The organism is Streptomyces wuyuanensis, assembly GCF_900103455.1.
Classification (GTDB): domain Bacteria; phylum Actinomycetota; class Actinomycetes; order Streptomycetales; family Streptomycetaceae; genus Streptomyces; species Streptomyces wuyuanensis.
Genome location: NZ_FNHI01000010.1, coordinates 115,344 through 230,686, shown reverse-complemented (window position 1 = coordinate 230,686; position 115,343 = coordinate 115,344). Strand labels below are relative to the sequence as shown.

102 protein-coding genes and 2 tRNA genes (2 of these 104 cut by a window edge) are annotated in these 115,343 nt (G+C 70.3%); 51 read left to right on the top strand and 53 right to left on the bottom strand.

Features of this window, described 5'->3' with window-relative positions:
• The 6 genes from yidC to BLT82_RS16965 all read left to right on the top strand — a co-directional run.
• On the top strand, positions 1–536 hold the final stretch of the coding sequence (gene yidC / locus BLT82_RS16990) for a membrane protein insertase YidC (RefSeq protein ID WP_093655615.1). It extends 706 nt beyond the left edge of the window; 536 of the gene's 1,242 nt are visible here — the last part of the coding sequence; its start codon lies off the left edge, out of view; it ends in the stop codon at positions 534–536.
• Positions 537–550: 14 nt separating this feature from the next.
• Entirely contained in the window at positions 551–1,063 is a 513-nt protein-coding gene (locus BLT82_RS16985) for a Jag family protein (RefSeq protein WP_093655613.1), read from the top strand.
• Positions 1,064–1,169: 106 nt separating this feature from the next.
• Positions 1,170–1,886: a 16S rRNA (guanine(527)-N(7))-methyltransferase RsmG gene (rsmG, locus tag BLT82_RS16980; RefSeq protein ID WP_093655611.1), complete on the top strand. Its 717-nt coding sequence runs from the start codon at positions 1,170–1,172 to the stop codon at positions 1,884–1,886.
• 261 nt (positions 1,887–2,147) lie between these two features.
• Positions 2,148–3,224 (top strand): ParA family protein, encoded by a 1,077-nt coding sequence (locus BLT82_RS16975; protein WP_093655714.1) that lies wholly within the window; start codon positions 2,148–2,150, stop codon positions 3,222–3,224.
• Positions 3,221–4,303, top strand: coding sequence for a ParB/RepB/Spo0J family partition protein (locus tag BLT82_RS16970; RefSeq protein WP_208867930.1), 1,083 nt, complete (start codon positions 3,221–3,223; stop codon positions 4,301–4,303). The genes BLT82_RS16975 and BLT82_RS16970 overlap by 4 nt, the downstream gene beginning before the upstream one ends.
• Positions 4,304–4,605: 302 nt before the next feature.
• Complete coding sequence (locus BLT82_RS16965; protein WP_093655609.1) at positions 4,606–5,223, top strand: GNAT family N-acetyltransferase; 618 nt, start codon at positions 4,606–4,608, stop codon at positions 5,221–5,223.
• 88 nt (positions 5,224–5,311) lie between these two features.
• Here the strand turns inward: BLT82_RS16965 and trxA are convergent, their stop codons facing one another.
• The 7 genes from trxA to BLT82_RS16930 all read right to left on the bottom strand — a co-directional run bounded on the left by trxA (position 5,312) and on the right by BLT82_RS16930 (position 14,894).
• Positions 5,312–5,653, bottom strand: coding sequence for a thioredoxin (gene trxA, locus BLT82_RS16960; RefSeq protein WP_093655607.1), 342 nt, complete (start codon positions 5,651–5,653; stop codon positions 5,312–5,314).
• Between the two features lie 46 nt (positions 5,654–5,699).
• On the bottom strand, positions 5,700–6,662 hold the full coding sequence (gene trxB / locus BLT82_RS16955) for a thioredoxin-disulfide reductase (protein ID WP_093655605.1): 963 nt from the start codon (positions 6,660–6,662) through the stop codon (positions 5,700–5,702).
• 125 nt (positions 6,663–6,787) lie between these two features.
• Positions 6,788–7,702: an anti-sigma factor gene (locus BLT82_RS16950; RefSeq protein ID WP_093655603.1), complete on the bottom strand. Its 915-nt coding sequence runs from the start codon at positions 7,700–7,702 to the stop codon at positions 6,788–6,790.
• A complete protein-coding gene (sigM, locus tag BLT82_RS16945) occupies positions 7,699–8,403 on the bottom strand; it encodes an RNA polymerase sigma factor SigM (protein WP_093655601.1) in 705 nt (234 codons plus the stop codon). The genes BLT82_RS16950 and sigM overlap by 4 nt, the downstream gene beginning before the upstream one ends.
• Positions 8,404–8,467: 64 nt before the next feature.
• Complete coding sequence (locus BLT82_RS16940; RefSeq protein WP_093655599.1) at positions 8,468–10,198, bottom strand: protein kinase family protein; 1,731 nt, start codon at positions 10,196–10,198, stop codon at positions 8,468–8,470.
• Between the two features lie 120 nt (positions 10,199–10,318).
• Positions 10,319–12,526 carry a murein biosynthesis integral membrane protein MurJ gene (murJ, locus tag BLT82_RS16935; protein ID WP_093655597.1) on the bottom strand — a complete coding sequence of 736 codons (2,208 nt, stop codon included), beginning with the start codon at positions 12,524–12,526 and terminating at the stop codon, positions 10,319–10,321.
• A 43-nt stretch (positions 12,527–12,569) separates the two neighbouring features.
• Positions 12,570–14,894: a DUF6049 family protein gene (locus tag BLT82_RS16930; protein WP_208867929.1), complete on the bottom strand. Its 2,325-nt coding sequence runs from the start codon at positions 14,892–14,894 to the stop codon at positions 12,570–12,572.
• 180 nt (positions 14,895–15,074) lie between these two features.
• On the opposite strand from BLT82_RS16930, the gene BLT82_RS16925 reads away from it, so the two are divergent.
• Complete coding sequence (locus BLT82_RS16925) at positions 15,075–16,541, top strand: CCA tRNA nucleotidyltransferase (RefSeq protein ID WP_093655595.1); 1,467 nt, start codon at positions 15,075–15,077, stop codon at positions 16,539–16,541.
• A gap of 60 nt (positions 16,542–16,601) precedes the next feature.
• On the opposite strand, the gene BLT82_RS16920 is transcribed toward BLT82_RS16925, so the two are convergent.
• The 3 genes from BLT82_RS16920 to BLT82_RS16910 all read right to left on the bottom strand — a co-directional run bounded on the left by BLT82_RS16920 (position 16,602) and on the right by BLT82_RS16910 (position 19,847).
• Entirely contained in the window at positions 16,602–17,897 is a 1,296-nt protein-coding gene (locus BLT82_RS16920) for an MFS transporter (protein ID WP_093655593.1), read from the bottom strand.
• 95 nt (positions 17,898–17,992) lie between these two features.
• A complete protein-coding gene (locus tag BLT82_RS16915) occupies positions 17,993–19,075 on the bottom strand; it encodes an inositol-3-phosphate synthase (protein WP_093655591.1) in 1,083 nt (360 codons plus the stop codon).
• A gap of 52 nt (positions 19,076–19,127) precedes the next feature.
• Positions 19,128–19,847 (bottom strand): PadR family transcriptional regulator, encoded by a 720-nt coding sequence (locus BLT82_RS16910; RefSeq protein WP_093655589.1) that lies wholly within the window; start codon positions 19,845–19,847, stop codon positions 19,128–19,130.
• Between the two features lie 361 nt (positions 19,848–20,208).
• On the opposite strand from BLT82_RS16910, the gene BLT82_RS16905 reads away from it, so the two are divergent.
• Positions 20,209–22,935: a transglycosylase domain-containing protein gene (locus tag BLT82_RS16905; RefSeq protein ID WP_093655587.1), complete on the top strand. Its 2,727-nt coding sequence runs from the start codon at positions 20,209–20,211 to the stop codon at positions 22,933–22,935.
• Between the two features lie 120 nt (positions 22,936–23,055).
• Positions 23,056–24,549, top strand: coding sequence for a glycosyltransferase family 87 protein (locus BLT82_RS16900; RefSeq protein ID WP_093655708.1), 1,494 nt, complete (start codon positions 23,056–23,058; stop codon positions 24,547–24,549).
• A 65-nt stretch (positions 24,550–24,614) separates the two neighbouring features.
• Here the strand turns inward: BLT82_RS16900 and BLT82_RS16895 are convergent, their stop codons facing one another.
• From BLT82_RS16895 to BLT82_RS16885, 3 genes are all read right to left on the bottom strand, one after another.
• Complete coding sequence (locus BLT82_RS16895) at positions 24,615–25,646, bottom strand: alanine racemase (RefSeq protein ID WP_093655585.1); 1,032 nt, start codon at positions 25,644–25,646, stop codon at positions 24,615–24,617.
• Positions 25,647–25,711: 65 nt separating this feature from the next.
• Entirely contained in the window at positions 25,712–26,830 is a 1,119-nt protein-coding gene (locus BLT82_RS16890; RefSeq protein WP_093655583.1) for a lipid II:glycine glycyltransferase FemX, read from the bottom strand.
• A gap of 106 nt (positions 26,831–26,936) precedes the next feature.
• A complete protein-coding gene (locus tag BLT82_RS16885; protein WP_093655581.1) occupies positions 26,937–27,251 on the bottom strand; it encodes a hypothetical protein in 315 nt (104 codons plus the stop codon).
• 297 nt (positions 27,252–27,548) lie between these two features.
• Between BLT82_RS16885 and rpsF the strand changes: the two genes are divergently transcribed.
• The 4 genes from rpsF to rplI all read left to right on the top strand — a co-directional run bounded on the left by rpsF (position 27,549) and on the right by rplI (position 29,253).
• Entirely contained in the window at positions 27,549–27,839 is a 291-nt protein-coding gene (gene rpsF / locus BLT82_RS16880; RefSeq protein ID WP_093655579.1) for a 30S ribosomal protein S6, read from the top strand.
• Positions 27,840–27,912: 73 nt separating this feature from the next.
• Positions 27,913–28,494 carry a single-stranded DNA-binding protein gene (locus tag BLT82_RS16875; protein WP_093655577.1) on the top strand — a complete coding sequence of 194 codons (582 nt, stop codon included), beginning with the start codon at positions 27,913–27,915 and terminating at the stop codon, positions 28,492–28,494.
• A 57-nt stretch (positions 28,495–28,551) separates the two neighbouring features.
• Entirely contained in the window at positions 28,552–28,788 is a 237-nt protein-coding gene (rpsR, locus tag BLT82_RS16870; RefSeq protein WP_003949403.1) for a 30S ribosomal protein S18, read from the top strand.
• 18 nt (positions 28,789–28,806) lie between these two features.
• A complete protein-coding gene (gene rplI / locus BLT82_RS16865) occupies positions 28,807–29,253 on the top strand; it encodes a 50S ribosomal protein L9 (protein WP_093655575.1) in 447 nt (148 codons plus the stop codon).
• Between the two features lie 175 nt (positions 29,254–29,428).
• Here the strand turns inward: rplI and BLT82_RS16860 are convergent, their stop codons facing one another.
• Complete coding sequence (locus BLT82_RS16860) at positions 29,429–30,766, bottom strand: MATE family efflux transporter (protein WP_093655573.1); 1,338 nt, start codon at positions 30,764–30,766, stop codon at positions 29,429–29,431.
• A gap of 424 nt (positions 30,767–31,190) precedes the next feature.
• Here BLT82_RS16860 and dnaB point away from each other — a divergent pair, with 424 nt between their 5' ends.
• Entirely contained in the window at positions 31,191–32,678 is a 1,488-nt protein-coding gene (gene dnaB / locus BLT82_RS16850; protein WP_093655571.1) for a replicative DNA helicase, read from the top strand.
• A gap of 62 nt (positions 32,679–32,740) precedes the next feature.
• Positions 32,741–34,123, top strand: a complete 1,383-nt coding sequence (locus tag BLT82_RS16845) for a serine hydrolase domain-containing protein (RefSeq protein ID WP_093655569.1) — start codon at positions 32,741–32,743, stop codon at positions 34,121–34,123.
• Positions 34,124–34,220: 97 nt separating this feature from the next.
• Here BLT82_RS16845 and BLT82_RS16840 read toward each other — a convergent pair whose 3' ends face one another.
• On the bottom strand, positions 34,221–34,673 hold the full coding sequence (locus BLT82_RS16840) for a GNAT family N-acetyltransferase (protein WP_093655706.1): 453 nt from the start codon (positions 34,671–34,673) through the stop codon (positions 34,221–34,223).
• 47 nt (positions 34,674–34,720) lie between these two features.
• A complete protein-coding gene (locus BLT82_RS16835; protein WP_093655567.1) occupies positions 34,721–35,212 on the bottom strand; it encodes a MarR family winged helix-turn-helix transcriptional regulator in 492 nt (163 codons plus the stop codon).
• Positions 35,213–35,392: 180 nt separating this feature from the next.
• Between BLT82_RS16835 and BLT82_RS16830 the strand changes: the two genes are divergently transcribed.
• Positions 35,393–36,610 carry an MFS transporter gene (locus BLT82_RS16830; protein ID WP_093655565.1) on the top strand — a complete coding sequence of 406 codons (1,218 nt, stop codon included), beginning with the start codon at positions 35,393–35,395 and terminating at the stop codon, positions 36,608–36,610.
• A gap of 104 nt (positions 36,611–36,714) precedes the next feature.
• Positions 36,715–37,149 (top strand): GlcG/HbpS family heme-binding protein, encoded by a 435-nt coding sequence (locus BLT82_RS16825; protein ID WP_093655563.1) that lies wholly within the window; start codon positions 36,715–36,717, stop codon positions 37,147–37,149.
• A gap of 43 nt (positions 37,150–37,192) precedes the next feature.
• On the opposite strand, the gene BLT82_RS16820 is transcribed toward BLT82_RS16825, so the two are convergent.
• Both BLT82_RS16820 and BLT82_RS16815 read right to left on the bottom strand, forming a co-directional pair.
• On the bottom strand, positions 37,193–38,047 hold the full coding sequence (locus BLT82_RS16820) for a GNAT family N-acetyltransferase (protein ID WP_093655560.1): 855 nt from the start codon (positions 38,045–38,047) through the stop codon (positions 37,193–37,195).
• A gap of 4 nt (positions 38,048–38,051) precedes the next feature.
• Complete coding sequence (locus BLT82_RS16815; RefSeq protein ID WP_208867934.1) at positions 38,052–38,597, bottom strand: DUF2269 domain-containing protein; 546 nt, start codon at positions 38,595–38,597, stop codon at positions 38,052–38,054.
• Between the two features lie 736 nt (positions 38,598–39,333).
• On the opposite strand from BLT82_RS16815, the gene BLT82_RS16810 reads away from it, so the two are divergent.
• Entirely contained in the window at positions 39,334–41,049 is a 1,716-nt protein-coding gene (locus tag BLT82_RS16810; protein ID WP_093655559.1) for a globin domain-containing protein, read from the top strand.
• 75 nt (positions 41,050–41,124) lie between these two features.
• Here BLT82_RS16810 and BLT82_RS16805 read toward each other — a convergent pair whose 3' ends face one another.
• The 5 genes from BLT82_RS16805 to BLT82_RS16785 form a co-directional block, all read right to left on the bottom strand.
• Positions 41,125–41,604 carry an NUDIX domain-containing protein gene (locus BLT82_RS16805; RefSeq protein WP_093655702.1) on the bottom strand — a complete coding sequence of 160 codons (480 nt, stop codon included), beginning with the start codon at positions 41,602–41,604 and terminating at the stop codon, positions 41,125–41,127.
• 62 nt (positions 41,605–41,666) lie between these two features.
• A complete protein-coding gene (locus tag BLT82_RS16800; protein ID WP_093655556.1) occupies positions 41,667–42,563 on the bottom strand; it encodes a LysR family transcriptional regulator in 897 nt (298 codons plus the stop codon).
• Between the two features lie 281 nt (positions 42,564–42,844).
• Entirely contained in the window at positions 42,845–43,969 is a 1,125-nt protein-coding gene (locus BLT82_RS16795; RefSeq protein WP_093655554.1) for a cystathionine gamma-lyase, read from the bottom strand.
• Positions 43,966–44,457: a low molecular weight protein-tyrosine-phosphatase gene (locus tag BLT82_RS16790; protein WP_093655552.1), complete on the bottom strand. Its 492-nt coding sequence runs from the start codon at positions 44,455–44,457 to the stop codon at positions 43,966–43,968. Before BLT82_RS16790 ends, BLT82_RS16795 begins: the two co-directional genes overlap by 4 nt.
• A 7-nt stretch (positions 44,458–44,464) precedes the next feature.
• Positions 44,465–44,845: a phage holin family protein gene (locus tag BLT82_RS16785; RefSeq protein WP_093655550.1), complete on the bottom strand. Its 381-nt coding sequence runs from the start codon at positions 44,843–44,845 to the stop codon at positions 44,465–44,467.
• A gap of 51 nt (positions 44,846–44,896) precedes the next feature.
• On the opposite strand from BLT82_RS16785, the gene BLT82_RS16780 reads away from it, so the two are divergent.
• From BLT82_RS16780 to BLT82_RS16765, 4 genes are all read left to right on the top strand, one after another.
• Positions 44,897–45,214, top strand: coding sequence for a cupin domain-containing protein (locus BLT82_RS16780; RefSeq protein ID WP_093655548.1), 318 nt, complete (start codon positions 44,897–44,899; stop codon positions 45,212–45,214).
• Positions 45,215–45,342: 128 nt separating this feature from the next.
• A complete protein-coding gene (locus BLT82_RS16775; protein ID WP_093655700.1) occupies positions 45,343–45,555 on the top strand; it encodes a DUF5326 family protein in 213 nt (70 codons plus the stop codon).
• A gap of 439 nt (positions 45,556–45,994) precedes the next feature.
• A complete protein-coding gene (locus BLT82_RS16770) occupies positions 45,995–46,699 on the top strand; it encodes an IclR family transcriptional regulator (protein WP_244292013.1) in 705 nt (234 codons plus the stop codon).
• A 111-nt stretch (positions 46,700–46,810) separates the two neighbouring features.
• Complete coding sequence (locus BLT82_RS16765; RefSeq protein ID WP_093655546.1) at positions 46,811–47,245, top strand: SsgA family sporulation/cell division regulator; 435 nt, start codon at positions 46,811–46,813, stop codon at positions 47,243–47,245.
• Positions 47,246–47,281: 36 nt separating this feature from the next.
• Here BLT82_RS16765 and BLT82_RS16760 read toward each other — a convergent pair whose 3' ends face one another.
• On the bottom strand, positions 47,282–48,637 hold the full coding sequence (locus tag BLT82_RS16760; protein ID WP_093655544.1) for a YibE/F family protein: 1,356 nt from the start codon (positions 48,635–48,637) through the stop codon (positions 47,282–47,284).
• A 196-nt stretch (positions 48,638–48,833) separates the two neighbouring features.
• Here BLT82_RS16760 and thiC point away from each other — a divergent pair, with 196 nt between their 5' ends.
• Positions 48,834–50,621 (top strand): phosphomethylpyrimidine synthase ThiC, encoded by a 1,788-nt coding sequence (thiC, locus tag BLT82_RS16755; protein WP_093655542.1) that lies wholly within the window; start codon positions 48,834–48,836, stop codon positions 50,619–50,621.
• 352 nt (positions 50,622–50,973) lie between these two features.
• Positions 50,974–51,330 carry a DUF805 domain-containing protein gene (locus tag BLT82_RS16750; protein WP_093655541.1) on the top strand — a complete coding sequence of 119 codons (357 nt, stop codon included), beginning with the start codon at positions 50,974–50,976 and terminating at the stop codon, positions 51,328–51,330.
• A gap of 112 nt (positions 51,331–51,442) precedes the next feature.
• Here BLT82_RS16750 and BLT82_RS16745 read toward each other — a convergent pair whose 3' ends face one another.
• The 3 genes from BLT82_RS16745 to BLT82_RS16735 form a co-directional block, all read right to left on the bottom strand.
• Positions 51,443–52,267 carry a hypothetical protein gene (locus BLT82_RS16745; RefSeq protein WP_208867928.1) on the bottom strand — a complete coding sequence of 275 codons (825 nt, stop codon included), beginning with the start codon at positions 52,265–52,267 and terminating at the stop codon, positions 51,443–51,445.
• Positions 52,268–52,415: 148 nt separating this feature from the next.
• Positions 52,416–53,687, bottom strand: a complete 1,272-nt coding sequence (locus tag BLT82_RS16740) for a metallophosphoesterase (protein ID WP_093655539.1) — start codon at positions 53,685–53,687, stop codon at positions 52,416–52,418.
• Positions 53,688–53,860: 173 nt separating this feature from the next.
• Entirely contained in the window at positions 53,861–54,973 is a 1,113-nt protein-coding gene (locus tag BLT82_RS16735) for a LacI family DNA-binding transcriptional regulator (protein WP_093655537.1), read from the bottom strand.
• Between the two features lie 387 nt (positions 54,974–55,360).
• Between BLT82_RS16735 and hisC the strand changes: the two genes are divergently transcribed.
• From hisC to BLT82_RS38560, 6 genes are all read left to right on the top strand, one after another.
• The gene (gene hisC / locus BLT82_RS16730) at positions 55,361–56,440 is read left to right on the top strand and encodes a histidinol-phosphate transaminase (RefSeq protein ID WP_093655535.1); all 1,080 of its coding nucleotides are present in this window, start codon (positions 55,361–55,363) and stop codon (positions 56,438–56,440) included.
• 375 nt (positions 56,441–56,815) lie between these two features.
• The gene (locus BLT82_RS16725) at positions 56,816–58,321 is read left to right on the top strand and encodes a cytochrome ubiquinol oxidase subunit I (protein WP_093655533.1); all 1,506 of its coding nucleotides are present in this window, start codon (positions 56,816–56,818) and stop codon (positions 58,319–58,321) included.
• 23 nt (positions 58,322–58,344) lie between these two features.
• The gene (gene cydB, locus BLT82_RS16720) at positions 58,345–59,346 is read left to right on the top strand and encodes a cytochrome d ubiquinol oxidase subunit II (protein WP_093655531.1); all 1,002 of its coding nucleotides are present in this window, start codon (positions 58,345–58,347) and stop codon (positions 59,344–59,346) included.
• Positions 59,347–59,397: 51 nt separating this feature from the next.
• A complete protein-coding gene (gene cydD / locus BLT82_RS16715; RefSeq protein ID WP_093655529.1) occupies positions 59,398–63,024 on the top strand; it encodes a thiol reductant ABC exporter subunit CydD in 3,627 nt (1,208 codons plus the stop codon).
• A gap of 10 nt (positions 63,025–63,034) precedes the next feature.
• A complete protein-coding gene (locus BLT82_RS16710; protein ID WP_093655527.1) occupies positions 63,035–64,876 on the top strand; it encodes a sensor histidine kinase in 1,842 nt (613 codons plus the stop codon).
• Positions 64,877–65,051: 175 nt separating this feature from the next.
• Positions 65,052–66,104 (top strand): M23 family metallopeptidase, encoded by a 1,053-nt coding sequence (locus BLT82_RS38560; protein ID WP_093655525.1) that lies wholly within the window; start codon positions 65,052–65,054, stop codon positions 66,102–66,104.
• Positions 66,105–66,152: 48 nt separating this feature from the next.
• Here the strand turns inward: BLT82_RS38560 and BLT82_RS16700 are convergent, their stop codons facing one another.
• The 6 genes from BLT82_RS16700 to BLT82_RS16675 all read right to left on the bottom strand — a co-directional run bounded on the left by BLT82_RS16700 (position 66,153) and on the right by BLT82_RS16675 (position 72,514).
• Positions 66,153–67,019, bottom strand: a complete 867-nt coding sequence (locus tag BLT82_RS16700) for an HAD family hydrolase (RefSeq protein ID WP_093655523.1) — start codon at positions 67,017–67,019, stop codon at positions 66,153–66,155.
• 105 nt (positions 67,020–67,124) lie between these two features.
• Entirely contained in the window at positions 67,125–68,072 is a 948-nt protein-coding gene (locus BLT82_RS16695; protein WP_093655521.1) for an LLM class flavin-dependent oxidoreductase, read from the bottom strand.
• Between the two features lie 67 nt (positions 68,073–68,139).
• Entirely contained in the window at positions 68,140–68,682 is a 543-nt protein-coding gene (locus BLT82_RS16690; RefSeq protein WP_093655519.1) for an RNA 2'-phosphotransferase, read from the bottom strand.
• Positions 68,683–68,821: 139 nt separating this feature from the next.
• Positions 68,822–69,763: a MerR family transcriptional regulator gene (locus tag BLT82_RS16685; protein WP_093655517.1), complete on the bottom strand. Its 942-nt coding sequence runs from the start codon at positions 69,761–69,763 to the stop codon at positions 68,822–68,824.
• A 121-nt stretch (positions 69,764–69,884) separates the two neighbouring features.
• The gene (locus BLT82_RS16680; protein WP_208867926.1) at positions 69,885–71,669 is read right to left on the bottom strand and encodes an SDR family oxidoreductase; all 1,785 of its coding nucleotides are present in this window, start codon (positions 71,667–71,669) and stop codon (positions 69,885–69,887) included.
• Positions 71,666–72,514, bottom strand: coding sequence for a M24 family metallopeptidase (locus BLT82_RS16675; RefSeq protein WP_093655515.1), 849 nt, complete (start codon positions 72,512–72,514; stop codon positions 71,666–71,668). The genes BLT82_RS16680 and BLT82_RS16675 overlap by 4 nt, the downstream gene beginning before the upstream one ends.
• A gap of 261 nt (positions 72,515–72,775) precedes the next feature.
• On the opposite strand from BLT82_RS16675, the gene BLT82_RS16670 reads away from it, so the two are divergent.
• From BLT82_RS16670 to BLT82_RS16645, 6 genes are all read left to right on the top strand, one after another.
• Positions 72,776–73,741, top strand: coding sequence for an ABC transporter ATP-binding protein (locus BLT82_RS16670; protein ID WP_093655513.1), 966 nt, complete (start codon positions 72,776–72,778; stop codon positions 73,739–73,741).
• Entirely contained in the window at positions 73,738–74,649 is a 912-nt protein-coding gene (locus BLT82_RS16665; protein WP_093655511.1) for a hypothetical protein, read from the top strand. The genes BLT82_RS16670 and BLT82_RS16665 overlap by 4 nt, the downstream gene beginning before the upstream one ends.
• A gap of 2 nt (positions 74,650–74,651) precedes the next feature.
• Positions 74,652–75,563: an ABC transporter ATP-binding protein gene (locus BLT82_RS16660; protein ID WP_093655509.1), complete on the top strand. Its 912-nt coding sequence runs from the start codon at positions 74,652–74,654 to the stop codon at positions 75,561–75,563.
• Between the two features lie 14 nt (positions 75,564–75,577).
• The gene (locus tag BLT82_RS16655; RefSeq protein ID WP_093655507.1) at positions 75,578–76,297 is read left to right on the top strand and encodes an ABC transporter permease; all 720 of its coding nucleotides are present in this window, start codon (positions 75,578–75,580) and stop codon (positions 76,295–76,297) included.
• 92 nt (positions 76,298–76,389) lie between these two features.
• The gene (locus BLT82_RS38960) at positions 76,390–76,947 is read left to right on the top strand and encodes an SGM_3592 family protein (RefSeq protein ID WP_455431875.1); all 558 of its coding nucleotides are present in this window, start codon (positions 76,390–76,392) and stop codon (positions 76,945–76,947) included.
• A gap of 263 nt (positions 76,948–77,210) precedes the next feature.
• Positions 77,211–77,296, top strand: a tRNA-Ser gene (locus tag BLT82_RS16645).
• Positions 77,297–77,466: 170 nt separating this feature from the next.
• Here BLT82_RS16645 and BLT82_RS16640 read toward each other — a convergent pair.
• From BLT82_RS16640 to BLT82_RS16600, 9 genes are all read right to left on the bottom strand, one after another.
• Positions 77,467–78,270 (bottom strand): HAD family hydrolase, encoded by an 804-nt coding sequence (locus BLT82_RS16640; RefSeq protein WP_093655505.1) that lies wholly within the window; start codon positions 78,268–78,270, stop codon positions 77,467–77,469.
• The gene (serS, locus tag BLT82_RS16635) at positions 78,267–79,544 is read right to left on the bottom strand and encodes a serine--tRNA ligase (protein WP_093655503.1); all 1,278 of its coding nucleotides are present in this window, start codon (positions 79,542–79,544) and stop codon (positions 78,267–78,269) included. Before serS ends, BLT82_RS16640 begins: the two co-directional genes overlap by 4 nt.
• A gap of 574 nt (positions 79,545–80,118) precedes the next feature.
• The gene (gene pheA, locus BLT82_RS16630; protein ID WP_093655501.1) at positions 80,119–81,060 is read right to left on the bottom strand and encodes a prephenate dehydratase; all 942 of its coding nucleotides are present in this window, start codon (positions 81,058–81,060) and stop codon (positions 80,119–80,121) included.
• Between the two features lie 40 nt (positions 81,061–81,100).
• Positions 81,101–82,351 carry an iron uptake transporter deferrochelatase/peroxidase subunit gene (efeB, locus tag BLT82_RS16625; RefSeq protein WP_093655499.1) on the bottom strand — a complete coding sequence of 417 codons (1,251 nt, stop codon included), beginning with the start codon at positions 82,349–82,351 and terminating at the stop codon, positions 81,101–81,103.
• A 33-nt stretch (positions 82,352–82,384) separates the two neighbouring features.
• Positions 82,385–84,430: a copper resistance CopC/CopD family protein gene (locus tag BLT82_RS16620; protein ID WP_093655497.1), complete on the bottom strand. Its 2,046-nt coding sequence runs from the start codon at positions 84,428–84,430 to the stop codon at positions 82,385–82,387.
• 46 nt (positions 84,431–84,476) lie between these two features.
• Positions 84,477–84,926, bottom strand: a complete 450-nt coding sequence (locus BLT82_RS16615; protein WP_093655495.1) for a copper chaperone PCu(A)C — start codon at positions 84,924–84,926, stop codon at positions 84,477–84,479.
• On the bottom strand, positions 84,923–85,585 hold the full coding sequence (locus BLT82_RS16610) for an SCO family protein (RefSeq protein WP_093655493.1): 663 nt from the start codon (positions 85,583–85,585) through the stop codon (positions 84,923–84,925). Before BLT82_RS16610 ends, BLT82_RS16615 begins: the two co-directional genes overlap by 4 nt.
• 36 nt (positions 85,586–85,621) lie before the next feature.
• On the bottom strand, positions 85,622–86,365 hold the full coding sequence (locus tag BLT82_RS16605; protein WP_093655491.1) for a YcnI family copper-binding membrane protein: 744 nt from the start codon (positions 86,363–86,365) through the stop codon (positions 85,622–85,624).
• 119 nt (positions 86,366–86,484) lie between these two features.
• Positions 86,485–87,330 (bottom strand): hypothetical protein, encoded by an 846-nt coding sequence (locus BLT82_RS16600; protein WP_093655489.1) that lies wholly within the window; start codon positions 87,328–87,330, stop codon positions 86,485–86,487.
• 214 nt (positions 87,331–87,544) lie between these two features.
• On the opposite strand from BLT82_RS16600, the gene BLT82_RS16595 reads away from it, so the two are divergent.
• Entirely contained in the window at positions 87,545–87,988 is a 444-nt protein-coding gene (locus BLT82_RS16595; protein ID WP_093655487.1) for an ATP-binding protein, read from the top strand.
• A 69-nt stretch (positions 87,989–88,057) separates the two neighbouring features.
• On the opposite strand, the gene BLT82_RS16590 is transcribed toward BLT82_RS16595, so the two are convergent.
• Together BLT82_RS16590 and BLT82_RS16585 are read right to left on the bottom strand one after the other, a co-directional pair.
• Positions 88,058–89,548 (bottom strand): aminopeptidase P family protein, encoded by a 1,491-nt coding sequence (locus BLT82_RS16590; protein WP_093655485.1) that lies wholly within the window; start codon positions 89,546–89,548, stop codon positions 88,058–88,060.
• A gap of 104 nt (positions 89,549–89,652) precedes the next feature.
• Positions 89,653–91,170 carry a PP2C family protein-serine/threonine phosphatase gene (locus tag BLT82_RS16585; protein ID WP_208867924.1) on the bottom strand — a complete coding sequence of 506 codons (1,518 nt, stop codon included), beginning with the start codon at positions 91,168–91,170 and terminating at the stop codon, positions 89,653–89,655.
• Positions 91,171–91,622: 452 nt separating this feature from the next.
• Here BLT82_RS16585 and BLT82_RS16580 point away from each other — a divergent pair, with 452 nt between their 5' ends.
• Positions 91,623–92,333: a bifunctional DNA primase/polymerase gene (locus BLT82_RS16580; RefSeq protein ID WP_093655481.1), complete on the top strand. Its 711-nt coding sequence runs from the start codon at positions 91,623–91,625 to the stop codon at positions 92,331–92,333.
• Between the two features lie 176 nt (positions 92,334–92,509).
• Positions 92,510–93,064 carry a hypothetical protein gene (locus BLT82_RS16575; protein ID WP_093655479.1) on the top strand — a complete coding sequence of 185 codons (555 nt, stop codon included), beginning with the start codon at positions 92,510–92,512 and terminating at the stop codon, positions 93,062–93,064.
• Positions 93,065–93,345: 281 nt separating this feature from the next.
• On the opposite strand, the gene BLT82_RS16570 is transcribed toward BLT82_RS16575, so the two are convergent.
• From BLT82_RS16570 to BLT82_RS16560, 3 genes are all read right to left on the bottom strand, one after another.
• Positions 93,346–94,317, bottom strand: coding sequence for a DUF5926 family protein (locus BLT82_RS16570; RefSeq protein WP_093655477.1), 972 nt, complete (start codon positions 94,315–94,317; stop codon positions 93,346–93,348).
• A gap of 226 nt (positions 94,318–94,543) precedes the next feature.
• Positions 94,544–95,146, bottom strand: coding sequence for an ATP-binding protein (locus tag BLT82_RS16565; protein WP_093655475.1), 603 nt, complete (start codon positions 95,144–95,146; stop codon positions 94,544–94,546).
• 73 nt (positions 95,147–95,219) lie between these two features.
• Entirely contained in the window at positions 95,220–96,011 is a 792-nt protein-coding gene (locus tag BLT82_RS16560) for a glycerophosphodiester phosphodiesterase (protein WP_093655473.1), read from the bottom strand.
• Positions 96,012–96,205: 194 nt separating this feature from the next.
• On the opposite strand from BLT82_RS16560, the gene BLT82_RS16555 reads away from it, so the two are divergent.
• Positions 96,206–97,627, top strand: a complete 1,422-nt coding sequence (locus BLT82_RS16555) for a S1C family serine protease (RefSeq protein WP_093655471.1) — start codon at positions 96,206–96,208, stop codon at positions 97,625–97,627.
• Between the two features lie 121 nt (positions 97,628–97,748).
• Here the strand turns inward: BLT82_RS16555 and BLT82_RS16550 are convergent, their stop codons facing one another.
• Positions 97,749–98,882 carry a glutathione-independent formaldehyde dehydrogenase gene (locus BLT82_RS16550; RefSeq protein WP_093655469.1) on the bottom strand — a complete coding sequence of 378 codons (1,134 nt, stop codon included), beginning with the start codon at positions 98,880–98,882 and terminating at the stop codon, positions 97,749–97,751.
• A 197-nt stretch (positions 98,883–99,079) separates the two neighbouring features.
• Between BLT82_RS16550 and BLT82_RS16545 the strand changes: the two genes are divergently transcribed.
• Entirely contained in the window at positions 99,080–99,271 is a 192-nt protein-coding gene (locus BLT82_RS16545; RefSeq protein WP_093655690.1) for a hypothetical protein, read from the top strand.
• 142 nt (positions 99,272–99,413) lie between these two features.
• A tRNA-Ser gene (locus BLT82_RS16540) sits at positions 99,414–99,498 on the top strand.
• A gap of 277 nt (positions 99,499–99,775) precedes the next feature.
• Here BLT82_RS16540 and BLT82_RS16535 read toward each other — a convergent pair.
• Positions 99,776–100,354 carry a hypothetical protein gene (locus BLT82_RS16535; protein WP_093655467.1) on the bottom strand — a complete coding sequence of 193 codons (579 nt, stop codon included), beginning with the start codon at positions 100,352–100,354 and terminating at the stop codon, positions 99,776–99,778.
• Between the two features lie 288 nt (positions 100,355–100,642).
• The gene (locus BLT82_RS16530) at positions 100,643–101,338 is read right to left on the bottom strand and encodes a L,D-transpeptidase (protein ID WP_093655465.1); all 696 of its coding nucleotides are present in this window, start codon (positions 101,336–101,338) and stop codon (positions 100,643–100,645) included.
• 325 nt (positions 101,339–101,663) lie between these two features.
• On the opposite strand from BLT82_RS16530, the gene BLT82_RS16525 reads away from it, so the two are divergent.
• Positions 101,664–102,476: a DUF427 domain-containing protein gene (locus tag BLT82_RS16525; protein ID WP_093655463.1), complete on the top strand. Its 813-nt coding sequence runs from the start codon at positions 101,664–101,666 to the stop codon at positions 102,474–102,476.
• A 67-nt stretch (positions 102,477–102,543) separates the two neighbouring features.
• On the opposite strand, the gene BLT82_RS16520 is transcribed toward BLT82_RS16525, so the two are convergent.
• The gene (locus BLT82_RS16520; protein WP_244292012.1) at positions 102,544–103,905 is read right to left on the bottom strand and encodes an LAETG motif-containing sortase-dependent surface protein; all 1,362 of its coding nucleotides are present in this window, start codon (positions 103,903–103,905) and stop codon (positions 102,544–102,546) included.
• A 332-nt stretch (positions 103,906–104,237) separates the two neighbouring features.
• The gene (locus tag BLT82_RS16515; RefSeq protein WP_093655461.1) at positions 104,238–105,107 is read right to left on the bottom strand and encodes a bifunctional DNA primase/polymerase; all 870 of its coding nucleotides are present in this window, start codon (positions 105,105–105,107) and stop codon (positions 104,238–104,240) included.
• A gap of 339 nt (positions 105,108–105,446) precedes the next feature.
• Here BLT82_RS16515 and BLT82_RS16510 point away from each other — a divergent pair, with 339 nt between their 5' ends.
• The 8 genes from BLT82_RS16510 to BLT82_RS16475 all read left to right on the top strand — a co-directional run bounded on the left by BLT82_RS16510 (position 105,447) and on the right by BLT82_RS16475 (position 113,193).
• On the top strand, positions 105,447–105,758 hold the full coding sequence (locus BLT82_RS16510) for a hypothetical protein (protein WP_093655459.1): 312 nt from the start codon (positions 105,447–105,449) through the stop codon (positions 105,756–105,758).
• A gap of 280 nt (positions 105,759–106,038) precedes the next feature.
• Positions 106,039–107,202, top strand: coding sequence for an acyl-CoA dehydrogenase family protein (locus tag BLT82_RS16505; RefSeq protein WP_093655458.1), 1,164 nt, complete (start codon positions 106,039–106,041; stop codon positions 107,200–107,202).
• Positions 107,199–108,131: a bifunctional MaoC family dehydratase N-terminal/OB-fold nucleic acid binding domain-containing protein gene (locus BLT82_RS16500; protein ID WP_093655455.1), complete on the top strand. Its 933-nt coding sequence runs from the start codon at positions 107,199–107,201 to the stop codon at positions 108,129–108,131. The genes BLT82_RS16505 and BLT82_RS16500 overlap by 4 nt, the downstream gene beginning before the upstream one ends.
• A 1-nt stretch (position 108,132) precedes the next feature.
• Positions 108,133–109,170, top strand: a complete 1,038-nt coding sequence (locus BLT82_RS16495; protein ID WP_093655453.1) for an acyl-CoA dehydrogenase family protein — start codon at positions 108,133–108,135, stop codon at positions 109,168–109,170.
• Positions 109,167–109,592 (top strand): MaoC family dehydratase, encoded by a 426-nt coding sequence (locus tag BLT82_RS16490; protein ID WP_093655451.1) that lies wholly within the window; start codon positions 109,167–109,169, stop codon positions 109,590–109,592. The genes BLT82_RS16495 and BLT82_RS16490 overlap by 4 nt, the downstream gene beginning before the upstream one ends.
• On the top strand, positions 109,589–110,755 hold the full coding sequence (locus tag BLT82_RS16485) for a lipid-transfer protein (protein ID WP_093655449.1): 1,167 nt from the start codon (positions 109,589–109,591) through the stop codon (positions 110,753–110,755). Before BLT82_RS16490 ends, BLT82_RS16485 begins: the two co-directional genes overlap by 4 nt.
• 149 nt (positions 110,756–110,904) lie before the next feature.
• The gene (locus BLT82_RS16480; RefSeq protein WP_093655447.1) at positions 110,905–111,450 is read left to right on the top strand and encodes a SigE family RNA polymerase sigma factor; all 546 of its coding nucleotides are present in this window, start codon (positions 110,905–110,907) and stop codon (positions 111,448–111,450) included.
• Between the two features lie 90 nt (positions 111,451–111,540).
• The gene (locus BLT82_RS16475; protein WP_167746029.1) at positions 111,541–113,193 is read left to right on the top strand and encodes a long-chain fatty acid--CoA ligase; all 1,653 of its coding nucleotides are present in this window, start codon (positions 111,541–111,543) and stop codon (positions 113,191–113,193) included.
• Positions 113,194–113,359: 166 nt separating this feature from the next.
• On the opposite strand, the gene BLT82_RS16470 is transcribed toward BLT82_RS16475, so the two are convergent.
• Positions 113,360–115,343, bottom strand: partial view of a PAS domain-containing protein gene (locus BLT82_RS16470; RefSeq protein ID WP_093655443.1) — the final stretch only. 2,033 nt of this gene lie beyond the right edge of the window; the window shows 1,984 of its 4,017 coding nt (coding positions 2,034–4,017); its start codon lies off the right edge, out of view — the gene reads right to left on this strand; its stop codon occupies positions 113,360–113,362.

Sequence of the window (115,343 nt, the reverse complement as noted above, 5' to 3'; positions counted from 1 at the left end):
TCCTCGTCTACTGGCTGACCACCAACGTGTGGACCATGGGCCAGCAGATGTACGTGATCAACCAGAACCCGACGCCCGGCTCGAAGGCTCAGGACAACTACCTGCAGCGTCTGCTGAAGAGCGTCAGCTCTCACGGTGAGGTCCGTGGGCGCCGCAGGCGTTCGGTCGTCCAGGCCATCGTTGCCAAGGGGTCGGACCGCAACGACAACGAGCGCAAGTTCATCGCAGGTCTGGCCAAGGCGGGCTTCGCTGCTCAGGCGGACGGCACCGTGATCAAGAGCGACACGGTCATGGCGGATGCCGATGGCGGTTCCGCTGCCCGGCGCCAGCAGCCCAAGCGCCAGAGCAAGGCCCAGCGCCAGTCGGGCGGTACCCAGCAGACCGGCGAGGCCAAGCCTTCGCTGGAGAAGCAGGACCAGCCGCAGGACGCCAAGCCGAAGCCGGCGGGCAAGACCGCCCCTGGCACCCCTCGCCAAGCCAAGTCCGGACAGCGCAAGGGCTCGCAGCGGCCCAAGCACCCGTCGTCCAAGAAGTAAGAAGGAGTCCATCCGTGACGGAAGGCACCACCTCCGAGGCCGCCGAGGGCGGCGACACCCTGACCCGCCTGGAGCAGGAGGGGGAGATCGCCGCTGACTACCTCGAGGGCCTGCTCGACATCGCCGATCTCGACGGTGACATCGACATGGACGTCGAGGCGGACCGGGCCTCGGTATCGATCATCAGTGACACGGGCGGCCGTGACCTGCAGAAGCTCGTGGGCCGCGACGGCGAGGTGCTGGAGGCGCTTCAGGAGCTGACCCGGCTCGCCGTGCACCGGGAGACCGGGGACCGCAGCCGCCTGATGCTGGACATCGCGGGCTACCGCGCCAACAAGCGTGCCGAGCTCGCGGAGCTCGGCGCCAAGGCTGCGGCCGAGGTCAAGAACACGGGCGAGCCCGTGAAGATGAAGCCGATGACCCCGTTCGAGCGGAAGGTCGTTCACGACGCGGTCGCGGCGGCCGGTCTGCGCAGCGAGTCCGAAGGCGAGGAGCCGCAGCGCTTCGTCGTCGTCCTCCCTGCCTGACCTGCAGAGCGTTCTGTCGGCCCCGTCTGTTCGCAGGCGGGGCCGAATTTTGTCAGCCTGATAATTCAGCCACCACAGCGCAGTGCGGTACGGAAGGACGGTTCCGGTGACGGAGGCAGCAGAGCTTCCCCAGGCGCCAGAAGAGGCCCGGACGGTATTCGGTGAGTTCTTCCCCGAGGCCGTCAGGTACGCGGAGCTGCTTGCGGATGCAGGAGTCAAGCGCGGCCTGATCGGCCCTCGTGAGGTGCCGCGGCTGTGGGAGCGGCACCTGCTGAACTGCGCAGTACTCTCCGAGGTCGTCCCCGAGGGGGTTACGGTGTGCGACGTGGGATCGGGCGCGGGGCTTCCGGGTATCCCGCTGGCTCTCGTCCGGCCCGATCTCAAGATCACGCTCCTGGAGCCGTTGCTGCGCCGTACGAACTTCCTTCAGGAAGTCGTGGAGCTGTTGGGCCTGGACCATGTGACGGTGGTGCGCGGCCGGGCCGAGGAAGTGCTGGGCAAGCTTCCTCCCGTGCATGTGGTCACCGCGCGGGCCGTGGCACCCCTGGACCGGCTGGCCGGCTGGGGCGTACCGCTGCTGCGGCCCTACGGGGAGATGCTGGCGCTCAAGGGCGACACAGCGCAGGAGGAGCTGGACGGGGCCCGGGCGGCCCTGAGCAAGCTGGGCGTGGTGGAGACCTCCGTGCTCCACGTCGGAGAGGGAGTCGTCGATCCCTTGTCCACGGTGGTCCGTGTGGAGGTCGGGGAGAGCCCCGGCGGCGTGCGGTTCGCTGCGAAGAGGGCCAAGGCCGCGCGCGCCGGCCGCGTCCGCCGACGGCGATAAGCTGTTCCGCCACCTGCCGTCCGATTCAGGCGCGGCGTCCCCGGTACGTGCACGTTTCGGAGTGTCGTAACGATGTGACCCCGCGGCGTGTGCATCGTGTTTCACGTGAAACGTCGCTCACTGCTGCAGGGAATCATCAGCCGTGGCCGCGCGGCCGCCGCTCCGCGCGACCGCAAGCCGCTCGCGAGGGTCACGGACTTGTCCACAGAGGTGGAATTCTCCACAGAACCACCGGCCTCGCTGGTTCGGGACCCCGAAACCATGGCAGGCTCTGTTCATTGCGAGCCTGAAGTCGAGGAGAGTGAATCCTTGCGGTCCGACGCCAACATCGCGGGACCGATGACCGATCCGGTCCCTGGTCCCCGTACCGAGTCGGCGGGGGAGGATGTTTCACGTGAAACACCGCCGCCGATGGACGACACCCCCATTGGTCGTGCTGCCCAACTGGCGGTGGAGGCTCTGGGCCGTGCCGGCGAGGGTCTTCCCCGACCTGAGCAGACGCGCGTCATGGTCGTCGCCAACCAGAAGGGCGGGGTGGGTAAGACGACGACAACCGTCAACCTTGCTGCCTCGCTGGCGCTGCACGGTGCGCGTGTCCTTGTGATCGACCTCGACCCACAGGGCAACGCTTCCACCGCTCTGGGTATCGACCATCACGCCGAAGTGCCCTCGATCTACGACGTCCTCGTGGAGAGTAAGCCGCTCTCCGATGTGGTCCAGCCGGTCCCGGACGTCGAAGGACTCTTCTGCGCCCCGGCCACCATCGATCTCGCTGGTGCGGAGATCGAGCTGGTGTCCCTCGTGGCCCGGGAGAGCAGGCTGCAGCGAGCCATTCACGCGTACGAGCAGCCGCTGGACTACATCCTGATCGACTGTCCGCCGTCGCTCGGTCTGCTGACCGTCAACGCGCTCGTGGCGGGTGCCGAGGTGCTGATCCCGATCCAGTGCGAGTACTACGCGCTGGAAGGGCTGGGTCAGCTCCTGAGGAACGTCGACCTGGTACGGGGGCACCTCAACCCCACACTCCATGTCTCGACGATTCTGCTCACCATGTACGACGGCCGCACCAGGCTCGCCTCCCAGGTCGCCGAGGAGGTGCGGAGTCACTTCGGTGATGAGGTGCTGCGGACGAGCATTCCGCGGTCCGTCCGTATCTCCGAGGCGCCCAGCTATGGGCAGACCGTCCTCACCTACGACCCGGGTTCCAGTGGCTCGCTGTCGTATCTTGAGGCTGCCCGTGAGATCGCGCTGCGCGGCGTGGGGATCCACTATGAGGCCCATCCCGCTCATGCGCTCAGCCAGAACAGCCAGCAGAGTGTGTCGGAGGGGATCCAGTGAGCGAGCGACGTAGAGGTCTGGGGCGTGGGCTCGGTGCACTGATCCCCGCAGCTCCGCAGGAGAAGCCGGGGCCTTCCGATGCGGCATCCGGCTCCCCGGTCCTGACGACCGAACGCGGCGTTGCCGCGGCCAAGGTCACCACGCTTCCGTCCGGCCCTCTTACGCCCGAACAGCGCGTGGCCGAGCCCGAGCCGGAGACTCTTTCCGAGCCGGTGGCGCCGGCCGGTGCACACTTCGCAGAAGTGCTGCTGGACTCCATCACTCCGAACCCCAGGCAGCCGCGTGAGGTGTTCGATGGGGACGCGCTCGCGGAGCTGGTCACCTCCATCAAGGAAGTGGGCCTTCTTCAGCCCGTCGTGGTGCGGCAGTTGGGGCCGGACCGGTACGAGCTCATCATGGGGGAGCGCCGCTGGCGGGCCTGCCGAGAGGCGGGCCTTGAGCGCATCCCGGCGATCGTGCGGGCCACCGACGACGAGAAGCTCCTGCTGGACGCCCTGCTCGAGAATCTGCACCGGGCTCAGCTGAACCCGCTGGAAGAGGCTGCCGCCTACGATCAGTTGCTCAAGGACTTCAACTGCACCCATGACCAGTTGGCCGACCGGATCGGACGCTCGCGTCCTCAGGTCTCCAACACTCTGCGCCTCCTGCGTCTCTCGCCTCCCGTACAGCGTCGGGTTGCGGCAGGTGTTCTGTCGGCCGGGCACGCCAGGGCTCTGCTCTCGGTGGAGGACTCGGAGGAGCAGGACAGGCTGGCTCATCGGATCGTGGCCGAGGGACTCTCGGTGCGAGCAGTGGAGGAGATCGTGACTCTCATGGGGTCGCGTCCGACGAGCGCGCCGAAGTCCAAGGGGCCCCGAGCCGGGGCACGGCTGTCCCCCGCGCTTACGGATCTTGCCTCCCGTCTCTCTGATCGCTTCGAGACCCGGGTGAAGGTCGACCTCGGCCAGAAGAAGGGCAAGATCGTCGTCGAGTTCGCTTCGATAGAGGATCTCGACCGTATCCTCGGCACGCTCGCCCCGGGTGAGGGACGCGTCATGGAGAAGGGGCTCTCCGAGGAGGCGGAGGACGAGGAGGCCTGAGGCCGCGCGTCAGTCGTTCAGGGGCGGATCGTGTCCGGTTGCCGTCGGACACGATCCGCCCTTTGCCGTCTCACAGTAGGCGTGTCCCCGCTGGGTGGATACGATGCGTTCTGGTATGGCGCATCCACCTTGACCCATCTCAGAGGAAGGCGAGCCATGCGATCGGTGAGCCGCGGCCACCTACTGACAGCCGGACTGGGCATTGGCGCGGTCGGCGGATTCATCGGCAGCCTGCTCCGGGAGCGGAGCGCGCTGTCCGCTGCTCTTGGCGCGGCAGTCGAAGGAAGTGAGGAACAGCCTTCATGGGCCGTCGGCTCGTACCGCTCACGCTGGACAACCTTTCAGACCTCCCCAAGCGCTGCCGAGCCTGTGTCTTCTGGGAGCTTGATCCAGTCAGCGGAGAAGCAGCAGTAAAAGCAGGCACACCCGAGCTCGAGAAGGAGGCCTGGATCTCGGCCGTCCTGCTCGAGTGGGGATCGTGCGGCCGTGTCGTCTATGTCGACGACGTTCCAGTCGGCTTTGTGCTTTACGCCCCGCCTGCGTATGTGCCCCGCTCGACCGCCTTCCCCACGAGTCCGGTCTCCCCCGATGCCGTGCAACTGATGACTGCCTGGATCACTCCCGGGTACCAGGGGCAGGGACTGGGGCGAGTGATGGTGCAGACCGTCGCCAAGGACTTGCTCCGTCGCGGCTTCAAGGCGATCGAGGCATTCGGGGACGCGCGCTGGACCGAGCCGGCCTGTGTGTTGCCGGCCGATCATCTCCTGGCGGTGGGCTTCAAGACGGTCCGCCCGCATCCCACCCATCCCCGGCTGAGGCTGGAGCTCCGTACGACGCTCTCCTGGAAGGAAGACGTGGAGCTGGCTCTCGACCGGCTCCTGGGCGCGGTGCAGAAGGAACCCGCGCTCCGGCCGCTGTGAGGGTTCTGAACAGCGGTGGGCCCAGAGACGCCGAAAGGGCCAACCCCTCAGGGTTGGCCCATTCGTGTTTCACGTGAAACGAAGGGCGTCAGGCCTTGGTGACCTCGTCGCCGATGAAGGCGTCGAGTTCGCGGACGAGCATGGCCTTCGGCTTGGCGCCGACGATCGTCTGGGCGACCTCGCCGTTCTGGTAGACGTTCAGCGTCGGGATGGACATGACGCCGTACTTGGCGGCCGTGGCCGGGTTCTCGTCGATGTTGAGCTTGACGACCTCAAGCTTCTCGCCGTGCTCGGCAGCGATGGCCTCCAGCGAAGGGGCGATCTGGCGGCACGGCCCGCACCACTCCGCCCAGAAGTCGACGAGCACCGGCTTGTCGCTCTTGAGGACTTCTTCTTCGAAGGTCGCATCGGTCACGGTCTTGAGGGCCACGGCGGACTCCTTAACTTGCAGGGTGGGGTGTAGGTCGAGATGAGGGTCAGACGGTCGCTGCTGCGGACTTCTCCTCGTCCGCAAGGGCAGCGAGGAAGCGTTCGGCATCCAGGGCGGCGGAGCAGCCAGTGCCCGCAGCGGTGATGGCCTGCCGGTAGGTGTGGTCCACCACGTCACCGGCACCGAAGACGCCGGTGAGGTTCGTCCGCGTCGACGGGGCGTCCACCTGCAGATAGCCCTCCTCGTCGAGTTCCAGCTGACCCTTGAAGAGCTCGGTGCGCGGGTCATGGCCCACGGCGATGAACAGCCCGGTGACGGGAAGCTCGCTGGTCTCCGAGGTCTTGGTGTTGCGCAGGGTCAGGCCCGTGAGCTTCTGGTCGCCGTGGACCGCGGCGACTTCGCTGTCCCAGGCGAACTTGATCTTCGGGTCGGCGAAGGCACGCTCCTGCATGGCCTTGGAGGCGCGGAGGCTGTCGCGACGGTGGACGATGGTGACGGACCTGGCGAAGCGGGAGAGGAAGGTGGCCTCTTCCATGGCGGTGTCGCCGCCGCCGACGACCGCGATGTCCTGGTCCTTGAAGAAGAAGCCGTCACAGGTGGCGCACCACGAGACACCGCGTCCGGAGAGGGTGTCCTCGTTCGGCAGCCCGAGCTTGCGGTGCTGGGAGCCGGTGGTGATGATGACGGCCTTGGCTCGGTGCACTGTGCCCGCGGTGTCCGTGACGGTCTTGATCTCTCCGGTCAGATCGACGGCGACGACATCGTCCGGGACCAGCTCGGCGCCGAAGCGCTCCGCCTGCGCCCGCATGTTGTCCATGAGATCCGGGCCCATGATGCCGTCGCGGAAGCCGGGGAAGTTCTCCACATCGGTGGTGTTCATCAGCGCGCCACCCGCAGTAACAGCGCCCTCGAACACCAGCGGGTTCAGCGACGCACGCGCGGTGTACAGCGCGGCCGTGTAGCCGGCCGGCCCGGAGCCGATGATGATCACGTTACGGACGTCGCTCACGGGTTTCTTCCTCGTCTCTGCAGACTGCCTACTGCCTACTGGGGGCCGGTCAACGACTCTCACCCCACCCAACGGATCCTACGGGGCGTGCATTCCCGTGGTGACCGAGCGGCACGGAGGCTGTTTCAGGGGCGAGGATAGGCCTGGGTCACGAGCAGTTCTCCCTTGCCCGTGGGTGCCGTCTCCACGCATGTCGCTGCCACCACGTAAGCCTGTACCCGGGAGGCATCCTCGGAGTGCGGCAGGACGACCAGGAACGCGGGCGTGCCTTCGAATGTGCCCTTGTCGACGGCGATCGCCGCGTCGGTGCGGCCCGTGCCCTTCTGGATGCATGGAGGTACCGGCACGGCTGGTGAGCGCAGAGGCGTGGCTTCTGCGCCGACGGACGCGTCCTTCTCCACACGCGGTCCGGTCGCCGTCCAGCTCCCGGAATCCTTTGGCGTTCCACTCGAGGACAGGAGCGAATCCACCCTGGCCGGCAGCGTGGCCGCCGTGAAGTCATGACCGCCTGACACAGCGCTCGCAGCGGTGTCCGCCTTCTTCTCGGACGTGTCGCCGCTCGTGCCTCCGAAGGTCTGGAGCAGCAGAGCGCTCAGGCCTACAGCGGCGGCGCTGAACGCGGCAGTGACTAGGGTGACGCGCCGCCGCCGGCGTGATGAAGGGCCGCGGCCCGGTCCGGTGCTCGCACGAGCGTGGCCTGAGGGGCGATCGGAGCGGGGCTCGGACGGCTGTGGCGCGGACTCTGTTTCACGTGAAACGTTGATCGGTTCATCGTCCGGGGCGGTGGCATCCAGCAGTGCTTCGGCAGCCAATGCCGCGTCGATGCGGCCGGCGATGTCCGCGGGCATGCGCTGCGGGCCGGGCAGGGTGCCCAGCAGGCCACGGATCTCCTCCAGCGAGGCGCGTACATCGGAACACAGCTCACAGCCCTCGAGATGCCTCCTCACGGCCGCCTGGCGGGTCGGTGGGAGAACCCCTTCGGTGAGGTCGGCGATCTCGGACACATCCGGGTGCTGAGCCGTGCCGGTCGTGGAGGTCACGTGCGTCCACCTCCGCCCTTCACAGCAGCAGGACCGTTCGGCCCTGCATCCCTATCTCCGGTCGCCGGTGGGACGGATGTCCCAGGCGTCCGGTTCCTTCCCCCTCCGGGGTCACCGTTATCCTTTGTGTCACCTCGTAGATGCGTCAGCAGAGGAACCAGGCGGGCACGGCCGCGTGCGCATCTGCTCTTCACTGTGCCTGTCGGGACGTCCAGTACTCGCGCCGCCTCCGCGACCGGGTATCCCTGCATATCGACCAGCACCAGCGCAGCGCGCTGGTCGACAGGCAGTGTGGCGAGGGCGGCCAGGAGCTCACGATGGAGGTCCTGGCGCTCGGCGGGGGCCTCGGCGGACTCATGGGGTTCGAGGAGCTGCTCCAGTCGATCGGTGTCGTCCACCGGCGAGGTCTTGCGGGACGCTGCCTTGCGGGCTCGGTCGAGACAGGCATTGACGGTGATGCGGTGGAGCCAGGTGGTCACCGCGGATTGCCCCCGGAACGTATGGGCGGCCCGGAAGGCGGAGACAAGGGCATCCTGCACGGCGTCGGCGGCTTCCTCCCGGTCCCCCAGCGTGCGCAGGGCCACCGCCCAGAGCCGGTCGCGGTGGCGCCGTACGAGCTCGCCGAAGGCGTCAGGATCACCAGCAACGTGCCGAGCCAGCAAATCCTGGTCGCTGACGTTGCCGAGCGTGTGGTCCTCCATCGCCGCCTTCCCTCCCCAGCCACCGCGGACACGACCGGCGACGTGCGCTGGCCCCCTGCAGGCGTCAGCCCAGGACGTTGATCTCCGAGATGCCGCCCCTGTAACTGTCCGAGCCTGCCGCGGGCAGCTCGGTCAGATGGATCAGCACGTACCGGGTGCGCATCGGGCGCTCCAGCGTCTTCTTCACCTGCTCACCGACCTTCTCGGACTGGCTGAGCCGCTGCGAGAAGTCGCCGAGGGACGTAGGGCTCGATGCGTTCTCGTCCGCAGCGAGCACCTCTATCGTCTGTCCGCCGGTGGACATGGCAATGTCGAACCCCGTGACGGTTTGCACGGATCCCAGGTCAACGACTATGCCGCTGCCGTCCTTGCGCTGAGGCAGGTTTCCGAAGTTCGGATAGCCCAGGTACTCGGGCGTGATCCAGGCGGTGTCCGTCTTGCCGTCCACTGCCAGCGGTACCTGATCCTCCTGGATCCCGGAGCCGCCGGGCTTGAACTCCGTCGCCGTGCTGATCTTCAGCGGCTTCCCCGGAGAGATGGGCCCCTTGTCGTCCTTGCCGTTGCCGCCCTCAGTCTGGGTCGGGCTCTTGGGGTCGCCCCCCGAGGGGTTCCGGTTGTCCAGGAGCTTGTCGGCGACCTGCCAGCTACCGAGGCCCAGGGCGGCGATCAGCAACGCGGCCACGGTCCACTTGAGAGCCTTTCCGGTGCGGCTCTCCAACGGGGCGGGCGGGGGCACGACGGGCTGGGGAGCCGGAGGCCCGGCCTGGTTCGGCTTACGTCCGTACGTGCCCTGCTGGTAGGTGGTGCGCTGGTAGTCGGGAGGCGGAGTGAACGTCGGCTCGGGTGGCCGAATTCGCGGCATGGCCGAGACCGCCTTGGCGAGTTCGTCCGGAGTCGTGCAGGGCGGCTCCTGGCGGGATGCGGTGGCCCCGTCATTGACCAGGGCCCGCATGGCCAGCTCGGACAGCCCGCGATGGACGCCGGCGCGCACCTGGTCGGGGGCGATCAGCCCGACGCCCTTGGGAAGCCCGGAGAGGCCGTATGCGTCGCTCTCGTAGGGCCAGCGCTGGGTCAGCGCGGCGTACAGCAGAGCGCCGATGGCCTCCGTGTCCGTGCGCTGAGGGCGCTCGGCACTGATGCCCCGCAGCGCGGCGTTCACCGCCAATCCGCGGATTCTGTACTGCCCCGTGGAAGTACGGAGTACGGCACCGGGCGTGAGCCGCAGATGAGCGAGGCCCTCCCGATGGGCCGCTGCCATGGCCTGGGAGAGCTGACTCACCAACTGGTAGGCGTCATGGGCTTCCATGGGCCCTGCGGCGAGCAGCGTGGTGAGTTCGGCGGCGTCGGGCAGCCACTCGTGGACGACGTAGACGAGGTCGTTCTCCTCGACGGCGTCCAGCACCTGCACGAAACGGGGATCTGCCAGTAGAGCCGCCGACCGGGCCGCGGCCAGCACGGATCGCGCCCGGGAATGGTCCGCGGGCAGGATGTGCACGCCGACGGCGCGCCGCAGTTTCTCGTCGACAGCACGCCAACTGCTGAATCCGTCCAGACGGGTGACGCACTCCTCGAGCCGGTACCGTTTGGCGAGCTTGTGGCCGCTGTGCAGTTCGGGCGTGTTGATGGCGGGCTGCTCACGGGTCTTCCGTTCGCCGCCCTCGTTCTGAGTGTCCTGCTCCGCCGCCTCTTCGGCGTGCGCCTCCCCGTCGGTCGCGGCCTTCTCCGCCTGGGCGGCCAGCGGGTCGTCACCGCTGTTGTCGGCCACGTCGACGGCAGCCGTGCTACGTTCCGCCACCGTCGTTCCCTGCCTCCCCATCCGTTGCGCCAAATCCAACAGCCATGCCAATTGTGCCCACAGTCCGCTGCTATGCACGACACACGGTGGCGGACGATGGTTGTGCGGGGACGGCGGTCCCTACCGGCCGAGTCGGCCGCGCACCATTCCGACCAGGGTGTTGAGCTCCTGGATCCTCATCCTTCTCGCCGCGACGAAGAAGACTCCGAGCAGGATCGCACCACCCGCGACGAGAGCGACGAGCGATCCGAGCGCACCCTCGCCGAGGGCCTTCAGTACGAAGTAGCCCACGGCGCCGCCCGCCGCGGCCGCCGGAACGGAGGCCAGGCATAGACGGGCGTAGGTGCGCACCACGTGTGTGCCGTCGAGATCGCCGCCCAGCCTGTTCCGCAGCCGCCGCCAGGCGATGCCGACGCCGACCGCGTACGCGAGGCCGTAGGAGCCGGCCATGCCGACCACGGCCCATTGGGGCGGAAGGAGGAAGTAGCAGGCAGCCGAGGCGGCAGCATTCACCGCGGCCACGATCACGGTGTTGTAGAAGGGTGTGCGGGTGTCCTCGTAGGCGTAGAAGCCTCGGAGGACGACGTACTGCACCGAGTAGGGAATGAGGCCGAGGCCGAACGCCATCAGGATGAAGCCCATGGATCGGGCTGCCTCGGTGCCCGCTGACGCGTACAGAAGGGTGCACATGGGGACGCCCAGCGCCAGGAACGAGAAGGCGACCGGAACGATCGCGACCGCCGAGTTCCGCAGTCCCTGGGAGATGTCGTCGCGGACCGCGCCCGGGTCGTCGTCGTGCGCGGCGCGGGAGATCCTCGGCAGCAGAGCGGCCATCACCGACACGGTGATGATCGCCTGGGGCATGGCCCAGATCAGCTGGGCGTTCGAGTAGGCGAGGAAACCGGCTCCATCCTTGCCGGAGGCCGCACCGGCCGCCGTGGAGAGCTGGGTGACCACGAGGACGCCGGCCTGGTTGGCGAGAACGAAGAGCACGGTCCACTTGGCGAGCCTGACGGTCTTCCCGAGGCCCTGGCCCTTCCAGTCGAAGCGGGGGCGGAAGCGGAAGCCCGTTTCGCGGAGGTACGGGATCATCGCGAGTGCCTGGACGACCAGACCGAGCAGGGTGCCGATGGCCAGCAGGCGCACGCCCTCCGGCGGGATCGTCTGCACGCTCATCTGGGACTCGGCGAAGCTGCCGTAGACCCAGATGAACAGCCCGAAGGTGAAGATGATGACGATGTTGTTGAGGACCGGCGTCCACATCATCGCGCCGAACCTGCCGCGGGCGTTCAGGATCTGCCCCATCACCACGTGCACGCCCATGAAGAAGATCGTGGGCAGGCAGTAGCGGGCGAACGTGACGGCAACGCTGTTCGCCGGGGGGTCGCCTGCGATCGTCGGCGACAAGGCCTTGATCAGCAGCGGGGCCGCGAAGACGGCGATGACGACGATCACGCCGAGCGCGACCATGACGAGGGTCAGCAGCCGGTTGGCGTATGCCTCGCCGCCGTCCTCGTCGTTTTTCATGGCACGGACGAGCTGCGGGACGAACACCGAGTTCAGCCCGCCACCCACCGTGAGGATGTAGATCATCGTCGGAAGGGTAAGGGCGATCGTGTAGGAGTCACCCAGCAGCGCGGCGCCGAGCGCGGCGGTGATCACCAGGCTGCGGACGAAGCCGGTGAGACGGGACACCATGGTTCCCGCGGCCATGACGGCGCTGGACTTCAGCAGGCTCGAGGCACGGCCGCCGCTCCCTTTGCCGGCTGCGGGAGCGGGGGCGGGCTCCGGCTCCGGTTCGGCCGGAGCCGACGGACGCCCGGTGGCCTGCTGGTCGCGGTAGAGATGGGCGAAGGCGTCGGGCTCCGGCTTGTCCTCGCCGGCCCTGGTCACCAGGTCGTCGACGCCTGTGAACTGCACGGTCCGGGCATCGTCCCCGTAGGGCAGATGACGGGACGGGCCATCCGGCTCGGGCGGCGGGGTCTGGGCCCAGATACGCGGGTCCGGAGCATGCTGCTGGGCGGGTGGCTGCTGGTACAGCGACTGCGGCTGCCGCATGCTGCCCGGCGGCGGTGGGGGATGCGCGGCCCGGTCGTAGAGCGCCTCCGACACGGGGTCCTGGGCCGAGAGGTCCCGGGACCGGTACGGGTCGTGGTCGTAAGCATCCTGGATGTACGGGTCGTCGGCCGCCTCGCCCGCCTGCGGCGGCACCTGGCCTGCCGATGGCTGCTCTGCCTGCTGAGGGGCGTGCGAGGGGTACGGAGCGCCCGGGGAGGGCGCGGTGCCGTCCGCGCCCTGCCCGCGGTCACCGTCGTACGGCGCGTTCATGGTTACCCCACCTCATCGTCCGGCCCGCCGGCCACGACATCGCTCAACGGTCCACCTTCTCACCCGCACCCGACGGGTCGGCGCTTTCCGGTCCGGTGTCCGGTGCCGGGTCACTCGGCTGCTCCTGGGCGTCGGCCACCGCACTCTCGTGCGTCTCATCAGCCGCTTCGCGCGCGGCGGCAGCCTCCCGGGCCGCTGCCCGTTTGCGCTGGGTGTACATCCTGACGCCTGCGAGGACAAGCAGGAGCACGCCGCCCGCAATGACAAGCATCACGGTGGGAGTGATCTCGGAAGCCTTGACCGTGAAGGTCATGGGTCCGCCGTACAGCTTGCCGTCCTCGGTGTACAGCTGGGCCGTGACCTGCACCGGGCCGTTGGCATTGGCGGCCGCCGCGAACTTCACCGACTGGCTGTGCCCGCCGTTGATCTTGATGGGCTGCTCGGCGACGACGCTGCCGTCATCGAGCTTGAGCCGCGTCGGATTGGAGGACTTCAGCCGGAGGACCAGGTTGTCGACCCCCTGGACCAGCTTGTTCTGCACCGTCACGGGAATGGTGGCGCTGCGGCCCGACAGCGTCAGGGCCGACTTCTGGATCAGTCGGACCTCGGTGGTGAGGTCCTCGAGATAGCTCTGCACACCGTTGCGGTACTGGGCTGCCACGCCGGCCTTGCCGCGCCACGACGTGGACATCTCCCGGTTGATCGCGTTGCCGAACGGCGTGACGACCCGGTCGGGGGAGGTGAGGATGACCTTGAAGCTGTCCAGGGTCTCCTGCGTGTTCTTGATGTCCTGGAAGGTCTGGACGGGCAGCTCGCGGGCCCTGAGGTTCTTCGGGTACTGGGACGCGGCCGGCACTCGGGTCGTGGCATCCGGGTCCGGCTTGGCCTCCGCGGCCGCGATCAGATCCAGCGGCTGGGTCCAGCGCTGGCCGGCCAGCCCCTGCAGAGCCTTGGCCATCGTCTGTGCCTGGCCCGCCGTCGGCGTTCGCTGGGGAGCGACCACGATGCTGCGCTGGGCGTCCGGCGCCTGCTGCGTGAGAGCCAGCGACTGGGCCAGGAACTGCTGGATCGCGAGGGTGGAGGTACCGGCGATGCTCAGATCCCCGTAGAAGGCCTTGGAGAGCCGTGCGTCCGCGACCACCGCGGTCGTCCCGCCGCCGATGGGGCGTGCCGCGGAAGGCGTGTATCCGACCGATCCGGTCTCCCTGAGGCTGTCGCTGCGGGCGATGATGTTGTGGGCCCCCGCCGAGGTCGCGACATCGACGATCGACGGGTCGATGGCGCCTTCCATGGGCCAGGCGAAGTCCGTCGACGGCTTCACATGAAGGATGGTCTCCACCGTCGTCTCGGCCACCGCCGTCGCCGGCTGCAGATGGCTGAGTGATCCGGAGACGTCCTTGCCGCGGTGTGCGAGGGACGCCAGATCCGGGTCCGCGAAGGGAAGAGCGACGACCTGGCGGTCCTGGACCGCCTTCTCCAGGGAGCTCAGCCACTGCTTGGCCACGGCCTGGCTGCGGCCCGGCACCGTGTCGCCCGTCTCCGTCCTGACCTCGTAGCTCCGTGTCATCGCGTCGACGGTGGCGAGCAGGTCCGGGTCGACCACCCACGTGATGGGGAGCTCACTGCCGAGCGAGACGAGCTGCTCCAGCCGGCCCCCGGGCGCGAGCTCCGCAGCCAGCGCGTCGTTCTCGAAGACGGGGGTCTGCTGCTCGTCCGAGCCGGTCTCCGCCGACAGATGGGTGGTGGAGATCAGAGGCCAGAGGAAGGTGAGCTGGGTCCTCTTGCCCGCGGACTCGGGCTGCCAGGGGAGGAAGGTGCGCTCGATGCCGAGCACCTGGTCGTACGAGTTGCCGGCGGTCCGCCCGGAGAGGGAGACGCCGAGCTGGTAGACCCCAGCCTTGTCGAGGTTCAGTTTGCCGACCGGGACGGTCAGGGTGAAGTCCTCGCTGATGCCGGTGGCGAGCCGATCGATCTTGACGTTGTACGGACCGCCGAGCGCCTTGGCATCCGCGCCCGGGGTGTAGCCGGTGGCCTTCGAGGCCTCGTCGATGTCCGGACGGCCCGACAGACGCGGTCCGACGCGCAGGTCGATCTCCGCGTCGGTGATCGCTTTCTTGCCCTTGTTGGTGACGGTGCCCGTGATGGTGAGCGTGTCGTCCTTCACAGGAGCGCTGGGAGAGAGGCCGTTCAGCGCCACATCGACGGTGTCGGCGTCGCTTGCCGCCTCCGACGCATGCGCGGCCGGCGCCGCCGGCAGATACAGCAGACCGGCGAGCAACGGAGTGCCCGCAAGGAGGGCGGCTGCGCGCCGCAACCACCGGCGGGCAGGAGACATGGCCATCTCCTTGAATTCTGCCGCCTCGGCCACGCGCTCGTCCGTCCCTCGTCGTCTCTTGCCGTTGGTGGGTGTCGCTAGGTGCGTCCCCGCATGGTAACGAGGTGCGCTGTGGCGAAGTGCTCGGGACTGCTCCACATGATCGGAAGGGCAGTGCAGGCAGGCGGAAAACAGGGAAGCTGCGGGCCGTGGGTGCACGTACCCTTTTCTGTTGTGCCGAACGCCAACGAAGACAACCTCACCGAACTGAGCCAGGTGCAGCGCCGCGCCGTGAGCGAGCTGCTGCGCGTGTCCCCGGTCGCCGATGATCTCGCCCGTCGATTCCAGGATGCCGGATTCCGTCTGGCGCTGGTCGGTGGGTCCGTACGGGACGCGTTGCTCGGCCGGCTCGGCAATGATCTCGACTTCACCACCGATGCCCGCCCCGAGGACGTTCTGAAGATCGTCCGTCCCTGGGCGGACTCCGTGTGGGAGGTGGGTATCGCGTTCGGGACGGTCGGCTGTCAGAAGGACGGTCGCGTCGGGGACGGTGTTCAGCGCTTCCAGATCGAGATCACGACGTACCGCTCCGAGGCCTACGACCGGACCTCGCGTAAGCCCGAGATCTCCTACGGCGACTCGATCGAGGAGGATCTGGTCCGCCGCGACTTCACCGTGAACGCGATGGCCGTCGCCCTTCCGGAGAAGGAGTTCATCGACCCTCACGGAGGGTTGCAGGACCTTGCCTCGCGCGTGCTCCGCACCCCCGGGACCCCTGAGGAGTCGTTCTCCGACGATCCGCTGCGCATGCTGCGTGCGGCACGATTCGCCGCACAGCTCGGCTTCGAGGTCGCCCCCGAGGTCATCTCCGCCATGAAGGAGATGTCCGACCGTATCGACATCGTTTCGGCCGAGCGGGTCCGTGATGAGTTCAACAAGCTGGTCCTCGCTCCGAACCCCCGTCAGGGTCTGGCGCTGCTCGTCGACACGGGGCTGGCGGACCGCTTTCTCCCGGAGCTGCCGGCGCTGCGGCTGGAGAGTGACGAGCACCACCGGCACAAGGATGTGTACGAGCACTCACTGATCGTGCTGGAACAGGCCATCGGGCTGGAGGAGGACGGGCCGGACCTCGTCCTGCGGCTCGCCGCGCTCCTCCACGACATCGGCAAGCCCAGGACCCGACGCTTCGAGCCGGACGGCCGCGTCTCCTTCCATCACCACGAGGCGGTGGGCGCCAAGATGACCAAGAAGCGCCTCACGGCGCTCAAGTACTCCAATGACATGGTCAAGGACATCTCTCGCCTCGTGGAGCTGCATCTGCGCTTCCACGGGTACGGCACCGGAGAGTGGACCGATTCGGCCGTGCGTCGCTACGTGCGGGACGCCGGGCCGCTGCTGGAGCGCCTGCACAAGCTGACCCGCTCCGACTGCACCACGCGCAACAAGAGGAAGGCGAGCGCGCTCTCGCGCACCTACGACGGACTGGAGGAGCGAATCGCTCAGCTCCAGGAGCAGGAGGAGCTGGACGCGATCCGGCCGGACCTGGACGGCAACCAGATCATGGAGATCCTGGGGGTCGGTCCGGGGCCCGCCGTCGGGAAGGCGTACGCATTCCTGCTCGAGCTGCGACTCGAGAACGGGCCGATGGAGCACGGCGATGCGGTGGCGGCACTCAAGGAGTGGTGGGCGACTCAGGGCTGACCGTGAACGGGGTCATGTTTCACGTGAAACATGACCCCGAGCCGTGTCGATGGCGATGTTTCACGTGAAACATCGCCCACCCCCTTTTCGGGGGCTCCCTCCAGTGCGGCGCCAGCGCAGCAGTGTCGCGGCGCCCAGACCGTAGAGCGCGGCCAGAAGTAGGACCAGCGGAACGGATCGCCCGTCAGGGGGCAGCATCCAGGCCGTTACCCCGGCGGCGCCGACGAAGGCGACGTTGAAGAGCATGTCGTAGAGGGAGAAGACCCGGCCTCGGAACTCATCGTCGATCGAGGTCTGCACGACCGTGTCCGTCGAGATCTTGGCCCCTTGGGTGACCAGCCCGAGGACGAACGCGGCGATGAGGATCGGCACCGGGGCGAAGGTCAGCGCCAGGGCCGGTTCCAGGATGGCGGCCGCGCCTGCGAGGGTCGCCATCCACCCGTACTGGCCGAGTCGGCCGACCGCCCACGGTGTGATGACGGCGGCGGCGAAGAATCCGGCGCCGGAGAGGGCCACGGCCAGGCCAAGGAGCTTCAAGCCCTCCGACTCCGTCTCGGACCAGGCGTACCGACAGAGCATGAGGACCATCACGGTCAAAGCGCCGTAGCAGAAGCGCAGCATGGTCATCGCGGCAAGAGCGCGGGCGGCGGTGCGCCGCTCCGCCAGATGGCGCACTCCGCTCACGAGGCCGCGGGCGGTCGACGCCAGGGCTGCCATGAGGTCCGGCTGTACCAAGTCCGGATCGGGCCCGAGGAGTTCGCGACCCATGCGAAGTGAGGCCAGAGCCGCGCAGAGGTAGAGCGTCGCGCCGAGGAGGACGACGACCACGTCGGAGTCGGAGGCGGTGATGCGCACGGCGAACGCGAGGCCGCCGCCGGCGGTGGCCGCGAGCGTGCCCGCCGTCGGGGAGAGGGAGTTGGCCATGACGAGCCGTTCCTCGTCGACGACCCGCGGAAGCGCCGCGGAGAGACCCGCCAGTACGAAGCGGTTGACCGCCGTGACGCAGAGAGCGGAAGCGTAGAAGAGCCACTCGGGAACCGGCGCGAGCATCAGCATGGCCGTGCAGCAGGCGAGGACGGCCCTCAGGAGATTCCCGTGGAGGAAGATCTGCCGGCGCGGCCATCGGTCCAGCAGAACACCGGCGAACGGGCCGATGAGGGAGTACGGCAGAAGCAGTACCGCCATCGCGGCAGCGATCGCTCCGGGGGAGGCCTCCTTCTCCGGAGAGAACACGACGTATGTGGCGAGCGCGACCTGGTAGACACCGTCGGCCGATTGCGACAGCAGCCGTACGGCGAGTAGACGGCGGAAGTTCGTCAGGCGCAGGAGTACGCGCAGATCACGTACGACAGGCATGTGGGCAAGCGTCACATACGAAGAGAGTCCCCGGGCAGATGCCACGGGGACTCTCGACGGGGCAGAAGGACGCGGGGTGCGCGGCCTGTGCCTGATTAGCGCTCGACCTCGCCCTTGATGAACTTCTCGACGTTCTCACGGGCCTCGTCGTCGAAGTACTGGACCGGCGGGGACTTCATGAAGTAGGAGGACGCGGAGAGGATCGGGCCGCCGATGCCGCGGTCCTTGGCGATCTTCGCGGCGCGCAGCGCGTCGATGATGACACCGGCCGAGTTCGGGGAGTCCCAGACCTCGAGCTTGTACTCCAGGTTCAGCGGGACGTCACCGAAGGCGCGGCCCTCCAGGCGGACGTAGGCCCACTTGCGGTCGTCCAGCCATGCGACGTAGTCGGAGGGGCCGATGTGGACGTTCTTCTCGCCGAGCTCACGGTCGGGGATCTGCGAGGTGACGGCCTGTGTCTTGGAGATCTTCTTGGACTCCAGGCGCTCGCGCTCGAGCATGTTCTTGAAGTCCATGTTGCCGCCGACGTTCAGCTGCATCGTGCGGTCCAGGATGACGCCCCGGTCCTCGAAGAGCTTCGCCATCACACGGTGCGTGATGGTGGCGCCCACCTGAGACTTGATGTCGTCACCGACGATCGGCACACCGGCGGCGGTGAACTTGTCCGCCCACTCCTTGGTGCCCGCGATGAACACCGGGAGGGCGTTGACGAAGCCGACCTTGGCGTCGATGGCGCACTGGGCATAGAACTTGGCGGCGTCCTCGGAGCCCACCGGCAGGTAGCAGACCAGGACGTCGACCTGCTTGTCCTTGAGGACCTGGACGATGTCGACCGGGGTCTCGGCGGACTCCTCGATGGTCTCGCGGTAGTACTTGCCGAGACCGTCGAGGGTGTGGCCGCGCTGGACGGTCACGCCGGTGGACGGCACGTCGCAGATCTTGATGGTGTTGTTCTCACTGGCACCGATGGCGTCCGCGAGGTCGAGGCCGACCTTCTTCGCGTCGACATCGAAGGCGGCGACGAACTCGACGTCACGGACGTGGTAGTCGCCGAACTGGACGTGCATCAGACCCGGCACCTTGCTGCCCGGGTCTGCGTCCTTGTAGTACTCGACGCCCTGCACCAGCGAGGCGGCGCAGTTGCCCACGCCGACGATGGCTACGCGAACCGAACCCATTCCGGCTGCTCCCTGTGTGTTCTCGTGCGAGACCCTGCTTCGGCGCGGGGTCTCAGTTGGTGGTGTCTTCGGACGGATCCGGCGGGTCAGGGCGCCGTGAGGCGGCACCCTCGGGGGACGTTCCGTCCCCGCGCCGGGGCAGGCCGCCCGACTCTCCAGATGTGTTGTCCTGCCGAGCGGCTTCCCCGGTGGTCGTGGACCGTCGCTGGTCCCGCCCCGCCCGCTCGCTCTCGATGAGTTCGTTCAGCCAGCGCACCTCGCGCTCGACGGACTCCATGCCGTGCCGTTGAAGTTCCAGCGTGTAGTCGTCGAGGCGCTCGCGAGTGCGGGAGAGGGAGGCGCGCATCTTCTCCAGACGCTCCTCCAGCCGACTGCGACGGCCTTCCAGCACCCGCATCCGCACTTCGCGCTCCGTCTGGCCGAAGAAGGCGAAGCGGGCCGCGAAGTGCTCGTCCTCCCAGGTGTCGGGGCCGGTGTGGGACAGGAGCTCTTCGAAGTGCTCCTTTCCTTCCGCCGTCAACCGGTAGACGATCTTGGCCCGGCGCCCCGCGAGCGAGGCGGCGAGGGCGTCCTCGGGAGCGCTGCCCGGCTCCTCGATCAACCAGCCGTTGGCGACCAGCGTCTTGAGGCAGGGGTAGAGGGTCCCGTAACTGAAGGCCCGGAAGATCCCCAGTGAGGTGTTGAGCCGCTTTCGCAGCTCGTACCCGTGCATGGGGGCCTCACGGAGCAGGCCGAGAACGGCGAACTCGAGGATGCCGGAACGTCGGCTCATCGATCGCCTCCTCTGCCTTCCCGGATGGTTATGCCGTGCTGATGTATCGACTCGATACATCCAGACGATAGAGCGACGGTTCTGCTGCGACAAGGGGGGCCCCTGTGACCGGCGTCACATCCCCAATTCCCCGCGAGCGAGTTGCCTGATTTGGGGTGAATTTTCGCCCCAGGAGGTTTTTGGTCGTGCGTAGTCTGTGCGCCATGCAGACCACCGGGAACCGTGTGACACCGAGAGGCGTCCTCGTCCTGGATGCATTGCGGATGAGCCCTCCGTCGGGCTGGTCCGTATTGATGTCGGGGGGACCGGATCTCAACTGCCGCTTCCAGGCGTTCGCGCCTGCTCGAGGAGTAGTCGTTCGATGAGCGAGCACCGTCGCAAACTGCCGCAGCCCGAGGGTGGCGGACGTGCCGCGGCCCGACGCGCCGCCCAACAGTCTCCGGGCCGCCGCGCGGCCCCGGGCGCGAGCACCAGCTCTCCCTCCGCGTCGCACGGAGAAGAGCAACCGTACGGAGGCCGCGCCGCCGCCCGGCGTGCCGCCCAGCGTGGAGGGGGCGGCCGCAGAAGGGCCGCGGAGGCCGGCGGCGCCGGGACCGGTGGTCACGGCGGTGGCCGGCGCGGTGGCGGCGGCCCGGGTGGACCAGGGCGCGGCCGGGGCGGTGACCCAGGGAAGAAGCGGCTGATCGACTATCCGCGCCACGGCAAGTACGGCTGGCGCCGATGGGTGCCGTCCTGGAAGCTCGTGGCCGGTCTTTGCCTCGCCTTCCTGGGAAGCCTGATGACCGCCGGCACGATCGCGTACGCGGTGGTCGGGATCCCCGAGCAGGACAAGGCCGCCGGGGCGCAGAACAACGTCTACTACTACGCGGACGGGTCACAGCTGGCCGCGACCGGTGGTGAGGTCAACCGTCAGATCATCTCGATCGACAACATCCCCTCCCACATGCAGAACGCGGTGATCTCGGCGGAGAACAAGACGTTCGAGACCGACAAGGGCATCGACCCGATGGGAATCGGCCGGGCCGTGGTCAACATGGCGAAGGGCGGCCAGACCCAGGGCGGCTCGACCATCACGCAGCAGTACGTGAAGAACGCCATGCTCGGAGACCAGTCCCAGACCTTGAGCCGCAAGGTCAAGGAACTCTTCATCTCCATGAAGGTCGGCACCGAGGTCGACAAGCCGAAGATCATGGAGGGCTACCTCAACACGTCGTACTACGGACGCGGCGCCTACGGCATCCAGGCCGCCGCCCGGACCTACTACGGCGTGAACGCCAAGGAGCTCACTGCGAGCCAGTGCGCCTTCCTCGCCTCGCTCCTCAAGGGTGCGACGTACTACGACCCGGCCGGCGCCACGGAGATCGACGCCAAGGCCACTCCGAAGGCCAACACCGAACGCGCCACCAAGCGCTGGATGTGGATCCTCGGGGAGATGCGCAAGGACGGGTATCTGACCGACGCGCAGTACACGGAGGCGGTCAAGCAGTTCCCCAAGCCCGACAAGCCGAAGAAGAACGCGCAGCTCGGCGGACAGACCGGATACCTGGTCGACCTCGCCAAGGCCTACTTCATCAACAACAACGACCAGGGCGTCACCGCCGAGGATCTGGCCAAGGGCGGCTACGAGATCCACACGACCTTCGACAAGAAGAAGATCGACAAGCTGACCAAGGCCGTCGAGAACGTCCGCAAGAAGAACATCGACGCGAAGAAGCGCCCGGAGACGGACACCCACGTCCAGTTCGGCGGCGCCTCCGTGAACCCCAAGACCGGGGCCATCGTCGCCATCTACGGCGGCGAGGACGCGACGAAGCACTTCACCAACAACGCGGACAAGACCGGTGCCCAGGTCGGCTCGACCTTCAAGCCGTTCGTGCTGGCCGCGGCCATGCGGGACGGCGTACGCGACCCCAACTCCGGCCCCGTCCAAGGCCCGGACGAGCGCACGATCGTGGACCCGGACAAGAGCCGGTACAACGGCGTCAACAAGCTCAAGATCAAGCAGTACAACGGCAGCGTCTGGCAGAACGAGAAGGGCGAGGAGTGGCTGCAGCGCAACGACGGTGACCAGTCCTACAAGGACATCAGCCTCCGCGAAGCGATGATCCACTCCGCGAACTCGCCCTTCGTCCAGCTGGGCATGGACGTCGGCATCGACAAGGTGCGCGAGGCGGCCATGGACGCCGGGCTGCGCGAGGACTCGCTGGTCGAGTCCGACGTCCCCTCCTTCTCGATCGGCATCTCCGACCCCAGCGCGATCCGTATGGCCGGGGCCTACGCCACGTTCGCCGCCAACGGCGAGCAGCGCGAGCCGTACTCGGTGAAGCAGGTGACGCACCGCGGCAAGGTGATCTTCAAGCACGAGGACAAGTCGGAGCGGAAGTTCTCCTCGGCCGTCGCCAGCAACGTCACCGACGTGCTGCGGGACGTCGTCGAGGACCCCGAGGGCACGGGCCGCAACGCCCGCCTCCCGGGCCGTGACGTCGCAGGCAAGACCGGTACCACCGACGGCAACAAGTCGGCGTGGTTCGTCGGCTACACGCCCCAGCTGGCGACCGCCATCGACATGTACCGGATGGACGACAACGCGGAGAACAAGAACCGAAAGTTCCTGGAGATGTTCGGAACGGGCGGTCAGCAGAAGATCCACGGTTCGTCGTTCCCGTCCGAAATCTGGCACGACTACATGGACGACGCGCTCAAGGGCACCGAAGTCGAGCGCTTCCCCGAGCCGGAGTCCCTCGACGGCGACGCCGTCTACGGCGGCGGTCTCACCAGCCCCGAGCCGACGCCGTCCGAGACGCCCTCGGAGACGCCGTCCGAGACGCCGTCCGAGACGCCGTCGGAGACGCCGTCCAAGTCCCCGAAGCCCTCGGAGTCCTGCGACCGGTTCGACTGGACCTGTGACCCGACCGCCGGTCAAGACGGTGACCCCAGCAACGGCGGGACCGACACGGGCACCACGGACGGTGGTGCAACGGACGGCGGTGTGACCACCAGCCCGCCACCGCCCGACGGGGGCAACGGCAACGGGTCGCAAGGAAACGTGAACGGCAGCGGCGGATGGCTGGGAGGCCCGGAAGGCTGACGGCCGGACCGTGAACACGCCGAGAGGGCCGTGGCCCCGGAGGACGACTCCGGGGCCACGGCCCTCGCCGTTGTCCACAGGCCGCACGCGTGCGCGGCCCCGTACGGCAGGATGTGCTCCATGCCGAGCCCGGAGAAGACGATGCCGCAGCACGACGAGCCGCAGGTCAGTCCCACGCAGAGGGACGAGATCGCGGCTGCCGGCAGTGAGCTGATCGGAGGCCCCCTCGGCCGCTGGGCCCGGGTCGGCGGCAGTCGGCTCACGCCCGTGAGGGTCGTGGCCCTGGTGGCCATCGGGATGTTCGCACTCGGCATGGTGCAGAAGATCCCCTGCTACGACTGGGCCTGGTTCCGGGGCACCAGTTCGCAGTACACGCACGCCTGCTACTCCGACATCCCGCATCTGTTCCTCGGACGCGGGTTCGCCGACGGCCTGGTCCCGTACTTCGACCGGCTGAACGGCGACATGGAGTACCTCGAGTACCCCGTGCTGACCGGATTGTTCATGCAGGTCGCCGCGTGGCTGACACCGTCCGGCGGCTCGATCCAGCACCGCGAGCAGATCTACTGGATGGTCAACGCGGGCATGCTGATGATCTGCGCCGCGATCATCGCCGTGTGCGTCGCCAGGACACATCGCCGCAGGCCGTGGGACGGGCTGCTGGTGGCCCTGGCACCGGCGTTCGCCCTGACCGCCACCATCAACTGGGACCTGCTGGCGGTCGCCCTCACCGCGGCGGCGATGCTGATGTGGTCGCGCGGACGTGCCCTGGCCTTCGGCATCCTGATCGGGCTCGCCACGGCGGCCAAGCTGTACCCGGTGCTCCTGCTGGGCCCCCTGCTGGTGCTGTGCTGGCGGGCCGGCAGATACCGGGAGTACGGGACGGCACTCCTCGGCGCGGCGGGGGCCTGGCTGGTGGTGAATCTGCCGGTGATGCTGGCTGCGCCCGAGGGGTGGAAGAAGTTCTACACGTTCAGCCAGGAGCGGCAGGTCGACTTCGGGTCCTTCTGGCTGATCATCACGCAGCGCACGGGCGAGTCGATCGAGGTCGACACGGTCAACACCTATGCGACGGTTCTGATGCTCCTGGCCTGCGCCGGCATCGCGGGACTGGCCCTCACCGCCCCGCGCAGACCGCGGTTCGCACAGCTCGCCTTCCTGGTCGTGGCGGCGTTCGTCCTCACCAACAAGGTCTACTCGCCGCAGTACGTGCTGTGGCTGATCCCCCTCGCCGCGCTGGCGAGGCCGCGCTGGCGGGACTTCCTGATCTGGCAGGCCTGCGAGGTCATGTACTTCCTGGGCATCTGGATGTACCTCGCGTACACGACGAGCGGGGACAAGCACCAGGGGCTTCCTCCGGAGGGCTACCAGTTGGCGATCGCCCTGCACCTGCTGGGCACGCTCTACCTGTGTGCTGTGGTCGTGCGGGACGCCCTGATGCCCGAGCGGGACGTGGTGCGGCAGGACGGCTCGGACGACCCGTCCGGCGGCGTTCTGGACGGGTCGCCGGACGTCTTCGTGCTCGGCCAGGCGGCGCACCCGCCGCGGCACGCGGCGCATGCCGTGGAGGGGCCGCGGGTGGAATGGGGGACGACCGGTTCGGCGGCCCACTGAGCCGGCCTCGCTGCCCTCCCTCTGCCCTCTCGGACGTCGGGTGGCCCCAGAGGGGCCCACGACCGCTAGCGGTCGACCAGACGGTCGAACTGGGTCGTCGTGTGGCGCAGGTGTGCGACCAGCTCGTCCCCGACCTTCGGTTCCGTCGAGTCGGCGGGGACGAAGAGGATCGAGACCTGCATGTGCGGAGGCTCCGCGAACCACCGCTGCCTGCCCGCCCAGACGAACGGCGACAGATTGCGGTTGACGGTCGCGAGGCCCGCCCGGGCGACGCCCTTGGCGCGCGGCATGACGCCGTGGAGGGCCTTGGGGGCCTCCAGACCCACTCCGTGTGACGTGCCGCCGGCGACGACCACCAGCCAGCCGTCCGAGGCGGCCTTCTGCTGGCGGTATCCGAAGCGGTCGCCCTTGGCCACACGGGTGACGTCGAGGACGGCCCCCCGGTATTCGGTGGCCTCGTGGTCGCCGAGCCAGAGCCGGGTTCCGATCCGCGCACGGAACCGGGTCTGCGGGAACTGCTGCTGAAGCCGGGCGAGTTCGTCGGCCCGCAGATGACTCACGAACATGGTGTGCAGCGGCAGCCGTGCGGCCCGCAGCCGGTCCATCCAGCCGATGACCTCCTCGACCGCGTCGGAGCCGTCCGTGCGGTCCAGGGGCAGATGGAGCGCGAAGCCCTCGAGCCGGACGTCCTCGATCGCGGAGTGCAGCTGGTTCAGCTCGTGCTCCGAGACGCCGTGCCGCTTCATCGAGCTCATGCACTCGATCACGACCCGCGCGCCGACCAGGGCGTGCACCCCGTCGACGGACGAGACCGAGCGGATGACGCGGTCGGGCAGCGGCACGGGCTCCTCGCCGCGGCGGAACGGCGTGAGCACGAGGAGGTCGCCGCCGAACCAGTCCTTGATCCGTGCCGCCTCGTAGGTGGTGCCGACGGCGAGCATGTCCGCGCCGAAGCGGGTCACCTCTTCGGCGAGACGCTCGTGGCCGAACCCGTAGCCGTTGCCCTTGCAGACCGGAACGAGTCCCGGGAACTGGTCGATCACAGACTTCTGGTGTGCCCGCCAGCGCGCGGTGTCGACGTAGAGGGAGAGCGCCATCGCCGGGTCCGGAACCTTTCTGGTGGCAGCGGTGTATCAGAGGTATGAGCGAGGTCAGGGAAGGATCAGCGGCGCGACATGTAGATGTCGAGCGCCTTGTGCAGGAGCTTGTTCAGCGGGAAGTCCCATTCGCCGACGTACTCGACGGCCTCGCCGCCGGTGCCGACCTTGAACTGGATCAGCCCGAAGAGGTGGTCGGACTCGTCGAGCGAGTCGCTGATGCCGCGCAGGTCGTAGACGGTGGCGCCCATGGCGTAGGCGTCGCGCAGCATCCGCCACTGCATCGCGTTCGAGGGCCGGACCTCGCGTCCGATGTTGTCGGACGCGCCGTACGAGTACCAGACGTGCCCGCCGACGACGAGCATCGTCGCCGCCGAGAGGTTCACCCCGTTGTGCCGTGCGAAGTACAGACGCATGCGGTTGGGGTCCTCGGAGTTCAGGACCGTCCACATCCGCTGGAAGTACGAGAGCGGGCGGGGCCGGAAGCGGTCGCGCTCGGCCGTGATCTCGTAGAGGCGCTGCCACTCGGCCAGGTCCTCGTAGCCGCCCTGGACGACCTCGACGCCGGCCTTCTCGGCCTTCTTGATGTTCCGGCGCCACAGCTGGTTGAAGCCCTTGAGCACGTCGTCGAGCGACCGGTTGGCCAGCGGCACCTGGTAGACGTACCGCGGCTGCACGTCACCGAAGCCGGCGCCGCCGTCCTCGCCCTGCTGCCAGCCCATCTTGCGGAGCCGGTCCGCGACCTCGAAGGCACGGGGCTCGATGTGGGTCGCCTCCACGTCACGCAGGCGCTTCACGTCCGGGTCCTGGATGCCCGCCTTGATCGCCGGGGCGTCCCAGCGGCGGATCACGACCGGCGGGCCCATCTTCACGGAGAAGGCACCCTGGTGCTTGAGGTGCGCCAGCATCGGCTGGAGCCAGTCCTCCAGGTTGGGCGCATACCAGTTGATCACCGGGCCCTCGGGCAGATAGGCCAGGTAGCGCTTGATCTTGGGAAGCTGGCGGTAGAGCACGAGGCCGGCGCCGACGAGCTGCCCGCTCTTGTCGAACCAGCCGAGGTTCTCGGAGCGCCATTCCGTCTTGACGTCAGCCCATGCCGGGACCTGGCAGTGACTCGCCGAAGGCAGGCTCTGGATGTACGCCAGATGCTGCTCTCGGCTGATGGTCCTCAGGGTCAGGCTCATGCGGGGCGCTCCTCGGCTGGTGTGTCCCCATGGGTCAGGGGCTCCGGCTCTCGCGCCGAAGCCTACTGGCCGGGGAAGCGCCCCGCGTGGCCGCGGGTGACGAGTGCTAGTAGCCGATCAGGCCGCCGAAGAGCCCACCGCGCGCCATCCCGAGGAAGAAGCCGACGGCCGAGGCCCCCAGCCCGATGACCAGAAGGAAGCGTTCGCGCGTGGTGACCGAGATGAACTGGCCGTACGCGCCCGTGAGGATCCCGATGAGTCCGGACCAGGAACTGAGCAGGTGAAGGTTGTCGAACTGCGCCGTCACGAACGCCACCACACCCAGGACCAGGGTCACGACCATCAGCGTGTCCTGGAGTGGATGGGGCTTGCCGTCGGTGGCGAGGAGAGAGCCGGTGGGATTCGGTTGCGATTGCGCCATGAAGCACCTCCTGGCATTCCCGGAGGGCGGCGTACTGTGACGCCGCCCACACCCGATGCGTACAGGGTGCGGTGGGTGGAGGCCGGATTTCAACCGGAAGAGGGTGTGCGGGTACTGTGTACCGTCTGCACCGGTGTCTGCCCAGGCCAGCACTCGGTCCCTCGCGCTCCCACACGGATGGCGAGGCCGACTGTCAGTGCCGCCTGATTTACTGCGTAGGCATCGATGCTCAACGCATCACGACCCTCCTGCCACGGAACGACCGTGGCCGCTGAGTCCAAAGGAGGTGGGTTCCACATGCGTCACTACGAGGTGATGGTCATCCTCGACCCCGATCTCGAGGAGCGTTCTGTCTCCCCGCTGATCGAGAACTTCCTCTCCGTCGTCCGTGAGGGCAACGGAAAGGTCGAGAAGGTCGACACCTGGGGCCGTCGTCGTCTCGCTTACGAGATCAAGAAGAAGCCCGAGGGCATCTACTCGGTCATCGACCTGCAGGCCGAGCCTGCGGTCGTCAAGGAGCTCGACCGCCAGATGAACCTGAACGAGTCGGTCCTCCGGACCAAGGTCCTCCGTCCCGAGACCCACTGAGCACCTAGCTCAGAGGTCATCGGGTTCGAGTAGCAGCAAGCAGCCAGAAGCAATCCCGCCGAGAGGTTCACCCATGGCAGGCGAGACCGTCATCACGGTCGTCGGCAATCTCGTCGACGACCCCGAGCTGCGCTTCACCCCGTCCGGTGCGGCGGTCGCGAAGTTCCGTGTCGCGTCCACCCCCCGCACCTTCGACCGCCAGACCAACGAGTGGAAGGACGGCGAGAGCCTCTTCCTCACCTGCTCGGTCTGGCGTCAGGCGGCGGAGAACGTCGCCGAGTCGCTCCAGCGAGGCATGCGCGTCGTCGTGCAGGGCCGGCTGAAGCAGCGGTCCTACGAGGACCGTGAGGGAGTCAAGCGCACGGTCTACGAGCTGGACGTCGAGGAAGTCGGCCCCAGCCTCAAGAACGCCACGGCCAAGGTCACCAAGACGACCGGCCGCGGTGGCCAGGGCGGCTACGGCGGTGGCCAGCAGCAGGGCGGCGGCTGGGGCGGCGGTCCCGGCGGTGGCCAGCAGCAGGGCGGCGGCGGTGCTCCCGCCGACGACCCCTGGGCCACCAGTGCGCCGGCCGGCGGTCAGCAGCAGCAGGGCGGCGGCGGTGGCGGCTGGGGCGGAGGCTCCGGCGGCGGCTACTCGGACGAGCCTCCTTTCTAGGGATCCGTTCCCTGGGGAGCTCGTACCCCAACTTCTTGATCACACAGGAGAAACACCATGGCGAAGCCGCCTGTGCGCAAGCCGAAGAAGAAGGTCTGCGCTTTCTGCAAGGACAAGGTCACGTACGTGGACTACAAGGACACGAACATGCTGCGGAAGTTCATTTCCGACCGCGGCAAGATCCGTGCCCGCCGCGTGACCGGCAACTGCACGCAGCACCAGCGTGACGTCGCCACGGCCGTCAAGAACAGCCGTGAGATGGCGCTGCTGCCCTACACGTCCACCGCGCGCTAAGGGAAGGGTGACAGAAACATGAAGATCATCCTCACCCACGAGGTTTCCGGCCTCGGCGCTGCCGGCGACGTCGTCGACGTCAAGGACGGCTACGCTCGCAACTACCTGGTCCCGCGCGGTTTCGCGATCCGCTGGACCAAGGGTGGCGAGAAGGACGTCGAGCAGATTCGCCGCGCCCGCAAGATCCACGAGATCGCGACCATCGAGCAGGCCAACGAGATCAAGGCCCGCCTCGAGGGCGTGAAGGTGCGTCTGGCCGTTCGCTCCGGCGACGCCGGCCGCCTGTTCGGCTCCGTCACCCCGGGCGACATCGCTTCGGCGATCAAGGCCGCCGGTGGCCCGGAGGTCGACAAGCGTCGTGTCGAGCTCGGTGCGCCGATCAAGACCCTGGGCTCGCACCAGGTGTCCGTGCGCCTGCACCCCGAGGTCGCCGCGAAGCTCGGCGTCGAGGTCGTCGCCGCCTGAGCGACTGCCCGCAGAGCAGCATGAGAGGGCCGCACCCGTCCGGGTGCGGCCCTCTTGTTGTACGTGGCGCGCTTGTCGCTCAGGTACGCGCCATGACCGTGCCTGCGGACGCTTCACCGCCATGGGGAGCCGGATCCCGCGAGGGGAAGCGGCGTTTCACGTGAAACACCGCTCGTCAGCGCGTTGCTCCCGTCACGATCCAGCGGCCTGAGCGGGCCCGTAGCCAAAGGGTCGCCAAACGGACCGCCATCATGAGGGTCATGGCCCACCAGAGGGCGGTGAGCCCGCCGCCGAGGACCGGCACCAGGAAGGCAGCCGGCGCGAACACCGCGAGGGTGACCAGCATGGCCCCAGCCAGATAGGGGCCGTCACCGGCGCCCATCAGCACACCGTCGAGAACGAACACCACACCGGCGATGGGCTGGGACAGGGCCACCACGAGCAGTGCCGGCAGCAGGGCGTCCCTCACCGCGGGGTCGCTGGTGAAGAGGGGGATGAACAGCGGACGTGCCAGCACGATCAGGACTCCGAGCACTACGCCCGAGGCGATTCCCCACTCCACCATGCGCCGACACGCGGCTCGCGCACCGGCGGGATCGTCGGCGCCCAGATAGCGGCCGATGATGGCCTGGCCGGCGATCGCGATCGCGTCCAGAGCGAAGGCCGTAAGGCTCCACAGCGAGAGGATGATCTGGTGCGCGGCGATGCTGGTGTCGCTCAGACGGGCGGCGACGGCGGTGGCGATCAGCAGCACGGCTCGCAGGGAGAGCGTACGGATGAGCAGCGGCACACCTGCCTGGGCACTCGCCCGTATGCCGCCGGCGTCCGGGCGCAGCGAGGCGCCGTGGCGATGTGCGCCGCGGATGACCACCACGAGGTAGGCGGCGGCCATTCCGCACTGGGCGATGACCGTGCCCCAGGCGGAGCCGGCGATGCCGAGCCCAGCGCCGTAGACAAGGCCGAGATTGAGGGCCCCGTTGGCGGCGAAGCCACCGATCGCCACATACAGGGGAGTACGGGTGTCCTGGAGGCCGCGCAGGACACCGGTGGCAGCCATGACCACGAGCATGGCGGGGATGCCGAAGCTCGAGATGCGCAGATAGGTGATGGCGTAAGGAGCGGCCGTGTCGGACGCTCCGAAGACGTTGACCAGCCATGGTGCCGCGGGCAACGTGACCGCGACGACTGCGGCTCCGAGCAGCAGCGCCAGCCAGATGCCGTCCATGCCCTGGCGGATGGCGGCGCTCAGATCGCCCGCGCCCACTCGGCGTGCGACTGCGGCGGTGGTGGCATAGGCGAGGAAGACGAAGACACTGACGGCCGTCATCAGCAGAGCGGCCGCGATACCCAGTCCGGCGAGCTGTGGGGTCCCGAGATGGCCCACGATCGCGCTGTCGACCATCACGAACAGGGGCTCTGCGACGAGCGCTCCGAAGGCTGGGACGGCGAGCGCGATGATCTCGCGATCATGTCGTCGGCGGCTGGATCTGGACGCCGCAGGGGCCTGTGTCATGGGCACCAATCTAATCTTCCACAGGTAAGAGATGCAATGAGGCAGTAGTCCTTACCGAATCCCGGGATGCGGCTTCTGCTGTGCGCCGTTTGTTCTGATCTTGATCCGGCTGGGGAAGTTTTTCTCCCCCACAGCCGGTGGACGGAAAAGAAGCAGGTCAGAGTAGGTGTGAAGTGAGTCCTATGACTTTGTCCACAGTGCTGTCCCCCGCTCCGTGCACAGGTTCCGCAGGGTTCTCCACAGCATCTGCTCCGTCGTCCACACGGCCTGTGGATAACCAGATTGGCTGACGGTGCCGACGGCCCTACCGTGGACCGGCGCCCGATGTGCCGCGAAGCGGAATCGGGCCTCTCGTGTTGTCAGTGCCGTGTCCTAAAAAGAGTGCCACGCAGAGGTCCGCGGAGCGGACGGGAGGAGGCGGCCGGTGAGCGTTCCCGAGCCCCTTGACGAGCCCTGGACCGATCTCGGTCCGGGTGACCGTCTGCCCGTCTCCCGGCCCCGCCGAGGAGAGGGCCGTGGACGCGGCGGCCGCGAGGAGCAGCACGAGCGCGGACGCGAGAGCGTCGCGTGGGACGACGGTTCACCGGGCTTCGAACGAGTTCCCCCGCAGGACCTCGACGCCGAACAGTCCGTCCTCGGCGGCATGCTCCTGTCCAAGGACGCCATCGCCGACGTCGTCGAGATCATCAAGGGCCATGACTTCTACCGGCCCGCGCACGAGACCGTCTACCAGGCGATCCTCGATCTTTACGCCAAGGGCGAGCCTGCGGACCCCATCACCGTCGCCGCCGAGCTGACCAAGCGCGGTGAGATCACCCGTGTCGGCGGGGCCTCCTATCTGCACACGCTCGTCCAGTCGGTTCCGACGGCCGCGAACGCCTCGTACTACGCGGAGATCGTGCACGAGCGTGCCGTACTGCGACGCCTGGTCGAGGCGGGCACGCGCATCACACAGATGGGATACGCGGCCGACGGCGACGTCGACGAGATCGTGAACTCGGCCCAGGCCGAGATCTATGCGGTTACCGAGCAGCGCACCAGCGAGGACTATCTGCCGCTCGGCGAGATCATGGAGGGAGCCCTCGACGAGATCGAGGCGATCGGCTCCCGCAGTGGCGAGATGACCGGAGTCCCGACCGGGTTCACCGACTTCGACTCGTTGACCAACGGTCTGCACCCCGGCCAGATGATCGTCATCGCCGCCCGTCCCGCGATGGGCAAGTCGACGCTCGCGCTGGACTTCGCACGGGCGGCGTCGATCAAGAACAATCTGCCCAGCGTGATCTTCTCCCTCGAGATGGGGCGCAACGAGATCGCGATGCGACTGCTGTCCGCCGAGGCGCGCGTCGCCCTGCACCACATGCGCTCCGGCACGATGACGGACGAGGACTGGACCCGGCTCGCCCGTCGTATGCCGGATGTCTCCCAGGCGCCGCTCTACATCGACGACTCCCCGAACCTCTCGATGATGGAGATCCGCGCGAAATGCCGGCGTCTCAAGCAGCGCAACGATCTGAGGCTCGTCGTCATCGACTATCTGCAGCTGATGCAGTCCGGTGGCTCCAAGCGGGCGGAGAGCCGGCAGCAGGAGGTCTCGGACATGTCCCGAAACCTCAAGCTGCTGGCCAAGGAGCTGGAGGTCCCGGTGATCGCCCTCTCGCAGCTGAACCGTGGTCCCGAGCAGCGTACGGACAAGAAGCCGATGGTCTCGGACCTGCGCGAGTCCGGCTCCATCGAGCAGGACGCGGACATGGTCATCCTGCTGCACCGGGAGGACGCCTACGAGAAGGAATCGCCGCGCGCGGGCGAGGCGGACCTGATCGTGGCCAAGCACCGAAACGGTCCGACGGCGACCATCACGGTCGCGTTCCAGGGCCACTACTCGCGCTTCGTGGACATGGCCCAGACCTGAGTGTCCGGGCTCGGCAGCGGGGTGCGGTCGACCCGGACCGCGCTGTCGGATAGATCTGGTCCATGACCTCACCTTTCGAAGCGCTGCTGCCCAGCACCGAGCGCGCCCTGCTGCACCGTGTCGCCGTCGCACAGTCCGAGGGGCGCGCCCCGTCTCTCGTCGGGGCGGTCGCCAGGGACGGACGTCCCGTGTGGAGCGGCGCCCGCAGTTGTACCGAGGAAGACGCGCCGGACGCGGACACCCAGTACCGCATCGGTTCCCTCACCAAGACGTTCACCGCCGTGCTCGTCCTGAGGCTGCGGGACGAAGGACTGCTCGATCTGAACGATCCGCTCGACAAGTACCTGCCGGGAACGGGCGTGGGGGAGGCGACCATTGCCCAACTCCTCTCCCACAGTGCGGGTCTTGCGGCCGAGAGTCCGGCCCCGTGGTGGGAGCGCCCGCCCGGATCGCTTCGCCCGGAACTGGCCGATGTGCTCGGTGAGCGGCCAGTGGTGCACCCGGCCGGTCGGCGCCACCACTACTCCAACACCGGTTACACGCTGCTGGGTTCACTGATCGAGGCGGTTCGGGGGAAGCCGTGGGAGGAGGTACTGCGATGTGAGCTCCTTGAGCCGCTGGGTATGCGCCGTACGAGCTGCGACCCCCAGCAGCCTCATGCGAGCGGATGGGCGGTGCACCCGTGGGCGGATGCGTTGATGTCCGAACCGGCCCAGGACCTGGGACTGATGGCCCCGGCGGGTCAGCTCTGGTCGACCGCCGCGGACCTCTGCCGGTTCGCCGGATTCCTCGTCGAAGGCGATGAACGGGTGCTGGGCCCGGGTTCCGTACGCGAGATGCGGACGGCGTCCGCCCCGGCGGAAGCCGGGGACTGGGACAGCACCTACGGACTCGGCCTTCAGATCGTCCGAAGGAACGGGCGTACGCTCATCGGCCACACAGGGTCGTTGCCGGGATTCGTCGCCTGCCTCTGGGCGGACGCGGAGGAGGGCGTGGCCGCGGTGGTGCTCGCCAATGCGACATCGGGTCCGCTTCCGGCGGCCGCGGCGGCGGATCTCGTCCACATCGTTGTGGAGGCGGAGCCTCGGTTCCCGGAGCCTTGGCGCCCTATGCCGGTGGTGGACGAGGCGCTGCTGGAGCTGACGGGCGCCTGGTACTGGGGAACCTCAGCCTTCGGGCTGAAGCTCGTCGCGGAGTGCGGCGTCGAGTTGTACCCCTTGTCGGGCAACGGCCGGGGCTCGCGGTTCCGCGCCGGCCAGAACGGGACATGGACCGGGCTGGACGGGTACTTCGCGGGCGAAACCCTGCGCGTGGTGCGCCGTCCGGACGGCGGGTTGATCCATCTCGACCTGGGCTCCTTCGTCTTCACCAGGGATCCGTACGACCCGGCTGCCGAGGTGCCCGGTGGCGTGGACGAGGGAGGCTGGCGGGGTCTGTCCAGCTGACGAGCGGCTTCCACATGCCCCTGGTCGGGACCTTCCGTCCCGGCCGGAGTGGCCGTTTCACGTGAAACCCCGTTGCCGGCCGGGTCCGGTCAAGGTGTCAGAGCACCAGCTTGAAGCCCAGGTGCGATGCCTCGAACCCCAGGCGCTCGTAGAAGCGGTGGGCGTCGGTGCGGGAAACGTCGGACGTCAACTGGACCAGGCGGCAGCCTTGTCGCCGTGACTCCTCGACCGCCCACTCGATGAGCTGGGTGCCGAGCCCGCTGCCCCGCTCGTCGGCATGGATCCGCACCGCTTCGATGATCGAGCGGGTGGCGCCGCGGCGGGACAGCCCCGGAATGATGGTGAGCTGCAGGGTGCCGACGGTACGGCCGTCACGGTCGGCGACCACGAGGTGCTGGTTCGGGTCTTCTGCGAGTCGTGCGAACGCAGCCAGGTAGGGGGTCGGGTCGTCGAGCGACTCGCGCTGCGCTCCCAGCGGATCGTCGGCGAGCATCGCCACGATCGCGGGGATGTCGGAGGGGGAGGCGGGCCGTATCCGCAGATCGCTCATGATCCGCACCCTATGCGCCGCCGATCACCACGCGCAGGGGCGGTTCGTCACACGGAGGCGCCGGCAGGGGCCGCAACCGTGGATGCGGGAATCTTCAGCTCTTCGACCGCCCGGACGAGCGGAGCCAGCTCTGGGTCCTTCGCCGCTTCGTCGAGCGCCTCACGCAGTGCACGGTCGTTCGTCGGCCGGGCCGACGCGAGCAGTTCGAGTCCGGCCTCGGTGACGTCGGTGTAGATACCGCGGCGGTCCGTGTCGCACAGGTAGCGGCTGAGCAGCCCACGGTCCTCGAGCCGGGTGACGAGGCGGGTGGTGGCGCTCTGGCTGAGCACCACGGCGTCGGCGACCTGCTTCATCTGGAGGTGGCCGCCCGGGCCGCTGTGCTGACGGCTGAGCACGTCCAGCAGCGAGTACTCGCGCACGCTCAGATCGTGATGCGACTGGAGGGCCCGCTCGATGTGGCTCTCGATCCTGCCGTGCAGCAGGGAGAGTGCGCACCAGCTCTGGGCGAGTGCGGTGAGTGCCGGGTCCGTCGCTGTCATCGATCTCTCCTCCGTTCCGTCCAGGAGTGTCTGCGGGCCGGGGCCTCGACCCCTGCGGAGTGGCGCGACTCCAAGAGTAGACGACTGATGCAATAGCCCGCGCTTGCAATTAAATGCGTCTGCAATTATTGTCGACGCTTGTAAGGCGCAAGTGCAATCGTTTGAGAAGGTGACCACCCCATGCCGCTCGCCCTCCTCGCCCTCGCCATCGGGGCATTCGGTATCGGAACCACCGAGTTCGTGATCATGGGCTTGCTGCCCGAGGTCGCGAACGACTACCAGGTCTCGATACCCACCGCCGGCTTCCTCGTGACCGGGTATGCCCTCGGAGTGGTCCTGGGGGCACCTCTGATGACCGTCCTCGGCACCAAGATGTCCCGCAAGCGGATGCTGATGCTGCTGATGGGCCTCTTCATCGTGGGCAACGTGCTCTCGGCCGTCGCTCCCGTCTTCGGCGTCATGCTCGCCGGCCGTGTGGTGGCCTCGCTCGCTCACGGAGCCTTCTTCGGCATCGGCTCGGTCGTCGCGGCCGACCTGGTGGCTCCGGAGAAGAAGGCCGGTGCGATCGCGATGATGTTCACCGGCCTGACCGTCGCGAATGTCGTCGGCGTCCCGTTGGGCACCTTCATCGGCCAGAGCATCGGCTGGCGAGCCACGTTCCTGATCGTGGCCGGACTCGGCGTACTGGGACTCGCGGGCGTCGCCAAGCTGGTTCCGGAGCAGCCCAGGCCCGAAGGGGTACGGCTGCGACACGAGATGGCCGCCTTCCGCAATGTGCAGGTGTTGCTGGCCATGGCGATGACGGTGCTCGGCTTCGGCGGCGTCTTCGCCGCGATCACCTACATCACGCCGATGATGACCGAGGTCGCAGGCTTCGCCGATGGCTCCGTGACCTGGCTGCTCGTTCTCTTCGGCCTGGGCATGGTCGGCGGCAACCTGATCGGTGGGAAGTTCGCCGATCGCGCGCTGATGCCGCTGCTGTACGTCTCGCTCGGATCCCTGGCCATGGTGCTGGCACTGTTCACCTTCACCGCGCAGAACAAGATCGCGGCGGCCGTGACCATCGCGCTCGTGGGTGGGCTGGGCTTCGCCACCGTCCCGCCGCTCCAGAAGCGCGTCCTCGACCAGGCGTCGGGAGCGCCCACTCTGGCCTCGGCCGTCAACATCGGCGCCTTCAACCTCGGCAACGCGCTCGCCGCCTGGCTGGGCGGCATCGTCATCGCGGCCGGTCTCGGCTTCACCGCTCCGAACTGGGTGGGCGCGCTGCTCGCCGGTTCGGCGCTGGTCCTGGCGGTGCTCTCCAGCGCCCTCGAGCGCCGGGACGGACGCAGGGCCAGCCGGGTGATCGCGGGATCGGCCGCCTCCGAGCCGGTTCCGATCGCCACAGGCCGCCACTGACGTCACGTCCGTGATGACCACGGCAGCCCCCTGGGCTGCCCTCGGCCCGCGCCCGCAACTCCGCCACGCCCTCAGCTTCCGACAGAAAGCACCAGGAGATCTCCATGACCGCCACCGCAGTCACCACCGCCGTCGCCTCGCTGACCACCGAGGACGCCGAGACTCTCGTCGCGGCTGCCCGCGCGGCGGCCGAGGCCGCCGACGTGACCGTCGCGATCACGGTCCTCGACGCGGGGGGCCATCTGCTGGCTTTCCGCCGTGACGACCGCGCCGTACTCATCGCCGGCGAGACCAGCACCCGCAAGGCCTACACGGCACTCCAGCTCAATGCGCCCACCGGGGACCTCGTGGACGCCGTCCAGCCCGGCGGCCCCTTCCACACCCTGCCGACGGCCCTGGACCGTCCGCTCCTCTTCATTGCGGGTGGCGTTCCGGTACGTCGGGACGGTCGCCTCATCGGTGCGATCGGCATCGGCGGAGGCGCCCCCGAGCAGGATCACGGGTTCGCGGCCGCGGCACTGGAGGCGCTCGCCCGCTGAGGCGGCCCCTCCGGCGCCCCTCGGCGGTGGGCCTGCCCCGGGCTCAGCCCGCCGCGACCGTCAGGGGCGCGAAGCGGCGGGCCCAGTCGCCCGGGAGGGCGGGAGCTCCGCGGAGCATCACGGCATTGAAGGCGATCGGCTCGAGGCCGCTCGCCTTCAGCCATGTGAGCAGCTCCTCGTGCCGCACATCGATGTCCGTACGCAGCGGACGTTCCGTTCCCGTGGCGAGCGAGGTGATCAGAGACTTCGCCGTGTCCGTGTCACGTGCGATCAGAGGGCCGACGACGTGGGTATCCATGTTCGGCCAGGCGGCCGCGTACCCCGTCAGAACACCATCGGCCTCCGCGATCCTCAACTGGTCGGCGAAGGCGGGCAGCCGGGCGAGGATGTGTGTGCGGTCCACGCCGAACACCTCGGCGTCCAGACGCAGGATCGCCTGGAGGTCCTCCGCCGTGGCCGGCCGGGTAACCGACCGGGGTGCCGGACCCGAGGGGCGGAAGCGGCCCCGGACCATCTCGGCGCGACCGACATGGGTGAAGCCCAGCTCTTCGTACAGTGGCTGCCCGTTCGGCGTGGCATGCAGCGTCAGGGGAGTCTCGCCTGCTTCGCCGAGCACGTACCGCATCAGACGACGCCCGATGCCCTGCCGGGCGTACCGCTCGGCCACGAGCACCATGCCGAGGGCGGCGAGGCCCGGGCCGTACGAGGTCACCACGCATCCTGCGACGAGACCCTTGCCATCGGGGTCGTCGATGCCGTACCCCGTGCCCGCGGCGAGCAGCAGACCCCATTTGTGTTCCTCGCGCGGCCATCCCCGGTCCTCGGAGAGATTCGCGCAGGACTGCAGATCCGCAGGGGTCAGACGCCGGACGGGGAGCTCGGTGAGCGGAGTTGACATGAGGTCAGGCTGTCTGACGCAGTGATCTTCCGTCCACCCCTTTCGGGGAAGTGGCCGGGCTCCGCAGGCGCCGGCCCCGACGCGTCATGCCCCACGGTTTGAGTAGGGAGATCGCGGTCATGAAGACGTATGTGCACAGCGAGACGACCGGGGCGGCCAGGAGGCCTGCGCCATCTGCCACTGGCAGCCCCGCCGCAGCCTGGTCGGCCGCGGCATTCACGCCGGGGCGGAGCGAGAACGCGGTGAGCCCGGTGGTCGCCAGGGTCAGCCAGAACTTGGTCCAGACCCAGCGATAGCGAGCCAGGCCCCAGGGTGTTCCCAGGGAGAGGACCAGTCCGCTGCCGAAGGTGAGCAGAGCGACGGGAATCATCAGCCAGTTCGCGAAGACGGCCATCGAACGGTACGAGGCTTCTGTAGCGGCCGGTGATCCGGAGACCAGCGCGGTGACGCTCAGCCCCAGCAGACCGAGCGACAGCCCGAGCCAGCCCGCTGAAGCCGATGCATGGACGACGAGGAAGGCCCGCCGAGCGGGGCGTTTGAGTGGTTTCACGTGAAACACGGTGCCGGGGCCGGACCGGCTTCGCGTCTGACGAGGGGAGTAGGCGCGTGTACTTCCGGCGTGCACGGCGAAGCGCGATTCCTTCGGGAGGACTTCGACGATCCGGAGCACGCAGGCCTTCGGGTCCATGTCCCTGGGCCGTTCCGTTCATGGAGCCGGTCGACCCGTCCTGCATTTCCGTGCTGCCAAGAGGTGAAGGTCACGAAGGGGCTCTGTGCAGAGATCGGGACGGTTGCCGAACGGCCCGGACGTTCCTCCCGATTCGGTGCCCGATACGCAGATCTTTGCCGTGGTGACCGTTGCGGAGGCGATGAATGCGGACCATCATCTGTCCGGGCTCGCCACACCACACCGGACGGGGACGCGATCTGCTGGAGGCCTGCGAACTGGTGCGATTCCATTGTCGGTTCCGGGTACGGGGACATATCCACCGAGACCCGAGTCCCGGCCGCGTAGACGGACACGGGTGCGATGCAGCCTAACGGGAAAGCGGGTGGGGATACCCGGACTTTCCGCTCTTTGTCCGCCGCCGTGCTGGAGCTGGCATGCTGCGACGACGAGCGCTGCGGGCAACGTCACCATCCGGTCCCACTCGCCCGAATCCCATAATCGCGAAGGCTAATGTGGGCGGGCACGAGTCATTGAGAACAGAGCGGGGAAATCGAGGCGCCTTCCGGACCAGCGGAAGTGCGCAGACCGACCAGAGATGTTCGAGGCGAGGCACACAATGGACGCTCCGACCACCACGTCGGCCGACAACGGGACCTCCGGCGACAACGGCGCGAAGGGCGGGGGAGGCTGGTTCACCCCTCGGAAGCAGCCTGCCGAAGGCCGGCCTTCCGGCGCCGAGGGCTCCGCCCACGAGGGAACCGAACCGGCCGCGGAAGACGGGCGAATAGCCACCCCCAGCCGACCGGTCGCCTCGATCCGCCCCGTCGGCACGGGTGCCGAGCGTGCGGCCGGAACCCCGTCGCGCGGGGTCACCGTCCCGCAGACGCGTACCACCCCCGGGCCCCAGGTGCCGCCGGCCGCGGCGCCGCGTGAGACGCCTGCGCCGCCCTCCGCCCCGTACGGCAGCGGTGGCGCCTACGGTGCCCCTTCCACCTATGGGAACGCCGCGCCCCACCACGCTGCCCCGCCGCAGCACACAGCCGCGCCCCAGCACGGCGCCCACCCCTACGGCGGCGCCGCGCCTCACCAGAGCGCTCCGTCTCCCCACGCGCACCAGGCCGGCCCGCCCCACGGGGGTGGCGCCCCGCATCACGGGCCCGACCCGGCCGCCGGTGCCGGCAGGCCCGGCTCCGGTCTGTTCCCCGGAGTCTCCGACCAGAAGGCGTCCCCCGACGCTGTCCTCATCCGGCGCACCATGGAGGAGATCGCCCCGGTCGCCGACAAGGTCACCTCCTACTTCTACGCGTTGCTGTTCGTCCGCCATCCCGATCTGCGGTCCCTCTTCCCGGCCGCCATGGACACCCAGCGCGACCGGCTCCTGAAGGCGCTGCTCACCGCCGCCGAGCACATGGACAACACGCCCGTCCTGGTCGACTACCTCGAGCATCTCGGCCGTGGCCACCGGAAGTACGGCACCCAGCCCGCGCACTACCCGGCCGTCGGCGAGGCGCTCATCGGAGCACTGACCCGCTATGCGACGACGACCTGGAACGAGGAGACCGAAGCCGCCTGGGTCCGCACGTACACGACCATCTCCCAGATAATGATCGACTCGGCCGCGGAGAACGAGCGGCACGCGCCCGCCTGGTGGCACGCCGAGGTGGTGTCCCATGACCTGAGAACCCCGGACATCGCGGTGGTCACGGTGCGCCCCGACCAGCCGTACCCGTTCCTGGCCGGCCAGTACACGAGTCTGGAGACCCCGTGGTGGCCGAGGATCTGGCGGCACTACTCCTTCGCGGGAGCGCCCCGGTCCGACGGACTGCTCTCGTTCCATGTGAAGGCCGTCCCGGCAGGCTGGGTCTCCAACGCCCTGGTCCACCACGCACGGCCCGGCGACGTGCTCCGCCTCGGCCCGCCGGCGGGATCGATGGTCGTCGACCACACCACCGACAACGGCATGCTCTGCCTGGGCGGCGGTACCGGAATCGCGCCGATCAAGGCGTTGGTGGAGGACGTCGCCGAGCACGGTGAGCGTCGTCCGGTGGAGGTGTTCTACGGAGCGCGCAGCGATCACGACCTCTACGACATCGACACCATGCTGCGGCTCCAGCAGAGTCATCCGTGGCTCCAGGTGCGGCCCATCGTGGACGGAAGGACACAACTGCCCGACGCGGTGCTCGAGTACGGGCCCTGGAACGAGTACGACGCCTTCCTCTCCGGCCCGGTCGGGATGATCCGCAGCGGAGTGGACACCCTCAGGGGCGTCGGCATCCCGTCGGAGCGCATCCGCCACGACTCGCTCGAGGAACTCGTGGCGGCGGCCGACTAGGCAGGGCGCGGCCGACTCCCGCGCGTGCGTGCACGCCGGGCGGGCGATGAACACACGGACCGGGAGATCCCGTGCTCAGCCCAGATCGGGTGCGTGCATCGCCCGGACCCCCTCGATGTTGCCGTCCAGGTAGTGCCGCAGGGAGAGCGGAACGAGATGCACGGCGGCGATCCCGACGCGGTTGAAGGGCACCCGGACGATCTCGTACTCGCCGCAGGGCTCATCCACTTCGGGGCCGTGCCGCCGGGACTCGTCCATGGCCACCAGACGGCAGACGAAGAAGTGCTGCACCTTCACACCCGAGACGCCGCCGTCGATGATGTGCTCGACGGTGTCCACGAAGCAGGGCACCACATCGACGATCTTGGCGCCGAGTTCCTCGTCCACCTCCCGGTGGAGGGCCTCTACGACGGTCGCGTCCCCGGGCTCGACCCCGCCGCCCGGAGTGATCCAGTACGGATCCATGCCCGGCTTGGTGCGCTTGATCAGGACGAGGTCGTCGCCGTCGAGCAGGATGGCGCGTGCGGTGCGCTTGACCACTGGCCGTTCGGTCATGGTCAGAGAGTGGCCCACGACACCCGTTCTGAAACTCCACTCCACCCCGCTGTCGCCTGCCGTCACCAGGCGGCCGCGGCGAGCAACAGTTCCTCGTGCGCACGCGCGATGTGCGGCAGTGCGAGCGTGCCGGTCCGGACGACGAGGAAGTACGTGCGCAGTGGTGGGACGGGGGGTTCGAGCAGGGCCACCAGCCGGCCGTCCTCCAGGGCGCCCAGGCAGAGGTAGCGGGGCAGCACGGCGAGTCCGGCCCCGGCGGCGGCCGACTCCAGCGCCGCCCGCAGATCGGGTGCGATGACGGCGGCCGCGGCGGGCGGGCGGCTGTCGAACACCGAGGCCCAGTAGCGGGAGACGAACGGCAGGGACTCGTGGACCTCGATCACCGGCAGCTGTTCCAGCACGACGGCGCCCTTGCGCAGCAGAGCTCCGTCCTCCAGTCGGGCAGCCCAGCGCGGTGAGGCGACCAGGACGTGCTCCTCGTCGCAGAGCGGGGTCTGGGCGAGCAGGCCGCCCCGAGGCCGGGCCGTGGTCACGGCGAGGTCGTGGTGCCCGGCCGCCAGCCCCTCGAGCGTCTCCTCGGCGTTCCCCGTGAACGACGTCCGCAGCGCCAGGCCCTGCGAGACCAGTGGGGCCAAGGCGGGCAGCACCCTCGCGGAGGTGAACTCGGGCGGCCCGGCGAGGTGGAGGGTACGTACGCCGGACTCCTCGTCCAGACCCGCCTCCACGATCTCGACGAGCGCGTCGAGGTGCGGGGCGGCCCGGTGGGCCAGCTCGTCGCCGACGGTCGTCGGGGTGACTCCGCGCGCCTGACGGAGGAAGAGCGGTCGCCCCAGCTGCCGTTCCAGGGTCCGTATCTGGCTCGTCACCGCGGGCTGTGAGAGACCGAGCAGCGCGGCGGCGCGGGTGAACGAGCCGGCCCGGTGCACCGTGACGAACGTGCGCAGCAGGGCCAGATCCATCGTCCAACTATAAATAAGTCGATAGGTCTCTGTCGCTCCTGTGATTGGACACTGACGCAGAGTCAACTAGCCTTGTTCGAGCGGTTTCCGGTCCAGGGCGCCGCACGCGGCGCTACGCGCGGAGTGTGCGTGGTGCCATGTGTCACCGGCCTGGGAACCGCGTGCGGATGGGGGACGGTCCGAGCCATGAGGGGGGAGGCTCGGACCGTCCTTCGCGCCCGCCCGGACGCCCTCCGGCCGGTGTCCGCGGCAGGGGACCCGCCGCCGGTGTGCACCGCGCCTCAGTCCGCCGCCGCGTCCAGTGCCCGCAGCACGTCCGCGACGAGGTCGTCCGTGTCCTCCACGCCCGCCGAGAAGCGGATGAAGCCCTCGGAGACGGCGTCGCCGCCCCAGCGGCCCCTGCGTTCGGCGCTGGAGCGCACGCTGCCGAAGCTGGTGGCGTCGTCGACGAGACGTGCCTCCGCCAGGAAGCGCTCGGCGTGCTCGCGGCCGGGCAGGTCGAAGGAGACCACCGAGCCGAACCGGCGCATCTGCTCCGAGGCGATCTTGTGCGAGGGGTCCTCGGGCAGTCCGGGATAGCGCAGTCCGGTCACCTCCGCCCGCGCGGCCAGCGCCCGGGCCAGGGCGAGGGCGTTCGCACACTGCCGGTCGGACCGCAGCTGGAGCGTGGCCAGCGAGCGATGGGCCAGCCAGGCCTCCATGGGGCCCGGGATCGCGCCCACGACCTTGCGCCAGTGCCGGACCCGGGCGGCCAGTTCGGCGGTCCGGCACACCACGTATCCGAGCAGCAGGTCGCCATGGCCCGTCAGGCCCTTGGTGCCGCTGGCGACCGCGAAGTCCGCGCCGAGGGCGAGCGGGCGCTGGCCGAGCGGCGTCGCGAGCGTGTTGTCGACCGCGACCAGGGCGCCGCCGGCGTGTGCGGCGTCCGCGAGCCGTCGCACGTCGCACACGTCGAGCCCCGGGTTGGAGGGCGTCTCGATCCACAGCAGTTTGGCCCCGTCCAGCTCGGCGAGCTGGGCGTCGCCGCCGGTCGGCGCGGTCCGCACCTCGACCCCGTACTCCTCCAACTGCTCCCGCACCAGGGGCAGCGCCTGGTAGCCGTCGTCCGGCAGCACCACCGCGTCGCCCGCCCGGACCTGCGACAGCAGGACGGCGGAGACGGCGGCCATGCCCGAGGCGAAGACGACGGTCTCGACCCCGGTCTCCCCCGGTGCCTCCAGTTCCCCGACGGCCTGCTCCAGCAGCGTCCAGGTGGGATTGGAGTCCCGCCCGTAGGTGTACGGTCCCGTCGGTTCGCCGGGCAGATGGTAGTGGGCCGCGAAGACCGGCCCCGGCAGCGTGGGTTCGTACTTCTGCGGCTCCGGCAGACCGGCCCGTACGGCCCTCGTTCCCTCACCCGTGCTCATGCCGCCTTCTCCTCCACCGCGTCGCGCACCGCGGCGAGCAGTCCCTCGCTCGCGGCCTCCACCATGTCCAGGCATTCCTCGAAACCGTCCATTCCGCCGTAGTACGGGTCGGGGACGTCGAGGTCGTCACCGGCGGTCGGGTCGTACGAGCGCAGCAGCCGCACCTTCGAGGCGTCCGCTGCGGTCGGCGCCAGCCCGCGCAGCTCACGCAGATGGCCTTCGTCGAGAGCGATGACCAGGTCCAGCCGGGAGAACCACGAGGCGCGGAACTGCCGGGCGGCGTGACCGGACGCGTAGCCGTGGTTCCGCAGGACGGTGACCGTGCGGGGATCGGCGCCGTCGCCTTCGTGCCAGCCTCCCGTGCCGGCGCTGTCCACGACGACGAGGCCGTCGAGTCCGGCGTCCTCCAGGCGGGCCCGGAACACGGACTCGGCCATCGGCGACCGGCAGATGTTGCCGGTGCAGACGAAACAGACGGAGAAGGGCATCGTGCGTTCAGTCCTTGCCGTCGGGGAGCACCACGTTCAGCGCCCACGACACGATCGAGATGATCAACCCGCCGAGCACTGCCGTCCAGAAGCCCTCCACATGGAAGTTCAGGTCCAGGACATCGGCGAGCCAGGAGGTCAGCAGCAGCATCAGGGCGTTGACCACCAGCGTGATCAGGCCGAGCGTGAGGATGAAGAGGGGAAGCGTCAGCAGCTTGACTATCGGCTTCACGAAGAAGTTCACCAGGCCGAAGAGCAGGGCCACGATGATCAGGGTGACGGTCTTCTTCGCGGTGTTGTCGCCGGTGAGTGTGATGTCCTGGACCAGCCAGATCGCCACGGCGAGGGCCCCGGCGTTCGCGATCGTCTTGACGAGGAAATTCTTCATGTGTCTGATCGTGGCAGACGTGATCGGACCGATGGCAGGGGCGGACGGACGATGAAGGCATTCCGGCTGGACGAACTCGAGGCGGAGCGTGCCGCCAACGACGGTGCGTATCTGCAGTTCCTGCGCGAAAGGAACATGTCGGTCGGGCTGTACGCACTGGACGCGGGGGAGCTGGACCCGCAGCAGCCGCACCGGCAGGACGAGGTCTACCTCGTCGTCAGCGGCCGGGCCTCGATCACCGTCGGCATGGAGACGACCCAGGTGGGGCGGGGCAGTGTCGTCTACGTCCCCGCCGGAGTGGCCCACAAGTTCCACCACATCAGCGAGGATCTCCGGGTGCTCGTCGTCTTCTCCCCGCCCGAGAGCTGACCCGCCGGCCCGGTCTCCCTAGGGGACGGCTCAGGGGACTTCGGGGGACGCGGGCGCCGCGCGGACCACGCTCCGGCCTCTAGCATCGACAGCAGGAGAACTCACGGAAGCGAGGTAGGACGATGGCGGTGCGGGAGATACTGAAGGGGATGCCCTGGTGGGTGAAGTGGGTCGCCATCCCCCTGATCGCCCTTGTCGTCTTCGGCGGGATGATCGCGAATCTCATCGGCTTTGTGATCTTGCTGCTCTTCAAGGTCCTGTTCTTCGTGGCGATCGTGGGCGGACTGGTGTACGTCGTGCGGAAGTTCATGAGCTCGTCGTCCTCGAAGGGCGACTGGTAGGGGCAGCACCACCGGCCGGCGTGAGTGCGCCGGGGGCGCGCGGGGAGCGCGGGACGACGGACATCGCGGGGCGGAAATCGGCAGGTACGTACGCCCGTTAGCCCGCGCGAGGGAATGGCGCAGGTGATCCCCCCGGCCCGTCGGGGCCTGCCATTAGAGTGGCAGTCCTCCGCCGTCCCCCCCGGGAATTCCCGGTCGATGACCACCGCGAGCAGCGGTTCTTGCGACTCCCTGGGCAGTTCCCGAATTCGGTCTCAGGAGCAGCCCAGCCCTCGGGGAGCGCGGCGGGCGTGCGGGGGCGGCCCCCGCGCGCGGGCGGTCCGCCCGTCACCATGCCTGGGGGTGACCTTTGGCCACGGCATTGGCTAACAGTTCTGCGCCCACCACCACCTCGCCCGCTCCTACCCTGATCGGCTCGGTGCAACGGGCGCTGAGACTCATGGAGGCCGTCGCCTCACACATCGACGGCGCCCCGGCCAAGCAGCTCGCACGTGAGGCGGGCCTGCCTCTTCCCACCGCCTACCACCTGCTGCGGACCCTTGCGCACGAGGGCTATCTGCGGCGCGAGAAGGGCGTGTTCGTCTTCGGCGAGGCCGCGGTGCGGCTCGCGATGGGCGGCGCGATGCAGAATCGTCGCACCAAGATCGAGGAGTCCCTGGCGCACTGGCGGGATTCCATCGGCGTACCGGTCTATTTCGCCCTCTATCGGGAGGAAGAGATCGAACTCGTCGCCGTGGCCGACACTCCGTACGCACCCGCGGTGGACGAATGGGCGGATTTCCGGGAGACGGGGCATGCGCACGCTCTGGGCCAGTGCCTGCTCGGCCAGCTCGACGAGCGGGCTCGCAAGGATCACCTGGACCGTCACCCGGTGGACCGGATCACGCCCTATACGGTGCGCAATCGGGGAAGTCTGCTGGAACGGCTCGGGGCGATGGGGCAGATGCAGCCGGTGATCGAGCGGCAGGAATATGCCCTGGGAACGGTCTGTGCGGCTATTCCCGTCACCGTGGGCTCCGCGGCCGGCGCGATGGCGATTTCCCTGCCGCTCCACCAGGAAGATCGTTTGATTCCGGCGGTCGAACAACTACGCAGTGGTGTGGGCAGTCTGCTCAGTTCATTCGCCTTCTCTATCAGTATCTGAAAAATTACTCCTTGTGATCTCGCGGTCACTTACAGCACGATGTCGGGAGGGCTCGGGGGAGCATTCCCGGCCGTTTTCACGAGGTGCTTCATCCACTGCGGGGTTAACACGATGCGCGAGTCGGTTCAGGCAGAGGTCCTGATGAGCTTCCTGGTCTCCGAGGAGCTCTCCTTCCGGATCCCTGTGGAGCTCACGTATGAGACGAGAGACCCTTATGCGGTGCGGATGACGTTCCATCTCCCCGGGGACGCCCCCGTGACCTGGGCGTTCGGCCGGGAGTTGCTGCTTGACGGGATCAACGGGCCCAGCGGGGACGGCGATGTGCACATCGCCCCGACCGAGCCCGAGGGGCTGTCCGACGTCCACATCCGGCTGCAGGTCGGTGTCGACCGGGCGCTGTTCCGGGCCGGCGCCGCGCCCCTGGTGGCCTTCCTCGACCGGACCGACAAGCTGGTTCCGCTGGGGCAGGAGCGCACGCTCGGCGACTTCGAGGACAACCTGGAAGCCGCCCTGGGCCGCATCCTCGCGGAGGAGGCCGCCGGCTGACCTCCGGCGTGTCCGCCGCGGCCGTGTGCGACGGACCTACTTCGCCCGCCGGCGGCGCCCCCTGCTGCGCACCGCTCCGGCGGCCACACCGGTCACCGTGCCCCCCGGACGGTCGGCCGATACGACCAGAGCGGCCAGCGCCGTGGTCACCGGCACCGACGCGACCAGACCGATCGAGCCGATGAGAGTCCGGACGATCTCCTCTGCCACCAGCTCGCTGGTCGCCACCGTGCCCACCCCCGATTGCGCGATCGAGAACAGCAGGAGCAGGGGCAACGCGGCACCCGCATAGGCCAGTACGAGCGTGTTGACGACCGAGGCGATGTGGTCGCGGCCGATCCGGATGCCCGCTTTGTAGAGGCCGCGCGGCCCCATCGCCGGGTCAGCCTGGTGCAGTTCCCAGACCGCCGAGGTCTGGGTCACCGTGACATCGTCGAGCACACCGAGCGAGCCGATGATGACTCCCGCGAGCAGCAGGCCGGACATGTCGATGTTCGGGAACAGACCGTGGATCAGACCGGTGTTGTCGTCGGTGTTGCCGGACAGGGACGCCCAGCCGATGAACACCGAACCGAGCAGCCCGATCAGCAGCAGCGAGATCAGCGTCCCGAGCACCGCCACGGACGTGCGGGCGTTCAGACCGTGGCAGAGGTACAGCGCCATCAGCATGATCGCGCTGGCTCCGATCACGGCCACGACGAGCGGATTCGAGCCCTGCAGGATCGCCGGCAGGATGAACAGGGTCAGTACGGCGAAGCTCAGCGCCAGCGCGATCAGCGCCATCACCCCGCGCAGCCGCCCGACCAGTACCACCACGACCGCGAAGATCCCCGCGAGCAGCATCATCGGGAAGTCCCGGTTGATGTCGCTCACCGAGTACTGGAGATCGCGCGGTGCGTCGGGCGCGTATGCCACCACCACTTCCTGGCCCTGCTTCAGCTGGCGCGAGGCGTCCGGCTGCACGATCTCGACGAACGTACGGCCCTTGTCCTTTCCGGTGGTGACCTCGACTGTCGCCTTCTTGCACTTTCCCTGCTGGGAGTTGACCGCCTCGCGCCCCTCGGGGGTCGTGGTGTCCCCCGTCGGCGGCACCTGACCGGCGTTCACATCGGAGCAGTCGACCTCCTGCACCCGGACTACCCGGGCCTGTTCGGTCTGCCGGTCGAAGCCGACACCGGTGCGCTCGTGCTCCGGTGCGCCGCCCGGCCAGAGGGCGACGAGGCCGACCACCACCGCGGCGGCGAACGGGATGAGGACGGCGGCGATGACCCGTCGCAGATGCCGCGAAACGGGGGCGGCCGGCCCGTGGCCGTGGGCATGGGCGTGGCCGTGGGAGTGCGGCGGACCGCCCGCGCGGTCGTCCGGTTCTGGCGTCTGCTGGGAGGAAGTCACCGACAGATCATCGCAAGAACGGATGGGGCCCACTGTTCAGCACGCCCGACGGGGCGCTAGCGTGGTGACACCTTTGCACACGCGGGAGCTCGGAGCACCGGGCTGAGAGGGCGCTGACCGCCGTACGACCGTACGGGACAGCTGCGCCGACCGCCGAACCTGTTACCGGGTAATGCCGGCGTAGGGAGTAGGTCTCATGACCACATCGGACACGCGCACGCCTGCCTCCGACTCGTCCGAGGCGGGGAAGTCCATCGGCTGGCACAAGGGATACGTCGAGGGCTCGCGCCCCGACGTCCGGGTGCCGGTCCGCCAGGTGCACCTCACCAACGGCAAGGACGTGACCCTGTACGACACGTCCGGGCCGTACACCGATCCGCACGCCGAGACGGACGTTCGCCGCGGTCTGCCGCCGCTGCGGGAGAACTGGATCATCGGCCGCGGCGACACCGAGGAGTACGCCGGCCGTCCCGTACGGCCCGAGGACGACGGCATCAAGCACACGTCTCCGCGCGGCGGTCTGCGCAACCTCGACGCGGTCTTCCCGGGCCGTCAGCGCCAGCCCCGCCGGGGACGCGGCGGGCAGGCGGTGACGCAGCTCGCCTACGCCCGGCGTGGTGAGATCACGCCGGAGATGGAGTTCGTGGCGATCAGGGAGAACGTCTCCCCCGAGGTCGTCCGTGAGGAGATCGCGGCGGGCCGGGCCGTTCTGCCCGCCAACGTCAACCACCCCGAGATCGAGCCCATGATCATCGGCAAGCGGTTCCTGGTGAAGGTCAACGCCAACATCGGCAACTCCGCGGTGACGTCGTCCATCGAGGAGGAGGTGGAGAAGATGACCTGGGCGACCCGGTGGGGCGCCGACACGGTCATGGACCTCTCCACCGGCCGCAACATCCACACCACGCGCGAGTGGGTGCTGCGCAACTCCCCCGTGCCGATCGGCACCGTCCCGCTCTACCAGGCGCTCGAGAAGGTCGACGGCCGTGCCGAGGAGCTGACCTGGGAGATCTACAAGGACACCGTCATCGAGCAGGCGGAGCAGGGCGTCGACTACATGACGGTCCACGCCGGTGTGCTGCTGCGGTACGTGCCGCTCACCGCCCGCCGCAAGACCGGCATCGTGTCCCGCGGCGGTTCGATCATGGCCGCCTGGTGCCTCGCGCACCACAAGGAGTCGTTCCTGTACGAGAACTTCGAGGAGCTGTGCGAGATCCTCGCCGCGTACGACGTCACGTACTCGCTCGGCGACGGACTGCGGCCCGGCTCCATCGCGGACGCCAACGACGAGGCGCAGTTCGCCGAGTTGAGGACGCTCGGGGAGCTCAACACGATCGCCAAGCGCCACAACGTGCAGACCATGATCGAGGGCCCGGGGCACGTTCCCATGCACAAGATCAAGGAGAACATCGACCTCCAGCAGGAGATCTGCGAGGAGGCCCCGTTCTACACGCTGGGCCCCCTGACGACCGATGTGGCGCCCGCCTACGACCACATCACCTCGGGCATCGGCGCGGCGATGATCGCCTGGTGGGGCACGGCCATGCTCTGCTACGTCACTCCCAAGGAGCACCTGGGCCTGCCCAACCGGGACGACGTCAAGACGGGCGTCATCACCTACAAGATCGCCGCGCACGCGGCGGACCTCGCCAAGGGGCACCCGGGCGCGCAGGAGTGGGACGACGCGCTCTCGGACGCACGCTTCGAGTTCCGCTGGGAGGACCAGTTCAACCTGGCCCTGGACCCGGACACGGCGCGGGAGTTCCACGACGAGACACTGCCGGCCGAACCGGCGAAGACCGCGCACTTCTGCTCCATGTGCGGTCCGAAGTTCTGCTCGATGAAGATCAGCAGGAGCATCGCGGAGCAGTTCGGCGGTGACGAGCCGGCGGCCTCGGACACGGAGATCGCCGAGGGCATGCTCCAGAAGTCCAAGGAGTTCGCCGCCTCGGGGAACCGGGTGTACCTGCCGCTGGCGGACTGAGCGCCCCGGGGTCCGGTAGAGCGGTGGAGGCCTCGGCGCCTCCGCCGCTCGACGCTTTGTGGAGAGGTGCTCCGAGACGTGCTCTGACAGGTGCTCCGAGCGCCTCGGACCACGCCTGACGCCGACTGTGGTCTCGCCGCCGGGCTTCCCCAACTCCAGCCGGGCGAACAGGCCGTTCGGACCGGATCGGCCCGGTTTGCGGAGCCGCGGTGATCACGGTTGGGCGGCGGGTTGATTGCTTTTTCAACGAGGTCCTGAATCCCCTTGACCCCCTCTGGGCGCATGGATAACTTTCGGCCGCTTGGCTGAATTTCGATGCGTCCCTGACAAGGGACCTGGGGAGGGAATCGCAGTGAACTGGTACCTGGCGGTACTCAAGAACTACGCCGGATTCGGGGGGCGTGCGCGCCGCAAGGAGTACTGGATGTTCACCCTGGTGAACATCGCCGTCGTCGCCGTGCTGGCCGGCATCGGTGTCGCCATCGACACGATGATCCCGTACGTCGTCTACTACGTCGCGATCCTCGTTCCGGCCCTCGCGGTCACGGTTCGCCGGCTGCACGACACCGGGCGGTCCGCGTGGTGGCTGCTGATCTCCCTCGTGCCGCTGGTCGGTGCCATCGTCATGCTGGTCTTCCTGGCCTCGGAGGGCGAGGAGGCGCCGAACAGGTTCGGCGAGAACCCCAAGGCCGTCCCGGCCGCGGCCTGAACGCGCGGCCGTAACGGCACATGAGCGAGGCCGGGTGCAGCCACGGGCTGCCCCGGCCTTCGCCGCGCCCGCAGGCGCGCCGGGGAGGGGTGCGGCTCCGCCCCCGTGACCGCTACTCGGGCCGGTGCTCCGGCGGTCCGAAGTCGGGGCTGGTGAAGTCCGGGCTCGTGAACGTCGGACGGGAGCCGGCGGAAGTGCCGTCGCTCGGACTCGAGAAGTCGGGTCCGCTGTAGCCGACCTTGGGGAAGCGGTTCACCCGGCGGGGCGGGGCCGAGGAGGCGGGGTCGGCGCTGGGGTCCGCCAGTGCGGCGCGCAGGAACGGGAGGACGCCGCGCTCCAGGAGGGCGTGCCGCCAGGCTTCCTTGGCGCGCGCCACCTCGTCGGGCAGTTCTCCGCCCGCTTCCTCGGCGGGGACCTGGGTCGCGCCGTTCCGGAGCGCCGTGATCAGCAGCCCGATCGCGGCGGCGAGGAGTCCGGCCGCCGTCAGCGCGCCGAAGAACCAGCCCGCCGTCAGCAGGGTGTCCGCGAAGGCGGCGTCCGGGCTGACGGCCTTCAGGATGTAGCCGACGAGCAGGAAGATCAGCGCGGCGGTGCCCGCGAGGACCGGCGCCAGGACGGTGAGCACGGCGGCGAAGCCGGCGCCCGTCTCGGCGGACGCCCCGACCGCGGGTCCGAGGACGGAATGGCCGACGGACGCTCCCGTGGAGGTACGTGCCTCCCCGCGGACCTTCACGAAGTGGTCGTACTCCGCCGCGGCGGCGCTGGTGATGAGGGCGGTGGCGTTCAGCGCCATCGTGCGCAACTGCTCGGCGTTGAGCCGCTTGCCCATGCCGTCGAGATCTGGACGCTCGTGCGCTTTGCGCAGCGCGTCGTCGAGGATGCGCTCGTATTCGGCGCGGTCCTCGGCCAGCAGGTGCGGAGCGCTGTTCATGTGCATCCCCCGATGCTCCGTAGGGCCGGTTTGCCCGCGTGGGTGGGGCAGTTGGGCGGAAACGGAGGAGAGCCTGCTACGGATATGCCGATGGTAGAGCGGTTACGGCACGGGGTGACAGGGGGTTTCCGGAAATCGACTGCGCGGGATTGCCTCAGCCCTGCAGGGGGAGTTGGGCCACCAGCAGCTTTCCGGCCATGGTCACGCCGCCGTCCATGGCGATGGCGAGCCCGTCCGCGTACACGTGCGGGCCTTCCACCAGCGGCTCGGATTTCGCCTCGCCGTCCGCGTCCTCGGTGCCGACCTCGCCCAGCAGATACGGAATGGGGCTGTGGCCGTGGACGACCCGGCCGCCGCCGTAGGTGGCGAGCAGCTCCCGGACCGCCTGCGGGCCGTCGTCGTCCCGGAAGGCGAAGCGTTTGGTGAACTTGCGGAAGAGATCCCAGCACTCGTCCGCGTCGTTGCGGTTGATGATCTCGTGGACCTTGTCGTTGACGTCCTCGATCGTGGTGCCGTAGTCGAGGTAGGCGGTCGTGTCGGAGTGCATCAGCAGATGCCCGTCCTCCTCGACCACCGCGTCGAGCCGGGACATCCACTGCAGATGGACGTCCTGGAGGCGGTCCATGTCGCTCTTCTGACCGCCGTTGAGCAGCCATGCCGCCTGGAAGGTGGCGGTGCCGGCGCCCGAGTTGACGGGCGTGTCGCCGAAGCGCTTGGCGCCGATGAGCAGCAGCTCGTGATTGCCCATCAGGGCCTTGCAGTAACCGCCCGCCGCCGCGGCCTCGGCCGAGAGACGCATGACGAGGTCGATGACGCCGATGCCGTCCGGGCCGCGGTCGGTGAAGTCCCCCAGGAACCACAGCCGGGTGTTGCCCGCGGACCAGTGGCCTTCGGCGTCGACGAGGCCCTGGGCGGTGAGCGCGGCGAGGAGCTCGTCCAGATAGCCGTGGACGTCCCCGACCACATAGAGCGGACCGAGGCCCTCGGGGGCCGGCTCGGGCTGTTCGGCGGGGGCGACGGTCACCTGGACGGTGTCGCCGCGGTTGATCACCGGCAGGTCGCGTTCGGTGGGGGTGTAGCCCTCGGGCGGCTCGCCGTCCGGGAAGGCGTTGCCGGGATGGACCGGCGGTGCCTGCGGGACGGAGTCCTCGGGGCGGGCCGGGGCGTCCTCGGTGGCGCCGTGTTCCGCCTCGCCGGCCGGGGCCGCCCGGTTCGGCGCCTCGGTCTCGGCGGCGGGCGCCGGCTCCGGGCCGGGTTCCGCGGCCCGGACGGGAACCGGCCGCGGGACTGAGTCCTCCGGGTGCGCGAGCACGTACTCATGGGAAGTGGACTGCGACTGCACCGGAACCTGTGCGTACGGCGGGACGCGGAAGTCGCGCAACGTCGCCGTACGCACCACGGGTCCCTGACCGGCCCCCTGAGTCATCGACCCCTCCACCACCGTCGCGCCGCCCTCACCGCCGGACCGGCCTGGTCGGGGACGGTCCGCGGTGTCGTGCGCCCATCATAGGAATGCGGATCGTGCTGTGTGACGCACCAGGGGTGCTGAATCCGGGTACACCACCGGTTCACCGGCCGTTTCGCCCCAATTGCGTTGGTCTAGTCCTGGGAAGGCGAGCGCGGGGCGCTCACCGTCGTACGGGAAGAGCGACGTTGCGACGACGTGCGGACGATGAGTTCGGTCGGTATCACCTGCTCGACCGGGCCACCGCCGTCCACTCCCTCGATCGCGTCGATCAGCAACTGGACCACGGCGGTGCCGATGCGCCGCGGCTTGAGCGAGAGCGTGGTGATCGACGGCTCCGTGTTGGCGTACACGGTGGACTCGCTGCAGCAGACCAGCAGCAGATCGTCGGGGACGCGCAGTCCGTACCGGCGGGCGGCGGCGAGCAGGTCCGTGCCGTTGGGGTCGAAGAGGCCGTACACGGCGTCGGGCCGGTCCGGGCGGGCGAGCAGCCGGTCGGCGGCGACGGCTCCGGCGCACGGGTCGTGCGCCGGGTACGCCTCGTAGACCGGGTCCTGGCCGATGCGTTCGCACCAGTTCAGATAGGCCGTGGTGGAGAGCCGGGTGTACGTGTCCGTGGTGGTGCCCGTGAGCAGGCCGATCCGGCGTGCGCCGCCGGCCGCCAGATGATCGAGCAGTTCGAGCACGGCTGCCTCGTGGTCGTTGTCGACCCAGGCGGTGACGGGGAGCGTGCCCGCGGGTCGGCCGTCGGAGACGACGGGGAGGCCCTGGCGGACGAGCTCCGTGACCACGGGGTCGTGGTCCGACGGGTCGATCACGACGGTGCCGTCGAGTGCGACATTCGACCAGACGTCGTGGCGTGAGGTGGCCGGGAGGATCACCAGCGCGTATCCACGGGCGAGCGCGGCGGAGGTGGCGGCTCTCGCCATCTCGGCGAAGTACGCGAACTCCGTGAACGTGAACGGCTCGTCCCCGTACGTCGTCACCGTGAGCCCGATGAGTCCGGACTTGCCGGTACGGAGGGTGCGGGCCGCTGCCGACGGGCGGTAGCCCAGCCGGTCGGCGACCTCGCGGACATGGCGGCGGGTGGCGTCCGGGAGCCGGCCCTTTCCGTTCAGCGCGTCCGAGACAGTCGTGATGGACACACCGGCTGCGGCGGCTACGTCCCGGATGCCCGCCCGGCCTTGCCGGCTGCCCCGGCGTGATGTCTCCGTCCGGCTCACCTGGTGCTTCCCTGCTGCTGTCATGGCAGGCCGATAGTAGGGCGAGGCGGGGCGGTGAAGCCGGTCGCATATGCAGGCGTTGACAGGCACGTTTCTGCATGGCTGCGGACCATCAATTGCCTTGGAAACAAAGGAAGTTGAGGGTCATTGCGCCTGTCTCATGGTTGTCGACCTGCGGAGGCCTGCCAAATGGCCGAGGTATCGAAGAGGTCTCAACTCACTACTACGAGGGATGCGCGCCACGGAGTGAGCCACCGGCGCGCGGTGTTCCGAAGAGCGCCCCCCTCTCCTCGCCGCCGTTCTCGTTCCGTGCCCCGGTTGTTCCCGGCCGCCCATTCGCAGCGGCCGGGAATCCTCATAGGGTGAGCAGTATTGGTGAGCACGATGCACGACGGTCGAGGAGGACCTGCGGTGAGCGAGACGAGCCCCAAGCTGCGCGCCGAGCTGGACGGCATCCCCACGTACAAGCCCGGCAGGCCTGCCGCTGCCGGCGGGCCGGTCGCGTTCAAGCTGTCCTCCAACGAGAACCCCTATCCGCCGCTGCCGGGCGTGATGGAGAAGGCCGTCGCCGCCGCGGGCAATTTCAACCGGTACCCGGACATGGCCTGCACCGGTCTGATGAACGAGCTCGCCGACCGCTTCGGGGTGCCGGTCTCGCACCTGGCGACGGGCACCGGCTCGGTGGGCGTCGCGCAGCAGCTGCTGCAGGCCACCTCGGGCCCGGGTGACGAGGTCATCTACGCCTGGCGGTCCTTCGAGGCGTACCCGATCATCACCCAGATCAGCGGCGCCACCTCGGTTCCTGTTCCGCTGACCTCGGGCGATGTGCACGACCTCGACGCGATGGCGGATGCCGTCACCGACCGGACCAGGCTGATCTTCGTCTGCAACCCGAACAACCCGACGGGCACGGTGGTGCACCGGGAGGAGCTGGAGAGGTTCCTCGACCGGATCCCGTCCGATGTGCTCGTGGTCCTGGACGAGGCGTACCGCGAGTTCATCCGGGACGCCGAGGTGCCGGACGGCCTGGAGATCTACCGCTCGCGGCCGAACGTCGCGGTGCTGCGCACCTTCTCCAAGGCCTACGGGTTGGCAGGGCTGCGCGTCGGCTTCGCCGTCGCCCACGAGCCGGTGGCGGCCGCGCTGCGCAAGACGGCCGTGCCGTTCGGCGTCAGCCAGCTCGCCCAGGACGCGGCGGTCGCCTCGCTGCAGGCGGAGGACGAACTCCTGGGCCGGGTCGGCGCGCTGGTGGCGGAGCGGGCACGGGTGTACGAGGGACTGGTGAAGCAGGGCTGGACGGTGCCGCCGACGCAGGCGAACTTCGTCTGGCTGCGGCTCGGGGAGCGCACGGCCGACTTCGCGGCGGCCTGCGAGGAGGCCGGTGTCGTCGTGCGGCCGTTCCCGGGCGAGGGGGTGCGGGTCACCATCGGCGAGTCCGAGGCGAACGACATCTTCCTGCACGCCGCGGACGCGTTCCGCAGCAGGCTGTAACCGCCGCACCGCGGATCTCCCGATCGCCCGCACCCGCTCCCGGATGCGGGCGATCGGTCCGTCTCCGGCTGCGCACACGGCCGGCTCCTCCTCCGGCGCCGTCGTGGTGAGGAGCGGGCCGCCGTCCAGGCGGGCCCGGCTCTCGCGCGGCCCCGCGGTCGCCCGGTCACCGCGCGTACCGACCGGCCGGTGCGTTCACTGGGACCCCCCGCTCACGGGTTCGGATTCCGTATGGGTCATAATTGCTTGTGAATGTGAACGCGTTCACAAGCAATGCCCGGAAGCTCCCGCTATGTCATGGATTTCCTGGGCAAGCTGCCGTGATGTGCACGACGAGCACGCCGACGTGACCGCGCCGACGTAAGGAGAGACGACGTGGACCTCGCTCTGGCGCCAGAGACACTGGCGCGCTGGCAGTTCGGCATCACCACCGTCTACCACTTCCTCTTCGTCCCGCTGACGATCTCGCTGGCCGCGCTGACGGCCGGCCTGCAGACGGCGTGGGTGCGTACGAACAAGGAGAAGTACCTCCGGGCGACCAAGTTCTGGGGCAAGCTCTTCCTGATCAACATCGCCATGGGTGTCGTCACCGGCATCGTGCAGGAGTTCCAGTTCGGCATGAACTGGTCCGACTACTCGCGCTTCGTCGGCGACGTCTTCGGAGCACCGCTCGCCTTCGAGGCGCTGATCGCCTTCTTCTTCGAGTCCACCTTCATCGGGCTGTGGATCTTCGGTTGGGACAAGCTCCCGAAGAAGATCCACCTCGCCTGCATCTGGATGGTCTCCATCGGCACCATCCTCTCCGCCTACTTCATCCTGGCTGCCAACTCCTGGATGCAGCATCCGGTCGGCTACCGGATCAACAAGGAGAACGGGCGCGCGGAACTCACCGACATCTGGCTCGTGCTGACCCAGAACACCACCCTCACCCAGGTGTTCCACACCCTCACCGCCGCCTTCCTCACCGGCGGCGCGTTCATGGTCGGCATCGCCGCCTTCCATCTGCTGCGCAAGAAGCACGTTCCGGTGATGAAGAGCTCGCTGCGGCTCGGTCTGGTCACCGTGGTCATCGCGGGTCTGCTGACGGCGATCAGCGGCGACTTCCTCGGCAAGGTCATGTTCAAGCAGCAGCCGATGAAGATGGCGGCCGCCGAGGCGCTGTGGGACGGCGAAGGGCCCGCACCCTTCTCCGTCTTCGCCTACGGCGACGTGGACAAGGGCCACAACAAGGTCGCCATAGAGATTCCCGGTCTGCTCTCCTTCCTGGCGAACGACGACTTCACGTCGTACGTGCCCGGCATCAACGACACCAACAAGGCGGAGCAGGAGAAGTACGGGCCCGGGGACTACCGGCCGAACATCCCCGTCACCTACTGGGGCTTCCGCTGGATGATCGGCTTCGGCATGACGTCGTTCGCCATCGGCCTGGCCGGGCTCTGGCTGACCCGGAAGAAGTTCATGCTGCCGCCTGCGTCGAGGGTCGGTGAGGACGACGTGCCCCATGTCGTGCTGTTCCGCAAGCCGCTCGGGCCGAAGCTCACCCGGCTGTACTGGCTCATCGCGATCTGGACGCTCGGTTTCCCGCTGATCGCCAGCTCCTGGGGCTGGATCTTCACGGAGATGGGGCGGCAGCCCTGGGTCGTGTACGGCGTCCTGCGCACCCGTGATGCCGTCTCCCCCGGCGTCTCCCAGGGCGAGGTGCTCACGTCGATGATCGTGTTCACGCTGATCTACGCGATCCTCGCCGTCATCGAGGTCAAGCTGCTGGTCAAGTACGTCAAGGCCGGGCCTCCCGAGCTCACGGAGGCCGACCTCAATCCGCCCACCAAGATCGGCGGCCACGACCGCGACACCGACCGGCCGATGGCCTTCTCGTACTGAGACCGAGGACTGGGATCTGAGGCATGGAACTCCACGACGTCTGGTTCGTACTCATCGCCGTCCTGTGGACCGGCTACTTCTTCCTCGAGGGCTTCGACTTCGGGGTCGGCATCCTGACGAAGCTGCTCGCCCGCAACCGGGTCGAGAAGCGCGTCCTCATCAACACGATCGGGCCGGTCTGGGACGGCAACGAGGTGTGGCTGCTCACGGCGGGCGGTGCCACGTTCGCCGCCTTCCCCGAGTGGTACGCCACGCTCTTCTCCGGCTTCTATCTGCCGCTGCTGCTGATCCTGATATGCCTCATCCTGCGCGGTGTCGCGTTCGAGTACCGGGCCAAGCGGCCGGAGGAGCACTGGCAGCGGAACTGGGAGCAGGCGATCTTCTGGACTTCGCTCATCCCCGCGTTCCTGTGGGGCGTGGCCTTCGGGAACATCGTGCGCGGGGTGAAGATCGACCAGGAGATGGAGTACGTCGGCACCGTCTGGGATCTGCTGAACCCGCATGCGATCCTCGGCGGCCTGGTGACCCTGTCGCTCTTCACCTTCCACGGGACGGTGTTCACGGCGCTGAAGACCGTCGGGGACATCAGGGAGCGGGCCCGGAAACTGGCCCGGAACCTCGGGCTGGTCACGGCCGTGCTGGCACTCGGGTTCCTGAGCTGGACCCAGGCGGAGAAGGGCGATGGCGCGAGCCTGGCCGCCATGATCATCGCGGTGGTGGCGCTGGTCGCGGCGGTGGGAGCCAACCAGGCCGGGCGCGAGGGCTGGTCCTTCGCCCTGTCGGGCGTCACCATCGTCGCCGCGGTGGCAATGCTGTTCCTGACGCTCTTCCCGAACGTGATGCCGTCGTCGCTCAATGAGGCATGGAGCCTGACGGTCACCAACGCGTCCTCGAGCGCCTACACCCTGAAGATCATGACCTGGTGCGCCGGGATCGCGACGCCCGTGGTGCTGCTGTACCAGGGCTGGACCTACTGGGTGTTCCGGAAGCGCATCGGTACGCAGCACATCGCCGATCCGCACTGAGACCGGACTTCCACAGGGACCGCGCGGTCCCCTGACCAAGGGATGTTTCACGTGAAACCCGTCGACCCGCGACTGCTCCGGTACGCCCGCGCCACCCGCCTCTTCATGGCGGCCGTGGTGGCACTCGGCCTTGCCGGGGCGGCGCTGGTCGTCGCCCAGGCGATGCTCATCGCCGAAGTGGTGGTCGGCGCCTTCCAGCGCGGGCTGGACGCCGGCGAGCTGTGGACCCCGCTGGTGCTGCTGGCCGCCGTCGCCGCCGGTCGCGGACTGGTGGCCTGGCTGACCGAGCTCGCGGCCCACCGGGCGAGCGCGGCGGTCAAGTCCGAGCTGCGGCTGCGGTTGCTGGAGCGGGCCGCGCAGCTGGGACCGGGGTGGCTGAGCGGACAGCGCAGCGGTTCCCTGGCCGCCCTCGCCACCCGGGGAGTGGACGCGCTCGACGACTACTTCGCGCGCTATCTGCCGCAGTTGGGGCTGGCGGTGGTCGTCCCGGTCGCGGTGCTGGCCCGGATCGTCACCGAGGACTGGGTCTCGGCGGCGGTCATCGTGGTCACTCTGCCGCTGATCCCGATCTTCATGGTGCTGATCGGCTGGGCCACGGAGGCCCGGATGAACCGTCAGTGGACGCTGCTGTCGCGGCTGTCCGGGCACTTCCTCGATGTGGTCGCGGGGCTGCCGACGCTGAAGGTGTTCGGACGGGCGAAGGCCCAGGCCGAGGCGATCCGGAAGATCACCTCGGAGTACCGGCGGGCGACGGTGAAGACCCTGAGGATCGCCTTCCTGTCCTCGTTCGCCCTGGAACTGCTGTCGACGCTCTCCGTTGCGTTGGTGGCGGTCGGCATCGGCATGCGGCTCGTCCACGGGGATCTGGATCTCTACACCGGACTCGTCGTGCTGATCCTCGCCCCCGAGGCATATCTGCCGCTGAGGCAGGTCGGGGCGCAGTACCACGCCGCGGCGGAGGGGCTGTCGGCGGCGGAGGAGATCTTCCGGGTGCTGGAGACCCCCGTCCGGGCCGGTGGAACGGCGTCGGTGCCCGCTGCCCGAGGAGTACGGCTGGAGCTGGACTCCGTGACGGTGCGGCACGAGGGCCGTGGGGTTCCCTCGCTGGAGGCCGCGTCACTGACGGTGGAGGCCGGCGAGACCGTCGCGCTGGTCGGCCCGAGCGGGGTCGGCAAGTCGACGCTGCTCGATGCGGTGCTGGGCTTCGTGGCACCGGACGAGGGCACCGTCCGGGTGGGTGCCCCGGGCCGGAAACCGGTGGACCTGACCTCGCTGGACCGGGCCGACTGGCATCGGCACATCGCCTGGGTGCCGCAGCGGCCGTACCTCTTCGCGGGGACCATCGCGGAGAACGTACGGATCGCGCGGCACGGGGCGGACGACGCGGAGGTCCTGGCGGCTCTCCGGGAGGCGGACGCACAGGACTTCGTGGCAGCGCTGCCGCAGGGCGTGGAAACGGTCCTCGGCGAGGACGGCGCGGGGCTGTCCGCGGGCCAGCGCCAGCGGATCGCGCTCGCCCGGGCCTTTCTCGCCGACCGGCCGCTGCTGCTGCTCGACGAACCCACCGCCGCGCTGGACGGGGAGACCGAGGCGGGCGTCGTGGACGCGGTACGGAGGCTGGCACGCGGCCGTACGGTGCTGCTCGTCGTCCACCGGCCCGCGCTGCTGTCAGTGGCCGACCGGGTGGTCGAACTGCGCCCCGCCCAGCGCGTTCCGGCCGGCGAGGAACCCGGGGGACGCCTCGTTCCGTCCGGAGTTCCCCGTCCGTCGCCCTCGGCCGACGGCATGCTCTCGACGGCGGATGCCTACGCGGCCGCAGAGCCCGTGGAACAGCCGGCGCGCTCCGACTCGGACCTCGTGCCCGGGACCGTCCAGGGTGCGTCCGGGCAGGACCACGGCCGGGTGCTTGCACGGGTGCGCGGCATGGCCGGGGCGCTGCGCGGACGGCTGGTGCTGGCGCTGGTGCTCGGCAGCCTGGCGCTGGGATCCGCGGTCGGCCTCATGGCGGTGTCCGGATGGCTGATCTCGAGGGCGTCCGAACAGCCGCCCGTGCTCTATCTGATGGTGGCCGTCACGGCGACCCGGGCGTTCGGGATCGGGCGGGCGGTGTTCCGGTACGCCGAGCGGCTCGTCTCGCACGATGCCGTGCTGAGGATGCTGGCCGACCTCCGGGTCGGCGTGTACCGCCGACTGGAGCGGATCGCGCCCGCCGGGCTGCGCCGCACTCGCAGGGGGGATCTGCTCTCCCGGCTCGTCGCGGATGTGGACGCCCTTCAGGACTACTGGCTGCGCTGGACGCTGCCGGCGGGCGCGGCACTCGTCGTCGGCGCCGCGTCCGTCGGCTTCACCGCGTGGCTGCTGCCCGAGGCCGGTGCCGTGCTGGCCGTGGGCCTGCTCGCGGCCGGGGTGGCCGTACCGCTGCTGAGCGGAGCGGTCGCACGGCGGGCGGAGCGGCGGCTCGCCCCCGCCCGCGGTGCGCTCGCCGCGCAGGTCGTCGATCTGCTGAGGGGCACCGGCGAGCTGACCGTCACCGGGGCACTGGCCCGCCGGACGGCCGCGGTACGGGAGGCCGACCGCGCGCTGACCCGGATCGCCTCGCGTGCTGCGGCCGCCACCGCGCTGGGCGGCGGACTGTCGGCCGTGGCCTGCGGTCTCACCGTCGTCTTCGTGGCGTACGCGGGTGTCATGGCAGTGCACTCCGGCCGGGTCGAAGGGGTCGAACTCGCCGTCGTCGTACTCACACCGCTCGCCGCGTTCGAAGCCGTCGTGGGGCTTCCGCTGGCGGTGCAGTACCGGCAGCGGGTGAAGCGCAGCGCCCAGCGGGTCTTCGAGGTGCTGGACGCCCCGGTGCCGGTGAGCGAGCCCGTGGAGCCGGCCCCCGCGCCCGCATCCGCGTTTCCCCTGGAGGTGCGCGGGCTCAGCGTCCGCCACTTTGGAGCACGGCAGGACGCGCTGTCCGGCTTCGATCTGACGCTCACGGCCGGCAGGAGGGTCGCCGTCGTCGGTGCCTCCGGCTCCGGCAAGACCACTCTCGCGCAGGCGCTGCTGCGCTTCCTGGACGTACGGTCCGGGACCTACACGGTCGGCGGGACGGACGCGACCGCGCTCGACGGGGACACCGTCCGCCGCTGCGTCGGGCTCTGCGCCCAGGACGCCCATCTCTTCGACAGTTCGATCCGCGAGAACCTGAGACTCGCCCGGACCGGTGCCTCCGAGGAGGAACTGCGCGCGGCGCTCGCCGCCGCCCGGCTGCTGGACTGGACCGACGGTCTTCCGGACGGGCTCGACACCCTCGTCGGCGAGCACGGGGCCCAGCTCTCCGGCGGGCAGCGCCAGCGGCTGGCCCTGGCCCGCGCGCTGCTCGCCGACTTCCCCGTGCTCCTGCTCGACGAGCCGGCCGAGCACCTGGATCTCGCCACGGCGGACGCCCTGACCGCGGACCTGCTGGCCGCGACCGAGGGCCGTACGACGGTGCTGATCACCCATCGGCTCCGGGGCCTCGACGCGGTCGACGAGGTGGTGGTGCTGGACGAGGGCCGCACCGTGCAGCGCGGGCCCTATGCGGAGCTCGCGGCCATGGACGGTCCGCTGCGCCGCATGCTCGAGCGCGAACATGCCGGTGATCTCCTCGGCAGTGGTTCTGGGAGCCGACTTTCCATGACAAATAGGACTAACTAATCTCGGGGGCATGGCAGTGCCTGAACACCCGGACTCGGTGGAACCGGGAGACGCCGTGGAGCCGACGGAGTCCGCGGATCCGGCGGATCCGGAGGGTCATCTGGACGCCGCGACCAGGGCGGCCCGTGGACTGCGGGGACTGTCCACCGAACTCACCGCCCGGGTGCCGCAGCTGCTGGAGGCGATGCGCGCCGTCGGCACCGGCCTGGAGCTGCACTCCACGCTCGACCGGATCTGCGAGACGGCCGCGCAGCTCGCCGACGCCCGCTACGCGGCCATCGGGGTCGTCGACGGCGTGGGCCAGGGCCTGTCGGACTTCCTGACCTGCGGCGTCGGCGACGAGGTGGCCCAGCGGATCGGGCGGCTCCCCGACGGGCACCAGGGCCTGCTCGGCGCACTGATCCACGACCCGGTCGTGATGCGGCTCGCCGATCTGACGGAGGACCCGCGCTCCTGCGGCTTTCCCCCGGGCCATCCGCCGATGCGCTCGTTCCTGGGCGTCCCGATCAGGGTCCACGGCGAGATCTTCGGCAATCTGTATCTGGCGGAGAAGCGCGACGGGGCCGAATTCACCGACGACGACCTGCACATGGTCCGCGTCCTGGCGACCGAGGCGGGCATCGCGATCGGCAACGCGAGACTGTACGAGGCGGCACGGCAGCGGGAGCGCTGGATCGACGGTTCGGTCGCCGTCACGACGGCGCTGCTGTCCGGCGGTGACGCCGAGGACGCGCTGACCGTCGTGGCCGAGCAGGCCCGACGGCTAGCCGACTCGACCGCCGGGATCGTGCTGCTGCCGACCGACGGCGGCGGCCTGGAGGTGGTGGCGGTGGCCGCGACGGAGCCGACCGTGCCGCTGGGGGCGGTCGCCCCGGCGGAGAGTCCGGTCGTCGCCTCGCTGCTCGCCGGTGAGGCGGTGTTCGCGGCCGACGCCTCCACCGACCCGCGCATGGTCACGGATCTGGCGAGTCGGTACGGGCCGTGCATGCTGCTGCCCCTGCAGAGCGGCGGACGGGTCCTCGGTGCACTGGTGACCCCGCGCGCCCGCGGGGCGCGGCAGTTCACCGAGGCCGAGCGCACCCTCGGCACCCAGTTCGCCTCGCAGGCCGCGCTCGCGCTGATGATGGCCGAGGCCCAACGGGACCGCGAGCGGCTCGCCGTGTACGAGGACCGGGACCGCATCGCGCGCGACCTCCACGATCTGGTGATCCAGCGGCTGTTCGCCACGGGGATGATGCTGGAGAGCGCCTCGCGGAAGTCCGCCGCGCCCGCCGTGCAGGAGGGCGTGAACAAGGCGGTCGACGAACTGGACGTGACGATCCAGGAGATCCGGACCGCGATCTTCGCGCTCCAGCAGGGGCCGGCCGAGGCGCCGTCGGGGCTGCGGACCCGGGTGCTGAGGGAGATCAACATGGCGGCCGTGCCGCTGGGATTCAAGCCCTCGCACCGCTTCGTCGGCCCGGTCGACTCGGTGGTCGGGGAACTCATCGGGAAGAACCTCATCGCCGCACTGCGTGAAGCGCTCTCGAACGCCTTCCGGCACGCCGACGCCTCACGTATCGAGGTGGTCGTCGACGCGACCGTACGTCTGGGCGGTGCGGGCGCCACGGCCGCCGGGACGGACGGGGTGCGGCTGACGGTCGCCGACGACGGGATCGGAATCCCGGCGGGCGGGCGCCGGAGCGGGCTGCGCAATCTGCGTCGGCGTGCGGAGTCGCTCGGCGGGTCGAGCCGCTGCGGACCGGGGCTCGCGGAAGGCGGCGGCGGGACGACGGTCATCTGGGAGGCCCCGCTCCAGGCGCCGGGCACTCCGCCGGCGGACACGACGGGGGCCGAGTCGCCGGAGCGGTGATTCCGCGGCCGATCCCCCGTCAGGTGCGTTTCCACCGCCTCCTCCGGCCGGACCCGACACACCGTCACCAGCGCACCGGAAGAGGACGCCGAGAGTCCGTGGCGGGCTGGGCCGGATGGCCGTACGAACCAGACTAAATGTGGCAGACCGTCAGGCCTGATGTGACGATCCGAGCATGGGACACCGACAACGCGACTGCCACCGGCGGCTGTTCAGGCCATTGCTGTGCGCGCTGCTGGTCGCCTTCCCGCTGCTGCCCGCGCCCGCCGCGTCCGCCAATGACGGCCCCAACGTGAGCGTGCAGGTCGCCCAGCTGCTCGAGGAGGTGTCCAAGGCCACCGCCACGTACGAGCGGGGACTGCAGGCGTCCGTCGCCGAGCGCGCCCGGCTGGACCAGCTCCAGTGGCAGCTGGCCGACAGACGGCGCGAGATGCGGAAGATGCACGACAAGCTCGGCGCGGTGGCCAGGGCCCAGTACCGCAGCGGCGGGAACCTGGCGCCCACGCTCGAGCTGATGTTCGCCTCCGACCCCGACGAGCTGTTGCGCGGACAGCGGATGTACGCCAAGGCCACGATGACGGTGAACCTGCTGCTGGAGGAGGCCAAGGAGGCCGAGCACCTGACGTCGGTGGCGGAGAAGAAGGCCCGTGAGGCCTGGTACCGCCTGGACGCCCGCACGGCGGAGCTGGCACGGATCAAGCGCGGCATCGAGACCAAGCTCGACGCGGCACGATGGTCGCTGCAGGCACAGGCGGACCGCAGCGCGGCCTCCGGGCAGTGCTCCGGCTCGGTCCCGCTGCCGCAGACGGAGTTCCCCGAGGGATCGGCCTGGGTGACGCCCGTCCAGCGCTACACCCTCTCGGCCGGCTTCGACAGTGCCGGTACACGCTGGGCGAACCGTCACACCGGGCAGGACTTCGCCGTCGGGATCGGCAGCCCCGTGCGCTCGATCGGCGCCGGCCGGGTGGTGTCCGTCTCCTGCGGAGGCGGTTTCGGCATGCAGATCGTCGTCCAGCACAACGACGGCTGGTACTCGCAGTACGCCCACCTCGCCTCCGTCACGGTGGACCAGGGCGACCGGGTCCGCACCGGCCAGTGGCTCGGCCAGGCCGGGACCACGGGCAACTCGACGGGCCCCCATCTCCACTTCGAGGTGCGGCTCACTCCGGACTTCGGATCGGCGGTGGACCCGGTGACATGGCTGCGGAACCGCGGGGTCTGGCTCTGACCCGCGGCCTCCGGGCGGCCGTAGGCACGGGACCCGGTGTGCAGCGCGCTACGCCCCCCGCCGGGCTCCGCGCGCGGCCAGAATCCGCTCGATGACGACCGCGACACCGTCGTCGTTGTTCGCCACGGTCCGGCCGGAGGCGGCGGCGATCACGTCGGGGTGGGCGTTGCCCATGGCGAACGACGTGCCCGCCCAGGTCAGCATCTCCACGTCGTTCGGCATGTCGCCGAAGGCCACGACCTCGTCGGTGGAAATGCCGCGCTCCGCGCAGCACAGGGCGAGCGTCGAGGCCTTGGAGACCCCGAGGCCGCTCACCTCCAGCAGCGAGGTCGGGCTGGAACGGGTGATCGTGGCGAGATCCGCGGCGGCCGTGCGGGCCAGGGTGAGGAAGCCGTCGGGTGTCAGCTCGCCGTGCTGGGCGAGCAGCTTGAGCACCGGGGCCGCGGACCCCGGCTCCTCCTCGTACAGCAGCTTCTCGGCGATGGCGACGGTGGCGCCGGGGTCGAGGTGGAAAGGCGGGTAGCCGGGTTCGTAGTGGATCCCCGTGGCGGTCTCGACCGCGAACGAGGTGCCCGGTGCCGCGTCGCGCAACCGCTGCACGACATCGAGCGCGGTCCTGCGGTCCAGCGGACGGACCTCGAGCAGCTTCCCTCCGGCGTGCAGATCGACCACCGCGGCGCCGTTGGCGCAGATCGCCAGTCCGTGGCCGTGCACGTGGTCGCTGACGACGTCCATCCAGCGCGCCGGACGGCCGGTGACGAAGAAGACCTCGATCCCCGCCTCCTCCGCCGCGGCGAGTGCGGCGATGGTGCGCTCCGAGACGGACTTGTCGTCGCGCAGCAGCGTGCCGTCGAGATCGGTGGCGATCAGCCGGACGGTCGGGGGAAGCGGCAGAGGATCGGTAGCTGAGGTCACCCACGCATTCTCCCGTACCCCCTGCACGGCCGTGCAGGGGGGCGCACATCTGAGTGTTCGACCGCTGGCTCCCCGTAGTCGGGGGCCCCGGCGCCTCCGCCGGGGTCAGCGCAGCCGGGAGACGGCCTCGGTGGCGATGCTCTCGAAAACGGCCCGGTCGGCGGCGAAGACGGTGTCGTCGATGGGCCAGTGGACGACGATCTCGGTGAAGCCGAGCTCCGCGTACCGGCCGGCGAAGTCCACGAACGCCTCCAGGGAGTCCAGCGGACGGCCTCGCCGGGGCGCCGGGAGGGCCGGGTTGAAGTCCGGGGTGAAGCCGGTCAGCAGGATCCGGTCCAGTTCGGAGGCGTCTCGGCCGGCCTCGGCGCAGGCCTTGCCGAGCTTGCTGAGCTGGCCGGCCACGGCGTCGACGGACTGCTCGGGGGTCCCCGTCTCGAAGAGCTTGGGATCACCCGTCGTCACCCATGCCTGCCCGTACTGTGCGGCGAGCCTCAGTCCGCGGGGGCCGGTGGCGGCGACGGCGAACGGCAGACGGGGCCGCTGTACGCAGCCGGGCACGTTGCGTGCCTCGTGGGCCGAGTAGAAGCGGCCCTCGTGGGTCGTGCCGGCGGGCTCGCGCAGCAGCCTGTCGAGCAGGGGCACGAACTCGCCGAAGCGGTCCGCACGCTCCCGGGGCGTCCAGGGCTCTTCGTCGCCCTTCAGCAGGGTGGTCGCGTCGAAGCCGTTGCCTCCGGCTCCGATGCCCAGCGTCACGCGGCCGTCGGAGATGTCGTCGAGAGTGATCAGTTCCTTGGCCAGGGTGACCGGGTGCCGGAAGTTCGGCGAGGTCACGAGGGTGCCCAGGCGCAGCCTGTCGGTCGCGGCCGCGGCGGCGGTCAGCGTGGGCACGGCCCCGAACCAGGGGCCGTCGCGGAAGGAGCGCCACGCCAGGTGGTCATAGGTGTACGCGGCGTGGAAACCGAGCTCCTCGGCGCGCTGCCACAGCGCCCGGCCCCCCTCGTTCCAGCGGTGCACGGGGAGGATCACGGTGCTCAGGCGCAGGGAAGAGGTCATGCCCTCCAGCGTACGGGTGCCCGGCGTGCCCCCTTTTCCGGGCGGCGGCCGGGCGGCGGCCGGGTCCTCAGCCCGGAAACCGCAGGAACCGCGGCGGGACGCCGTCCGTGAGCCAGACGCCGTTGGCGCTGAGGTGGAAGACGTGGCCGGCGCGGTGCATCGCTCCCGCCTCCACGGAAAGGACGACGGGGCGTCCCCTGCGGGCGCCGACCCGGGTCGCCGTCTCAGGGTCCGGGGAGAGGTGCACATGGTGGCGGGCCATCGGGCGCAGCCCTTCGGTACGGATCGCGTCCAGGCTGCGGGCGACCGTGCCGTGGTAGAGGTGCGCGGGCGGCTCGGCGACCGGCAGCCCCAGGTCCACCTCCACGGTGTGGCCCTGGTTCGCCCTGATCCGAGCGCCGTCGATCATGAAGCGCCGCTTGTCGTTCGCGGCCACCACGTGGTCGAGCTCGTCCCGGGTGATCGGGAAGCCGTTCGCGGCCGTGGCGCGCAGCAGTTCGTCGACCGCGACCCAGCCGTTCGCGTCCAGAGTGATCCCGATGCGCTCCGGCTGGTGCCGCAGGTGTTTTGCCAGGTACTTCGACACCTTCACGGTGCGTTGTTCGTCCATGTCCTCAGGGTGCCGCCGGAGGCCGACGCGTCGCCACGCGATTTTCATCCGGACGACAGCCGCCGAAATGTTTGGTCCACAGCCAACTCAAGTTATCCACAAGAGAATTGACGCTCCTGTGGACAACTGCCCGGTCCCGTCAGCTCCTTTGGTCAACTTCGTCATAATCGCGCCGACTTGCCGTCAGGGCGTCCAATGTCCGTGTGTGCACCTCCCTTTCGGCTGCGGCGGCGATGAACGCCGCAGTGTGCTCAGACCCAACGAGCCGTTCCACAGCGCGAATCGTGTCGGCCGGCAGAGCCACTCGGCGCGGGTCCTCCTCGCCCGCGGGCGGGTGCTCCGCACCGAGGTGGTACTGGAGATGGCGCGTCGCGAACAGCTTCATCGCGCGGGCCAGTTCGGCGTCGACGGTCTGCTGGGCGAGCGGCCGCAGGCGCCGAACCATCGACGCCGCTTCTGCCGCGTCGGCGTCGGACGGCGGCCGGTGGCCCAGGTAGCGGGCGAAGACGTGCTCGGTGGTGAACTCAAGGAAGCGCGAGGCGATATGTTCCACTTGTCCGCGAAGTTCCCTGAGGTGACCGTAGATTGCCGACAGCGGCACCCCTGCGGAGTGCAACTCGGCCGCCACTGCCAGCTCCTGGGGGCTCGGCACCAGGAACTCGTCGTCCCTGCCCGGGATGCGCTCCAGCACACCGAGCTCCACCGCCTCGGCGATCGCCTCCTCGTCCGGCTCCCCGCCGAAGCTCGCGTACAGCTCAGCTCGGCTGATCCGGTCGGCCTTCTCGTCGGTCCAGGGGCCGTGGACCTCGGCGACGAGTCCGAGCACCCCGCCCAGTCCACGCCCCGCGTCCCACGCCTCCAGGAGCTCCTTGATCGACGCGAGGGTGTATCCGCGGTCGAGGAGATCGGCGATCTGGCGCAGCCGGGCCAGATGGGAGTCCCCGTACACGTTCGACCGGCCGCGCCGCTCCGGTTTGGGCAGCAGTCCGCGGTCCTGGTAGGCGCGGATCGTCCGGACCGTCGCACCGCTGTGATGGGCGAGGTCCTCGATCCGGTACTCCACCGCACGCTCCCCGGACACGACCACTCCTCACTGCTCCATGACGAACCGCACCGGCCGGGTCCGCCCCTCGCGGGCGCACCCCGGCCGGGACGCCGCCGCCCGGCCCGGGGCCGGTGCGGCGCGACCACATCATGACCGCTCACAGCGGAGGCTCCAACCGGGCCACCGCCCGCAGTGCACCGGGCGCGAACCGGGACAGCAGCCGGGCACCACGGGCCTCCGGTGTCACCGGCACCACCGCCCGGTTGTCCAGGACGGCGCGGAGGATCGCCCCGGCCACCTTCTCGGGCGGGTAGTTGCGCATCCCATAGAGCTTCGAGGTCCTCTTCCGCCGGCGCTTCTCCTCCTCCTCGGAGACTCCGGTGAAGCGCGCCGTGGCCGTGATGTTCGTGTTCACGATGCCGGGGCAGACGGCCGAGACGCCGATGCCCCTGCCGGCCAGTTCCGCGCGCAGGCATTCGCTCAGCATCAGCACCGCGGCCTTCGAGGTCGCGTACGCGGACAGGGCCTTGGAGGGCTGGTAGGCGGCAGCCGACGCCGTGTTGACGATGTGGCCGCCCTGGCCGCGCTCGGCCATCTGCCTGCCGAAGACCCGGCAGCCGTGGACGACCCCCCACAGATTGACGTCGAGCACCTTGCGCCAGTCGTCGGTGGTGGTGCCAAGGAACGGGCCGGAGAGGCCGATCCCGGCATTGTTCACCAGCACGTCCACGACGCCGTACTCGGCCGCGACCTTCTCGGCGAGCTTCTCCATGGCCGCCTCGTCGCCGACGTCCACCGTCTCGGCCCATGCCTCCGGCGCTCCGATCAGCCGGGCCATCTCGGCCGTCCTGGACGCCCCTTCGCCGTCCCGATCCACCGCGACCACGCGCGCGCCGGCCTCGGCGAAGGCGAACGCCGTCGCCCGACCGATGCCGCTGGCAGCACCCGTCACCAGCACCAACTGCCCGGCGAACCGCTCCGCGTACAGCCCGGGGGCCCCGGGCGCCGGCGGGGGCCAGGACGTGCCCGAGGTGCCTTCCTGCTCGTGCGCGGTCACGAAATCGGCGATCCAGGAGGCGAGTTGATCGGGACGGGTGCGGGGCACCCAGTGCTTGGCCGGCAGCGTACGGCGAACGAGGCGCGGGGCCCACTGGGCGAGACCGTCGTAGAGCCGCTCGGAGAGGAACGCGTCACCGGTGGGGGTGATCAGCTGCACCGGCACGTGTGCGTAGGCGTCGGGGCGGGGGTGGAGCAGCCGGAAGCGGACGTTGTCCCGGTAGAGCCAGGCGCCCTGTGCAGCGTCCGACGGGAGCGAGGCGGTCGGGTATCCACCGCCCGGCACCTTCTCCACCCGCTCGAGGATCTTCGGCCACCGCCGGCCCAGCGGCCCGCGCCAGGCCATCTCGGGCAGCACCGGCGTGTGCAGCATGTACACGTACCAGGACTTGGCGCCCTGGCCGAGCAACTGGGCCACCCCGCGCGGGGTCGGCCGGGACACGCGCTTCTTGATCCAGTGGCCGAAGTGGTCGAGCGACGGGCCCGACATGGACGTGAACGAGGCGATCCGCCCTTCGGTCCGCTGCACCGTGACGAACTCCCAGGACTGCACCGAACCCCAGTCGTGCCCCACCAGGTGCACCGGCCGGTCAGGGCTCACCGCGTCCGCCACGGCCAGGAAGTCGTCCGTCAGCTTCTCCAGCGTGAAGCCCCCGCGCAGCGGCACCGGCGCCGTGGAGCGGCCGTGGCCCCGGACGTCGTACAGGACCACGTGGAACCGCTCCGCCAGGCGGGAGGCGACGTCGGACCACACTTCCTTGCTGTCCGGATAGCCGTGGACCAGTACGACCGTCGGCTGCCGCTCGTCCCCGAGCTCCGCCACGCACAGCTCGATCCCGCCCGTGCGCACCCGGCGCTCGCGGGCTCCCTCGATCCCCTTGGTCACGCTGCCTCCTCCTCGGCCCAGCGCCGCACGTGCGGCAGGTCGTCGTCCAGCCAGAAGGCGCTCTGCTCCGGGTCCTTCGAGTCCGTCACCACCAGGATCTCCTCGAACTTCGCGCCGGTCCCGCGGAAGCCGAGGTGGGGCTCCACGGCCCACAGCCCCGGCCGCGGCGGATGGTCGGAGAACCGGTAGGGCGACCACAGGGGCGACCAGCCCTCCCGGTGTCCGTGCAGAGCGTCGCTCGCCAGACCCTTCAGCGCCTGGGTGCCGAAGCCGAACAGCGTCGGCGACCAGCGCCGCTGCCGCACCCGGTCGACCTTGTGGGCGATCACGCCGAACGGATAGGCCCGGTGCCGGTTGGCGTACCCCTGCCGCACCATGAGGCGGTCCACGTCCTCGTAGATCTCGCGCAGGGAGCGGCGCTCGCGGACCTCGCGCAGGATGAGCTCCCGGTGTGCCCGGAGGTCCGCGAGCAGCCGGTCGTGCAGGGGGTGCGGGCCGAGGCAGCCCGAATAGCCGATGTCGGCGGTGAAGCCCTTGTGGACCGGGGCCATGTCGAGGATGAAGGGCATGCCCGCCTCCAGCCTCCGGTCGGTCGGGAAGAACTGCAGCGGTATCCGGAAGCCCGCGAACGCCGTCCGGTCGCCGAACCACGCGAACGGCAGATGGAACCAGTCCCGCACGCCGCGCCCGTGCAGCCAGCGGCGCTGCATCCGCGCGGCCTCCCGCTCGGTCACCCCCGGCTTCAGCTGGGCCGCGACCGCCTCGGCGCACTCGTAGGCCAGGCGCTGCACTTCCCGGAACCCCCGCAGCTCCGCGGTTCGTTCGCTCATCAGTGCCGAGGTCATGCCACCGTCCCGTCCGGATCCGACGCGTTGCGTCCGTGTGCGTGTGCGGTACGTGCTCGTAACTTGACACTGATGAATGTGACAATGTCCGGCGGCTGCGTCAAGAGTGCTGCGCAAGCCTGTGGACAACCCCGGCACACCGCGGTCGTCTCCTCCCACGGCGTTGCCCCCTACGGGTCCGTACGCCTGGAGTCGGATGCGGAACCAGCCGCCAGGGCTGACGCCGGGTGTGGTGTGCACCACTACGGTCGAAGCGTGACTGTGATCGTGACCGAAAGCCTGAGCAAGCGGTTCCCCCGGGTGACCGCGCTTGACCGGCTCTCCCTGGACATCGGGCCCGGTGTGACCGGACTCGTGGGCGCCAACGGGGCCGGCAAGTCCACACTGATCAAGATCCTGCTGGGTCTGTCCCCCGCCACGGAGGGCCGCGCCGAGGTGCTCGGCCTCGACGTCGCCACCTCCGGTGCCGCCATCCGCGAGCGCGTCGGCTACATGCCCGAGCACGACTGCCTGCCGCCTGACGTCTCGGCCACCGAGTTCGTCGTCCACATGGCGCGCATGTCCGGACTCCCGCCGACCGCGGCACGCGAGCGCACCGCGGACACCCTGCGCCATGTCGGCCTCTACGAGGAGCGGTACCGCCCCATCGGCGGCTACTCGACCGGCATGAAGCAGCGCGTGAAACTCGCGCAGGCCCTGGTCCACGACCCGCAGCTGGTGCTGCTGGACGAGCCGACCAACGGCCTCGACCCGGTCGGCCGGGACGAGATGCTCGGCCTGATCCGCCGCGTCCACACCGACTTCGGCATCTCGGTGCTGGTCACCTCGCACCTCCTGGGCGAGCTCGAGCGGACCTGCGACCACGTCGTGGTCGTCGACGGCGGCAGGCTGCTGCGCTCCAGCTCGACCAGCGACTTCACCAAGATCACGACGACCCTCGCGGTCGAGGTCACCGACTCCGACACCCACCCCGACGGGACCGCGGCACTGCGCGAGGCGCTGACCGCGGCCGGAGTCACCCTGCACGCCCGGGTCGAGGACGGACTGCCCGGTGCGGGCCACATCCTCCTGCTGGAGGCCATCGGCGAGGAGACGTACGACACCGTCCGGGACACCGTCGCCGCCCTCGGCCTCGGGCTCGTACGGATGGAACAGCGCCGCCACCACATCGCGGAGGTCTTCCGCCCCGATGCGGCGGCCCAGCCCATGGAGGTGCCGGCGCGATGAGCAATGGGACGACCCACACGGGAACGGCGCTCGCCGAGACGACCCGTATCCACAACATCGGGTACCGCAACTACGACGGCGCTCGGCTCGGACGCGCCTACGCCCGCCGCTCGCTCTTCGCGCAGTCGCTGCGCGGGGCGTACGGACTCGGCCGCTCCGCCCGGTCGAAGGTCCTGCCGATGATCCTCTTCGCGGTGATGTGCGTGCCCGCGGCGATCGTCGTCGCCGTGGCCGTGACCACCAAGATGAAGGAACTGCCGCTCGACTACACGCGCTACGCCATCGTCACGCAGGCGGTCATCGGCCTCTTCCTCGCGGCGCAGGCCCCGCAGTCCGTCTCACGGGACCTCCGCTTCAAGACCGTGCCGCTCTACTTCTCGCGGCCCATCGAACGCGTCGACTACGTCCTCGCCAAGCTGGGCGCGATGGCCTCGGCGCTCTTCGTCCTCACCGCCGCCCCCCTCCTGATCCTCTGGATCGGCTCGCTGCTGGCGAAGATGGACTTCGCCGACCAGACGAAGGGCTTCGCACAGGGACTGGTCTCCGTGGCACTCCTCTCGCTCCTCTTCGGCGGTCTCGGTCTCGTCATGGCCGCGCTGACCCCGCGCCGCGGATTCGGCGTCGCGGCGGTCATCGCCACCCTGACCATCACCTACGGGGCGGTCTCCACGGTCCAGGCCATCGCCTACGAGACCGGGTCCGAAGGCGCCGTGGAGTGGCTGGGCCTCTTCTCGCCCGTCACCCTCATCGACGGTGTGCAGACCGCCTTCCTCGGCGCGTCCTCCTCCTTCCCGGGCGGGCAGGGGCCCGGCACGGGCGCGGGAGTGGTCTATCTGCTGGCCGTCCTCGCGCTCATCGCCGGTTCGTACGGCGTCCTGATGCGCCGCTACCGAAAGGTCGGGCTCTGACCATGAGCACTGTCCACATCGACCACGCCTCGCGGTGGTTCGGCAACGTGGTGGCCGTCAACGACGTGACGATGACCATCGGGCCCGGCGTCACCGGACTCCTCGGCCCCAACGGGGCCGGCAAGTCCACGCTCATCAACATGATGGGCGGCTTCCTCTCCCCGTCGACGGGCACCGTCACCCTCGACGGAGAAACGATCTGGCGGAACGAGTCGGTCTACCGGCAGATCGGCGTCGTGCCCGAGCGGGAGGCGATGTACGACTTCCTCACGGGACGGGAGTTCGTCCTCGCCAACGCCGAACTGCACGGTCTCGGCGCCAGGGAGGCCCAGCGCGCCCTGGCCACGGTGGAGATGGAGCCGGCCCAGGACCGCAAGATCGCCACGTACAGCAAGGGCATGCGCCAGCGGGTCAAGATGGCGTCCGCCCTGGTGCACGACCCGAGCGTGCTGCTCCTCGACGAGCCGTTCAACGGAATGGACCCGCGCCAGCGCATGCAGCTCATGGACCTGCTCCGGCGGATGGGGGGCGAGGGGCGCACCGTCCTGTTCTCCTCCCACATCCTGGAGGAGGTCGAGCAACTCGCCTCGCACATCGAGGTGATCGTCGCGGGACGCCACGCGGCGAGCGGTGACTTCCGCAGGATCCGCCGCCTGATGACGGACCGGCCGCACCGCTATCTGGTGCGGTCCAGCGACGACCGGGCGCTCGCCGCCGCGCTGATCGCGGACCCGTCGACCGCCGGCATCGAAGTGGACCTGCAGGAGGGCGCGTTGCGCATCCAGGCGGTCGACTTCGGGCGCTTCACCGAACTCCTGCCGAAGGTCGCCCGTGAGCACTCCATCCGGCTGCTCACGGTCTCGCCCTCCGACGAGTCCCTCGAATCCGTCTTCTCCTACCTCGTAGCGGCCTGAAAGGAGCCAACGACATGTACAACCCGACAGTCGCCCGGCTCACCTACCGGGCCCTCCTGGGCAGGCGCCGCGCGGCGATCCTCTTCGTGCTCCCCGCGCTGCTGCTGCTCATCGCCGTGGCCGTAAGGGCGTTCAACGGCGTCGACGACCAGGTCGCCTCCGACGTGCTGGGCGGATTCGCCATCGCCACGATGGTGCCGCTGATCGGCGTGATCGCCGGAACGGGGGCGATCGGGCCCGAGATCGACGACGGTTCGATCGTCTATCTGCTGGCCAAGCCGGTGAAGCGGCCGACGATCATCGTCACCAAGCTGATCGTGGCGATCGCCGTGACCATGGCGTTCTCCGCGGTCCCCACGTTCGTCGCGGGATACATCCTCAACGGCAACGGACAGCAGATCGCGGTGGCCTACACGGTCGCGGCGCTGGTCGCGTCGATCGCCTACGCCGCCCTGTTCCTGCTGCTCGGCACGGTCAGCCGGCACGCGGTCGTGATCGGCCTCGTCTACGCGCTGGTGTGGGAGACGCTCTTCGGCAGCCTGGTGCCCGGGGCGCGGACGCTCAGCGTGCAGCAGTGGTCGCTGGCCCTGGCCGAGCGGATCGGCGGCGAAGGGATGATCACCTCCGACGTGGGACTGCCGCTCGCGGTGGCGCTGCTCGTCGGGGTCACTCTGCTGGCGACGGGATACGCCGGGCAGAAGCTGAGGACGCTGACCCTGGCCGGTGAGGAGTAACGAGGCACGGCAGGACGCGCCCCCGGGGGCGCCCTCGTCCTCACGCGGTCCCGACAGGGCGGTGGGGACACTGGGGGAGAGGAGGAGCCGCCATGCCGGAGGAGCCGAACCTTCAACCGGATCCGAGTTCGATGCCGAGTCGGGATCCGGCGCCGGACCGGGAGGAGCGGCGCCGAGGGCCGGACCGGGAGGAGCGGCGCCCGGGGCCGGACCCGGCGTCGGGTGGGCCCGTGCCGTCCCGCGGCGGCCACGGGGAAGGGCCGCCGGGCGGCGCGGGGGCGGGCGGAGGCACGGGCAGTCCGCTGCCGGGTGCCGTCGGCGACGGCCCTTCGGGAGCTTCGGGTTCGGGCCCGCGCGCCGGGTCGGGCGCCGGTGACGGTGACGGTGCAGGCTCCGGCGCCGGTGTCGGTTCCGGCGAGGGCGCTCGCGGAGGAGCCTGGGACGAGGCGGTGCTCGACGAGGACTTCGTGCGCGCCGCCGAGACCTCCGAGCCGTCGGCCCGCGCCCGTATGCTCGCGGCCCGGTGGCGCGGCTCCGCACCCGAACCACAGCCCTGGCGCTCGGACGAGCCGCCGGCGGGCTGGTTCTGGAGCCGGGCCCGGGCACGGCGCCGCCGTCCTCGGGGCCGGCGCTGGTGGCGGAGGTCGTGAGCCCGTCCCGCACGGAAATTCGGTGGCAGGGGCCGTCGGTACCGGGCAGAGTGGTCGATGCCGCCGCCGGATGTGCGGCGGGCCGAAGGGTCATGACATCCGAGACCGGGGAGGGGCGCGGCGATGACCGAGAGTACGAGTCCGTCGAGCTCCCGGCAGGGCAGCGCACGGCAGGCTTCGGAGTAATCATCGGACTCCGTGGAGCCGCCGGCAGACTGCCCGGGCGGCCGCTTCGAGCGCGCATCCGCGCGGGCCGCCCTCCCGGAGGATTGGCCGAGTGGTAAGGCACCGGCTTGCTAAGCCGTGGTCGGGGTCGACCCCCGCGCGCGTTCGATCCGCGCATCCTCCGCAGTGTGTACGACATCGGCAGTGCGTACGGCGTCCGCCGGGACCCGGGGTGACCCGGGTCCCGGCGGACGTGCCGCGGCACGCGCTCCGTCCGGGGCGGGCACGCCCCGGACCTGCGGGGAGCTGCACCGCGGCGGATGGGCAGGCCACCCGCCGCCCGGGACGTGAGCCCTACCGCCCCAGCAGTTCCTCCAGAACCAGCGCGATCCCGTCGTGCTGGTTCGACGCCGTGATCTCGTGTGCCACGGCCTTCAGTTCGTCGTGGGCGTTGGCCATCGCGACGCCGTGGGCGGCCCAGCCGAACATGGGGATGTCGTTCGGCATGTCGCCGAAGGCGATCGTCTGCGTGGACTTCACGCCGAGTCGGCGCGCGGCCAGCGAGAGGCCGGTGGCCTTGCTCAGACCCAGGGGGAGGATCTCGACGATGCCCGCGCCTGCCATCACCACGTCCACCAGGCCGCCGACCGTCGACTGCGCGATGCGGGTCAACTCGTCGTCGTCGAGGGACGGGTGCTGGATGTAGAGCTTGTTCAGAGGAGCCGCCCACAGCTCTGCCGGGTCGTCGAAGACCACGACCGGGAGCGGACCCTCGTGGACCCGGTAGTCGGGGCTGACGACGACCTTCCCGTCCAGGCCGTCGCGGCTCGCCGCCAGCGCCAGCGGACCGACCTCCGCCTCCAGCTTGGCGAGGGCGAGACCGGCCAGCTGGCGGTCCAGGGTGACCGAGGTGAGCAGCTTGTTCTCGCCCGCGTGGTACACCTGCGCGCCCTGCCCGCAGACCGCGAGACCCTGGTAGCCCAGGTCGTCGAGGATGTGCCGCGTCCACGGGACGCTCCGTCCCGTGACCACGATGTGTGCGGCGCCCGCCGCCGTGGCGGCGGCGAGCGCGTCGCGCGTGCGCTGCGAGACGGTCTCGTCGGAGCGCAGCAGCGTGCCGTCGAGATCCGTGGCGATCAGGCGGTACGGAAAGCTCACTTGGCGACCGGCTCCAGGACCTCACGGCCGCCGAGATAGGGCCGCAGCACCTCCGGCACCCGCACCGAACCGTCGGCCAGCTGGTGGTTCTCCAGGATGGCGACGATCGTGCGCGGCACGGCGCACAGCGTGCCGTTCAGCGTCGCGAGCGGCTTGACCTGCTTGCCGTCGCGCATGCGGACCGACAGCCGGCGGGCCTGGAAGCCGTCGCAGTTCGACGCCGACGTGAGCTCGCGGTACTTGCCCTGGGTCGGGATCCACGCCTCGCAGTCGTACTTGCGGGAGGCCGAGGCGCCGAGGTCGCCGCTGGCCACGTCGATCACCTGGAAGGGCAGTTCCAGGCCGGTCAGCCACTGCTTCTCCCACTCGAGGAGCCGCTTGTGCTCGTTCTCGGCGTCGTCCGGGTGGACGTACGAGAACATCTCGACCTTGTCGAACTGGTGGACACGGAAGATGCCGCGGGTGTCCTTGCCGTACGTGCCGGCCTCGCGGCGGAAGCAGGGAGAGAAGCCGGCGTACCGCAGCGGCAGCTTGTCGCCGTCGATGATCTCGTCCATGTGGTACGCCGCGAGCGGGACCTCGGACGTGCCGACGAGATAGAAGTCGTCCTTCTCCAGGTGGTACACGTTCTCCGCGGCCTGGCCGAGGAAGCCGGTGCCCTCCATCGCGCGCGGGCGGACCAGCGCGGGGGTCAGCATCGGCGTGAAGCCCGCCTCGGTGGCCTGGGCGATGGCGGCGTTGACGAGGGCGAGCTCCAGCAGCGCGCCGACACCCGTCAGGTAGTAGAAGCGCGAGCCGGACACCTTGGCGCCGCGCTCGACGTCGATGGCGCCCAGCGCCTCGCCGAGCTCCAGGTGGTCCTTGGGCTCGAAGCCCTCGGCGCCGAAGTCGCGGACGGTGCCGTGCGTCTCCAGGACGACGAAGTCCTCCTCGCCGCCGACCGGGACGTCCGGGTGGATCAGGTTGCCCAGCCCGAGCAGCAGGCGTCGGGCCTCTTCCTCGGCCTCGTGCTGCTCGGCCTCGGCGGCCTTGACGTCGGACTTGAGCTGCTCGGCCTTCTTCAGCAGCTCGGCGCGCTCGTCCGGGGAGGCCTTGGGGACGAGCTTGCCGAGCGCCTTCTGCTCGGAACGGAGTTCGTCGAAGCGGACGCCGGACGACCTGCGCCGCTCATCGGCGGAGAGCAGGGCGTCGACGAGTTCGACGTCCTCTCCACGGGCGCGCTGGGAGGCGCGAACACGGTCGGGGTCCTCACGGAGCAGGCGAAGGTCAATCACCCCACCAGGCTACCGGTGCGTGCTCCCGGCACCCCAGTTGATATTGGTTGCGTGTCACTTTGACCGAATTGCCGGAATTACGGAAAGGCCCGGTGAATGCGCGGCGTGGCCCGCGGGTGCCTCGTCGCGGGTCGCCGGAATGGGGCCGGAATCGCTTCTTCCCGGCCCCGGCGGCCCGCGGGCTCGCGCAACTCCGGGGCTGTTGTCCACAGGGGGAGGGGGCGAGTGTGAGTTATCCACAGGCTGTGGGAGGGATCTGTGGATTACGGAATTGATCATTCCTGAAGTCGGCGGAGGGCCCGTGGATTGTGTCCCCAAACCCGGTTCACGCACTCGTTCGAGTGGGAATTCCTCGCACTTCTCCGCTCCAAAGAGTTGATCAAAGGAATTGGGCTGACATGGGGTTTCGATGTGCGCTGTGGATGCAACTGGGGCGAGTGAGGCGATTTGTCGACTGTGCCGGTTTGTGTTGTCGACTTGTCCCCAGATCGAGAACCCGCCCTGTGGATAACTCTGTGGGCAAGGGAAGAGCCGGAGGTGAGACCCGGCGGCACCGGGCGGGGTGAACCCGGGGTTACGCGCGGCCGTCCTGGCAGCGCGCCAGCCATTCCGCCGCGTCCACGAACTCCGCGTCCGAGGTGCCCGGGCGCAGCGTGCGCCCGCCCTGCGCCGGAGCCGAGACCCCCGCCCGCGGGTAGGACCCGAGGAACCGCACCTTCGGGCAGATGCGCTTCAGACCCATGAGCGCCTCCCCCACCCGCCGGTCCGAGATGTGCCCTTCGGCGTCGATCGCGAAGCAGTAGTTGCCGATGCCCGCGCCCGTGGGCCGTGACTGGAGCAGCATCAGGTTGACGCCCCGCACCGAGAATTCCTGGAGGAGCTCCAGCAGGGCACCCGGGTGGTCGTCGCGCTGCCAGATGACCACCGACGTCTTGTCCGCGCCGGTCGGGGCCGCGGGCCGGGCCGGCCGGCCCACCAGGACGAAGCGCGTCTCCGCGTTCTGCGCGTCGTGGATCTCGGTGACCAGCGCCTCGAGCCCGTACGTCGCCGCCGCGAACTCACCGGCGAAGGCCGCGTCGAAGCGACCCTCCTGAACCAGCCGCGCACCGTCGGCGTTCGAGGCCGCCGACTCCCACACCGCGTCCGGCAGATGGGCCCGCAGCCAGTTCCGCACCTGCGGCTGGGCGACCGGGTGGCCGGTCACCGTCTTCACGTCCGACAGCTTCGTCCCCGGCCGTACCAGCAGCGCGAAGGAGATCGGCAGCAGCACCTCGCGGTAGATCATCAGCGGCTCGCCCGACGCCAGCTCGTCGAGGGTCGCCGTGACGCCGCCCTCCACCGAGTTCTCGATCGGCACCAGCGCGGCCGCGGCCTCACCGCTGCGCACGGCGTCGAGGGCGGCCGGCACGGACACCATCGGGACCAGTTCGCGGGTGGCGGCCTCCGGGAGGGTACGCAGGGCGGCCTCGGTGAAGGTGCCCTCGGGGCCGAGGTACGTGTAGCGCATGGCGGACATACTCGTCACCCTAGTGCGCCCCGGACCCGGGCGGCTCGCCTCACGGCTCCAGCAGCCGCTCGCCGACGTACTCGCCCTTCTCCGCACCGCCGGGAACCGCGAAGAGGCCGCTCGCCTCGTGCCGGATGAAGGTGGACAGCGCGTCGCCCCGGTCCAGCTTCCGCTGCACCGGGACGAAGCCCCGGAGCGGGTCGGCCTGCCAGCAGACGAAGAGCAGCCCCGCGTCGGGGGTGCCGTCGGCCGCCATGCCGTCGTGGTACGAGAACGGCCGGCGCAGCATCGCCGCACCCGCGTTCTGCTCCGGGGCGGAGATCCGGGCGTGGGCGTTGGCCGGGACGACCAGGGAACCGTCCGGACCGGTCCGGTCGAGGTCGAGCTCCGTCGTCTCGCCGCCCCCGGTCAGCGGGGCGCCGTCGGACTTGCGGCGGCCGATCACCAGTTCCTGGTCCCTGAGGTTCAGCTTCTCCCAGTCGTCCAGCAGCATCCGGATGCGGCGGACGACGGCGTACGAGCCGCCCGCCATCCAGGCCGGCTGCCCCGGCGAGCCGGACCCGGACCCCGCGGCCGGGACGAAGACACGGCGGTCGAAGTCGTGATCCGACGGTTTGGGATTGCGGGTGCCGTCGATCTGGCCCATGAGGTTGCGGCTGGTCATCGGCTGGGCCGTGACGCCGGGCGAGCGGTTGAAGCCGGTCATCTGCCAGCGCGTCCGCGCCGCCGCGCCCGCCGCCTTCTGGACGGCGCGCAGCGCGTGGAAGGCGACCAGCGCGTCGTTGGCGCCGATCTGCACCCAGAGATCGCCCTCGGAACGGCGCGGATCCAGCCGGTCGCCGGAGAACGCCGGCAGCGGGTCGAGCTGGACGGGCCGCTGTGCGGCCAGTCCCGTGCGGTCGAAGAAGGTCCGGCCGAAGCCGAAGGTGATCGTGAGGGAGGAGGGGCCCGCGTCCAGGGCGACCCCGGTGTCGTCGTCGGCGGGCTCGCCCGCCATCAGCCGGGCCGCGGTGGCCGACCAGCGGCGCATCAGGGCGGCCGCCTCCCTGCGGCCCGCCCCCGCCACCAGGTCGAAGGCGACGAGATGCCCGTGGGACTGCATCGGCGAGGTGATGCCCGACTGGTGCTCGCCGTGGAACGACTCCCCGGTGGAGCCGACGGTCGCCAGGGCGGTCGCCGGGTCCGCGGCGGTCACCGCGTGTCCGGCGGCGCCGCCCACGGCGCCGAGGGCGAGTCCGGTCGCCCCCGCTGCGCCGACCGTGCCGAGCAGCCTGCGCCGCGAGATCTCGTTGTCGCTCATGCCCTTACCACTGTGCCTCGGCGGCTGATCACGTCAGCCGATCCTCACGTTCTTCTCTACGGTCGTCTGGTCGATGTCCGACGTCCGTACGGTGATCCGGACCTGCCATTCGCCCGGCAGCGGGATCTGGATGTTGCTCGCGCTCCAGTGGCCGGCCGCGACGCGTTCCGGGACCAGCGGGAGCGGACCGATCTTCTCGGCGGTCAGGGTGAAGGCGAGCTTGACCTCGGGGGCGTCCAGGGGCTGCTTGTCCTGGGACCGGGTCCACAGGTGCACCTCGTTGGCGCCCGAGCGGCCGGGGCTGATGGTCAGCCGGGCCGTGCCCTTGCCGTTCGCACCGCCGGTGTCGAAGGGCAGGGTGACGTCGACGGGCTTGGTCGGCGCGGCCTCCGCGGTCCCGCCCCCCGCCCGGGCCGCCTGCTCCTCCGTACGGCCGGGCTCGGTGGACGTCAGGACCGTCGTCACGGCGAGCAGGACGACGGCGACGCCGGCCTCCGCGAGGACGGAGCGGCGGAGTCCGGAGCGCTCCGGGTCGGCGTCCCTGAGGCGCTTTCGGGTGGCCGCCGCCACCGCGGCGCCCTGCCGGGCGAGTTGGGCGGCGCGCACGGGGTCGTCGGACGGTGCCGGTGCCTCGCCGGTGGGCGACTCCCCGCCGGCGGAGGGCGCCGCCCGGTCGTCCGGGTCGGTCTCCCCGCCGGTCTCCGAGCGCGTGTCGTCCGCCTCGGGGGGACGCTCCGACAGCCGTGCCGTCCAGCGCCGTGAGATCCAGGCGACCCCGACCAGGACCGCGACCAGCCCGATCTTGACCAGCAGCAGCCGTCCGTACGAGGTGCCGGTCAGGGCCGACCACGAGCCGACCTGCCGCCAGGACTGGTAGAGCCCCGTCGCGGCCAGGACGACGACGGACCAGAACGCCAGGCGGGAGAAACGCAGGACGGCCGTGCGCCCGACCGAGGGCGCCCGGTGGAGCGCCACGAGCAGCGTGGCCAGACCGCCGATCCAGGCGGCGACGGCCAGGAGGTGGAGCACGTCGACGGGCATTGCGACGCCCGCCTGGATGCCCGTGGAGGCGTGCTCGGAGAGTGCCCAGGTGGCGGCGATCCCGGCCGCGACGACGGTGCCGCCCACGGCCAGACCGAAGGTGAGGTCCTGCTTCTCCTTCGCCCGGTCGACGGCCGCTCCCGGGTCGTCCCCGGCCGCGTCCGCACCCCCGTCGGCGGCGTCCTCCGTGCCGGCCGGGCGGGGCACGCCGGTCTCCGCGGCGCCCTCCGCTTCGGTGGCGCGCTTCGCGTACGCCCCGAACAGCACCGCGATGAACAGCGCCGCGGCGCCGAGCAGCAGCAGCCGGGACACGAGTGCCGCCCCGGTCTTGGTCGTGAGGACGGCCTGCAGACCGGTGAGGTCGAAGGCGTCGCCCAGCTCGCCCGAGCCGGTGTAGGGATTGCGCAGCAGCAGCATGGCGAGTGTGGCCGCGGTGAGCGTCACCCAGCCGCACACCACGAGCCGCTGGACCGGCCGGACGCCCGCCCCGCGCGGCCAGCAGGCCAGCACGAACGCGGCACCGCCGACCAGGACGGTGAACCCCGTGTACGCCGCGTACCGTGCGATGCCGTAGAGCGTGCCGACGAGCCCGCCGCCCGCCTCCTGCTTCGGCAGTTCGACGGCGGTCTTCGACGGCGCGCCGACCGAGAACGTGAACGCACCGGCGATGGGGTGGCTGTCGGCGGAGACGGCCTGCCAGGCGACGGTGTACGTGCCGTCCGGCAGACCGGAGTGCAGGTCCACCCCGTACTTGACGAGGTCTCCGCTGCCGAAGTTCTTCAGCCGGCCGGTGTCGACGCGCTTGCTCTTGGGGTCGAGGACGCGGATCGAGTCGTTCCCCAGGGCGACCTGCTCGGAGAAGGTGAGCGTGACGTCCTTGGGGGCGACGGCCAGCACCGCCCCGTCCTTGGGGTTGCTCCCGGTCAGGGCGGCGTGCGCGTTCGCCGTGCCGGTGAGCACGGTGCCGAGCAGTGCCGCGGTGATCAGCAGCAGCCGCAGGAGAGTCGCCGTGCCGAGGCGCGGGGCGGTGGTGGTCATGGTGTCTCGTCAGTCCCTCGAATGGCCGGGAGCCTCTTCACGGGGCTCAGTGGTGCTTCGGGTTGTGGGTCCGCTCCTCGACGGGGAGCTCGACCGCGATGGGTTCCGACTTCTCGAAGTGCAGCTCGACGTCGATCCTCTGGCCCCGCTCCGGCTGCTTCTTGAGGCCCATGAACATGAGGTGGTCGCCACCGCGTTCCAGCCTCAGCTCCCCGTTCGCGGGGACGTCGAGCGACGTCACCTGCCGCATCCGCCGGTCCTTCGTCTCGTGGATCTGGACGTCGTCCGAGAGGCTGCTGGTGACGGAGGTCAGCCTGTCCGCGGTGTCACCGCTGTTGGTGACGGTGAGGAAGCCGCCCGCCATGTCGCCCACGGGCAGTGGCATGAACGCCCCGCCGACCTTCAGCTCGGGTGCGGACGGGGAACAGCCCGCGAGCCCCGGACCGATGGCGAGGGCCAGGACCGCGGCGAGGGCGGTCGCCCTGAGGCGGGTCACGGGTTCTCCCCCTTGACGATCTTCGGGAGGTCCTTGACGAAGTCGTCGGGTGTGGTGTCCTCGCCGTACAGGACGTAGCCCCGGTCGGTCTTGGGGGAGAAGGCCACCACCTGCGTCCCGTGCATGGAGACGACCTTGCCGTTCTTGTCCGTCGTGGAGGGCTCGATGCCGATGCCGAGCTGGCGCGCCCCGGCCTGGATGGTCGGGAAGTCGCCGGTGAGCCCGACGAAGGAGGGATCACCCGCGGCCGGGAGCCACTTGGCCAGCTCGGCCGCGGTGTCCCGCTGGGGGTCGGTGGTGACGAAGACGACCTGGAGCTTGTCCTGGTCGGCCTTGGGGAGCTGCTTCCTGGCGACGGCGATGTTGCTCATCGTCAGCGGGCAGACGTCGGGGCAGTGGGTGTAGCCGAAGTAGATGAGGGTCGGCTTGCCCTTGGTCCGCTCGCGGAGGTCGTACGACTTGCCCGTGGTGTCCGTGAGGACGAGGTTCGGCTTCTCGAAGGGCCGGTCGAGGACGGTCGCGGCCTTTTCCTTGGGCTGGGCGGAGACCTCGGCGACGGAGCCGTCCGCGTTGTCGGACCCTCCGTCGGGGCCGCAGGCGGAGAGGGAGAGTGCGGCCGCCATCGCCAGGGCGGCCGCCGTCACGGTCTTGTAGCGCATGAAGAGATGTCCCAGAAGTAAATGATGTGGCTTATGTCAGGCGGCGCGGCGGCGGCCGGCCAGCACGCCGAAGGCCACGCCCGCGGCACCCACCAGGATGCCGACGACGGCGAGGACCCGGGCCGCGGTGTCGGTGGTGGACGCGGCGGCCTCGGTGCCGCCGTCCGCGTGGTCCGCGGTGTGGGCGGCGTTCTTGCCGTCCGCGGCGCTCTTGTCGCCGGCGCCGCCGTGGTGGTCACCGGTCGCCGCGGACAGGGCGAGCACCGGTGCGGGGTGGTCCGGCTCGGCCGCCCCCTTCTGCGGCTCCTCGATCCAGCGCACGACCTCCTTGTTGTCGTACGTCTGGAGCGCCTTGAAGACGAGTTCGTCGGTGTTCTCCGGCAACTGGCCGAGGGACACCGGGAACTGCTGGAACTCGCCGGGGCCGATCTTGCCGCCCGCCGCGGTCCAGGTGATCTTCGAGACGGCCTCGGTGATCTGCTTGCCGTGCACGCTCAGCGGCTTGGCGAGCCTGGTCTTGGTGACCTCCGCCTTCCAGCCCGGGACGGGCTGCGGCATCACCGACGAGAGCGGGTGGTCGGCCGGGACGGTGACCTCGAGCTTCACCGTCGAGGCGTTGTCGCGCTCGTTCGGGACCTTGAAGTTGACCGTCGCGTAGCCGCCCTTCGCGGCCTCGCCCTGGGGCTGCACGCTGACGTGCGCGACGGCGGGGCCGCAGAGCAGCAGCACGGAGGAGGCGGCGACGCCGCCGGCGACGGCGAGGCGAGAGATCTTGTGCATGGCAGAGACACTCCACGTGAGCAGGAAGGTGATCGGTCCGCGCGCGGGTGCGCGGGAGCGCCGCGGCACCGACCACCCGGGACACCCGCTTCGGGGTACGTCGTCGAGTGGCGCCGCGTTCAGGCTGCGAGGACGCAGGCTGCGAGGACGCGCTGCGCGGGCGGGCCGCGCCTGATCACGATGTGCTGGAGTGCGGTCGCCACGGGCGGTGCGGAGGGGCCGGGGTCGGCCCCGGCGGGTCCGGGACCGGTGTCCGGTGCCGCCGGCAGTCCGGCGAGCAGTTCGCGCACGAGGACGAGCGCGGCCCGCAGGGCGCGTACGAGCGCGCCTTCGGCCACCACCTCGCCGGCGCCCTGGGCGCCCTGTGACGAGAGTTCGGCCAGCCGGAACAGTGCCAGGTCGCCGCGGCGCAGCAGCCAGCCCGTGACGAGGGCCGCCAGCAGATGGCCGAGGACCATGGGGAGGCTCGGCAGCAGCCCCGCGGACTCGAGGGCGGCGTTCGGTACGGCCTCGGCGTGCCCCGCGTGGGCTGCCCGCGCCGCGGTCGCCGGGTCGATGCCCGCACCGGTGACGATCCGGTGGGCGTCGGCCGGGCTCAGTGCGTTGCCGCCGGCCCCGCACACGAGCTTGGCCGCCATCCGGATCAGTGCGTCGTCGGCGCTCGGGGACACGGTGAGCCTGCGCTGGCCGAGGCCGAAGAGCGTGTGGAGGCCGAGTTGCCCGACCGCCAGGGCGGCGACGACCGCCGACAGCGAGCGTGTGCGGCCGGTGAACGGCGTCACCACCGCGAACACCGCCAGGAAACCGGCGAGGAGCGTCCACCAGGGGACGGTCGCGCAGGCCGCCAGGACGTGCCCCAGCGCGGACAGCACGACGCAGACCGCGGTGAACACCGCGGCCCTCAGCAGCCGCGGTCCGGCCGCGGCCGGCGCGTCGCCGGGTGCGACCGACGGGTGGGCAGACATGGCCGGGACATCATCGCACTGCGCCCTCGGGACCCGTGCGGCAGGTCCGGAAGGTCACGTTTCAGTCCCACTCGCCCGCCTGGCGTGGGCATACACCGGCATGGCCGATCGACGCATCCGCCGAATGAGGGCAATCACGTCAACTCCGCGCTTACGAACGCCATGGCGCGGCAATACGTAACGGTATGTCGAGCCGCAGCCAGGAGGCTGGAGCATGAGCATCTGGTGGTCTCTCCATTTGCGGCGCGAGGCTGCGAGCGTGCCGCTCGCTCGACGTCTTCTGCTCGGTGCCATGGAGACCGCGGGCGTCGATCCCGACATCTCCTTCGATCTCTCCGTCGCGTTGAGCGAGGCGTGTGCGAACGCCGTCGAGCACGGCGGGTCCGGTGCGCCCGGATCGTCGGCGGACGGATACCGGGTGACGGCGTACCTGGACGGCGAGAAGTGCCGTATCGAAGTGGCGGACGGAGGGCCGGGGTTCCCGGACTGCGCCCATGTCACCGGCGCGGGGCCCGCCGCCGAGAGCGGCCGCGGACTCTGTCTCATCGAGCAGCTCGCCGACCACGTCCATCTGCGGAACCGGCCCGGCCGGGGCGCGGTGGTGAGCTTCGACAAGGTGCTGAAATGGCGGGACGGCGCCCTGCTCGGAGCGGTCTGAGCGAAGGCGCCGTCCGTGGCGGCCGGTCCGTCCGTGCGGGCCGTCGCGGCCCGCACGGCGGTGCGGTGATCAGCCCTTGAGGCCGGCCATCCATTCCTCGATCTCGTCCGCCTGCCGCGGCAGCGCCGCCGACAGGTTCCGGTTGCCGTCCTCGGTGACGAGGATGTCGTCCTCGATGCGGACGCCGATGCCGCGGTACTCCTCGGGCACGGTCAGGTCGTCGGCCTGGAAGTACAGACCGGGCTCCACGGTCAGGCACATGCCGGGCTCCAGCGTGCCCGCCACGTAGGTCTCGCGGCGCGCGGCCGCGCAGTCGTGGACGTCCATGCCGAGCATGTGGCCGGTGCCGTGCAGCGTCCAGCGGCGCTGGAGGCCGAGTTCGAGCACCTTCTCCACGTCGAGGTCGCCGAGCAGACCCCACTCCACGAGCCGGGTGGCCAGGACCCGCTGGGCCGCGTCGTGGAAGTCGCGGTACGGGGCACCGGGCCGCACCGCGGCGATGCCGGCCTCCTGGGCCTCGTACACGGCGTCGTAGATCTTGCGCTGCAGCTCGTTGAAGCGGCCGTTGATCGGCAGGGTGCGGGTCACGTCGGCGGTGTAGAGCTCGGTGGTCTCGACGCCGGCGTCCAGGAGCAGCAGTTCGCCGGAGCGGACCGCACCGTCGTTGCGGACCCAGTGCAGGGTGGTGGCGTGCGGGCCCGCCGCGCAGATCGAGCCGTAGCCGACGTCGTTGCCGTCGACGCGGGCGCGCAGGAAGAACGTTCCCTCGATGTAGCGCTCGCTGGTTGCCTCGGCCTTGTCCAGGACCCTGACGACGTCCTCGAAGCCGCGGGCCGTGGCGTCGCAGGCCCGCTGCAGCTCGGCGATCTCGAACTCGTCCTTGACCAGGCGGGCCTCGGAGAGGAAGACGCGCAGCTCCTCGTCGCGCTCGGCGGTGACCTTGTCGGTCAGGGCGGACTCGATGCCGGCGTCGTGGCCGCGGACGACGCGGACCGGGCCGGTCGCCTCGCGCAGCTTCTGCGGCAGCTCCCGCACGTCCTCGGCCGCGATGCCCAGCAGCTGGGCCGCCTCGGCCTGCGAGTGGCGGCGGCCGACCCACAGCTCGCCCTGGCCGTCGAGCCAGAACTCGCCGTTCTCCCGGTTGGAGCGCGGCAGCAGGTGGACGGTCGCCTCGTGGCCGTCGGCGGTGGGCTCCAGCACCAGGACGCCGTCGTGGCTCTGGTCGCCGGTGAGGTAGGCGTACTCGGTGGAGGCGCGGAACGCGTACTCAGTGTCGTTTGAGCGGGTCCTCAGGTTGCCCGCCGGGATGACGAGCCGCTCGCCCGGGAAACGGGCGGAGAGGGCGGCGCGGCGGCGCTCGGTGTGCGCGGCCTGCGCGATCGGCTCCAGGCCGTGCAGCTCGGTGTCGGCCCAGCCGGACTTCATGCTCTCCGCGAGCTCGTCGGAGACCTCCGGGTACAAGCCGTTCTTGCGCTGCTTGATCGGCTCCTCGGTCCCTTCCGCCTCGGCGGTGCGGTCGGACTCGTTCTCCGGGGTCTCCGGGGTGAGCTCCTCTGCCACGGGTCTGCCTCCTAGTCGGTACGACGCTGAACCCCCACCCATCGTACGGTCGTACCGCGAGAGCGCCGGAAGCCTTGCGGCCCCCGGCCCGCGTCACCGGAGCGTCACTCGAACCGGGCGGCCAGCATCACCACGTCCTCGCCGTCCTCGCCCGCGTCGAGGCCGCCGGGCAGCACCGTGCGCAGCACGTGGTCGGCGATGGCGCCCGGGTCGTGGCGCACGGCCTTGGGCACGCTCGCCGCGGCGGTGTGCAGCCGGGTGAAGGCCCGGTCCATGGGGTCGCCGGTGCGCCGGAGCAGCCCGTCGGTGTAGAGCAGCACCGTTTCTCCGGGTGCGGGGCAGAACTCCACGCTCGGCGCCTCCCAGCAGGCGAGCATCCCCAGCGGCGCCGACAGCGACGTCTCCACGAACTCGGTGCGGTGCTGCCCGACGACCAGCGGCGGGGTGTGCCCGGCGCCGGCCAGCACGATCTTGCTGCCGGTGCCCTCCGCGTGGGACGCCGGCGCCGGTTCGCAGTAGGCGAAGAGCGCGGTGGCCGAACGGGCCGGTTCGGTGAGCCTCAGCAGCAGCTCCAGATCGGACAGCACGGCGACGGGGTCCTCCCCCTCCATCACCGCGTACGCCCGCAGACTGGCCCGGAGCCTGCCCATGGCGGCCAGCGCGCTCGGCCCGGAGCCGGAGACCGAGCCGACGGCGAGTCCCAGGGCGCCCTCGGGCAGCGGCAGTGCGTCGTACCACTCGCCGCCGCCGCGCGGTCCGGTGACGTGGCGGGCCGCGAGCCGTACCCCGGGGATCCGCGGCAGCCTGCTGGGCAGCAGTTCGTCGGTGATGGTGGCCATCTGGCGACGGGACCGTTCCAGCTCGAGCAGCCGGGCCAGGTGCTCGGTGGCGTACCGCCCGTAGAGGCCGACGAGATGGCGCTGGCGGTCCACGGGTTCGGCGGGCTCGTCGTAGAACCAGACGGCGACGCCCAGCCTCCCGGCCGCCTCCGTGGCGAGCGGCAGGGCGTAGCTCGCGGCGTAGCCGAGGCGGGCTGCGACCTCGCGGTGGCGCGGGTCGAGCGCCTCGTCGTGGAAGAGGTCCGCCTGGGCGACGGGGGCCGGGACTTCCCCCGTCCCGCCGTCGAGGATCCGGCCGTACCCGGTGGCGCTGCGGGGGACGGTCTCGATGTGGCCCAGGTCGGCGTGGGCGAGGCCGAGTCCGACGGTGGCGGCGGGGCCGCGGCCGTCGGCCGGTTCGAGGACGAGCATGCCGCGGCCGGCGCCGACCAGGGCGGCGCCGGCGCGCAGGAGTTCGTCGAGTGCCTCGTCCAGCGTGCCGGTTCTGGCGAGCCGTTCGGTGAGTTCGTGGAGCGTGGTGAGGTCGGAGACCCAGCCGGCGAGCCGGTCCTGGATCACCGCGCCGGGCGCGGAAGCAGGATCGGGGGCGATTGGGGCGGCAGTTTGCGCGGGGGCTGGAACCGCTGAGTCGATTCCAGCCACTTTCGGCAGGTGAGGGGCGCTCATGGCAGCCGGCCGTCCGGCTGGTGCTTTCTGCTCAATAGCATCGCAAACCCCCATGTCAATCTGCGCCGCTATCACTGCATCCACATCTACACGCACACAAAGGGGGATGTCCAGCATTGTCCTGGTCGTATCGCTGGTGTCCGCGCGGTTGCTAACTTGGCTGAAAAATGCCCCCCATGAACGCGATTTGCGGTCGACTAAGGGCGTTCGACGTGGGGATCCCACCCAGGGTGAAGTCCGAGGCGAAGCCCGAGGGGGGAGTCATCCCGGGCGTGATGGGTACGTAAACGGTGATGGCCAGGGGCAGTTGGGACCGCCCCGGAACCTGGCGGGGAGCCCGGGCGTCTTAACCGCCGTGGGCCGCCGCCCCGTCCCGAGTGGCGGTACGAGTACAGCGGGAGAGCAAGCGCCAGGCGCGCGCCACCCCTCGCCACGCGTTTAATGGACAGAGCCCATGGGATCGCCCATGCCTACGGCAAGGGCGGCGAGACGCCGCTTTGTACGCGCAGTGAAGTGATGCACACATGGTGTGATGGACCTCGGCGTTCAACGGAAAGGAACGAGCGCTCATGCGCGAGATCCTCGGAAGGCGACGCAGGCTCCGGTTCTGGCGCAAGGGGAGGCCTGCTCCTCAACTCGACGCGGCGCTGACCTGCGCCACCGCGTGGGAATGGCCCGTGCTGCCCGGTGTGGGACTCAAGGCCGCCGGAGGGCGGACCGACCGCGGGCGCGGCTGCGCCTGCCCCGATCACGAGTGCGTCGTACCCGGCGCACACCCCTTCGATCCCGGCCTTCTGGCGGCGACCACCGACGAGCGGATGGTGCGCTGGTGGTGGACCCAGCGGCCCACCGCCCCGATCGTGCTCGCCACGGGCGGCCGTGCGCCGTGCGCGGTGAGCCTGCCGGCGGTCGCCGGGGCCCGGGCGCTCGCCGCGCTCGACCGCATGGAGATGAGACTCGGCCCCGTCGTCGCCACGCCGACCCGGTGGTCCCTGCTCGTCGCCCCGTACTCGTTGGAGCAACTGGGCGAGCTGCTCTACGCCAAGGACCGGGTGCCGAGTTCGCTTCGCTTCCACGGCGCGGGCGGCTATCTGATGCTGCCGCCGTCGGAGACGGGCATGGGCCAGGTCCGCTGGGAGCGGGCCCCGCTCCCCGGCTCGGCCGCGCCCTGGCTGCCGGATGTGGAGGCGGTCGTCGACGCCCTCGTCGAGGCGAGCGTCAGCACACCCTCGGGCGTGACTCCTCCGGAGGCCGGGGAGGGCTCCCGCCTCGCGTACTGACGGCCCGCCTGCCACTCGTCGGGGGCGGCTCCCACTCGTCGGGGGCGGCCTCCCGCGCGGTGACGGTCGTGCGCGGGCCGGAGACTCACTCGTACGGGTAGGAGCCGGGCCCCAGGGCCGGGAAATCGGGCGGACGGGGATCGGGGCGCCTCCGTACGCCGATATCTTCGGCGCACATGAACCAGCGCCTCACCGGGCTCGCGCTCGCCGCCGTCTGCGCCGCCCTGCTGCCGCTCGCCGCTTCCGCCGTGCCGGAGGGCGCCGATGCGACGGCGGATGGCAAGAGGGCGGGGCGGTCCGCAAGTGTGGCCGGAATGCATGCCCCGCACAGCCCGCGGAAGGCGCCGGAGGCGGATCGCAACGCGCTCGGCGTACGACGCACAAGCGAACACTGCGGCCCCGCAGTGGCCTCGCCGCACGGTATCGAGGCACAGTCCTGCGTCCTGACCGATGGCCCGGACGCCTGGGCGCGAACGTACTTCCGCAACGCGACGGGCGGGGGGCTGATGTCCGTGCTGACCCTGATGGGGCCGGGCGGAAGGACCGTGCGGACGCATTGTGCGGCCGAACCGGGAGATGAGCCCGCGGTATGCGAAACACCGCGTGAGAAGGCCCGAGGTGAAGCCGGGGAGTATTCCGCGATCGCGGAGTTCGCGCGTTCCGCGGAAGTCGGCGACGGTCCGCTGTTGCTGCGCGCCGGGAGCAACTCCCCCGCCTCCGGGAGCAGTTGACGTCGGGCGAGAGGCCGGGCACTGCCGGAAATAGAGACGCCCGGTCGCTGGCGACGGGGGATGCACCAGCGACCGGACTTCCAGAACGGTAACAAGAGATCTGCTGTTCGCAAATTCGATCTCGGGTATTCGGACAAGGAATTACCCGCCCGTACGGGCAGTTGTGACGGGGATCACTTGCCGCGGGTGGGAAGCGTCAGGTCGCGGCGGGCGGCGGCCGAGCCGCCCCCCGCGTCACCGTCGCCGTCCACCGGATGCCGGAGCCGACCGTGGTCCCCCGGTCAGCTGAGGGTGACCTGGCGGTTGGTGAGGCCGCTGCGAGCCCGGCGCTCCTCGCCCGTGAGCGGGGAGTCCGTCGCGAGCGCCTTGGCGAGCCGCTCGGCGAACTCCGCAGCCGGCTTCTCGCACTCCTCGGCGCCCATCCCGCTCGGCAGGTCCCAGACCGGGACCACCAGACCGTGCGCACGGAACGAGCCGACGAGGCGTGTGCCTTCGCCGAGGGTCGACGCACCGGCGGCGTGCAGCCGGGCGAGCGCGTCCAGCAGACGCTCCTCGGTGTGCGGCATGACCCAGCGCAGGTGGTTCTTCTCCGGGGTCTCGCACCAGTACGCGGCCTCCACGCCGGACAGCTTCGCCGTCGGGATCGCCGCCGCGTTGGCGCGCTCCAGCGAAGCCGTCACCTCGGCGCTCGTGGTCTCCACCGACTCCGGGATCCAGAACTCGAATCCGCTGTGGACGACCGGCTCGAACGGGGCGTCCGCGTCGATCAGGTCCTGGAGCCGCGGGCCGTCGGCGGGGGCGCGCCGCGGGGGCACCGCGTTTCCGGGCTTCGTGGTCAGCGCGCGCTGCAGGGTGTCGGCGAGGTCGCGGCTGAGATCGCCGGACGGCGTGTCGTTCTGCAGGGCGAGCATGACGGAGCCGTCCTCGCGCCGCAGCGCCGGCCAGGCCATGGGGAGGACGGTCGCCAGGGTGAGCGACGGGACGTCCTCGGGCAGCCCGTCCTTGAGGGTCAGGGCGACGGTGGCGGCGGGCACCAGCTCGCGGAGGGCGACCCAGTCGCCCTCGCCGGGGAGCCCCTCGAAGGGGCGCTGGACCAGCTCGGTCACGGCGTGTGCGGCGGCCCGCCCGTGGCAGGCCTTGTAGCGACGGCCCGAACCGCAGGGGCAGGGCTCGCGGGCGCCGACCACCGGGATCTCACCGTCGGTGACCTGTGGCTTGGCGGCGGCCTTCGTCTGGGGGCGCTTCTTGGCCATGATGTGGCTTTCTCCCGATGACGGCGTGCTTGTCTCGGGCGCGAGCCTAGCCGTTGCGGGCGTGGCAGCGGTCACAGCGGCACTTCACGTCGCGTGCCCGCGTACACGGAACCGGCCGGAGCGGCCCTCCGAGGCGGTGCGCGGGCGGCCCGGCGGTGGGCGGTGCCCCGCCCGGGTGCTCCGGACGACCGCCCTGCCCCGAGCCCGGAACGCGTCGTCCCGGGGGTCAGTCCACGTCGTCGTAGGCGTCCGCGAACTCGAAGCCGGGACCGGTGACGCGCGTAGCGAAATCGTCGCGGCGATGCCCTTCGGTGACGAGGACCCACACGGTGACCTCGCCGGCGGCGCTGTCCCGCACGCCCCAGTCCCGGGCGAGCGCGCTGATGATGTTGAGCCCGCGGCCGCCGTGCGCGGTGACCGAGGGCGTGGACGGAATCGGGCGGGTGGGACCGCCTCCGTCCGTCACCTCGACGGTCAGGCCACCCGACGCGTCGAGACGCCATGCGGCGCGGATGTCGCCGTCGCCGATCTCCGCGTGTCGGCCGAGGGGTCTGCCGTGCCGGCAGGCATTGCTCAGCAGTTCGGAAAGGATCAGAACGGCATCGTCGACGACCGATTCGGACACTCCGCTGCGCCGCAGTTGCTCGCGCATTTTGTGCCTTGCCTCACCCACGCCCGCAGGGCCATGGGGTACGGCCATGCTCGACGACGTGGGCACCTCCTGTGCCACCACCAACGCCACCCCCGAGACCTCCTTCGCCCCACGCCACGGTGTGGATGCCCCGATGACCTGGGCCGGAAACCGGCCAATCCGCGTCTGGTGACGCACTCGTCACGCTCGAATACGGATCGAACGCGCCGGTGCACTCCCTGTAGCGGTCCGGTCGCTGAGCGGAGAACCGTCAGAGACGGCCCAGTTGGGAGAGGACCTGCTTCGGGCGGTTGGTGATGATCGCCTCGACGCCGAGGCCGACGCAGAGGTCGACGTCGGCCGGTTCGTTCACGGTCCAGACGTGCACCTGGTGGCCTGCGGCGTGCAGCCGCTCGACGTAGGCGGGGTGATTGCGCACGAGCCGGATGCCCGGGCCGGCGATCCGTGCCCCTGCGGGCAGCCGCGCCTCACGGGCCCGCAGCGGGAGGAACTGCATCAGGTACACGGTCGGGATGCCCGGCGCGGCGTCCGTGATCCGGTGCAGCGAGCGGGCCGAGAAGCTCATGACGCGCACGGGGGACTCTTCGGCCGCCGCCGGTGCGTCCAGGCCGAAGCGCTTCAGCAGCTGGAGCAGCCGCTCCTCCACCTGTCCGGCCCAGCGGGTCGGATGCTTGGTCTCGATGGCGAGTTCGATGCGTCGCCCGGCGTCCGCCACCAGTTCCAGCAGCCGCTCCAGGGTCAGCACCGAGGTGAAGCCCGGGTCCCTCCAGTCGGGGCTCTCCTCGCTGTCCTTCCAGGAGCCGAAGTCGAGCCCGGCGAGGTCGGCGAGCTCCAGCGCGGAGACCGCGCCCCGGCCGTTGGAGGTGCGGTTCACCCGGCGGTCGTGGACGCAGACGAGATGACCGTCCGCCGTGAGACGCACATCGCACTCGAGGGCGTCCGCCCCGTCCTCTATGGCTCTCACATAGGCGGCCAGGGTGTGTTCGGGGGCGTCCTCCGAGGCGCCTCGGTGGGCGACGACCTGGATCCGGTGTTGAGTCACCGCGTCATGGTGCCATCGCCGGAATGCGAGCACCCCGCCCCTGTCCGCAATGTCCGGGATAAGGAACGGCGCGCGGACGCACAGGTCCTGCTTACAGTGGCCTGACAGGCTGTGGGAAAAGCTGTCTGCAGCGCATCGGTGCGGTGCCGCGCGACCGCGGACCGCCGAATCGTGGAATCGAGGAAGAGGAAGCTGTGAGCACTGAGAACGAGGGCACCCCGGCACACGCGGGCCCGTCCGTACCTCCTGTGCCGGCGGCTGCTCCCGAAAGCGCTGCCGCGCACGCGCCCGCCGGTGCGGACGCCCCGACGCAGCCGGGCCGGGCGGTACCCCCCGCGCCGCCGGCGCCGCCCACCGCCCACGGGTCCGCCCAGGGCGCCCCGGCGCCGTCCCCCGCCGACACGGCCCAGTACCCGCAGGGCGCCTGGCCGCCTCCGCCGCCGCCCGTCTCGCACTGGGGCGAGCCCGCGCCGGCACCGCAGGGACCGCGCAGGCGGTCCGGCGGAATGATCGCTTCGGTCCTCGTCGCCGCGCTCGTCGCCGGAGGTGTGGGAGGCGGGATCGGCTACTGGGCCGCCGAGCGGAACGACGGCGGAATCTCGACGACCGTGGCCGCGGGCGACGCCCCCGCCGGCTTCAAGCGCGACGCCGGCACGGTCGCCGCGGTCGCGGGCAAGGCGCTGCCCAGTGTCGTCACGATCGAGGCGAAGTCGGGGAGCGGCGAGGGCGAGGCCGGCACGGGCACGGGCTTCGTCTACGACAAGGAAGGCCACATCCTCACGAACAACCACGTGGTGGCCTCGGCGGCCGACGGCGGCACGCTCTCCGCGACCTTCTCCAACGGCAGGAAGTACGACGCCGAGGTCGTCGGCCGGGCCCAGGGCTACGACGTGGCCGTACTGAAGCTGCGGAGCGCGCCCGACGGGCTCACACCGCTGCCCCTGGGCAACTCCGACCAGGTCGCGGTCGGCGACTCGACCATCGCGATCGGCGCGCCCTTCGGCCTGTCCAACACGGTCACGACGGGCATCATCAGCGCCAAGAACCGGCCGGTGGCCTCGGGCGACGGCTCGGGAGGCAAGAACTCGTACATGAGCGCGCTGCAGACCGACGCCTCGATCAACCCCGGTAACTCCGGCGGTCCGCTCCTGGACGCGCGCGGCGCGGTGATCGGCATCAACTCCGCGATCCAGTCCGCGGGCGGCGGCAACGGATTCGGCCAGCAGTCCCAGGCCGGTTCCATCGGCCTCGGCTTCGCCATCCCCGTCAACCAGGCGAAGAACGTGGCGGACCAGCTGATCAAGACGGGCAAGCCCGTCTACCCCGTCATCGGCGCGACCGTGAACATGACGGACAAGGGCTCCGGCGCGACGATCGCCGAGGAGGGCGCGGGCGGCACGGCGGCCGTCAGCCCGAACGGTCCGGCGGCCAAGGCGGGACTCAGGGCCGGTGACGTGATCACCAAGTTCGACGGCAAGCCGGTCGACAGCGGCCCGACGCTCATCAGCGAGATCTGGACCCACAAGCCCGGCGACAAGGTCCGGCTCACCTACGAGCGCGACGGCCGAGAGGTCACGGCCACGCTCACGCTGGGCCAGCGTGAGGGCGACGGCTGACGCGGCCGGGTCCGCAGGACGAACGGGCGAAGGGGCTGCCGAGCGGATCGGCAGCCCCTTCGTCGTGCGTGGTGCTTCCGCGGTCTCCCGTTGGCCGTGCGCCGCGGGGGAACGTGCGGCACTACGGGTGCAGCACCACCTTGGTGTAGCCCTCGACCCTCTTGTCGAACTTCTCGTACGCCGACGGCGCCTGGTCCAGCGGCAGTTCGTGGGAGACGACGAAGCTCGGCGTCGCCCTGCCCTCGATGATCATGTCGCGCAGGTACCTGTTGTAGCGCTTCACGTTGCACTGACCGGTACCCATCTTCAGGCCCTTCTCGAAGAGCCTGCCGATGGCGACGCTGAGCATGCCGTGCTTGGACTGCTCGTCGGGACCGCCGGGGTCGGAGGGTACGTAGAGCCCGGGTACGCCGAGCATTCCGGTGGCCCGGACGGTGCCGATGAGCGAGTTCAGCACGGTCGCCGGCTCCTCGCGCCCGGTGTCACGCACCGTCGCCTGGTAGCCGACCGCGTCCACGCCCTTGTCGGTGCCGATGCCCTCGGTCTGCTCCTTGATCTGCTCCACCGGGTCGCCCTCGGCGAAGTTGATCGGGGTCGCGCCGATTTCCCGTGCCTTTTCCAGGCGTTCGGGGACACGGTCCACGACGAAGACCTTCTTGGCGCCACGCAGCAGGGCCGAGTACGCGGCCATCAGGCCGACGGGACCGCCGCCGTACACGGCGACGCTCTCGCCCGGCCGCACCTGGGCGAGTTCGCAGCCGTGGTACCCGGTGGGGAAGATGTCCGCGAGCAGGATGAAGTCGGTCTCGTGCTCGTTTCCCGGTGGCAGCTTCAGGCAGTTGAAGTCCGCGTAGGGCACGCGCAGGTACTCGGCCTGGCCTCCGGGCCAGGGGCCCATGGCGACGTAACCGTAAGCACCGCCGGCGAAGCCGGGATTGACGGTCAGACAGAATCCCGTGAACCCCTCCACGCAGTTCATGCAGAAGCCGCATGCGACGTTGAAGGGCATGACCACCCGGTCGCCCTGCTTGAGGGAGGTGACGCCGTCACCGAGTTCCTCGATGATCCCCATGTTCTCGTGACCGAAGACGATGCCCGGCTCCGCCGCGGTACGGCCCTCGTACATGTGCAGGTCGGAGCCGCATATCGCGGTGGACGTGACTCGTACGATCACGTCGTTCGGATGGTGGATCCTCGGCTTCGCGACGTCCTCGACCGCCACCTCGAACGGTTCCTTGTACACAACAGCTTTCATGGCTGTGACCTCCGCTGGCGTTGCGTGCGTGACTGCGGCCCCCCACCCCTCCTTTCACTTGTGACTCACTTGTGGCACACATCTCATGATTCTCCGGCCCGGAGGATCGGACAAGCCGGTAATCTCAGGAGGAATACCCGCCCCGGGTGGCGCCTTTCAGGTGCCGTACCGAATCAAGCGAAGTGGAGGGCGAGAAAGTGGCAGCACAAAGGCTAGGGACCCTGCTCGTCCCCGTACCGGGTCTCTCCGGAGCCACGTACCCGCCCGGCACGACGGTGACGGTCCGCGGTCGTGGCGCCACGGTGGATGCCTTTGTCAACGGCGACTGGCTTCCCCTCTCGTGGTGGGAGTTCTCCGACGGCCTCCGCGAGGACATCGCCGACCGCTGAGCCACCGCCGGGCCGTGGCCGAGCCACTGCCGGGCAGCACCACCGGGTCCGGTCCGCCGGACGACTCTTCCCCGGGCGCCTCACGCGCGATCCGCAAGCCGGTAGGCTGTAGCCCGCTCCGCAGCAGGTGAGGCGGGGCGCAGGTGGGTTGCCCGAGCGGCCTAAGGGAACGGTCTTGAAAACCGTCGTGGCGCGAGTCACCGTGGGTTCAAATCCCACACCCACCGCAGGTGAACGGCCCCTGACCAGTTCATATGGTCAGGGGCCGTTGGGCTGCGCGGGGCGTATGTTCGCAAGTGGTGTTCTCCTCCGGGCCGTTCAGCTCCTTCACTCCGACACGGCGTCGTGTTCGGCGCGAGACCCGTACCGGAAGGTCGGCCCTGAGTGGGTGATACCGGTCCGGGGCGTTGGGTTCCCACGCTCTGTGACTGATCGGTACTCTCCCGTGATGTCTGCTCGACGGGGCACGTGAGGGCACGGCGGTCGCTTGTGCCCCGGCCGTGATCACGCCTTGTCCCCGCGGCGCCCCCCCGCGGTGTGATCTTGCGGGTGCCAGTCCGCCTCGGCCCAGTCGTACACGGCGAACCCGTCGGGAACCAGCGCACAGGGGGCGTGGACGCCGATGAACAGAGTCACGGTCGAGGCGTTCCACCGCACGTCGACCTGGTCGCCTTCCGTGTTCTCGAATCGGAAGCCCAGTTCGCGGAAGGTGGCGCCCGCACGGTCGCCTTCGTGGGTGAGTTTCCACCCTTGCTGGAGCAGCCGCCGGCGCACGCGTTGCTGCGCCTCTCGGGCGGTGGCCTCCGGGACGTCCGGCACGCTCCAGTCCAGATCGAAGCTGCGGACGTCGCTTCGTGCCTCGTCGATGTGGGCGATTCCCCTCAGCCCACGGTGGTAACAGGCGCCGGTGCCGACCCTGCCCGAGCTCGCGGCGTGCTTTCCGGGCAGCGCGAAGTCGTCGTGGACCCTGTCGGATTGGTCCTTGAGCCGGCGCGCGACCGCGTCCGGGTCCGCCGAGGGGTACGGGGTGCCGTTCCACACGAAGTTCGCCGCCATCACGGCGGCGACTGCCGACACGACCATCACGAGCCTCGTGATGGTGTACCGGACGGACCGCCCTGAGGTTCGGGCTCTGTGAGCAAGGCACTTGACCATGCGTGCGACGGTAGGCCGCGGCTCTGCGCGACGCATGAGCAGCCGTACTCAGGAAGACCCTGGGGCGGTGACGAAGCGGTCGCCGAGGCCACGCCCCGCGGAGCGTCGTGGCGGCGTACGGGAACGAGAAAGGGCGCCCGGGACTTCCGGGCGCCCTTTCTCGGCAGATCGGGGGTCACCGCCCGGGGGAATCGCTTCCCCGGCGGCGAGCGGGCGTCAGGTGCCCGGCTTGCGGCCGTAGACGAAGACGTCGTCGCCCTTGCGGAGCAGGTTCCAGTACTTGACCGCGTCGGTCTTGGTCATGTTCACGCAGCCGTGCGAGCCGGGCGGGGCCCAGACGCTGATGCCGACGGAGTGGAAGGCCTGGCCGCCGTCGAAGAACTGGCTGTACGGCATGGGCACGTTGTACAGGCTCGACACGTGGTCGATGTTGCGCCAGTAGACCTTCTTCAGGCCGGTGCGGGTCTCGTGCCCGTTGCGACCCGTCCGGACCGCCACCGGTCCGTAGACCAGCTTCTTGCCGTCCTGGATCCAGCTGAGCTGCAGTGTCAGGTCGACGCAGGCGATGCGGCCCTTGTTCGTCGGGCACTTGCCGGCCTTGTTCGGGTTCTTGCCGACGGCCTTCTGCCTGTTCATGAGATCCATGACGCCCCAGGTGATCGGCCCCGCCAGGCCCGCGTTCGGGCTGATCGAGTGCTTCGTCTGGAAGGCCTGGATCGCCTTGCAGTCGGCGGGCGACTGCTTCCCGTCCACCGGGCGGCCGAGGAACTTCTCGACCTGCTTCTGGTACGCCCCCGTCTGCGTCGTGCACGACGCCGCGTGCGCGGTCGTGCTCCCCATCGCCACGGTGAGCGGGGCCACCAGGGCGGTGGTCCCGAGTGCGACGGCTATCCGTCGGCGAATGTCCCCCACGTCGGTCGGCTCCTTCTGCGTGTGGTCCCTGTTCCGCCTGGTAGACGGCGCGGGACAGGTGAGAGTTGCACGGGGGAAGACGACGGTTCCGTAACGGCGGACGATCAAGGACGGTCGTCGAGTCGGAGGTGCCGGCCGCCGTCAGGGCGGGCCGCACCCGGGGGCACGCCGGCGATGCGGCCGCCGCCTCATGCCGGCGTCCCGGGCCGCCCCGGTTCGCGGAGGCGGCGTTGCGCCGGGGATCGCGGAAGCCCAAGGTGGAGAGGTCAGGAGGGCGGCGCGGTGCGCGATCCGGAGGGCGCCGCACCGACCGGAGGAGGAGTCCATGGCCACACCCGGGAGCGTGCCGGGGACCGCACCGGTCCTACGGCGCCGGCCCGACCCGGCCGACAGCCTGGTCTGGGAGCCCAGCGACCGCTGGGTCCGCGGCACGAAGAACGGCGTGACCGTCGTCGACAGCCGCCGTCCCGTTCTGGTGTGGGAGCCCGGTGTCCCCGTGCCGGTCTACGCGTTCCCGGCCGAGGACGTCCGGATGGACCTGCTGCGGAGGTTCGAGCGGTCCCCGGGCCGGCGCCACGCGGGAGCGACCGAGTTCTACGACCTCGTGGTGGGCGACGAGGTCGTACGCTCCGCGGCCTGGGGCTGCCCCGGCGAGGAGCTGGCGGGCCACGTGTGCTTCGCCTGGTTCGGCCGAGAGGTCCTCGACCACTGGTACGAAGAGGAGGAGGAGATCTTCGTGCACCCACGTGATCCCCACAAGCGCGTCGACGCGCTGCCCAGTACCCGCCATGTCCAGGTCGAGATCGAGGGCACGGTCGTCGCGGACACGCGATCCCCGGTGCTGCTGTTCGAGACTGACTTGCCGGTGCGCTACTACTTCCCGCGCGAGGACGTGCGCCTCGACCTGTTCACGCCGACCGACACGAGCACCCGTTGCCCGTACAAGGGAGTGGCGACCGAGTACTGGTCGTGGGCGGGTGAGGGCGACGTCCGGCCGGACATCGCCTGGAGCTATCCCGATCCGCTGCCGGCGGTGGGCGTCATCAAGGACCGGATCGCCTTCTACGACGAGTTCGTCGACGTGATCGTGGACGGCGAGAGGCAGCAGCGTCCCGTCAGCGTGTTCAGCAAGCGCTGACGGGACGCGCGGAAGGGCGCCCCCGCCCGGCGGCAGCGCCCTTCCGTCGTACGCGCGTTGTCGCGGGTCAGGACGCGGAGTCCGCCTTTCGGCGGCGCGCCGCGAAGACCGCACCGGCGCCGAGGGCCACGGCCGCGCCGGCCGCGGCGGCGAGCTGCGGCAGGGCCGAGGAGGAGCCGGTGCTGGCGAGGCTGTCGCTCGTGGTGGTGAGCGGCTGGGTGGTCGTGGTCTGGGTCTGCGTGCCGGTACCCGTGCTCGTGCTGGGCGACGGGGAGGCGGACGGGGCGGGCTTGGCGGTGACCGCGAAGTCGTACGTGGTCAGCTCCGGCGAGCCGCCGCAGGAGCCGTCCTCGTTGACGTAGTCGGCAGCGAGGAAGGCGGCGCCCACGGCTTCGGGCGTGTCGGCGTCGACCGTGAGCCGCAGCTTGATGTCGGCGTGGGCGCCGGCCTTCAGCGGGCTGACGGAACCGGCCGTGTAGTCGTCGCCGGCGTCCGTCCAGGTCTGGGTCGCCGTCGACCACTGCAGGTGCATGCGGTCGTCGATGGGCGCGTAGCCGCCCTTCTCGATCGCGTGGAAGTAGACGAACGGCCAGACCTCGTCGAGCGTCCTGTCCGTGCCGTTGGCGATGCGGAGCTTCATCTCGACGGTCGAACCGGCGGTGATCTTGGCGGGCAGCCCGGAGAGGGTCGCGGTGAGCTCGCTCTCGGGCTTGCACGGGACCGGGTCCTGCTCCTCCAGGGCGTCCTCGAGTGCCTCGTCGGCGGCCTTCTTGGCCTCCAGGGCCTTCTTCGCGGCCTCCTTGGCCTTGCCCCACGCGCGTACGGAGGCGACGCGGGCGTCGTCCAGGTCGGTGGTGGCCTGCTTCGCGGCCTCGTCGGCCGCGGTCTTGGCCGCTGCGGCGGTCCCTGCCGCGGTGGTGGCGTCCGCGACGGCCTTCTCGGCTGCCGCCTTCTCCTCGGGCGTGGCGGTCTCGGGCAGCGCGGCGAGCGCGGCCTCGGCGTCGGCCAGGGCCTGGTCGGCGTTGGTCTTGGCGGTGGCGGCGTCGGCCGCCTTCTCCTTCGCGGCCCTGGCCGCTACGGCGAGCGGGAAGTCGTCGGCGAGCGAGGCCTCCATGGCGGCGAGCGCGGCCTTTTCGGCGGCGACGGCGTCGTCGTACGCCTTCTGCGCCTCGGCGGCGGCCTTCTCCAGCTCTTCGATGGAGGGCTTGGCGGCCCGCTTCCCGGCCGTGTCCTCACCGGCGCGGAGCTTTCCGGCCAGTGCGCCGTTGCGCAGGACGCCGGCGTGCGCCGCGGCGTCCTCGGTGCCGGCCGGAGCGGTGACGGAGGCGGTCGGTGCGGAGTCGGCGAATGCGGGCGAGGCGCCGAACAGCACTGCGGGTGTGGTCACGGCAGCGGCGACGGCCGTTGCGACGATGCGGCGGAGTGTCACGAGCACCCTTTTCTGGGGTCCGGTGTCTGCGGTACGGAAGCACGGGGCAGCCGCCGCGGTTTTCCTCACGCAGGACGACTGGTCGGTGGTGATCGTATGACTGCCGTCGGCGGTACGGAAGCAAGTTGGTTGAATGGTGGGGCCGCTGACGATGCCTCACAGTGAGGGTGAACCACGCAAGCCGGACAGTTGCCCTCGATTAGCGTGATTCTCGTGTGAGGCATATCACTTGAGATTGCCGCGTGCCTCGGGGTCCTGATGCGGGAGTCCCGGCTCCCCCCGGAGCCGGGACTCCCGCGGTCGCGGTGCGTCGGCCGTTCGGTGCCGACTGCTCAACGGCTCGTCAGCCGTGCCGCCGACGCGATCGTTGCCCGGGCCTCGTGCTCGGTCAGTCCGGTGCGCACGGCGGCTTTTGTCAGCGCGTCGGCGAGGGATTCGCCGATGCCGTTCTCGTACGCCCGGCAGGCGGCCCAGAACAGCCGGGTGTTGCGCTGCCCCTCGTGGGCGGCGAGCACGAACTGGATCAGGCCCTGGCCGCGCGGGGCCGGGCCGGGTGCGGGGTGCCGGTGGCGCGCGGGTGGCGCGATCAGCCGCAGCAGGGCGTCGGGGCACGGGGCGGGGGCTAGCTCCGCCGACCCGGGCGCGAGCCGGTACGCGCCGTGCGCCGCGACCGAGCCCGGGCCGACGAGGTAGCCGCCGGCGCCCCGGATGTCGATGCCGGGGGCGAGACGGCTCGCCGAGTTCGGCACCACCACGTCGGACGGGCCGGTCAGCCACAGGTGGCGGCCGCCGCTCGGGGTGATGACGGTGACCGTCTCCGGGATCGTGAACAGGTGCCGGAGCGCCAGCTGCCGCAGGGCCGCGGCCGAGTCCGTGGTGCCGGTGGCGGCGGTCCTGGTGTCCAGGTCGACGCCGATCAGATGGTGGGGCGGGCGGCCGCAGGCGATGCCGTACCCCGTGGCCCAGGGCGCGGCCGAGAAGAGCGCGCGCACGGCGGCGGGGTCGGCCGTGGCGTCGTGCACGCCGTGGCCGGGCAGACCGCACTCGCCCCGGCAGCGGGCCGGCTCCCGGTCCATGCGGTGCGGTGACGGCAGGGCGGGGAGCTTCGTGGGGGACAGGGGAATCACGGGGAGCCCGCGCTCGGCGGCGGAGAGCGCGTGGGCGAGGGCCAGGGTGGCGGTGTGCCGGTCGGTGATGGCCATGGCTCCATGTTCGTACGAATGTTCGAGTAAGGGAAGAGGGGGAGATTGGCCGAAAATGTGCCGTAACGCTTTTCCTCTGGTGAGTGGCGGGGTTTTGTCGCCGTCGGGCAGTTGAGCTGCGAGGTTCGCGGCCTGGCGGTGGTTTACCGCCATGTCCTCACGCTTGAGGGCGAATCGCCGCCTGCGAGGTGGTTCGCCGGAGATCCGCTGGGCAACTCTGGATGCGCGACGTCGTGAAGATCGACCGGGCGGCCGGCCAACCGCCCTGTTTCCAGCCGTAGTTCCGCACGCCTGGTGCGCCGATTCCCGGTGCACTTCCCAAGCTTCGGAGGAATCGACATGGCAAGCATCCGTACCGCCCGCGCTCTGGCCGCCGTCGCCGCGCTGCCGCTGGCGGCCGCCCTCTTCGCCGGTGTGGCGCACGCCGACAACGGGGCCTTCGCGGGCGACGGATCGAACGCCGCCGTGGCCACCATCAGCGGCAGTGGGGTGGGTGGGCACAACCTCGGCAACTCGACGACCACCCAGCAGGTGGCCACCGGAGCCGGCGCGTCCAACCAGAACAACACCGCCAGCGTGAACGGTTCGGCCTTCACGGCGATCGACCAGTCGAACGAGAACATCGCGATCACCTTCCTGCCGCTCTGGTAGGGGCGTCGGCCGGGGAGGGGTGACCGAGGGGTGAAGGACGGCCTGCGCGGCGGTGCTCCGGCATCGGCGCGCGGGCCGTTCGCCGTTTTTCGGGCCGGTCCGGGGCGGGCGGGGCAGGGGAGGTGCGAGTGTCCCGGTCGCGCCCCGGAGGCACCCGGGTGTCTGCCCGGGGCGGTGGCGGCAGGTGTTCGTGACCTTGACATCCCGAGTTATCTGACGGACAGTCAGAAACCTTGCTCCTGCGCCTGAATCCCCCTGCGCCGCCCGGGAGGCCGCCGCCGTGCACCTCGCCCCGACAGAGCGCCAGCAGCGGCTGCGCGCCGAACTCCGCTCCTACTTCCGCGCTCTCATGCCGGACGGTCCCCCGGCCGCCGACGACCCGGCGGAGCAGCGCCGGCTGCTCGGGCGCATCGGTGCCGACGGCCTGCTGGGCCTGGGATGGCCCGCCGAGTACGGCGGGCAGGGCCGCGGCGCCGACGAGCAGTTCGTCTTCTTCGACGAGGCGTACCGCGCGGGCGCGCCCGTCTCCATGGTCACGCTGAACACGGTCGGCCCGACGCTGATGACCTACGGCACGGAGGAGCAGAAGGCGTTCTTCCTGCCCAGGATCCTGCGCGGCGAGCTCGTCTTCGCCATCGGCTACAGCGAGCCCGAGGCCGGTACGGATCTCGCGGCGCTCCGCACGAAGGCGGTGCGGGACGGCGGCGACTGGCTCATCAGCGGTCAGAAGGTGTTCACCTCCAACGCCCAGAACGCCGACTGGATCTGGCTGGCCTGCCGGACCGACCCCGAGGCACCGCGGCACCGGGGCATCTCGGTCGTCCTGGTGCCCACCGACGCGCCGGGGTTCTCCTGGACCCCGATCGAGACGGTCGGCGGGCTCACGACGACGGCGACGTACTACGACGGCATCCGGGTGCCCGCCGCGAACCTCGTCGGCGAGGAGAACGGCGGCTGGGGGCTCATCACCAGCCAGCTCAACCACGAGCGGGTGGCGCTCGCCGCGATCGGCATGCAGGCGGAGGACTTCGCGGCGGCTGCGCTGGAGCGGGCCCGTACGCCCGATCCGGTGACGGGTGTGCGTGCGATTGACGAGTCCTGGGTGCGCTCGAGGATGGCCGAGGCGCATGCCCGACTCGCGGCGACGCGCCTGCTCAGCTGGCGTCTGGTGGGGGACGTGGCGGCGGGCCGGCTCACCCCGGGGGACGCGAGCGGCGTGAAGTTCGCGGGAACCGAATCGGCCGTCGAGGTGTATCGGATGTGCCAGGAAATCACGGGCGAGGCGGGGCTGGTGAGGGCCGGTTCACCGGGCGCCGCGGGGGACGGGGGGCTGGAGCGGATGAACAGGGCGGCGCAGATCAACACGTTCGGGGGCGGGGTGAGCGAGGTGCAGCGGGAGATCGTCGCGACGATGCGGCTCGGCATGCGGAGGGGGAAGCGGTGAGCGAGGACGAGCTGTATCCGCTGCTGAAGGCGTACGAGGGGCGGAGCGCCTCGGCCTCCGGGATCGGCAAGGACCTGGTGAACGAGCCGATGATCAGGCACTGGTGCGAGGTGATGGGTGACCGGAACCCGGCGTACGAGGGACCGGACGTGATCGCTCCGCCGACCATGCTCCAGGCCTGGACGATGGGCGGGCTGTCCGGGCACACGGGCCGCACGGGAGCGCACGACGAGCTGTTCGCGCTGCTGGACGGCGCCGGATTCGCCGCGGTGGTGGCGACCGACTGCGAGCAGGAGTACCGGCTCCCGCTGCGGCCGGGACACCGGATCACCTTCGACTCGGTGATCGAGACGGTCTCACCCCGCAAGACCACCAGGCTGGGCGCGGGCTACTTCGTCACCACCAGGATGGACATCCGGGCGGACGGCGAGCTCGCCGGGACGCACCGCTTCCGCATCCTCAAGTACGCGCCGGCGGCCGGGATGCGGCCCGCGCCGCGGCGCCCGCGCCCGGTGGTCAACCGGGACAACGCCGGGTTCTGGGAGGGCGTCGCCCAGCACAGACTGCTGATCCAGCGCTGCGCCTCGTGCGCGAAGCTGCGCTTCCCCTGGCTCCCGGGCTGCGGGGCGTGCGGTTCACCGGACTGGGACACGGTCGAGGCCGAGGGCGAGGGGACCGTCTACTCGTACGTGGTGATGCACCACCCGCCCTTCCCGGCCTTCGCCGGCTCCGAGGGCGGTCGGGAGGGGGCGGGCCCTTACGCGGTGGGGCTAGTCGAGCTGGCCGAGGGCGTGCGGATGGTCGGCAATGTGATCGGGGTGCCGTACGACAAGGTGCGCATCGGGACGCCCGTCCGGCTGGAGTTCTTCAGGGCCGACGAGGACCTGGAGCTGCCGGTGTTCCGGGCCCTGGCGGAGGGGGCGGGCTGACATGGACTTCACCCCGACCGAGGAGCAGACGGCGGCCCGTGAGCTGGCCGCGCGGATCTTCGGGGACCTCTCCACCCCGGAGCGACTGTCCGCCGCGGGGACGGGGACGGACGCGGAGCTGTGGAAGGCGTTGTGCGCGACCGGACTGACCTCGGCCGTCGAGGACGTCGGACTGCTCGGCCTGGTCCTGCTGCTGGAGGAGCAGGGGCGCACCACCGCGCAGGTGCCGTTCGCGGTGAACTGCGTGTACGGGCTGCTGGGCGTGGGCCGGCACGGCACGGAGGAGCAGCGGGCGCGCCTCCTGCCGGCGCTCCGGGACGGTTCGGCCGTGGCGACCGGCGCCTTCCCGGACCAGGGAGCGGTACGGGCCGGCACCGACGGCCGGCTGACCGGTACGACCGGGTGGGTGCCGTGGCTGCGGGACGCCACGCACGTCCTGGTGCCGGACGCGGACCGGGGGCTCTGGCTGGTGCGGGTGGCGGACGCGGGGACCGTTCCGGTGGAGACGACCGCTCCCTGGGCCGCGGCCGCGCTCCGGCTGGACGCCACACCCGCCGAACGGCTGGGGAGCGGTGAGGCGTACGGGGATGTGCTCGCAGCGGCCAGAGTCGCCTTCGCCGGCCTCCAGGCCGGGGTGTGCGCGGGATCGCTCGCCCGGGCCGTGGCGCACACGTCCGTGCGGGAGCAGTTCGGGCGCCCGCTCGCCACCCGGCAGGCGGTCCAGCTCCGGGCGGCCGACGCCCACATGGACACGGAAGCGATCCGCGTCACGACCTACGAGGCGGCATGGCGGTTCGACGAAGGGCTGCCCTGCGCCACCCAGGTGCTCACGGCGGGCTGGTGGGCGTCCGAGGCCGGACGCCGGGTCGTGCACACCGGCCAGCATCTGCACGGCGGCATCGGAGCCGATCTGGACCACCCCGTCCACCGGCACTTCCTCTGGGGCCGCCAGATCGGCGCCCATCTGGGCTGCGGCGCCCGGCTGCTGGACGAACTCGGTGCGGTGCTGGCCCACGAGGAGAAGGAGGAGACGGCATGAGCACGAACGGAACCGCTACCCGCGGCCCGCGTGCGGGCGACGAGCTGCCCCCGCTGACCGTACCGATCACGCGCACGTTGATCGTCGCGGGGGCCATCGCCTCCCGGGACTACCAGGACGTGCACCATGACGCGGAACTCGCCCGGGAGAAGGGCTCGCCCGACATCTTCATGAACATCCTGACGACCAACGGCCTCGTCGGGCGGTACATCACGGACCACTTCGGCCCGGGAGCCGTGCTCCGCAGAGTGGCGATACGGCTCGGCGCTCCCAACCACCCCGGCGACACGATGACGTTGACCGGCACGGTCACCGAGGTCGACGGGGACACGGCGGTGGTGCGCGTGGTCGGGGCCAACGGCCTCGGCCACCACGTCACCGGCACGGTGACCGTCGCCCTGCCCGGGGAGGCGGTGGCGTGAGCCTGCACAGGGCCGACTCGCTCGGTGGCCGGGCCGCCGTCGTCGGCATCGGCGCGACGGAGTTCTCCAAGGACTCCGGACGCAGCGAACTGCGGCTGGCCGTCGAAGCGGTGCGGGCCGCGATCGACGACGCCGGGCTCTCCCCCGCCGACGTCGACGGCATGGTCACGTTCACCATGGACACCAATCCCGAGATCACCGTCGCCCAGGCGGCCGGGATCGGTGAGCTCTCCTTCTTCTCCCGCGTCCACTACGGCGGCGGCGCCGCGTGCGCGACCGTGCAGCAGGCGGCCCTCGCCGTGGCCGCCGGCGTGGCCGAAGTCATCGTCTGCTACCGGGCGTTCAACGAGCGGTCGGGACGGAGATTCGGCTCGGGGGTGCATCAGCGCGAACCCTCGGCGGAGGGTGTGGCCCTCGGCTGGAACCTTCCGTTCGGGCTGCTGACCCCGGCGTCCTGGGTGGCCATGACGGCCCAGCGCTACCTCCACACCCACGGGCTGACGCCCGAGGCGTTCGGGCAGGTGGCCGTGACGGGGCGGCGGCATGCGGCCCGCAACCCGGCGGCGTACTTCCACGGAAGGCCCATCACCCTCGACGACCACGCGTCCTCCCGCTGGATCGTCGAGCCGCTGCGGCTGCTGGACTGCTGCCAGGAGACCGACGGCGGCCAGGCCCTCGTCGTGACCTCCGTCGAGCGGGCGCGGGACCTGCCCCGGCCTCCCGCGGTCGTGGTCGCCGCTGCCCAGGGCGCGGGTCGCGCCCAGGAGCAGATGACGAGCTACTACCGCGACGATCTCACCGGACTGCCCGAGATGGGTGTCGTCGCCCGGCAGCTCTGGCGGACCTCCGGGCTGGGGCCCGGCGACATCGACGTGGGCATCCTCTACGACCACTTCACCCCCTATGTCCTGATGCAGCTGGAGGAGTTCGGCTTCTGCGGACGGGGCGAGGCGGCCGAGTTCGTCGCGGCGGACGCCCTCCCACTGAACACGCACGGGGGCCAGCTGGGGGAGGCGTATCTGCACGGCATGAACGGCATCGCCGAAGCGGTCAGACAGCTGCGGGGCACCTCCGTCAACCAGACCGCCGGGGCGGCCCGTGCCCTGGTCACGGCCGGCACGGGTGTCCCGACCTCGGCGCTGATCCTCGGGGCGGACGGATGACCCGGCGATGTGCGGGACCCTGAGGCGGAGCCGAGGCCTCCTCCACCCAGAGGAGGTGAGGGCCGCTCCACCCCTACAACCTGAGGCGGATCCGGGTTCGGGACCTGGGGCCGATCCGGGTGGGAGGCCCCCGCTCCTAGCGTGGAGCCATGACCACGCCAGTCTGCACGACCGCCTCCAGCGCCGCCGTGCCGCCGACCTCCTACACCTCGTTCTCGTCGTACGTACGGGCGCGGGGGCCCGTGCTGCTGCGGACCGCCCGCTCCCTCACGGCCAACCCGAACGACGCCGAGGATCTGCTGCAGACCGCGCTCGCCAAGACCTATGTCGCCTGGGAGCGCATCGAGGACCACCGAGCCCTCGACGGATACGTCCGCCGCGCGCTGCTCAACACCCGTACGTCGCAGTGGCGCAAGCGCAAGGTCGACGAGTTCTCCTGCGAGGAGCTGCCCGAGCCCACCGGGCTGCCCCTGGCCGACCCGGCCGAGCAGCAGGTGCTGCACGACGCGATGTGGCGCGCCGTGATGAGGCTCCCGGACCGGCAGCGCGCGATGGTCGTCCTCAGGTACTACGAGGATCTCAGCGAGGCGCAGACCGCCGAGGTGCTCGGTGTCTCGGTGGGCACGGTCAAGAGCGCCGTCTCGCGGGCGCTCGGGAAGCTCCGTGAGGACCCGGAGCTCGCCCCGGTCCGCTGAGCTTTCTTACCCGGGGGTAGTGACATACCGAGTGGTATGTGCGCAGAATCTGCACACCCCTTAGAGCTGTGCGCCCACCGGGAGGACGCCGTGCTGAGCACCATGCAGGACGTACCACTGACCGTCACCCGCATCCTGAACCACGGGACGAAGATCCACGGAAGTTCACAGGTCACCACGTGGACGGGCGAGAGCGAGCCGCATCGCCGCAGCTACCGTGAGATCGGCGAGCGTTCGGCCCGGCTGGCCCACGCCCTCCGCGACGACCTGGGTGTCGCCGGTGACGAGCGGGTCGCGACCCTCATGTGGAACAACGCCGAGCACGTCGAGGCGTACTACGCGATCCCCTGCATGGGCGCGGTCCTGCACACGCTCAACCTGCGACTGCCCGTCGAGCAGCTGGTGTTCATCGTCAACCACGCCGCGGACCGGGTCGTGATCGTCAACGGCTCGCTGCTTCCCCTGCTCGCGCCCCTGCTGCCGCACCTGCCGACCGTCGAGCACGTCGTGGTCTCGGGCCCCGGCGACCGCTCGGTGCTGGACGGGGCCGCCGCCCAGGTGCACGAGTACGAGGAACTGCTGGCCGGCAAGCCGACCACCTACGACTGGCCTGAGCTGGACGAGCGCTCGGCGGCCGCAATGTGCTACACCTCCGGCACCACCGGTGACCCCAAGGGCGTGGTGTACTCCCACCGCTCGATCTATCTGCACTCCATGCAGGTCAACATGGCCCAGTCGATGGGTCTGACGGACGCCGACACGAGCCTCGTCGTCGTCCCCCAGTTCCATGTGAACGCATGGGGCCTGCCGCACGCGGTGCTGATGTCCGGCGTGAACATGCTGATGCCGGACCGCTTCCTGCAGCCGGGCCCGATCGCCGAGATGATCGAGTCCGAGCGCCCGACGCACGCCGCTGCCGTGCCCACCATCTGGCAGGGCCTCCTCGCCGAACTCACCGCCAAGCCGCGCGATGTGAGCTCCCTCACCCAGGTCACCATCGGCGGCTCGGCCTGTCCGCCGTCGCTGATGGAGGCGTTCGACACGCTGGGCATGCGGGTCTGCCACGCCTGGGGCATGACCGAGACCTCCCCGCTGGGCACCATCGCCCGGCCGCCGGCCCACGCGGTCGGCACGGAGGCGGAGTTCGGCTACCGGCTCACCCAGGGCCGCTTCCCGGCGGGTGTCGAGGCACGGCTGCGCGGCCCGGGCGGGGAGTTCCTGCCCTGGGACGGCGAGTCCGCGGGCGAGCTGGAGGTGCGCGGTCCGTGGATCGCGGGCGCGTACTACGGCGGGGCGGCCGGTGAGCCGCTCCGGCCCGCCGACAAGTTCAGCGAGGACGGCTGGCTCAAGACCGGTGACGTGGGCGTCATCGGCGCGGACGGCTTCCTCACGCTCACCGACCGGGCCAAGGACGTCATCAAGTCCGGCGGCGAGTGGATCTCGTCCGTCGAGCTGGAGAACGCGCTGATGGCGCACCCGGAGGTGGCCGAGGCCGCCGTCGTGGCCGTGCCGGACGAGAAGTGGGGCGAGCGCCCGCTGGCGACGGTGGTGCTGAAGGACGGATCGACCGCCGACTATGCGTCGCTGAAGGAGTTCCTGGCCGGGCGGATCGCCAAGTGGCAGCTGCCGGAGCGCTGGGCGATCATCCCGTCCGTGCCGAAGACGAGCGTCGGGAAGTTCGACAAGAAGGTGATCCGCCGCCAGTACGCGGACGGTGAGCTGCAGGTCACCGAAGTGCGCTAGGCGTTCACGGTGTTCGGGGACGGCCCGGTGCGCGTCGCGTGCCGGGCCGTCCCGTGCCCGCTCCGGGTGCCGCCGGCTCCGGGCGGGACCGCGGGCGGCCGCCGGATTCCGGTCGTCGGCCGGTGCGCCGGGGTTCCGGGTGGCGGTTGCTGTGCGTTGCCGGACCTCAGTTGGTGCCGATCTTCGCGAGGAGGTCCACGATCCGGCCCTGGACCTCGGCGTTCGTGGAGCGTTCCGCCAGGAAGAGGACGGTCTCGCCCGAGGAGAGCTTCGGCAGCTCCGCCTGGTCGAGCCCGGCCGAGGTGTAGACGACGAGCGGGGTGCGGTTCAACTGCCCGTTCGCGCGCAGCCAGTCGATGATCCCCGCACGGCGCCGACGCACCTGCATCAGGTCCATCACCACCAGGTTCGGACGCATCTGCTGGGCGAGCGCCACCGCGTCCGCGTCGGTCCCGGCCCGCGCGACCTGCATCCCGCGCCGCTCCAGCGTGGCCGTCAGCGCGGCCGCGATGTCGGCGTGCTGCTCGATCAGCAGCACCCGCGACGGATGCTGTTCGCTGTCGCGCGGCGCCAGGGCCTTCAGCAGCACGGCGGGGTCCGCTCCGTACGCGGCCTCGCGCGTCGCCTGCCCCAGTCCGGCCGCCAGCAGCACGGGTACCTCGGCGGCCACCGCGGCCTGGCGCAGCGACTGCAGCGCGGTACGGGTGATCGGGCCGGTCAGCGGGTCGACGAAGAGCGCGGCCGGGAAGGCGGCGATCTGCGCGTCGACCTCCTCACGGGAATGCACGATCACCGGCCGGTAGCCGCGGTCGCTCAGCGCCTGCTGCGTGGCGACGTCGGGCGCCGGCCAGACCAGCAGCCGACGCGGGTTGTCCAGCGGCTCCGGAGGGAGTTCGTCGTCCCGGGGCAGCGGCGCGGGCCGGTTGGCGACCTCGATCGCGCCGCCGGGACCGTCCAGCGGCTCCGGCCCCTCGGCGCCCTCGTCCGGGGCGCCGATCGCGTACGCCCGGCCTTCTGCGGGCGTCCCGAGCCGCTGCGACGGACCCGGGGCGCCGGGAGGCGCCGCCTGGGGTTGCGGATGCTGTCGCGCGCCCGTCTCGGACCCCTGGCTCTCGGCCTCCTGCCGGGTGGCCAGTTTGCGGCGGCGGCCGGAGCCGAGCGTCTGGTTCTGGGCGGCGGCCTGCGGCAGGGACGCGACCGGTGCGGCGGGCACGCCCTGCCGGTTCTGCTGCTGGGCGATCTGCTGGGCGAAGGGCACGCCCTGACCGAGCGTGCGCACGCTGAACGCCCTGCCCTGCGACGCGTCGGGGTCGACCGGCTCGGGAGCGGGCTGCGGCGCGGCGGTCCCCCGCGCAGGCGTGGTCGTCCGCGCCGCGGCTGCCGGGGCCTCGGCGGGCAGCGGCTGGGCGGCGCGAGGGGACTGGACCGGTGGCTCGGCCGTCGGGACCGGGACGGCCGGGGGCAGCGGGACGGAACCGGTGTCGCCGGCCGTCGGGACCGGGACGGCGGGGGGCAGCGGGACGGAACCGGTGTCGCCGACGGTCGCGGCGGGAGCCTGGACGGCGGCGGGCGGCACCGGACCGGGCAGGGCGGGCGTCGCGTGGCCGGCGGGCGGCGTCGCGGGGCCGGCCTGCGCGGGGATGCCCTGCCCCGGTGTCTCTCCCTCTGCAGGCCGGGCACGCCGCCGCCCGGTCGGCACGGGATGCGGCTGCGGCGGGGTGTGGTCGGCGTCCGGCTCGGGACGTACCTGGTCGTGGCGGCCCTCGTCGACGGCGGACGCCGGCGTGCGGTCCGCCTCTGCGGGCGGCAGCGCGAACGGGCCCCGCGGCTCCTCGGCGGGGGCCTGCCGGTCGGCGCCGGTCGCGAGCGCTCGCCGCGCACGCCTGCCGCCCTGCTGTGCTCCGGTTCCCGCACCCGTGCCGGAAACCGCTCCCGTGGCGGCGGGCTCCAGCGCGGCGATGCCCTGACCGGCGCTCCGGCCGGCGTCCCGGCCCGTTGCCGCCGCGGTGTCCGGGGACGCCCCTGCCGGCGGCAGCGCGGGAAGCGCCGTCTGGGCCCGCCGGGCCCGCCGCCCGGTGCCCTGCTGGACCGCGGCCTCCGGGCTCACACCCTGGGGCGGGACGGTGTCCCCCAGCGCGGGGCGGCCCGCA

Bases quoted from the DNA above. Each gene is read 5' to 3' on its own strand.
- BLT82_RS16975 (WP_093655714.1), top strand. From the start codon at position 2,148: ATGGCAGGCTCTGTTCATTGCGAGCCTGAAGTCGAGGAGAGTGAATCC.
- BLT82_RS16965 (WP_093655609.1), top strand. From the start codon at position 4,606: ATGGGCCGTCGGCTCGTACCGCTCACGCTGGACAACCTTTCAGACCTC.
- sigM (WP_093655601.1), bottom strand. From the start codon at position 8,403: ATGGAGGACCACACGCTCGGCAACGTCAGCGACCAGGATTTGCTGGCT.
- murJ (WP_093655597.1), bottom strand. From the start codon at position 12,526: ATGAACGCGCCGTACGACGGTGACCGCGGGCAGGGCGCGGACGGCACC.
- BLT82_RS16920 (WP_093655593.1), bottom strand. From the start codon at position 17,897: ATGCCTGTCGTACGTGATCTGCGCGTACTCCTGCGCCTGACGAACTTC.
- BLT82_RS16915 (WP_093655591.1), bottom strand. From the start codon at position 19,075: ATGGGTTCGGTTCGCGTAGCCATCGTCGGCGTGGGCAACTGCGCCGCC.
- BLT82_RS16910 (WP_093655589.1), bottom strand. From the start codon at position 19,847: ATGAGCCGACGTTCCGGCATCCTCGAGTTCGCCGTTCTCGGCCTGCTC.
- BLT82_RS16905 (WP_093655587.1), top strand. From the start codon at position 20,209: ATGAGCGAGCACCGTCGCAAACTGCCGCAGCCCGAGGGTGGCGGACGT.
- BLT82_RS16900 (WP_093655708.1), top strand. From the start codon at position 23,056: ATGCCGAGCCCGGAGAAGACGATGCCGCAGCACGACGAGCCGCAGGTC.
- BLT82_RS16895 (WP_093655585.1), bottom strand. From the start codon at position 25,646: ATGGCGCTCTCCCTCTACGTCGACACCGCGCGCTGGCGGGCACACCAG.
- BLT82_RS16890 (WP_093655583.1), bottom strand. From the start codon at position 26,830: ATGAGCCTGACCCTGAGGACCATCAGCCGAGAGCAGCATCTGGCGTAC.
- BLT82_RS16885 (WP_093655581.1), bottom strand. From the start codon at position 27,251: ATGGCGCAATCGCAACCGAATCCCACCGGCTCTCTCCTCGCCACCGAC.
- rpsF (WP_093655579.1), top strand. From the start codon at position 27,549: ATGCGTCACTACGAGGTGATGGTCATCCTCGACCCCGATCTCGAGGAG.
- BLT82_RS16875 (WP_093655577.1), top strand. From the start codon at position 27,913: ATGGCAGGCGAGACCGTCATCACGGTCGTCGGCAATCTCGTCGACGAC.
- rpsR (WP_003949403.1), top strand. From the start codon at position 28,552: ATGGCGAAGCCGCCTGTGCGCAAGCCGAAGAAGAAGGTCTGCGCTTTC.
- rplI (WP_093655575.1), top strand. From the start codon at position 28,807: ATGAAGATCATCCTCACCCACGAGGTTTCCGGCCTCGGCGCTGCCGGC.
- BLT82_RS16860 (WP_093655573.1), bottom strand. From the start codon at position 30,766: ATGACACAGGCCCCTGCGGCGTCCAGATCCAGCCGCCGACGACATGAT.
- BLT82_RS16845 (WP_093655569.1), top strand. From the start codon at position 32,741: ATGACCTCACCTTTCGAAGCGCTGCTGCCCAGCACCGAGCGCGCCCTG.
- BLT82_RS16840 (WP_093655706.1), bottom strand. From the start codon at position 34,673: ATGAGCGATCTGCGGATACGGCCCGCCTCCCCCTCCGACATCCCCGCG.
- BLT82_RS16835 (WP_093655567.1), bottom strand. From the start codon at position 35,212: ATGACAGCGACGGACCCGGCACTCACCGCACTCGCCCAGAGCTGGTGC.
- BLT82_RS16830 (WP_093655565.1), top strand. From the start codon at position 35,393: ATGCCGCTCGCCCTCCTCGCCCTCGCCATCGGGGCATTCGGTATCGGA.
- BLT82_RS16825 (WP_093655563.1), top strand. From the start codon at position 36,715: ATGACCGCCACCGCAGTCACCACCGCCGTCGCCTCGCTGACCACCGAG.
- BLT82_RS16820 (WP_093655560.1), bottom strand. From the start codon at position 38,047: ATGTCAACTCCGCTCACCGAGCTCCCCGTCCGGCGTCTGACCCCTGCG.
- BLT82_RS16810 (WP_093655559.1), top strand. From the start codon at position 39,334: ATGGACGCTCCGACCACCACGTCGGCCGACAACGGGACCTCCGGCGAC.
- BLT82_RS16805 (WP_093655702.1), bottom strand. From the start codon at position 41,604: ATGACCGAACGGCCAGTGGTCAAGCGCACCGCACGCGCCATCCTGCTC.
- BLT82_RS16800 (WP_093655556.1), bottom strand. From the start codon at position 42,563: ATGGATCTGGCCCTGCTGCGCACGTTCGTCACGGTGCACCGGGCCGGC.
- BLT82_RS16795 (WP_093655554.1), bottom strand. From the start codon at position 43,969: ATGAGCACGGGTGAGGGAACGAGGGCCGTACGGGCCGGTCTGCCGGAG.
- BLT82_RS16790 (WP_093655552.1), bottom strand. From the start codon at position 44,457: ATGCCCTTCTCCGTCTGTTTCGTCTGCACCGGCAACATCTGCCGGTCG.
- BLT82_RS16785 (WP_093655550.1), bottom strand. From the start codon at position 44,845: ATGAAGAATTTCCTCGTCAAGACGATCGCGAACGCCGGGGCCCTCGCC.
- BLT82_RS16780 (WP_093655548.1), top strand. From the start codon at position 44,897: ATGAAGGCATTCCGGCTGGACGAACTCGAGGCGGAGCGTGCCGCCAAC.
- BLT82_RS16770 (WP_244292013.1), top strand. From the start codon at position 45,995: ATGGAGGCCGTCGCCTCACACATCGACGGCGCCCCGGCCAAGCAGCTC.
- BLT82_RS16765 (WP_093655546.1), top strand. From the start codon at position 46,811: ATGCGCGAGTCGGTTCAGGCAGAGGTCCTGATGAGCTTCCTGGTCTCC.
- thiC (WP_093655542.1), top strand. From the start codon at position 48,834: ATGACCACATCGGACACGCGCACGCCTGCCTCCGACTCGTCCGAGGCG.
- BLT82_RS16745 (WP_208867928.1), bottom strand. From the start codon at position 52,267: ATGCACATGAACAGCGCTCCGCACCTGCTGGCCGAGGACCGCGCCGAA.
- BLT82_RS16740 (WP_093655539.1), bottom strand. From the start codon at position 53,687: ATGACTCAGGGGGCCGGTCAGGGACCCGTGGTGCGTACGGCGACGTTG.
- BLT82_RS16735 (WP_093655537.1), bottom strand. From the start codon at position 54,973: ATGACAGCAGCAGGGAAGCACCAGGTGAGCCGGACGGAGACATCACGC.
- cydB (WP_093655531.1), top strand. From the start codon at position 58,345: ATGGAACTCCACGACGTCTGGTTCGTACTCATCGCCGTCCTGTGGACC.
- BLT82_RS16710 (WP_093655527.1), top strand. From the start codon at position 63,035: ATGGCAGTGCCTGAACACCCGGACTCGGTGGAACCGGGAGACGCCGTG.
- BLT82_RS38560 (WP_093655525.1), top strand. From the start codon at position 65,052: ATGGGACACCGACAACGCGACTGCCACCGGCGGCTGTTCAGGCCATTG.
- BLT82_RS16695 (WP_093655521.1), bottom strand. From the start codon at position 68,072: ATGACCTCTTCCCTGCGCCTGAGCACCGTGATCCTCCCCGTGCACCGC.
- BLT82_RS16690 (WP_093655519.1), bottom strand. From the start codon at position 68,682: ATGGACGAACAACGCACCGTGAAGGTGTCGAAGTACCTGGCAAAACAC.
- BLT82_RS16675 (WP_093655515.1), bottom strand. From the start codon at position 72,514: ATGACCTCGGCACTGATGAGCGAACGAACCGCGGAGCTGCGGGGGTTC.
- BLT82_RS16665 (WP_093655511.1), top strand. From the start codon at position 73,738: ATGAGCAATGGGACGACCCACACGGGAACGGCGCTCGCCGAGACGACC.
- BLT82_RS16660 (WP_093655509.1), top strand. From the start codon at position 74,652: ATGAGCACTGTCCACATCGACCACGCCTCGCGGTGGTTCGGCAACGTG.
- BLT82_RS16655 (WP_093655507.1), top strand. From the start codon at position 75,578: ATGTACAACCCGACAGTCGCCCGGCTCACCTACCGGGCCCTCCTGGGC.
- BLT82_RS38960 (WP_455431875.1), top strand. From the start codon at position 76,390: ATGCCGGAGGAGCCGAACCTTCAACCGGATCCGAGTTCGATGCCGAGT.
- pheA (WP_093655501.1), bottom strand. From the start codon at position 81,060: ATGTCCGCCATGCGCTACACGTACCTCGGCCCCGAGGGCACCTTCACC.
- efeB (WP_093655499.1), bottom strand. From the start codon at position 82,351: ATGAGCGACAACGAGATCTCGCGGCGCAGGCTGCTCGGCACGGTCGGC.
- BLT82_RS16620 (WP_093655497.1), bottom strand. From the start codon at position 84,430: ATGACCACCACCGCCCCGCGCCTCGGCACGGCGACTCTCCTGCGGCTG.
- BLT82_RS16610 (WP_093655493.1), bottom strand. From the start codon at position 85,585: ATGCGCTACAAGACCGTGACGGCGGCCGCCCTGGCGATGGCGGCCGCA.
- BLT82_RS16605 (WP_093655491.1), bottom strand. From the start codon at position 86,365: ATGCACAAGATCTCTCGCCTCGCCGTCGCCGGCGGCGTCGCCGCCTCC.
- BLT82_RS16600 (WP_093655489.1), bottom strand. From the start codon at position 87,330: ATGTCTGCCCACCCGTCGGTCGCACCCGGCGACGCGCCGGCCGCGGCC.
- BLT82_RS16595 (WP_093655487.1), top strand. From the start codon at position 87,545: ATGAGCATCTGGTGGTCTCTCCATTTGCGGCGCGAGGCTGCGAGCGTG.
- BLT82_RS16585 (WP_208867924.1), bottom strand. From the start codon at position 91,170: ATGCTGGACATCCCCCTTTGTGTGCGTGTAGATGTGGATGCAGTGATA.
- BLT82_RS16580 (WP_093655481.1), top strand. From the start codon at position 91,623: ATGCGCGAGATCCTCGGAAGGCGACGCAGGCTCCGGTTCTGGCGCAAG.
- BLT82_RS16575 (WP_093655479.1), top strand. From the start codon at position 92,510: ATGAACCAGCGCCTCACCGGGCTCGCGCTCGCCGCCGTCTGCGCCGCC.
- BLT82_RS16570 (WP_093655477.1), bottom strand. From the start codon at position 94,317: ATGGCCAAGAAGCGCCCCCAGACGAAGGCCGCCGCCAAGCCACAGGTC.
- BLT82_RS16550 (WP_093655469.1), bottom strand. From the start codon at position 98,882: ATGAAAGCTGTTGTGTACAAGGAACCGTTCGAGGTGGCGGTCGAGGAC.
- BLT82_RS16535 (WP_093655467.1), bottom strand. From the start codon at position 100,354: ATGGTCGTGTCGGCAGTCGCCGCCGTGATGGCGGCGAACTTCGTGTGG.
- BLT82_RS16525 (WP_093655463.1), top strand. From the start codon at position 101,664: ATGGCCACACCCGGGAGCGTGCCGGGGACCGCACCGGTCCTACGGCGC.
- BLT82_RS16515 (WP_093655461.1), bottom strand. From the start codon at position 105,107: ATGGCCATCACCGACCGGCACACCGCCACCCTGGCCCTCGCCCACGCG.
- BLT82_RS16510 (WP_093655459.1), top strand. From the start codon at position 105,447: ATGGCAAGCATCCGTACCGCCCGCGCTCTGGCCGCCGTCGCCGCGCTG.
- BLT82_RS16495 (WP_093655453.1), top strand. From the start codon at position 108,133: ATGGACTTCACCCCGACCGAGGAGCAGACGGCGGCCCGTGAGCTGGCC.
- BLT82_RS16490 (WP_093655451.1), top strand. From the start codon at position 109,167: ATGAGCACGAACGGAACCGCTACCCGCGGCCCGCGTGCGGGCGACGAG.
- BLT82_RS16480 (WP_093655447.1), top strand. From the start codon at position 110,905: ATGACCACGCCAGTCTGCACGACCGCCTCCAGCGCCGCCGTGCCGCCG.